Here is a 113,908-nt window from a genome sequence, read left to right on the forward strand (position 1 = left end):
CAACCCCCATTCGACGCCCGAGTGATAGGTGCCGAGGCCGGCATTGGCGAGCGCCGCCAGCGCGAGGAGCGCGAGCCCGGCCAGCAGCAGCGGCCGCGGCGCGCCGCTCCGCGCTGCGAGCGCCGTGAGCGCACCGAGCGCGATCGCGAGATAATAGGCGTAGCGCTGCTCGAGGCAGAGCGGACAGGGCAGAATCTCCAGCACGAGCTGAAAGAACCAGGCGCCCGCGATTGTCGCCGCCGCGATCAGCGTGACCGCCAGCGAGGCGGTCAGCGCCGGCGTACTGGCCGGTCGAAACGCGGGTATTACGGCACTCTGGGTCGTCACGGCGGCCTCTCCAGATGGGACGTGGCCCTAAGCCTCTAACCCTGGCCGGTGCGGCTGTCGAGAACGGCCGGGATCACTTTGGCGCGGGTTGACCTCGCTTTGTCCATGGCTGTAGTCCGCCGGCTTCGCAACGCCCTCATTCGGAAGGCGACGTCGCCGGCCAGCTGGGCGATAAAATCAGAAATAAAACTTTTAGTTGATTTGCACGCCCCGCGATGCAATGTTTGATTGTGTCGATAGACGATATATCTCAGAACGGGTAAGCGTAGGGAGCAGGCGATGCCGAGCTATCAAGACATCTACGTGCGGGACAATTTTGGCGACACCGGCGTCTTCCCGTCGACGGGCGTTCCATACATGTCGCCCGACATCATCCCGCTCCAGAGTGGCACGTTGTCGGTGGAGCAGGCCATTTCGACGTATGGCGGTCCCGATCAGGGCAAGCACATCCTCAATCCCGGCCTGAACAACATCTACATCCGCGCCAAGAATTTGCAGCCAGGCGGAACCGAGACCGGAACGGCCTCTCTCTACTTCGCCAAGACCTCGCTCGTGATGTTGCCGGACACATGGCGGAACAATCAGCTGCTTACGTCGGCGGGCCAGTCAAGCGTATCGTTCGTGAACGCATCGGGCAGCACCAATCTCAATCCAAATGACATCGCGCTCAGCAGCCCGGCCTTTTTCTGGAGCAGCGTGCCGGACCCCACCTGGAGCCATTGTCTGGTCGCGATCGTCAATACCCCCAATACCGTTGTTACGATCCCGGCCCGTTTCGCCAGCAATGCCGCTTACGTCCAATGGGTGCAGAACAATCCCGCCGTCGCATGGCGCAACATCATCATCGTTCCGAACGGCCAGGCCAACGTCATCAAGAATGTAGAATTCTCCAACCAGGATTCGGTCCCGCACTACTTCTACTTCTCGCTCACCGCGCGCAATTGCCCGCTCAATACCGCCGTCACCATGCAGTGCACCCACCAATCCTGTCCGATCAACTGGAACGGGACGATCCCGGCGCCTGATCCCAACGGCAATCAGATCATTGGTTTCCAGAACAGCGTCCCGGCCGGCTTTCTCTCCGGGTCCCTGGCGATGTCCGCTACCGCGCCATCCGGACAGACGTTCCCGCGCGGCATGACGCTTGACCTGATGGCCTATCAGGTGCCCGCCTCGCAGCTATTTGACGAGTTGGACGAGATCGAACGCGACGTGGTTCGCCACTATGAGGTTACCGAAGATCATCTGGTGAAGGGCCTCGCCAAAGACGGCGGCGGAAAGATGCTGATCAAGCTTGGCCAAGTGAACTTCGTCGTACCGGCTTAGCACCATGCCAGTTCAACCGCGCTCTCAGTCCGGCCTCACGGAGTTCTCGTCCGGTGCCGGCGCCGTAACCCTCGGCAACATGCCGAGCATCAGCTTTCAGGGCAGCAATACCTGGTCGATCGAGGTTTGGGTCTACCTCGACGCGCTGGTCGACCAGATGAACCTGGTCAGCCGGCAAGGAGAGTTCGCGCTCGTCACGCAAGGCGGATGCATTTCGGCCGCCCGCCAGAGCCAGATCTTTCCGCTCGTCAGCACTCCTTTGCTCGCGCCGCACACCTGGTATCACGTCTGCGTCACGTTCGATGGCGCCACCATGTCGCTGTTCCTCAATGGATTGCGGCGCAATTTCATCACGATGACGGATTCTGGCGTCGCTAACCAGGGCCAGCCGATGACGATCGGCGGCGGATTTTATGGCCAGACGACCGGCGCCCGTTTCTGGAATATTGCGCTGCCGCCAGACATTATTTTTGAACGGCAGTGGAGCAGGTACGCGGCGAACACCGCCAATTTGATGGCGCAAATCGACTTCACGCAAACGCCCCCCATCGACACCTCGGGGCAGGGCGCGCCGGTGACGGTTTCGGCGACCGGCGTCGCCTACCTGCTGTATACGCCGGCGGCGAACCTGGTCGAAGGCGCCTTTTGCGATCCCTACAACGACAATGCCGTCAATCCCGGCGGCTCCGCCGCGGACTTCACGGTCATGGCGTGGATTTCGCCGCAGGCGCAGCCGGGCAAGCAGGCGATCTTTTCCAACGGCTTGTATGGCGCCGCGGGAATGTCGCTGGCGATAAATGCGGCCGGCAAGATCGAGTTTCAGATCGGCGGCGCGACGGCCGTGGTTTCAACCACGGCGCTTCAGGTCAATCGCTGGCGCAATGTGACGGCAACCTGGAGCGCTGCCGGCGGCAACGCCGCGATCTTCCTGGATGGCGTGCAAGACGCGACCGGCACGATGGCGTTCGCAACCGCGCGGTCCGGCGGCGCGCCATTGGTCGGCGCAGCGGCAACCAGCAGCGCCGCGCTGCCGTCCTTTAATTTCGTCGGTTACATCCAGGCCGTGAGCCTGTGGAGTTACGTCTTAACAGCGGCCCAAATCCAGAACTACATGACCGACGACCCGATCAACGATGCCAATTGCATCGCCGACTATGATTTCGTGCCGCCGCGGGCGCAGAACAGTTGGTCGCTCAATCCGGTCGGCATCGTCGGCAATGCGTCGGTTGTGGCGATCAGAAGTGCCGGCACGGTCAGCGTGAATACGATGGCGCAACGGCCACGACCACCGCTGCTACCTGTCGCGACCCACATGACGCCACGCAATGTGCGGTCCGATGATCTGTCGCTCGACACCCGTCGCGCCATGGTTGCCGAGTTCCGCGCCTTCATGACCGAGCGCCTCGGGCTTGCTCCGGAGCAGCAGGAAGAATTTGCGGCGCGATTTCAGGCGAATCTTGCGCTGCGGGCGGAACAGCTCGCAAGCGGGACCTACCGCGTACCGTTTCAATTCAGCGTCGAGCCGCTGGCGGGGGACCGTAGCCGCTTGTGGCTGCATGCCGATGGTGAATCCACCATCATCTATGAAGGCGAGTTCGACGCCTGCACCACGTGGGCCATTCAGTTCATCATCAGCCTCGGGCTGACCCTGTACTCCGTGTTCAGCTTCAGCATGAATATTTCCAAGGTCGCCGCCGGCCTGACCAATTATCTGGCCCAACGGATCAACACGATTGGCCTGGTGCCGCAGCTGCGCGTCGTGTTCAATAAAGGCATAACGCCTACCACCGTCTATAACGCGCTCGAGCTGCTGTGGGACTACGGGCTCCTGACCGGAACGATGAAGTTCTTATGGCAGGCAACGAGTGCCTCGGTCTCGTGGTGGACCATCGGCAGTATTGCCGTTCGGATCGGTCTGCTGTTCAGCCCGTTCGCACCGCTGGAGGTCGCCGTCTTCATCACCGAACTCGCCAAATCGATCATCGATGTTCGCGCTGCCTGGAACGATCCCAACAATTGCTGGAAATCCGGCGCGGAGCGGCGGGTGTTGTCGGGACCCATAGGCTGAACGAAAACCCGGATGAGGACTTCGCGCCCGGGACGGACCTCAATCAACCGGTCGGTGGCTTGCTCTTCCAGCATCCCCACTCGGGTCGTGGCCTTAAGCCTCTAACTCCCGCCCGTGCGGCTGTCGAGAACGCCCGGGATCGCTTTGGCGCGGGTTGACCCCGGTTTGTCCATGGCTATAGTCCGCCGGCTTCGCGAGGCTCCCTCCCGGGACCGACCGAGGGCCCCTGTGGCGGAATTGGTAGACGCGCTCGACTCAAAATCGAGTTCCGCAAGGAGTGCTGGTTCGATTCCGGCCAGGGGCACCAATCAGGCTGTTCAAGCCCTTCCAAAGCGTCCGCAACCGTCCGCACAGCGCTCGGAAACTCTTGAAACATAGGCGCTTCCGCGTACATCGGTGCTCGTCATCGTTTGTTCTCATCTGATCCCAGCCGCCCGATTTGTTGGTATTCTTGTTGGTATCGGGAGAACAAGCGTTCGCGGTGACTTTCGCTATTCAAGGACGCCAAGGCACGGGATGGCGATGTCGTCGAGCTCCAGCTTGCGCATCTTAACAACTCGACCGTGGAATGGCTCTACAAGAAGCACGGCCCGCTTGCGCTGATCGGCTCGCGCACGAAACTGATGTGACGCTGGGCTGATCGGGTCGACCGCTGAGCGCTTGACCATTTCCTGAAACAGCGGGGAACTCCCTGCACTGCTTGCCGGCTGCCTGAGCAGAGCGTCGTTGTCGACGTATGCGGTCATGGGAGAAGTGGCCGTGCCGCGTCTGATTCACGTCCGGGTTCGAAGGTAGCGCCGGAGATGCGCGGGACCGCTCAGGCGAAAGTGCAGCCCTTGGACTCCAGCACCTTGCCGATGCCGGACAGCTCGAGAATGTCCCCGCCGGCCTTGAGCGCCTTCATCACGCCGGCTTCCTTGTCCTCGCGCGCCGCCGACTTGACGCAGACGTCGACAATGTTCTCCTTCGGCACGATCACGACACCGTCGTCGTCGGCACTCACGATATCGCCGGGACGAACTGCAATCCCGCCGATGACGATCGGCTGATTGATGGTGCCGAGCGTCTCCTTGACGGTGCCCTTCATGCAGAGTCCGTAGGAGAAGACCTTGAATCCGGTGTCGCGCACCGCCGGGCCATCGCGAACGCCGGCATCCGTGACCAGGCCGACGATGCCCTTGGCGACGCAGGCCGTCGACAGCACTTCGCCGAACCCGCCTTGCTCGGGATGATCGCCTGCACTCACTACGAGCACGTCACCCTGCTTGGCCAATGAGATGGCAGTGATGAGCATCATGTTGTCGCCTGGATGGCAACTGACCGTCAGCGCCGGCCCGCAGGCGCGCATTCCCGGATAGATCGGCTTGATCCGCGACGTCAATGCACCCGAGCGCCCCTGCGCCTCGTGCAGGGTGGACGGAGGAAATTGCTTGATGCGCTCGACGAGGTCTGCAGCAGGCCGATCGAAAGTTCTGACAACGTGAACCATGGTCCCTCCGAGGGTCGCAATCTAAGCTTCACCTGAGATAGTCGACCGTCTCAGATCGGAGAATTTCAGTTTTTAGGATTGCCACATCGTGTTTCGTTATGGCTCGCTCTTCTGGCCCTCCAGAGGCGTTGGAGCACCCTCTGCGATGGTAACCGCGCCGGGAGGGATATCGAACTGCCCCCAGGTCTTGACGATGATCTCGAGCAATATCTTGTAGACAGCGAATGCGGCGTCGGACAAGGCAGCGTTATCGGAAATGCACAGCGACATCTGCTGCGAGGCCGACGGCGCATTGATCCGCCGAATGCAGAGTTCATCCAGGTTCGGCAATGCCTTTGCAATGGAAATGGGCAGCACGGCGGCCCCCACCCCGGCTGCAATCGCCGAAGACAGGGTCGATTGGGAATGGATCTCGGCGACGATGCGCGGGCGGAGTCCCACCTCGGCGCAGACCCGCTCGACCGTCTGTCGCAAGAAGGATTCCCGATATGGAAGAAGCAGGTCGAATTGCGCGACCTCCGCCGCCGAAACCTCCTCCGGAGGCATCTGCTCCGGATACATGCTGCGGGGCGCGACAAGATAAAAATGCTCGCGCATCAGCGGCTTGTAATCGAGACCGGTCACCGGGCGATCGCCGTAGAGGACCGCCATATCCATGCTCCCCTTCAGCATCATCTCGCTGAGCATGACCCCGGAGCTGTCGTAAATGTGCGGCACCACGCCGGGATATCGTTGGCGTACCTGCATCAGCAGCGGGGTCGCCAGCAATGCCGCCGAGCTGAGCGGGGCCAGACCGATCGTGACGTTGCCGGTCAGCTCCGGCTTGTTGTCCAGAATGGTGCGCCTGGCTTCTTCGATCTGCCGCTGGATCGATTTGGCATAGCGATAGAGGATTCGTCCGGCCTCGGTGGGCTTGACCCCGCGGGCGCTGCGGTCGAGCAGCTTGCACTTGAAGTCCGCCTCCAGGCTCGCGATGTGCTGGCTCAGGGCCGGCTGCGCGACATTCAGCACCTTCGCCGCGCTCGTCATGCTGCCGAGATCCACGACCTTGATGAAGGCCTCCAAGCGTTTCGTATCCAATACGGCGTCTCCGGATATCCAATCAGGGAGCAATGCAGCAGCAATAGGCTGAAGCTATGGGATCAGAAGGAATTGTTCTTACCACTGGGAACTTGAGGGGCCTATAGCTAGTGCTGATCTCGTCCGCCGCTCGCGTTGCAGCCGACGCCACCAGCGGGTCGGACGGTAGCAGAGGAGCCCTCGCGGATGGGATTTTCGGACTATCGAACGGCCCTGGTGACGGGCGCATCCTCCGGAATAGGAGCTGCGACGGTTCGCCGCCTGCGTGCGGAAGGGCTCGAAGTTCACGCCGTGGCCCGCGATGCCACCCGCCTGAGCGCCCTGTCCGCGGAGACCGGATGCCGCCCCTGCGCCGTCGACGTCGGCGACCTCGACGCGCTCGCGGCACTGGCGAAGTCGGCCGAGTTCGACGTCCTGGTCAACAACGCCGGCCAATCCCGGCGCGGCAATATCCTGGACACGACACCTGAAGACGTCGACGCGCTCATCGACGTCAATCTGCGCGCGGTCCTGCATCTGACACGACTGATCGTGCCGGGCATGGCGCACCGTGATCGAGGCCACGTCGTCAATATCTCCTCCATCGCCGGCCACTACGCGTTTGGCGGCGGAAACACCGTGTATCACGCCACCAAAGCGGGCATTCACTCACTGTCGCAGCAGTTGCGTGTCGATCTCTACGGAACCAGGGTACGCGTCACCGAGATATCGCCGGCCCGGGTCGAGACGGAAGTGTTCGGACGACTATTGGGCGATCTGGCCGAAGCCAAGCGTCGCTTCTTCGACGACTATGATGCACTTCAGCCCGAGGACATCGCCAATTCGATCGCATTCGCGGTCGGGTCGCCGGCGCGCATGAATGTCGCCTTCATGGAAGTGCTGCCGACCCAGCAAGTCGTCGGCGGCCTCAATTTTGCACAGAAGGGCCGGCCGCCGGCCGAGTGACGCATGAACGCCCCGAACTCGACTTGCCGTCAACGCGGAGCGTGACCGTGGACCTTCCCAAAATCGAACAACTCGTGGATCTGGTTGCGCGCTCCTCCATCGCGGAGCTGGACCTTACGCAGGACGGCACCCGTATCCGCATCCTCAAGCGCGCGTCTGCCGGAGCGGCCCCGGTTCCGAGGCAGCCAGCAAGCGGAGGCAGCGTTGAGGCTCCCCTCCTCGATCGCCAGGGGAGTCCTGCTCCCGAAGTGCCTACCTCGGCCACCGCCGACATTGTCGTGCCTGCGCCGATGCACGGCGTGTTCTACCGGGCTGCGGCTCCGGACGAGCCGCCGCTGGTCGATGTCGGCGCGCGGATCGAGGCTGGGCAGAAGATCTGCATCATCGAAGCGATGAAGACCTTCATCGACATCGCCGCCGAGGCACCAGGTGTCGTGCTTGCGATCCTCGCGGAGGACGGTGACGAGATCGAAGCGGGGCAAGCCCTGTTCCGGATCGGTCCCGCGAGTTCGTCCTGATGTTCAACAAGGTCCTGATCGCCAATCGCGGCGAGATCGCGTTTCGTATCCAGCGCGCCTGTCGGGCGATGGGTCTCAAGACGGTCGTCATTCACTCGGAGGCGGATAGCGAGGCGCGCTATGTCGCGCTCGCCGACCAGGCGCTCTGCATCGGGCCGGCACCGGCGGGCAGCACCTATCTCAACGTGGCGGCGATCCTGCTCGCGGCCGAGGTCAGCGGCGCTCAGGCCATTCATCCGGGTTACGGGTTTCTCTCGGAGAGCGCGGAGTTCGCCGATCGGGTCGTGCGCGCCGGTCTCAACTTCATCGGCCCGCCCGCGGATTGTATCCGGACCATGGGCGATAAGGTCGCGGCCAAGCGCGCGATGCGACTGGCGGGCGTGCCTTGCGTGCCGGGGCCGGACACTGCCCTGCCGGATGATCCTGCCGAAGTGCGCGCGATCGCGCGGGACATCGGATATCCCGTCATCATCAAGGCTGCCGGTGGCGGCGGCGGGCGCGGCATGCGGATCGTGCGCAACGCGAGCGCGCTGGACGAGGCGCTGGCGCTGACCCGCGCGGAAGCCAGCAAGGCCTTTGCGAACGCTGCGGTCTACATCGAGAAATTCCTCGAAAAGCCCCGCCATATCGAGATTCAGGTGCTATGCGACCAGCATGACAACCATCTCTGGCTCGGCGATCGCGACTGCTCGCTTCAGCGCAGGAACCAGAAGGTCGTCGAGGAGGCTCCCGCACCCGGCATCGATCGCGCACTGATCGAGCAGGTGGGCGCAAGCTGCGTCGAAGCCTGCCGGCGGATCGGCTATCGCGGCGCCGGCACGTTCGAATTCCTCTACGAGGACGGGCAGTTCTTCTTCATCGAGATGAACACGCGCGTCCAGGTCGAGCATCCCGTCACCGAGATGACGACGGGAATCGACATCGTGAGGGAGCAGATCCTCATCGCGCAAGGCGAGCCGCTGGGCATCGCGCAAGGCGAGATCGCGCGCGTCGGCCATGCGGTCGAGTTCCGCATCAATGCCGAAGACCCCACCACCTTCGCGCCCTCGCCCGGCACGGTGACGCGCTGGGATATGCCGGGCGGCGTCGGCATCCGCGTCGATTCGCATATCACAGCCGGCGCCACCGTTCCCCGTCACTATGATTCACTGATCGGCAAGCTGATCGCCCATGGCGGCACCCGCGAAGAAGCTCTGGCGCGTGCGCGCGTCGCCCTGTCCGAACTACGCGCCGAAGGCATCCGAACCAATGTGCCGCTGCATCAGGCGATCCTCGCCGACCCGACGTTCTGCCGTGGCGGCTATGACATCCATCATCTCGAGTACTGGATGAATGCGCGGGTGGCCTCGCGATGACGACGCCGGGCCGGCCGCGGATCAGCCTGCTCGGGACATCAGCCCTCCTGTTCGAGGCGCCTGGCGTGTTCGACCTGCCGCATCAGCGGCGCATCTGGGCGCTGGCCGCCGCCGCTTCGACATGGCCAGGAATCCGCGAGGCCATCCCCGGCATCACCAATTTGATGCTGACCTTCGAAACGCCGCCCCGCGAGCTGGGCGGGCTGATCGCCGCGCTCAACGACGGCTGGGACGCAGCGGAAGGCCTCGCGATTGGCGGCCGCGAGATCCGGTTGCCGGTCACCTATGGCGGCGAGGTCGGATCATCGCTTCAGTCCGTCGCCGATCATTGCGGCCTGTCCGTGGACGACGTGGTGTCGATCCATGCCGCACCGCTCTACACGGTGTTCGCACTCGGGAGCCATCCCGGCTATTGTTACCTCGGCGGCATGGACCCGCGCATCACCATGCCGCGGCGGCAGATACCGCTACAGCGTTCCGCGGGCGGTTCGGTCTCCATTGGCGGATCGCAGACCGGCGTCTCCGCATCGCCCGGGCCGAGCGGCTGGCACGCCATCGGGCACACAAGCTGGACGTTCTTCGATCCGTCCTGGCCTTCGCCGGCCGCGCTCGCACCAGGTGACACCATCCGTTTCGAGATCAAGCAGGTGATCCGTTGATCGAGATCCTGTCGGTCACAGGTCCCGCCAGCGTCCAGGATCTCGGCCGCTTCGACCAGTATCGCTTCGGGGTCGGCACGGCGGGCGCGATGGACGACGTTGCGCTACGCGCCGGCAACATCCTGCTCGGCAACGACGAGAACGCTGCCGGCATCGAAATCCCGATGCTGCCGTTCCGCCTCCGTTTCGACCGGGACATGGCCTTTGCGCTCACGGGCGCCGGTGTCGAGGCCGAAATCGAAGGGCTCGCAATCCCATCCTGGTGGCGCTCGCATGCACGCGCCGGAGACGTTCTGACCATCAAGGCGATATCCCACGGCGCACGCAGCTATCTGGCCGTCAGCGGCGGCATCGACGTCCCTGTCGTGCTGGGCTCGCGAAGCACGCAGTTTCGCGGGGAGTTCGGCGGCCTTCACGGACGTCCGCTCCAGCCCGGGGATATCCTGCCCTGCACCGCGTCAGCCGCGACCATCGGCGAGCTCGGGGTCGAGCCGGCCGAGATCACGCTCGCGCGACCGAACACTGCCGCGGACGAAACCATCGTCAGGGTCGTGATCGCCGGCGAATATGACGGGTTCGACGCTGCCACGCAGGCGCTGTTCTGGTCCAGTAGCTGGAAGATCACGCCCCAGAGCAACCGCTATGGCTACCGCCTGCAAGGCCCCGCCGTGAAGCCGAGAGTGCCGATCGAGAAACGCTCGCACGGCATCGTCCCCGGCGTCATCCAGATTCCGCCGAACGGACAGCCGATCATCCAGATGCGCGACGCCCAGACATCCGGCGGCTATCCGAAGATCGCGACCGTGATCCGCGCCGATTTGTGGCGCGTCGCGCAGGCGCGGCTCGGAAGCAAGCTGCGGTTCGAGCAGACGGCCTATGCCGAAGCGCTGGCGGCCGAGGCCGAGATGTCAGCGTATATCGAGCGGCTCAGAACCAATGTGCGTCTTATCGAGGAGATCAGAACATGCCGATCAAGCTGACCGATATCGCGCGGCTGGCGCAAATCCTCGAAAGGTCCGGCGTCGACACGATCGAGATCGAGGAGCCCGGCCAGTCCCTGAAGCTCGTCGTCGATACGGGCCCACGAATGGCCGCGTCACCGACGCCTGCCGCACCGGCTGCTGACCATTCCGTCATCGCCAAGGCCGACGTCGCAGGGCATTTCCTCGCGGCCCATCCCTGGCGGGACAAGCCGTTCGTCGCACCGGGCCAGCACATCCAGGCCGGCGCGATCGTCGGCCTCGTCAAGATCGGCCTGCTGTATGCGCCCATCGTGGCACCGGCCGCCGGCACAGTCGATGCCGTGATCGCGGAGCCTGGTGCAACGGTCGGCTACGGCACACCGATTGTGCGGATCCGCCCGCCCTCCGGGAGCAGCCCGATCAATTGAGCAGGACAGTTGCGGGCGTGACCTCGCCGCCGCCCTGCTCGATCACGCGGCGCACCGTGCCGGCGAGGTTGACCGATCCGGGCGTGTCGCTGTGGATCAGGATCGAGCGCGCCTCGACCTTGATCGACTTGCCCTCAATCGTCTGCACGGTGCCACTATCAAGAAAACGCTTGACCCGCTCGGCCACCGCATCAGTCGAGGCGATGACGGAGTTGGGAAGCTTGCGGGACACCAGATGGCCGTTCTCGTCATAGGCGCGGTCAGCCAGGAACAGAGTGAGGATGCGCAGCCCCACCTTGCGCGCAGCGCGCACGATCTCGGCGTCCGGCTGCGAGAACACGATGAAATCGCGATTGATGGTCGCAATCGCACGGGCAACCACATCGGCCATATCAGGATCGGCATTGACCATGTTGCCCATCGCCGCATGGAAGCTGACATGGGTCACGCGGTGACCGGCATTGGCTGCGATCGCCTGCAAGGCGCCGATCTGATAGACCATGTGCTTCTCCAGCTCAGCCGCATCCATCTGGATGACGCGGCGGCCAAACCCGAGCAGATCGGGCAGGCCCGGATGGGCACCGACCTCGACCCCCTTCTGCTTCGCCAGGCGGACCATGCGATCCATGATGATCGGATCGCCGGCGTGGAAGCCGCACGCAACGTTGGCGGACGAGATGATGCCCATCAGCGCCTCGTCGTCGCAGATGCGATAATTGCCGAAACCTTCGCCCATGTCCGAATTGATGCCGATTTTCATGCTCGCACCCTGCTCTTGTTGTTGTTGACGTCTACTTTTGTTTGAGCATGATCTTTTCGGAAGACCGCTTCACACTTTTCCGGATCATGCTCTAAAGCTCTCGATAGAGATCCGCGGTTGCTCGCAGCTTCGCGAGATAGTCGTTGACGGGAGCCATGGCCGCGACCGCGTCCAGGTAGCTGACCTCGCAGAAGGCGATGAACGATCCAGGTGCCGCCTGGCCGAGGCGCCAGAGATCGGCCTCAATCACGGCCGCCATCTTTGGATAGCCACCGGCCGTATTGGCGTCGCTCATCTGGATGATCGGCTCGCCGGCCGGCGGCACTTGCACGACGCCAGCCACTACGCCATGCGAGCGCATCTCGACCGGTGCATCCAATGTCAGCTTGCTGCCGGTGAGACGGTAGCCGCCGCGGTCGCTGCGGGCGCTGATCTTCCATCTCGTGGACCAGAACGCCGCCTGCATCGCCTCCGAAAACAGGTCATATTCGCCGGCCCGCAAGACGCGTATCAATAGCACACGGTCATCCGCTGGAGCGGCGCCCGCGATCGCCACATCCGGCGGCGCGACGCCGAAGTCGAAGCGGCCGTCGCTCTTACGCGGCGAACTCCCGATCGGAACAACGTCGCCCGCCTCCAGGGTTCGCCCCTCGAGCCCGCCGAACCCTGCGCGCAGATGCGTGCTGCGCGAGCCCAGCACGCGCGGAACATCGATGCCGCCGCCGAACGTCGCGTAGACGCGTGCCCCACGCCTCGGCACGGCGATGGCGAGAATGTCGCCCGCCTTCGCCCGCGTGCACCACCACGGCCGCACGGCTGATCCGGCCAGCGTGGACTCGTGATCGGCGCCGGTGAGTGCAAACGCGGTGTCGGCCGAAAAGCGCAGGCGGAACGGAAAGGTCTGGATCTCGATGCCGGCCGCATTGTCGTCATTGCCGAGCAGCGCATTTCCCGCGGCAAGCGCGACGGGATCCATGGCGCCCGATGTGCTCACGCCGAAACGGCGCGCGCCGTTGCGGCCAAGATCCTGGATGGTGTTGAAGGCAGGGCTGGTCAGTATCTCGATCACAGCTCGATCCGATCGATCCTGAATCTGACACGGTCGCCCGGAAGCATGAGCGAAGGCTGTTCAGACCGCGGGTCGAACATCGTGACCGAGGCCCATCCGATGGCGTTCCATCCATTCGGACTTGTCAGCACCGCAACGCCGGTCTGCATCCCGCCGATGGTCACCGAGCCCGCGCGCATGCTGAGTGACGGCACGGATTTGCGCGGCATTTGGATGCGCGGATCAAGGCCATGGAGGTAGCCGAACCCCGGCGAGCTCGCGACCGCGCAGACGGTGTAGTCGCCTTCGCTGTGGATCCTGATGACCTCGCGTTCGGACAGTCCGGAACGGCTTGCGACCGCCGGCAAATCGAAACCGAGCTCCCCGCCATAGACCACAGGAATTTCGATCACCTTGCCGCCGGTCTTGCGGCTCGGCGTACGATGCCACAGTTCGGCGATCGAAGCGCTGAGCATGCCGATATCCGCGGGCGGCTGCTCGAATACGAGCATCACATTGGTCACGCCAATGACGGCTTCCTGGACGTTGGGCCAGGCGGAAACAGCATCCGCGAGGGCCCAGATGCGTCCCTGCTGAACCAGGTCAAAATCACCCGGCGCCTCGACCAGCATCGCAAGTGTGCCGATCAGGCTGATCTTCGGGCTTTTCTCGATCGTGCCGACAAAGGGGGCGCTGGGCTGATTAATCGACAAGAGGGCCTCGCTGGTCGAACGCTCGTGGGCGCCGCCAACCTCAAATCTAGCCACGCAGCGAAAGCCGATCCAAGACGGTGTTCGTCTGCGGGTATAAGAGATGTCGATTGCCCGCGAGACGCCGCACTCGTCCCGAGCTTCAGTGACGCACGATGACGTGATTGCTGGGCGACTCCCACCGCGCGACAACCTCCTCGCCCACGGCGTATCGAAGCCCCGCTTGCTGCGATTGATTCTGCTCGAACACGATGATCTGCCCGCCGCTCGGCGTCTTGAGGTAGTAGTGACTGACGAAGCCGCGATAGATGGCCTGGTCGACACGCGCCATCACGCTATTGGCACGTTGCTCCGTCGGACTCTGGCCAATGCGCTCGACGAGGATCGCTTCGGGCCTGATCGAGACCATCACGTCGCTGACGGATTGCGGTATCTGATCGATCTGAAGGCTCAATTCGGGCGATACACGAACGACCGCTCCGTTCCCGTTTCGCTGCTCGATGGAGCCCTCAAACAGATTTGACGCGCCGATGAACTGCGCGACGAATTTCGAGGTCGGGCGCTGATAGATTTCGGTCGCCGAGCCGACCTGCTCGAGCCTGCCATCGCGCATCACGACGATCTTGTCGGCCATCGTCAGGGCTTCGTCCTGGTCGTGGGTCACCATCACGGTGGTCAGACCGAGCCGGCGCTGAAGGGCGCGCAGCTCGACCTGCATGCTCTCGCGCAGCCCCTTGTCGAGCGCCCCGAGCGGCTCGTCGAGCAGCAGCATGGCCGGCTCGATCACCAGGGCGCGCCCCAGTGCGACGCGCTGCTGCTGGCCACCGGAGAGCTGCGCCGGATAGCGCTTGCCGAAGCTAGAGAGCTGGACGAGATTGAGCGCCTCGCCCACCTTCCTTGCAGCATCGGCCTTGGATATCCCGCGCATCTCGAGGCCGAATGCAATGTTCTCTTCGACGGTCAGGTGAGGAAACAACGCGTAGTTCTGGAACAACATCCCGACGTTGCGGCGATGCACGGGAACGCCGGTCATCCTGTTGTCGTTGACGAACACGTCGCCGGATGTCGGGCGGATCAGCCCCGCGATCATGCGAAGGCAGGTCGTCTTGCCGCATCCGCTCGGACCGAGCAGCGCCACCATGTGGCCCGGTTCGATCGTGAGCGAGACGTCGTCGACAGCGACGGTGCGGTTGTATTCCTTGCTGAGGCGCTCAAGCCTGACTTCGGAAGACCTCATGACAACCTGCCTTAGCTTGTGAACACCTGATTATAACGCTCCAGCCACGGACCGCGGCGCGGAACGATGAACTTCCAGTCCGGCGTGAACAGTCCGAGATCGGCCGCCTTGGTGTCGGGATAGGCCAGGAACTTGGTCGTCTCCGGCTTGAAGTCGATGCCGCCCACCGAGGGCGCGCTGAGCGTCTGCTCGGACAGCATCTTGGCCACCGAGGGCTCCAGGATGCGGTTGATCAGCGCACAAGCAAGCTCCGGTTCAGGCGCATTCCTGACCAGCGTCATGCTATTGATGCCGGTGAACGCGCCTTCCTTGGGGAACGTCATGTCGAGCGGCATGCCCTTGGCCGTGTGCGGATAGATCGCCTTCGAATATTCGATGCCGCCAATCGTCGCCTGACCCTGGGCCACCTGGAGCACCTGCGCCTCGCTGTCGTAGATCGTCAGGACGTTGGGCTTGAGGGTCGCGAGCTTGTCCCAGCCGCTGTCGACCAGGTATTGCGCTTCCTTCAGCGGCTTGCCCGTCGTGAGCGCCGTCGCCACGATGAGCATCAGCACGCTCTGGGTATTCTTGGGCGTGTTCAGCAGGATCTGCTTGCGGTACTTGGCGTCGAAGATCTGCTCGTAGCTCTCGAGCGGCTTCGTCACTTGGGGATTGATGAACATGGCCGCGCTCGAGATCGAGAAGCCGACGCCATAATCCTCTTCGAAGAGATAACGCGGATAGACCTTCGCAAGATTCGGGATCTTGCTCGCGTCGAGCTTGTCGATCAGCCCTTCCTGCTTGGCCTGGGGGATGCCGACATCGTCCATCATCATCATACTGAAGCGCGGCGTATCGCGGGTGGCGCGGAGGGCGGCGATGTTCGATAGCGTCGCGCCTTCGATCGTGAAGACGCGGCACTTGAACTCGGCCTCGAACTTGGGAATGACCTCCTTCTGGATCAGCTTGCCCAGCGCGGAGTTGTAGACGCCGACATGCAGCTGCTTGGCGTCCTGCGCCCAGGACCGACTGATGATCGTCGGGAAAGCAACCGCGGATGCACCGGCTTTAATGAGAGTCCTACGTGTCAGCTTCATGGGTCCAATCTCCATCTACCAATGCACATCAGGCAGCCAGCGCGCGGCGAAGGCCGACCAGTTTCTCCAGCAGCAGCACGCCGACCATCGCCATCAGAATGATGATCGTCGACATCGCAGGCACGGAAGGATCAAAGACGTTGACCAGTTGCCGCATCAGAACGAGCGGCACGGGCGAGTATTCCGAGTTCGCCAGCCACATCGTGACCGGATAATTGTCAAAGGACACCATGAAGGCGAACAGTCCGCCGGCGGCGACGCCGGAGGCGATCTGCGGCAACGTCACCCGCCAGAAGGTCGTCAGCCGGTTGGCCCCAAGCGTGCGCGCGGCGTCCTCCAGGTTCTCATCCACCAGCTGAAGGCTGGTGACGACCGTGCGGATGACATAGGGCGACGTCACGACCACGTGCCCGATCAGAAGGTTGAGCCGGGCATCCTGCGAGCCGAGCTTGGTCAGGACCTGAAGCAGCGCCAGGCCCGTGACCAGCGCCGGGAAAATCAACGGCGACAGCAAGAACCCCTTGATCGCGGCCAGGCCGAAGAAGTTGCCACGGACCAGCGCAAAGGCCGCGGGCACGCCGAACAGGAGCGAGCCCACCGTCGTGCCAAGCGCGAGCAGGATGCTCAGCCTCATCGCCTCGAGGAAATCGCGGTCCTGGAGAACCTTGGCATACCATTTCAGCGTGAAGCCCTGCGGCGGGAACGTCACGAAATAGGAATCGGAGACCGACACCGCCATGACAAGGAGCAGCGGCGCCAGGATGAACAGCATCATGCCGGCGGTGATGGTGTAGAGGATGAAGGCACCGAAGCCGGAAAATCGCTCGTCCATCATTCGGGCCTCCTGAGACGCCGTCCTTCCAGAAGCCACATCGAGACGCCGTTCACCGCCAGGACCAGGCCGACGAGAACGGCGGCAATCGCGGCACCGAACGGCCAGTCGTAGACGACGAAGATCTGCTGCTCGATCAGATTGCCGAGCATGATCGCCGAGGCGCCGCCCAGGATCGCAGGAATGACGAAGGAGCCGGCGGTGAGGGAGAATACCAGGGTAAATCCCGCCACGAAGCCGGGCATGCTCAACGGCAGCGTCACGCGGAGGAACACCTTCCACCATGGCGCGCCCAGCATCCGGGCTGCATCTTCGAGGTTGGGATCGATCTTGCCGAGCGCCGAGGCCAGCGGCAGAACCATCATTGGGAAGAACACGTGCAGCGACCCGATGACGACGGCTACTTCGGTGTAGAGGACCGATATCGGGGCATCGACGATATGCAGCGTCATCAGGATCCAGTTCAGCATTCCCTTCGGACCGTTCTGCAGCACGAGCTGCCAGCCGTACCCACGGACGACCACGCTGACGATCAGGGGCGCGATGACGATCAAGGTGATGATGCGCGTGACCATCGGACGGCTTTTGACCATCACCAGTGCAACCGGATAGGCGAGCAACGTCGCGAGCGCGGAGGTGATGATGCTGATCCGCAGCGTCGTCCAGAGCACGCGTGCGTAGAGCTCGACGTTGATCAGACGGGCGTAGTGCGCAAGAGTGAACGGACGGCCGATGATGCCGCGGCTGTCCTGTGTCTGGATGCTCGAGAACAGCAGCCCCAGTGCCGGATAGAAGAAGAAGTAAGTCAGGAATGCCAGCATCGGGACGGCGAGAAGCCCGACCGGCAGAGCCAGACGCCACCTCGACGCCCACCGGGTTGCCGGTGGAGCTTGAACACCCAAGACCGCCACAGCATCGTCGCTGGTGGTCATCGCTGGCCGTCCTCGACTGCGCGATACCAAGGCAATACCCCTCTTTGCACAAAGCTTATGCGTCGATATCCTACAGGACCAAGAACATCTTCGTTTAGGGGCATTAAGAAGGATTATGACAGTTGGTTCGGCATACTGCTCCGATCTTGGTCGACGAATGCCGCTGGATGCATCTTTCGTTCTCCACTGAGGGCCAAGCCCCCTGACATATCGACGCCCGGTCAGCGCAGGCCTTCGCAGAAGCTCGCGATACGCCGGCAGCCCTCCTTCAGCGATTCGGTATCGGTCGCATAAGAAATACGGAAATACGGACTCATGCCATACGCGCCCCCGGGCACCGCCGCGACATGCTGCTCCTCCAGGAGAGCCGAAATGAAGTCGGCATCGGTCTCCAGCCGGCGCCCGCCCTTCGTGGTCTTACCGATGCAACCGCCGATGTTGGGAAACACGTAGAAGGCTCCCTCAGGCTTGTGGCAGGTAATCCCGGGAATCTGATTGAGGAGCTTGACCACCAGATCGCGCCGGTCGCGATAGATGTCAGCGCGCTCCTTCAGGTAGTCCTGCGGTCCGTCCAGGACCGCGACGGCCGCTGCCTGGCTCGCCGTGCAGATTCCGCCGGTCGCCTGACCGTGGACATTGTTCATCGCCGCAATCAGGTCTTTGGGACCGCCGCAATAGCCGACCCGCCAGCCCGTCATGGCGTAGGCCTTGGACGCGCCGTTCACGGTCACGACGCGATTCCTCAGCTTCGGCTCGACCTCCGCGATGGTGCAGAACTCGAAACCGTCATAGGTAAGATGTTCATAGATGTCGTCGGTGAGAATCCAGACGTCGGGGTGCTTCAGCATGACGTCGGCGATCGCGCGCATCTCGTCGCGGGTACATGCCGCGCCGGTCGGATTGTTGGGAAAATTAAGGATCAGCCACTTGGTCCGGGGCGTGATTGCCGTGTCCAGATCCGCCGGGCGCAGCTTGAACTGATTGTTCTCCGGGCACGGCACGGCGACGGGCTTCGCTTCCGCCAGGAGCACGATGTCGGCATAGGTGATCCAGCCCGGTGCAGGAATGACGACCTCGTCGCCTGGGTTGCAGGTCGCAAACAGCGCGTTGAAGATGATCTGCTTGCCGCCATTGGCAATCAGGATCTCGTCGAGGGCGTAGTCTAGATTGTTCTCGCGCTTGAACTTGCGCTGAACAGCGGTCCGCAGCGCGACGGTCCCCGGCTGCGCGGGATATTTGGTATCGCCCGCCAGCGCCGCCCGATGCGCGGCCTCGATCGCATGCGGCGGCGTCGGAAAGTCGGGCTCGCCGGACGACAGGCCGACAATCTTGACGCCCGCGGCGCGGAGCTCGCGCGCCTTGTCCGTCATCGCCGCCGAGGCCGACACCTTCACGGTCTTCAGGCGGTTCGCAAGTTCAGGCATCGTCGGCTCCACTTCTCATGTCTTTCAAACGTGCGGCCTCGGATCGGCTCGCAAATCGCAGTTCGCCGACAACCTGGAACGTGGGGACGACCTCGATCGTCGCGACGTTCATCCGTGCCGGCGACCCCACCGCGAACGCAATGGCATCCGCAACGTCTTCGGACTGGAGCGTCTCGAACGCGCCGACGAAACGGGCATCCGGATTGTCGGCGGAATTCTGGTGTTGGAAGATGCTCGTTGCCACGCGTCCTGGCGAGACTTCGGTGACGCGAACGCAGATCCCGTAGAGATCGACGCGCAGCTGGTGCGACAGCGAATGAATGCCCGCCTTCGTCGCGTGATAGGCCACGGATGAATTGAATGTCGTCGCGTTCTCGCCGAAGGCATAATGGCCGGCGATCGACGAGACGTTGACCACGTGGCCGCGGTTGCGCCTCGCCATGCCTGGCACGATCAGCCGCGTCAGGTGCAGGACCGCGCGCAGATTGACGTCGACCAGCGTGTCGACATCATCAGGTGCAAGATCCAGGATGCTGCCGCGCCGCGACTGGCCGGCATTGTTGACGAGAACGTCGAACTCGGCCGAGCTCGCAAGCCGCGTCAACGCGTCGAGATCGTTCACATCGACGGCGCATGCGTGGCATCCGGTCTCGGCCGACAGGCTTGCAAGCCGGCGGACGTCGCGCCCCAGCGCGTGAACCTCGAGCCCCCCGGTGCGGAGGCGCCGAACCGTCGCAGCCCCGATACCCGAGGATGCGCCCGTCACCAACGCCGTTCGATAGTCCGAAAATCCCATCCGCAGGGCTCTTTCGCGGTCATGCAGAGCGGCGGAAAATTAAGTGCATGGGCCCACGCACGCATAGAGCGGATTTGCTCTGCCCTCATAAGGACATCCAATATCCCGGCCGAAGTCGTCGGCTCGCGAGCCATAAGCACGCCCAATGCCGGCAGAGTGAATTTCTCTTACTCGCCATCACGCCTGTCCCCTTACATTTCGCGATACTCTTGGCTCACCCGTAGGAGACGGACCCGGATGTTGGAAGTCGGCAATCGGATCGTCATGGTCACTGGGGCTTCCCGCGGCATTGGACGCGCGGTCGCCGACCGGCTCCTGTCATCGGGCTTCCGCGTATCGGCGGGGCTTCGCGATCCGAGCCGGCTCGCGGAGAGCGAGAGACTGATGACGCATCGCTACGACGCCGAGGAGAGCCCGCTCGCGTGGGTCAACGCGACGGTCGCACGGTGGGGCGGCGTCGATGCCATCGTCAACGCCGCCGGAATCAATCCGAAGGTCCGCGTCTCCGACGAGGGTGAGACCGAACTGGACGAAATGTGGCGCGTGAACGTCAAGGGTCCACTGCGCCTCGTCAGAGCCACCCTGCCCCGTCTGGCCGTCTGCGGTCATGGGCGGGTCATCAATCTCGGTTCGCTTTCCGGAAAGCGCGTCGGAAGCAATGTCGGCTACGCCATGACCAAGTTCGCAATGGTCGCCCTCACCCACGGCATTCGCCGCGAGGGGCGCGCGGCAGGTATTCGGGCGACGGTGATCTGCCCGGGCTATGTTGCCACCGACATGACGCTGAACGACGACGAGATTCCTCGCCATGAGATGAGCCAACCGGGCGACATCGCGCGGCTGGCGGAGACCGCGCTCATGCTGCCGAACAACGCATCGATTTCCGAGATGCTTGTGCACTGCCAATTCGAGCCGATGCTTTAATGCTCGGACGGAACCGCTGCCCCCCACGGAGACTGAGCGCACGTCCACCACCATGCTGCCGAAAGAGCTTGAGTAGCCGAACGCCCGTAGTGCGCCAGATACTCCTTCACCGCGTGGCTGGGTCCTCTACGAAGGGAAGAGCCTGCAGACGTTCGGCGCTCCCGAATATCTGCAGCGGCTCAATAATCCGACGCCGTGGACGCTAAAGAACCAGCCGGCTTGAATTCACGCCCGGAATTGTTGGATTGGCCAAGGCCATCTTGTCCGAAGGCGGAGAGCCGCTTGGTTCAATAAACGTAGCGCTTCCGGCCGTTCGGTTTGATACGAAAATCGAAAAGTTGGTGACAGAGTCATTGACGGAGGCCAAACTCGAACTGGAGCGCCGCATCCGATTTTGACATGGGCCGCTTGCAGGCGGAGTGCACCATCAACGGCGGCATTGTCTCCGTTCGATCTAATCCGAGCGTAACGAGATGCGCCTGTAGGTCGTGATCATCGTGTAATCCTTGCGCGGACCCGCCACGACGTGGCGAATCACAAAGCCACCATCGGCGAGGAAAGTGTAACTCGACTGATAATGGTCGAGATTGCACAGATGGCCGGCGCTTCCGTTCAAGGCGCCGTCGTCACATGCGCACAGTGAGATCGTGTGAAACAGCCGCGGCGGAGATTCCTCGAAGAAGACCTCGAATCCGCCCTCGTGTTTGCGGAAGACGTACTCGCGCTCCGCTTCAAGCTCGGTGCCGTTTTGGAGCGTCAAGCGTCCCTGCTCGCGATAGGCGAGGCGCTCCGCCAATGGCGTGAAGGTCGCGAGGCCCTTCATGCGCCCTTGACCTTCGATGACCCGGTCGAACGACCAGGCGCCGGCCAGCCGCGTCATCACCTGCGACGCATCATCCCAAGCATCGATCATAGTTTCGTTCATGTGCTCCGGACCCAAGCGTCCGGCCGCTCCGCGGTTTCGCAAAATCCGCGGGCCGCGCGTTCGACTTTGCCGTGCCGCTACCTATATCCCAACGACAACGCGTGTCGAGGCAGTGAGCAAGTGATGGCCAGGAGACCCACGACCGACGCTGACGACCTGCCCCGCTACTTCGTCTGGGTCCGCGGCCTCGACGGGCCCGAGCCACAGAAATGGGTCGACATGGAGTTTGGCGTCGGCGACTGGAAGCGGCCACTGGTGCTGGCCTGGCGGGAGTTGCCGGAGGACGAACGGCGCCTGCCGCTGTCGACGCTGGCGCGGCGATATCCGCCGCCGAAGATCGAGATTTTGTAGGGTGGGTTGGCCCCGCGGATTGCGCGAAGCGCAAACCGCTAGGCGTAACCCACCACTGTCTGTCTCGACGGGAACAGAAAGCTGCGAACGCAGCCCTCACTTGCCCCGCGCCGCGGTCGGCGTCAGGCCGAACCTGCGGCGAAAGCAGCGGTTGAAGTAAGAGAGATCGTTGAAGCCGCAGGCGAAGGCGATGTCGCTGATGCGGCCTTCGCGATGGGTCAGCAGGTCGGCCGCCTTGCGCAGGCGCAATTCGGTCAAGCGGGTGGTGAAGCTCGCGCCTGCCTCGAACAAGAGCTCGTTGACATAGCGCTCGGAAAGACCGGCCGCACCGGCGAGCTTTTGTGCGGAAAAATCCGGCTCGTGGAAGCGCGCCTCGAGGATCGACAGCACGGTTTTCAGCCGCACCGCGCGCAGGCCCCGGCGCCGTGCCGCGGCCGCAACGTCGCTGCGGGCGCCCAAGCCGATCGCGGCGAGATCGAGCAGATGCGACGCGATCGCCATGCCGGCCTCGTCGGCGGCCGCGGGATGACGAAGCAGCAGATCGCTGTAATCCATCACCAGCGACAGCGCGCCGCCGGGCTCGAGCTCAGAGCCGACGAGGTCGTCGACATCAGCGACCATCGCGCGGAGTGAATCCACCGGCAGATGCACGTTGGTGAAACGCTTCTGGCTCGCGCCATCGGCGGCGAAGAACGGCTCGTCGAGCTTGAGCAGCACCATCGATCCAGGGCGCATGGTGAATTCGCGGCCGCGATGAACCACCTGCGAGGAACGGTCGCCGGTGTTGCGTACGAGGCAAAAGCGGTCATCCCCGGTCTCGATCACCTGGCGCTTTTCCCGCCGCACCGTGACGAAACTGCCGTCGCAGCGGCCGAGCATGGTGGTGCCGATATGGATCGAGTTCATCGTGGCGCGAAACGGCACGTCGGAGGCCGGATCGAGCTCGCCGGTGTTGGAAAAATGCTCGAACAGCTCGGCGAAACGGATGAAGCGCTGCCGGTCGGACAGACCCTCCGGCAGCATCTCGGTCGAGAGCGACTTCCTGATGACGGACATCGGTAAGGACTTCCGGAAAAGGCTTCTTCGAAAAAAATCGCGCAGAAAACGATTGAACCTTGCCAGCCGGGGATGAACCCGCGCTGAAGGTCGATGGTCACAGGCTACCAGTACGGCCATCTGATTCAAGCTGCGCCGGTCAGTCCAAGCCGCGCCGCATCTGGCGCCGGACAGTCCAAGACGGCCCGCCGGGCCCCGTCCTATTCAGGCTGCGGATGCGACATCCCGCCACACGCGAATCGCGTCCGGGCAACCGGGCGGCCCCGGCCTGACGCCCGCTGGAGGAGACAACGACATGCGAACCTCTCTACCCCGCAGCCTCGTGCTCGGCGGCGCCATCGCGACCAGCCTCTGCATCGGCTACGCGCTCGGCGCGCAACCGCACATGGACGAGGCGGTGGCGATCCTGCAATCGGCCCGCGCCGAGCTTGTCAAGGCCGAGCCCAACAAGGGCGGCCATCGCGAACGGGCACTGGGGCTGATCGACCAGGCGATCACCGAAGTGCGCGCCGGCATCGCTTTCGCAGCCACCCACTGACACCCATACATCAGGGAGCAAGACGCATGATACGAACCGTGTTTGCCGCGGCGCTCGCGCTCGGCGCAATCGTCAGCTCGGCCCAGGCCATGCCGCTGGCGCCGTTTGGCGCCCAGGGCGTTGACGATGTCGTCGCGGTCGCGGGCGGCTGCGGCGCCGGCTGGCACCGCGGGCCCTATGGCGGCTGCTTGCGAAACTTCGCCAACCCCGCCGCGCATGCCTGCCCGCGCGGCTACCATATCGGCCCCGGCGGTGGCTGCCGCGGCAACGGCAAATAAGAGCCAGCCACGGCCGCTTCGCAATAGCGGCCGCTTCGCAGACAGGAGTCATGCCCGGGCATTTCTTTTGCCGATTGTGGCGGAGATCATAGACAGCCGGAGCAGGACGGCGCAATCCTGCTTGCTACCTCAGCGCGATTGTGGGCGAAATACATCCAATACTTCTTGATGCAACCACTATTTGAAGGATGCCGCCCGAGCGGGGCTTTAGGCATCCCCAACTGAATTTTCGGAGGAGTCCATGACGCACCAGGAGGCGGCGCTGCATGGCGGTCCTGCCAAGCCGGACCATACGCACGATCATCCAGATGCCGCAGGGAATGCACCAGACGCACGCCCGCCGCGCAAGCTGGTGCTGTTCGCTGACGGCACCGGCAACGCCTTCACCACCCAGGAATCCAGCGTCTGGCGTCTCTACGAGGCGCTTGACCATACCAAGCCCGACCAGATCGCTTACTACATCAAGGGCGTCGGCACCGCCGGCTGGGCGCCGCTCGCCGCGCTCGACGGCGCCACCGGCATCGGCGTGCCCGCCAACGTCCGCAAGCTCTATCGCTTCCTGTGCTGGAACTGGCGCGAGGGCGACGAGATCTACATCTTCGGCTTCAGCCGCGGCGCCTTCACGGCGCGAACGCTGGCAGCGCTGATCGCGAGCCAGGGGCTGGTGCCGGCGGTGATCGACAAGATCGCCGTGTCGCATGCGGAGATGCAGCGCAACACGATGGCCGCCTGGCGAGAGTATCGCAAGCAATCAGTCGGCTATCGCAGCCTACCGACGATCTGGGTCGTGCGCTGGCTCCGCGACGTGCTGATCTATCTCTATGATCTCGTTTTCCGGCATCGCTCTTATGCCGGCGTCCGCGAGGCCATGGACGGCCGCAAGGAAGTCAAGATCGAATTCCTCGGACTGTTCGACACGGTCGAGGCGTTCGGTGTACCGATCGAGGAGCTCCGTGTCGCGATCGACTGGGCGATCTGGCCGATCTCGTTTCGAAACTACCGGCTCTCCGACAAGGTGAAGCACGCCTGTCATGCGCTCGCGCTCGATGACGAACGCACCACCTTCCATCCGTTGCGCATCGACCAGGCCGGGCTTGCCGAGGAGCAGATCGTCAAGGAGGTCTGGTTCGCGGGCTCCCATTCCGACATCGGAGGCGGCTATCCGGAATCCACGCTGTCCTTCGTGCCGTTGGTGTGGATGGCCGAGCAGCTCGGCAACCAGCTCCGCTTCCAGGGCGGAACGATCGCGCGCTTCCGCGAGTACCAGTCGGCGATCGGACCGATGCACGATTCGCGCAGCGGCGCCGGCGTGCTGTACCGCTACGGCCCGCGGCCGATCCACGACCGCGTGGAAGATGGCGGACCGCCGGTGGTGCACTTCGGCGTAGTCGAGCGCATGCTGCACGGATGCGACAATTACGCGCCGCTGATGCTTCCGGCAAATGCCAAGGTGCTGCTGCCGAACGGAGACGTGCTGCCGCTGACGCGGGACGAAACGCGCAAGGCTATGAGGTCCGCCTACGCGAAGCGGGAAGGCGATGGTCACAAGGCGGCCGAAGCCGACGCCTTCATGGCGATGAGCCCGCCGAATCCCGAGATGGCGCGGCAGGTCCTCGACACCGTGTGGTGGCGCCGCTTCGCCTATTTCTCGCTGCTGATCGCGCTCATCATCTTCGCCGCATGGCCCTGGATCGCGCGCTCGGTCGTCGGCTCGTCCAAGCAGCACGGGCTTGAGGATACCACCCTGCTCAAATGGATCACGGCGATCGACAACGGCACTAGCACGGTCGTCAAGCCGTTCGCCGATCTGCTCGCGAGCGTGCTGCCGTCCTACGCGGCACCATGGCTTGCGATCGCGCTCTATTATCCCTTCGTCACCACGGTCCTCGTCATCATCATCTTGATCGCGTGGAACAGGAATGCGGCGCTGCGCGACAGCATTCAGGAACGCGCACGCCTCGCCTGGTACCGGCCCGACCGGATGGCATCGCGAAGCCGGGTCAGCAAATCCGGCTGGTTGCTCGCGATCGGCCGCTGGATGCGACTGCATGCCTGGCCGGTGCGCATGGCCTTCACCAACGTCCTGATGCCGGCGGCCTTCCTCATCGCCATTTTCGGCTCGGGACTGCTGTTGCTGTCGCGCGGCTATCTCGACTGGCGCGCGGGCGTCGGCGACTTCTGCAAGAGCAGCGCATCGACGCGTGCCGTCGGTGACACGCCGGTGACGGCGCGCGACGGCGAATTGTTCGACGTCAGCGATTTCTGCTGGCCGAGCCGCCTCGCGGTGGAGAAGGGCCGCAAATACCGCGTCTGGATCGAGATGGCCGATCCGTGGTTCGACCGCACCATCATGACCGGCCTGAACGGATTCAAGACGCCGCCGGATCCGACCCACCGACTCGCCGTCCCGATCCTGCGGCTGCAGGGCGCCGACTGGTTCCAGCCGGTCGTGCGGGTGGGCGCGCGCGGATCCTACGATCTGCCGCTGCAGCCCATCAACGGACTGCCGGCAAACGAGCTGCCGCGGCGGGTTAATTCGACCGTGCCGGCCTATGAGGACGAGAGCAAGGACAACTACCCGATCCATGTCGAGGACTCCCCGGAGTTCAAGACACAAGGCAGCGAATTGAATCGAGTCTGGAAGCCGTTCGGGGATTTCGAGCCGATCCCGGCCGCGGCGCTGCCGGCGGCGCGCGCGCTCTGGCGCAAGCAGGGCTTGTCCGAGCTGTTCGTCGCGGAATTCGAGGCCCCCGAAGCCGGCGAGCTGTTCTTCTACGTCAACGACGCCGTCCAGCTCTTCCCGCGGTTCATCTCCACGCGGCTCGCGCCGCGCTGGCTGGTGCCGATCCAGGGCCGGCGCGTCCAGTTCTACAAAAACAACAGCGGAACGGCGACGATCCGGCTCCAACGGTTGCCAGCGCCCCCGCCCCCATGATTATGGGTGTCGCGCCCGCAGCGCCGCGGCTAAGCTTGCCGCGCGCGCCGTGGGGGACACGCGGCCGGGACCACGATCATGACGGACCAGGGCGAGACCGGTGAAACCATCACCATCCTCCTCGTCGAGGACGACGCACCGACCTGCTGGCGTCTTCAGGACGCGCTGGTGAAGGCTGCTTACGAGGTGCGCACGGCCGGCTCGCTCGGTGAGGCCCGCAGTGCGCTTGCCGCTAGCGCGCCGCGCGTGCTGCTGACCGATTTGCGGCTGCCCGACGGCCATGGCGTCGAGCTGATCCGCGAGACAAGACGGCGCTTTCCGGACACCGAGATCATGGTGATCTCCGCGCTGGGCGACGAGGAAAGCGTGATCTCCGCCATAACCGTCGGCGCCACCGGCTATCTGCTCAAGGACGCCTTCCCGACCGACATCGCCACCACGGTGCGCGATCTCGTCGCCGGGCATTCGCCGATCTCGGCCTCGATCGCGCGCTTCATCGTGCGGCGAACGCAGAACTCGGCGGAGCCGCCGCCCGGGCCCGCGCTCAACACCGCAAAGCTCACGCCGCGCGAGATCGACATTCTCTGGGGCATCGCCAAAGGCTTCAGCTACGCCGAGATCGCGAGCCATCTCGGCCTGTCCAGGCAGACCGTGCCCGGCCACATCAAGAACATCTATCGCAAGCTCGAGGTGCACACGCGGAGCGAAGCCGTGTTCGAGGCGGTGCAGCAGGGCCTGATCAAGCTGTGAGCGAGATTGCCGCGAAGGCACCCACGCACACCAGGCGCCGGCAGCTCATGTCACGCCTCGTGCCTTATCTGCTGCTTCAGGCGTTGATCGTGATCGCGACCTTCCTCGGGCTACGGTTACTCCAGCCTAGCGACCCCGAAGATTTCGCGCTGAGCGGATTTTCACTGAGTGAGGACGGCATAACACGCCCCGTTACGCTGCCGCATTTCACGTCATCGCGCTATTCGCTTGCAGATCCTCCGCTCTACACCGGTACCTTCACCTTCAAAAGCGGCGATGCCGGATGGTCCGTGTTCTTGCCGCGCTTCAGCAACGCCGTGGAGGTCGCCGTCAACGGCGTTGTCGTGCTCGACTCCCGCCGCGATGCCAACGCCAACCGGCCGGACCGCAATACACCGCAGATCGCTGCCATCCCCTCCTCGCTGCTGTATGACGGCAGCAACGCGATCACGGTGCGGTTGTTCGTGTGGGGGCCGCTGAAGGGCTTTCTCGACACCGTCTATGTCGGGCCGGACGCGGCCCTGCGTCCAGCCTTCGAGACCCGCACGCTGCTGTTCGTCACATTGCCGGTGGCGTTCTCGGCCTGGCAATCGATCCTCGCCGTCATCCTTGCGATCATGTGGCTGATGCGGCGGCGCGAGCCAGTCTATGGCGTGTTGGCGGCCGCGATGGTGCTGGGCGTGATCCAGGCATTCATGCCGCCGCCGGTGCCGCCGACCACCGTGTCGCGGCTCGCCGGGGTGCTGCTCGCCTCGGCGCCGATCGAAAGCGCACTGATCGTCGTCTTCGGCGTGTTGTTCTTTGGCTGGCGTTGGCCTCGCTACGGCATGCTGCTGTTCGTGCCGGGGCTGGTCGTGTTCGTGATCGGCCTGATCGCTGGTCCGCCGCTACCGCGTATCCTATTCCTGTTGCTCGGTATCCCCACTGTCGGGATCAGCCTGTTCCTGATGGCCTACGTCACCGCGGCCGCATTGGTGCGGCGGCAGGATGCCGCGAGCTTCACGATCGGCTGCGCCGTGACAATCGTGCTCACCTGCTGGGTCCACGACATGCTGTCGGTATTCGAGATCGTGACCAATGAACGCACCTTCGTCTCCCGCCTGTCCTATTCGGCGATGCTGGTCGCGATCGGCGCCGGGCTGACCTGGCGCTTCGCCCGCGCGCTGAACCAGGTCGACAGCTTTGCCGGCCAGCTCGTCGCCCGCGTGCGCGAGGCCGAGGAGCGGTTGAAGGCGAGCTTTGTCCGCGAGGAGGCACGCGCGCGGGCCGCAGCCCTCGCCAACGAGCGCACGCGGCTGATGCGCGACCTGCATGACGGCCTCGGCGGCCAGCTGATCAGCATCGTCGCGCTCTCCGAGCGCGGGCAGGAGGGCGCGACCATCACCGATGCAGCGCGCGCCGCGCTGAAGGATCTGCGCCTTGTCATCGATTCCATGGAGGACATCGGCGGCGACCTCATGCTCGCGCTCGGCTCCTGGCGCGAGCGCGCCGCGATGCAGTTGCGGCCGCATGACATCGCGCTCGACTGGCGCGTGGCGACGCCACAGGGCCTGCCGCTGCACCCCGAGCTCAGGCCCTGGCATATTATCCAGATCGTGCGCATCCTGGACGAGGCGGTGACCAATGCGGTCAAGCACGCCGCCGCGCGCCACATCGCGGTTGCCATCGAGACGCGCGATGACGGCCAGGGACCGTACGGCGTGATCAGCGTCGCCGACGACGGTCACGGCTTTGCGCTTCGCGGCGATTGCCAAGCCGCAGGCGCGAGCCAGACCGCGCGCGGCCTGTGCAACATGCGAAACCGCGCCGTGCGCTGCGGCGCCGTGCTCGATCTGAGCTCGGATGCTTCCGGCACGCGAGTGCGGCTGCAATTGCCGCAGGTCTTTCCCGACAGCGACGCGGCCACGGGCTGAAAAGCCCCCTCCCCGGGCGCATGGGACGTGCGGGGAGAGGGATCGGGCCGGGATGTTGGCCTTGCGAAGGACGGGGGGTTCGTTCGCAGGCCCCCTTGGCCCGAAAGAATGCGATCAACTCAATGGAACGAGACCGTCAGCGCACGCCGACGCGATTGACCGGGCCGCCGCGATTCATCGGCGTGCCGGCGCGGATGCCGACGCCGGGCGCGCCCACGCCGGGCGTTGCCACGGCCGCAGCCGCAACGGGTGCTCCAACCACCACCGCCGCGGTCGGCCGCACCACGCAGCCCTTGGGCACGCCGACCGTCTTGCAATAGACCACCGCCTGCGCCGGCCTCGTGCCTAGCGACACCATTGCCGCGCCCGCCAGCATCATCATCGTCAGCCCGGCGCTCAGCGCTCCCATTGTTTTCGACATCTTGCTCTCCTGCTTCCCGTTCGGCGCCCGATGCAATCACCGGGTCTCGCAGCCGACGTGCAGCCTCAATGGCAAAAGACACCGCGCCAAGACATGCCATGAAGATGGGGGTGCGGCGTCCGAGCCACCGAGCCGATGCCATGAACATGGCATGGACCGGCCATGGATCTCCGCGAGATGGTCCGGCGCGCCCGATCCCGAGCGGGATCCATCACAATTCCAAAGAGGTGCTTTATGAAGACTTCAGTTCTTGCCGCGCTGCTGCTCGCCGCCGCCCTGCCCGCCACGGCGCAATCCGGCCCCACGCCGCAGGAGCAGATGGCCTGCCGCGGCGACGCCAGCAAATTCTGCGCCGAGCACATCGGCAAGCCGCCGCAGATGAACGCCTGCCTGCGCGAGAACAAGGCCAAGCTTTCGGACAGCTGCCGCAAGGTGGTGGAGTCGCGTGGGGGGTGAGCGAGCCCGCGGTTCACCCTCCCAGGAGCGGGAGGGTGAACAACGTAGCCGTCGCGGTGGGAATCACGCCCTAACCGTTGGAACGATCCTTTTCCGGCGAGATCTTGTTGGCTTCGTCGCGCGCCTTGCGCGCCGCTTCATCGGTGATCTCACGAGGCGTCGGCGCGCGGCCGGGCTTCGCGCCCGATTCCGCGTCGCGGATCGTCGAACGCAATTCTTCGGCCCTCCGCTTGCGGGCCTTCTCGTCGTCATCCGCGCTCATGCGTGTCACCTCCATCGACGCTCCAGTTCACACCAAGCTAATGGCATCTGGAGCGCCGACAAGGCCTCAGGAACCGCTGACCGCCTTGATCGCTTCCCGCAATGCGGCCGCGCGGCTCGTGAACGGATCGTCCTTTGCCGGCTTGCCCTTGAGCGCGCGCATGGACTGTTTGGCGCTGGGGCTGCCCTTGTCGAGCGCTTTGGCGCGACTTGCCTCTGTACATCGGTCGATGGCCGCGCGAACGTTGGTGCCTGTGAGCTTGAGGCCCTCGATCGGTCCATCAGCCGCCTTTGCACCTCCAAACCAGTTGCGCTGCCACCAGGTCTTTGTCGACGGCACGTACCAGCTCAGGTAGCCGTCCTTCAGGACCTGCCGCGGTTCCTTCAGCGATCCGGTGTAGCTGTAGCGGACGCCCGCCGCAGGCATCGGATCGAAATAGTTTGGCGTATAGAAGTCGGAGACCTGGATGCCGTTGATGGTGTAGGCGCAATCCGCCGCCTCGCAGGGATCGCAGACTTCGACCAGGAAGTTGACCCGTCCTTGGCTCTTGACTGGCGACTCGCCGGCAACCGTGCGGCGGCCGAATGGATCGGCGAGCATCTCCAGGCATTCGTGGCTGGCTGTCAGCGACCAGGAGCGATCGTACATGACCAGCGAGAACGGCTGGCCGTGCTTGTCCTCATGGTAGCCCGCAGCCGAAGGATCGCCGATGTCGTCCTTGATGATGATCGGCCAATAATCCAGCGGCACGTCTTCCAGATGTTCATAGGCGGCGACATCGGCGTTGATTTTCCAGATCGGCCCGAAATCGCGCGAAACCTGCTTGGACAGAGCGCCGGCGACCTTAGCCAGCTCGGCCGGCTTAATCTTCGATTCTTCGGAAACAAGTGCAACATGGGCTGTCAGCATGAATGGCTCCAATGAGTACGTTACGATCAAAATTTGGAGGCGCGGGGCGTTCCGAGAGGATTGAAATTCATTGCGCCGAAAATACTGCGAGTGCGCCGCACAACCATAGAGAAACATCTAGATAATATTCAATTTCACAAGCAGATGCAATCGGCCTTTGCTGCCCTCTCCGGACAGTTGCGATGGACAACGGACGTATCCGCGCCGAGAACCGGACGGCACACCGGTTTGGAGCGGCCCTCTAGTTCGTCAGCCCATAGACGTCGAGCTGGCCGTTATAGGTCGGGCGATAGATGCGGCCCTTCCAGACGATCGGGCGGTTGAACTTGGGATGCATGAAGGCGTGCTCTGGACCCCAGTTCTCGCTGTCCCAGATCGCCTGAAGCCGCTTCGAGCCATCCGGATTCGTCGCAAAATTCTGCGCGTCGTAGACCAGGAAACGTCCGGGGCTCAGCATCATGTTGCTGTCCTTGTAGGGGACCATTGCGACGATGATGGCATCAGCGCCGTTGTTGGCCGCCAGCGTGATGCTCCAGCCGGGCATGCCGCCCGATGGACGCGGCGATTGCGGCGAGGCGATCTCGTTGGATCCGGCGAGATAGGTCGAGGTCCCGTCGGCCGCGATCGACCACGCCCGCAGCGCGCTGTTCTCGCCGCCGACGACATGCATTACGCCATGCATGGAGGACGAAAACAGCAGCGGCGTGCCATGCAGATGCCGCGTCGCGCCGCCCGGCCACAGATTCAGTTCCATCGGCGAGGCCGGCGCCGGCGGCACGGTGGGATCGAAGAACGTATAGAGGATCGGCGGCTTCTTGAGCTTGGCATAGTTGGCGGCGAAGTGACCGGCCTGAAGATCGCCCGGTTGCGTGTCCCCAAGCACCGCGGCATTGCCGGTGTAGAGAATGCCGTCCTTGCCCGCCGCAAGCACGGCGTGAGCCGATGCGACATAGACCGGCCCGCCCGAGCCGAAGTCCTGGTCGCTCCATGCCGATTCCTTCATCGCCGCCAGGTGATGCGCCACGACCGGCGCGATCTGTGCATCCATTGCGTCGGGCCCGGACGTCACCGCGACATGCGCCGTCTCGCGCGCATGAAGCGGCGTGAGCGCCATTCCCATCCGCTTGGCATGGCCGATCACCGCGGTCAGCGAGACATTCGACGGCAGCGCGTGCGCATCGTCATCGTCGTCCAGCAGCGCCGCAGCCGCGGCGCCGACCCGGTTGGCATCTGTCCACGGCGTCCACCACGACAGCACCTCGAAATGCGCGAGAGGTCCAGTGTGCAAGGCCAGCCGCACCACACTCTCGCCGAAATCGCCTTGGTGCGGCGAGAACGCGCCGTTGCCGGTGATGACATAGATCGAGCCGTCGGGGGCAATGGCGGGACCGGCCCCGCTCTGCCACAGCCCGCCGCCGGAGCCGGTCACGGTGGAGCACCATGTAGCCGCAATATGCCAGTCATGGACGTCAACCGCGATCAACCAGCCCCGCGCCGCCGCCGAGGTCTCCCTGACCGTGCCGAAGGGAATCAGCACGTGGTTCTGCGTCAGCGTCAGTGCGCTGCGTTGCTTGCGCTGGATCGAGACGAATTTCTGCACGGGCAGGCCACCTGGCGGGGTGTAGACCGCGCCCTCCAGATTCAACAGCTTGTCATGCACCTTCGAGCCGTCGCTAATCCGCAAGCCCGCGAGAAAATGCTGGGCCCTGGCAACGCTGCCATCATCGCTGATCCAGGCGCAGGCATAGAGAATGCCGGTGGCTTCGTCGATCACGGGGGTCGAGAGGATCCCCCAATCGACATTGGTCATGTGACCGTCGATGGCCGGCGTTCCGACGATGGGACGGCCGAGATTCGTCGCCCAGATTTTTTCGCCGGTGACCGCATCGAAGGCGTAGACCCAGTTGCCCATGGTGGCTTGGAAGATCAGGTCGCGGGTCTTGCCATCAGGTGTGTGCACGCCGCCGACAGCGAGCGGCTGCGCCTCGAGCCGGGGATCGTCGGGAATAGGAATGCTGAAGAGCTTTGCGATGCCCTTGGTCCGGACAGCGGTCGCCGTCAGTACCGTCTCGGCATTGGTCGCGCCGGTCCTGGCCAGATTATAGCTGCGGGTGGTGACGGAAGCGGCCATGGTCAGGCTCCCCAGGCAAGGAGGCTTCCGGCCGCGATCAGGCTGGCCGCAGCAAGTGGTCGCGCATCGCGCGAGCCTGCGCGGCACCAGCTCAGCACGACGGCTCCGCAGGCAAAGCCGAGTCCGGCCATGATCGCGCTCGACAGCGCAAGGGCCGGCGCATCGCCCGTGCGCGACACGACATTGTCGATCGCCAGCAGCGGCGGCAACACATAGAGCCATCCCGGTGCATTCACGAGACGTTGCGCGATGGGCAGTCCGACGAGAAGCGCCGCACCGCTCGCCATCAGCAGCATCGCTGCAAGCCCACCTGCGGGCGGCAGGCTGACGCCGAGTGCCGAGCCGAGCCCGTCGCACAGGCCGAACATCAGTGCGAGCGGCAGCACATGCCGCCCCGGCACGACGAAAGACAGCGCAAAGGCGGCAATGAGGCTGTCGGCGGACGTCCACAACAGATGCAATGACATTGGGATCCTCTCAAACGATTTGTGGAGCAAGGTAGGTGACGTCGACGGAAAACGGCGCGCCGTGCTCCGGCAACTGCCGGCCCGCGACGCGAATATGATGCTCGCCGGTCGCGCCGGCCGTTCCTTCCGCGCTGACATGGTCGCCGCTGCAGACGGCCTCGACCACACTGTGCCCTTGCGCATCGGTGACGGTGACCTTGAGCGAGCCATCTGCCGGCACGCCGTGGCGATCAAGGCTGACCTCGATGACGATCCTGCTGCCCTGCTCCACCCAGATCCGCGCCGGCTCGGTCTCGGCATTGCTGGCCGGCAGCGTGTCGAGATCGGCGGCGCCGAAGATCGTTTGCGTGGTGTGACGGGGATGGCGGATGGACGCGAGATTCAGGCCCGCGCGCGAGAAGCACAGATAGCTCTGGCCCTTGCTGAAGACGTTGCTCGGGATCGTGAAGCTTGCAACGCCGTTTCCGTCGGTCCGGATATCGTCGTGATGACCGCTATAGTCGTGCAATTGCACGTTGGCCCCGAACGCGGTCTGGCAGCTGATTGTGCGCGCATTCATGGTGTCGAAGTTCAACGCGGTCAGCAGGCCGGGCGCGCCGATCCTGTTGAGCACGATCACCTTGTCATCGAGAAAGCGGCCGCTGGTCGGCCCATTGGCAAGGTGCTCGTGGATCCAGACCAGATTGTCGATCCACGGCTTCAGCCCGTAGGCGCCGGGCCAGACGCTGGACGGGAAATAATCCTTGCCATAGACGAACGGGTAGCCCTCGACCGACAGCAGGAAGGCGTAGGCCAGAAGCTTGTTGCTGATGACTTGTTGACCCGGCGAGGTATCGGTATCAGGATTGTCAACGAAGGTGCACGTGAGATCGGGACGCCAGCTCGTATAGCCGGCGCCGTCCAAGGCCCGCGCATTGCCGCCGTCGCAGGCGGATTGCAGCGCCCAATGCATCGGGAAATCGGCGACCAGCGACCGGCCATTGAGCGGCGGCTGCGTCGCCCAGCCGTTGAGGATCGCGCGATTGCCGTCGAAATACTCCGAATAGAAGAACTTCGAGGCCATCACGCCATGGGTCATGAACTCGCGCACGAACGGCGCCCAGGTGCCCTTGACGTCGTCGAAGCGTGCGCCGTCCGCGCCGGTGGTGCGGAACACCCATTCGCCGAAGTCGAGCGCATCCTCGATCGTGACGCGCGGCGGCCGGCAGCGCTGGTAGGACAGCTCGCGACCGAACGGAAAATCGTTGGGCGGGCTCGGCACGTCGTCATCGGGCAGATCGTCCGGCGGCACGCCGCGAAACCAGCCGGGCGAGGTGGCGTGCCGTCCGTTCAGCGACTGCCCGTCCGCGCCGAGATAGCGGAACACGCCGGGGCCGCCATTCTCGCCGCTGCGTTGATGCAGAACGAGATCGAGATAGACGTCGATATCGCAGGCATGCGCGACGGCGACCAGACGCGTCAGCGACGCCCTGGTGCCGTAGCGCGTGGCGACCGAGCCTTGCTGGCTCTTGCTGCCGATGTCGCGGGGATCGAACACGCCATAGCCGTCACAGCCCGGCCCGGCACCGCCTTGCGCCTTCGACGTCGGCGGCAGCTGGATTGCGGTGAAGCCGACATTGCGCAGTGCGCGAACATGCATTGCGAGGAAATCGAGCAGCCAGGGTGCGCCGCGCCCGTCGACCGGCGCAGGCACGGTCACGCGTTCGCCGTGCGGACCGAAGAAGCGTCCCCAAGCTAGCAGCGCTACTCCCATGACGCGGCCTCTGTCTGGCGGCGTCAATCATGCCTTGGACGGAGATCATCCGGAAGTTGAAACTTACGGCAAGCGCTGCCACAGAACGAACCGCCGCTCACGTTCGCGTGCGCGGCGACGCTGCGTCAGGTGCTAATCGTCGTCGGGGCCGAACAGCATGAAGCCACCGCGCGGACGGCGGGTAACATCGCGCGCATAGGAATCCTCGCGAATGTTGCGCGCGACATCATCCCAGTCGGTCAGATCGCGCCCGCCGCGTGCATCACGCGTGTCATAGTGGCGTCGCTCGGCCCAGCGCTCACGACGCTCCGCACGTCGCCGCTCGGACGCGGCGCGCCGCACGTCAGAATCCCTGGCCTTGGCATAGGCGCTGTCAGGTGAGGATGCCGGTTCGGTCGAGGCCTGTTGCTCGATGGGTTTTGTCGCTTGCGGAGGCGACGCAGGCACCGGCTTGGGCGGCTCGACCGCGGCCGTTGCCTGGGGAGGCGGCGGTGCGGCCGGCTGGGCATCGATCTGAGGACTCTGAGCGTCGGGCTTCACGTCGGGTTTGGCTTCAGCCTGCGCGGGCGCCGCGATCATCGCGCCAAAACTTTGCGATCCAGTGAGATATTGCACGCGCTCCGATGGCGCGTTTGTCGTGACCGGCGCGGCGGCTTCCGCGTGTTGCGCTATCTTGCCGGCATCCGGCCCCTGCTTGGGCGCGATCGGCTGCATGATATCGCCGGCGACGATGCCGCCGCCGAGACCAATGGCGATGGCGGCGACAATCGATCCGGCGCCGACGAAATAGGCTGTCGAGGCGCGCATCGGTCCACTCCCTGTTTGGAGCGGGCAACGCCTGTTGATTACCGGATGTTCCTGACGAGAGTGCGGTTCCTCTAAGGAACCCAAACCTCAGATTTGCTGCGCGACGTTCTCGAGTCCGATGATGCGGGCGAGCTTGCGCACTTCTTCCTTCTGGTCGTCACGCAGCTGGAACAGCAGCGGCATCGCGGCCGACTTCAACTGCTGAACCTCGTCGCAGTTCGGATCGATCTGCACGTTCGGCCCGTTGGGATTGGAGAGCTTGTTGGCCGAGATCTTGCGGGCGACGTTGCGCAGCGCAGACTCGACCGAGGGCCAGTAATATTCCTGCGACGACGACAGCTTCAGGCGATCCCTGATGCCGGATATCTGCACCTCGGAGAGCAGCGAATAGGTCTTTTGCGGCTGCGGCTTCGCGACGGCCTTCGGCTTCGGTGCAGCCTCGATGGCGGCGGTAGTTTCCGCCGCAGCGGGCGCCTCATTCACGTTCGGCGATGAATTTGTCGATGCGCTTGTCGATGAACTTGTCTTGGCCGTCGGGAAATCGGACGGGGTGGCGGCAGCAAAAGCCTGGCGCAGCGGTTCGATCAGCGCGGGGGCCTGAGACAGTCTGTCAGCGGGAACCTGCACCGGATCGATCGCGGCCGAGGCCAGCGCCAGCGTCGGAACCAGCCGGTCGGCCTTGGCGGCGCGGTTGGCGGCGACCGGCTTGGCCGGGGCCTGCGTCATCATCTCGGCGCTGACGCTGGGCACGCTGTCACGGCCGAGAATGGCAGTGGTGGCGGCACCGAGGACGAGGAAACAGGTCAGCACAATGATGGTGATGGCTCTGGACAAACGTCTCTCCGGAAGGACCGCTTCACGATGTTGTCAACGGTGCCCGGGAAAAGGGCACGAATTAAGGCTCGAGTGTGCCTTTGCGGCGACAATCACCCTGCCTGCAACGACAAGGCCGAAGAGCCAAATGAAATCAGGCAGCTGCGGCCAGATCGTAGGCGTCCTGGATGTCGGCGACGATCTCGGAAGCCTCCCAGACGGCCCGCGGCTCGACCGATTGCAGCGTCACCGTCCAATTGCCGCCCCGGCGGGTGCGGGGGACGCTGAGGATGTCGAAGCGGACATTGCGGCAGAACGGGTGGCGGGCCAGCGCATGAGCGACGCGGACGCGGATCTCGTCCAGCGTTACGGCTCTCTTGCTGTTGAGAAAATCGAAATCCATCGCCTGTCCCTCCCGTTCCGATTGGCGGCCGTGAGGGGATTCTTGGCGGGCGATGGTTAATCTGCCGTTAAGCGCCGGCTTGGGGAGCCATGCGGGATTAACCGTGCTGGGCGGCGCGGAACGCTATCGCCCCGTTGCGTCGCGGTACTCCGCGACCGTCCGGGTCACGAGATCGGCAACTGCCATCACGTCCGTGACGCCCGATGTCGAATGCCCGCCGCTCCAGATGTCGCGCCAGCGCTCGGGCCGGCTCTCGCGCGCGGCGACATCGATGTCCTTGCCGATGTCGATGGCGCCGCGTGCCGGGAGGTCGTCGGGATCGAGGCCCGCAGCGACGATCGACGGCTTCAGCATGCTGGTTTGCAAGCCGGTAAACGCGGTGGTGAGCAGAATGTCGTCGGCGCTGCTCTCGACCAGCATCTGCTTGTGGCGTTCGTCCGCCATGCTCTCGCGCGTAGCGATGAACTTTGTGCCCATATAGCCGAGATCGCAGCCGAGCACTTCGGCCGCATGCAGCGCGCGGCCATCGCTGATGCCGCCGGCGAGCACGATGATGCCGTCGTAAAATGCGCGCACCGCGCGGACGAACGCGAACGGGTTGAGCCAGCCGGTCTGTCCGCCCGCGCCCGCGGTGAGCAGCACCAGGCCGTCGGCGCCTGCTGCCGCCGCGCGTTCGGCGTGGCGGATGGAGGCCACATCCGCCAGCACCAATGCGCCGGCACCATGCAGCGGCTTCAACACCGGCGCCGGCGAGCCGACCGAGGTGATGACGATCTCAGGCTTGTGCTTGAGCAGCACGGCGAGATCCTGCTCCAGCCGCGCGTTCGAGCGATGCACGATCAAATTCGGACAGAGCGGCGCGGCCTTACGGCCGGTTTGATCCTCGTGCTGACGCAACCGCGTTGCGATTTCGGTGAACCATTCATCGAGTTGTTCCGTGCTGCGGCAGTTCGCGGTTGGAAAGCTGCCGATCACCCCGTTGCGGCAGGCCGCGACCATCAGCTCGACACCGGAGACCAGAAACATCGGCGCTGCGATCAAAGGCAGGCCGAGACGATCGCGAAAACGTTGCAGTCGATCGGATGTCAACCATGCCTCCTGATCCACTCTCGGCTCCGCGCGCGGGCTTTGCCGTTCCATCCCGCATTCTCTGTGCTAGCGTCATCGGCAACATTGGCACGTGAGAAGCCGATGACAAAGCAACGAGGAAACATATGTCCGATCCGCTCCACGCATCGTCCCCGACTTGTGCGCAGACGCTACGGGCCCTGGCGCGCTACCCCGGCCGCATTGCTTTCGCCTGGCCCGGCGGATCGCTGAGTTATCAAGGCACGCTCGACCTGATCGGACGATTCCAGAGCGTATTCATGCGGCTCGGCTTGCAGCCCGGCTCGCGCGTCGCCTTCCTCACCGCGAACCGCGCCGACACCTGGTGCGCCGGTATCGCCGCGCAATTGTCGCGATGCTGCATCACCTGGCTGCATCCGCTGGGATCGGAGACGGACCAACTGTTCCAGCTCGAAGATTCCGAGGCCGAAGTGCTGGTGGTTGACGTGGCCGCCTTCCGCGATCGCGGTGGAGAGCTCGCTGCAAAAGCAACGCGGCTCAAGGCGGTCTTCACCATGGGGCCGGCCGACTACGGTGTCGATCTCTTGCAGGCGATCGAGAGCGCGGGACATGCCAGCGCGCGGTGCCTCGCAAGTCTCGACGATCTCTCCACGCTGAACTACACCGGCGGCACCACCGGCAAGTCCAAGGGCGCGCTGCGCCATCATCGCGAGAACGCGGGCGCTGCCGGCGCGATCCTCGCCGATTTCGAGATCCCGGACGCCGCGCGCTATCTCACGGTGGCCCCGATCAGCCATGTCGCGGGCACCAAGGTGCTGCCGACACTGATGCGCGGCGGCACCGTGCACATGCTGAAGGGGTTCGATCCCGAGGCGGTGCTGGCGACGATCGCACGCGAACGCATCAATTTCACGCTGTTCGTGCCGACCATGATCTATGTGCTGCTCGACCATCCCGCGATCGGCAAGACCGATCTCTCATCGCTTGAGCTTGTGCTCTACGGGGCGTCGGCGATGTCGCCGAGCCGGCTGATCGAAGGCATCGAGCGCATCGGCCCGGTGTTCTCGCAGCTCTACGGCCAGACCGAATGCTATCCGGTCTCGGTGCTGCGCAAGAGGGATCACGATTCCAAGACGCCGGAGCTGTTTCTGTCCTGCGGCTTCCCGATTGCGGCCTGCGAGGTCAGGATTCTCGACGACAGCGACCAAGAGGTGAAGACCGGTGACGCCGGCGAAATCTGCGTGCGCGCGCCGCATGTGATGACGGAATACTGGAAGCGGCCTGATATCACCGCGCAGACACTGAAGAACGGTTGGGTCCACACCGGCGACATCGCGTGCCAGGACGAGCGCGGCTACCTATTCATCCTCGATCGCAAGAAGGACATGATCGTCACCGGCGGCTTCAACATCTTTCCGCGCGAGATCGAGGACGTGCTGTCGCAGCATGCCGATGTTGCGATGGTCGCCGTCGTCGGCATCCCCGACGAGAAATGGGGCGAGGCGGTCACGGCCATCGTCGTGCCGCGCGATGGCACAAAGCCCGATCCGGACGAGCTGATCGATCTGGTGCGGAGGCGTAAGGGTTCCGCGCATGCGCCGAAACAGATCCAGTTCGTCAAGCAGCTGCCGATGACCGGCGTCGGCAAGGTCGACAAGAAGGTGCTGCGCGCAGGCTTCTGGAGCGGACGGGACCGGATGGTCGGGTAAATACCCCGGAATTCTACGGGGTCATGTGGCCCCGGCACCACAATGCGCAACAGAGTGCGCGTCTGCGCGGGCCGCGCGATTGCCGGCGAATCAGGGAATCAACTAGACCGCTGATGGGGCTGGGAAGCGGAGTAAGACATGCGAGTCGCTTCCCTGGAAAGTGCAGTCGCCGCGGTCACGTTGATCACGGCCATCATCGTGGTGCTGTGGGAGATCAAGATCTTCTACGGCGTGTGAACAGGCAGGATGCCCTGGTCGAACACGACCAAGCATCCCTTCCGCGGCGGCGGAAGCCTGCCGTTCAAGTGGCACAAGCAGCGATCACGTCGCCTGCCATCACACTCACCGCTTCTCGATCACCAGGCTCTGCACCGCGCGGCCGAAATAGCCCTGGCGATCGGCCAGCCGCGACATCGCAAGCCCGGCGCCATCCGGGCCGATCCAGGATTCGCCGTCGAGCAAGATCCAGTCGCCGACCGGCTGGCGCGCCAGGCTCACCGAGAGGTCGGCGTTGATGTAGGTCCAGGTGCGGAAGTCGAGCGTCGAGGCGGTGCCGTTGGAGAAATCGGCGGCGACCACGGCCCGCATCGCCTGCGAGACCGCCTCGCCTTCGACCAGCGGATGGTCGAGGCGAAACCAGATCGCACCGGCACCGGCCTGGCCGAAGCGGCCGCGTGCGGCGCGCATCGAGACCATGCCCGCGAACGGGCTGGTCGCGCCATGACCGTCCTCGACCAGCGAGTCCTCGGGCGACGGCAGCGTGACCGGCAACTCCCTGACGTCATCGGGCAGCGGCTGCGCCTGTTGCTTGATCTTGAGCACGGTGGCGCCGACGACCTGTACGCCGTCGGCGAGCAGCTTGACCTCGCAGAGCTGGATCTTGCGACCCTCGCGCAGCACCGCGGTCTCGATCGTGAGCGGCGCCACCGGCACCGGGCGCATCAGGTCGATGGTAACGCGTGCGATGTTCATCGCGACCTGTGTCGGAATACGCTCCGCGGCCCACGTCACCAGCGCCGATGGCGCCGAGCCGTGCTGCATGCGCCGGTCCCACGGCCCTGCGGCATTGGGGCTGGTGACGACGCTGTTGCCGTCGACGCGGTAGATGGCGGTCATTGCGAGAGCTATCACAACGGCGGATCGATCGCCTCGTCGTATTCCTTCTTGAAACGCGCGATCATCTCGGCGGCGGGCACGATGCCATCGACGCTGCCGATGCCCTGGCCCGAGCCCCAGATCTCCTTCCAGGCCTTCGGCTTGGCGCGCTCGCCGGAGGCGTCGGTGCCAAAGTTCATCTTGGAGGGATCGGAGGTCGGCAGGTTTTCCGGATCCATGCCGGCGGCGAGGATCGAGGGCTTCAGATAATTGCCGTGCACGCCGGTGAAGAGGTTGGAATAGACGATGTCGTCGGCGCTCGCACCCGCGATCATCGCCTTGTAGGTCTCGACCGCGTTGGCCTCCTTGGTCGCGATGAAGGCCGAGCCGATATAGGCGAAGTCGGCGCCGAGAACGCGCGCGGCGCGGATCGCCTTGCCGTTGCCGATGGCGCCCGACAGCGCGATCGGGCCGTCGAACCATTTCCGCGTTTCGGCTACGAAAGCGAGCGGCGAGATGGTGCCGGCATGGCCACCGGCGCCGGCCGCGACCAGGATCAGGCCGTCGGCACCCTTCTCGATCGCCTTGTGGGCGAATTTCTGATTGATCACGTCGTGGAAGACGATGCCGCCCCAGCCGTGAACGGCTTGATTGAGCTCCTCGCGTGCGCCAAGCGAGGAGATGATCATCGGCACCTTGTACTTGGCGCAGAGCTGCATGTCGTGGTCGAGCCGGTTGTTCGACTTGTGCACGATCTGGTTGACCGCGAACGGCGCCGACGGCTTGTCGGGATGCGCGCGGTCGTAGGCCGCGAGCTCTTCGGTGATCCGCGCCAGCCACTCGTCGAGCAATTCCGGCGGCCGCGCGTTCAGCGACGGGAACGAGCCGACCACGCCCGCCTTGCACTGCGCGATCACGAGGTCGGGCACCGAGATGATGAAGAGCGGCGAACCGATCACGGGGATCGACAGGCGTCCCTTGAACAGAGCAGGCATGGACATTGCGGAACGATCCTTTGTTGGCAGACGCATTGAAGGTTGGGAGCCATACCAACAAGGCAATCTTTCCACTGTCAAGTATTGCGTTTTGACGCCGTGGCGGATGCCGTTACCGCAATTCCAACGCGCGGAATTCTTTTGTCCGTCATTCCGGGGCGACGCGCAGCGTCGAACCCGGAATCCATTGGGCGTCGGCGCGAATAGCGAAATGGATTCCGGGCCCGCGCTACGCGCGCCCCGGAACGACGAGGGGAAAGGGCACCATCACCCAAGCAAATCCGGATTGATCAGCCGCTCGAACGAGAACATCTCGTCCCATTTTTCCTGCGTCAGCAGCTTGCGTTCGGTCACCACGATCTGGTGCAGCGACTTGCCGCTCTTGTAGCCCTCGCGCGCGATCTCGGCGCATTGCTTGTAGCCGAGCAGCGGCTTCAGCACGGTGACGATGCCGAGCGAGTTCAGCACCATGTTGCGGGTGTGTTCCTCGTTGGCGGTGATACCGACCACGCAATTCTCGCGCAGGCTGTTGACCGCGCGCTCCATGGTGCGGATCGAGAAGAACAGCGCAAACGAGATCACCGGCTCCATCACGTTGAGCTGGAGCTGGCCGGCACTCGCAGCGAGCGTCACCGTGGTGTCGAGCCCGATGACGAGGAAGCTGGTCTGGTTCACGACCTCGGGGATGACAGGATTGACCTTGCCCGGCATGATCGAGGAGCCCGGCTGCAATTGCGGCAGGTTGATCTCGTTGAAGCCGGCGCGCGGGCCGGAGGCGAGCAGGCGGATGTCGTTGCAGATTTTCGTCAGCTTGCTCGCGGTGCGCTTGAGCACGCCGGAGAGCTGCACATAGGCGCCGGTGTCCGAGGTCGCCTCCACGAGATCGCCGGCGAGAATGAAGTCGACGCCGGTCAGCGCGCTGAGATGCCGGACCGCGAGTTTTGGGTAGCCCACCGCTGCCGTCACGGAGGTGCCGATCGCGGTGGCGCCGAGATTGATCTCGCGCAGCAGCGCGCGCGCCTCGGAGATGCGGTCGACCTCCTCGCCGATCGTGGTGCCCCAGCCGCGAAATTCGGCGCCGAGCGACATCGGCACCGCGTCCTGGAGATGCGTGCGCCCCATCTTCAGCACGCGTTCGAACTCGCGGCCCTTGGCGAAGAAGGCCTCCCGGAGCTGGCGCAGCGCCATCATGTAGCTCTCGAGCCGCAGGATCAGCGCCAGCCGGAATGCGGTCGGATAGGTGTCGTTGGTCGACTGGCCGTAATTGACGTGGTCGTTCGGGCTGACGTGCTGGTAATCACCCTTGTTGAAGCCGAGCGATTCCAGCGCGAGGTTGGCGATCACCTCGTTGGCGTTCATGTTGGTCGAAGTACCGGCGCCGCCCTGGATGAAGTCGGTGACGAACTGGTCCATCATATCGCCGGCGATGACGCGGTCGCAGCCGACGATGATCGCGTCCGCCACCTTCGTGTCGATCGCGCCGAGATCGCGATTGGCCATTGCGGCGGCCTTCTTCACGTAACCCAGCGCCTTCACGAAGTAAGGCTCCTGGTTCATCGGAATGCCGGTGATGTGGAAGTTTTCCTTACCCCGGATGGTCTGGACGCCGTAGTAGATGTCGTCGGCGATCTCACGCTGTCCGAGGAAGTCCTGCTCAGTGCGGCTCATGGGCGCTCCTTTGGTCGCGCGACGTCCTCAGTTCTGGCACAGCGCGCTGGTGACGACGGTATCGGTGCGGCAATCATCCGGTTTGCGTTGCCTGCCCGGAATGAGAACCTTGGCCGAGCACTTCTCGGCGGAATCGGTGTTCAAGCTCTTGCCTTCCTTGTAGCCCTTGCCCTGGCAGAGCTGATCGGCAGCGAGCTTGCAGTCGGGCCCGCCGCTTGGCGAGACCGGACAGGCCGCACGCCCCGACACCATGGTGGACGGCCGCGCCAGGCGCGACAGATCGTTCATGGTCTCGCTCGGGCTTTTGATCGGCGGCAGGATCGAGGGCAGCTTGTCGAACAGCTTGCCCATTTCGTTGATCAGTCCGGGGTTTTCCGAAGCTGCAGGCGTCGATGGCGGCGGCGCGGCCTGCGGCCCCTGCAGACCGAGCGTCGGCGGCGCCGATTGCGCCCACCCGGTCCCGCCAGCACCGGGCAGGAGCAGCAGCACCGCCGAGATCAGCGTCCCGAGCCGCACTGCCGGAGTTCCGGATCGAACCATCATGGGGCAACCGTAGCCGAAGCCGGCGCGGCGTGAAAGCGTTGGGGATCCAACTCCCGGAATCCAGATCCTGGAATCTAAGTCCTAGATCAGCTTGATCGCGACCACGAAGCCGAGCACCAGCACGGCAGCGCCGAGCGCCACCCACAGGGCGAGATGCCGCTCGATCCGCTCGCGGATCCAGTCGCCATAGCGATTGAGGAGGATCGCTACGATGAAGAAGCGCCCGCCGCGCGCGACAATCGAGCACAGGATGAAAAGAACGAGATTGTATCCGGCAAAGCCCGAGGTGATGGTGACGAGCTTGTAGGGAATCGGCGTCAGGCCCTTGAGCAGGATGATCACCGCGCCCCATTCCGCGTAGGAGGCGCGGAAAGCATCGACCTTGCCGCCGAGGCCGTAGACCTGGATCAGCCAATGGCCGACCGAGTCGAACAGCAGCGCACCAATGGCGTAGCCGAGCAGACCGCCGACCACCGAGGTGGCCGTGCAGATCGCGGCGTAGAGCCAGGCGCGCTGCGGACGCGCCAGCGACATCGGGATCAGCATCACGTCCGGGGGAACTGGAAAGAACGAGCTTTCGGCGAAAGCCACGGCCCCCATGATCCAGAGCGCGTAAGGCTTGTGGGCGGCGTCGATGCACCAATCGTAGATACGTTTCAGCATGCGCCGCGATGAAGCATCATGGGACGGATTTGTCCATCGTGGAGTTTTGTGACGCTTTAGTGCCGTTTGCGCGCCGCGCGGCCCTCGAGCGCGACAATTGGCCGCCGGGCCGAAATACGCGGTGACGCGACCTTGGGCAGCTTCATCGGCGATTTCGGCAGCTTTTCGGCAATGCCCAACATGTCCTCACGCCGCGACATTTCACGCCAGACGTCTTCGGGGCGCACGCCGGCGGAAGCCCATAGCACGGTGAGATTGTAGAGCAGATCGGCGCTTTCCCGGACCACGGCCTCGGCGTCGCCGTTGACCGCATCGATCACGACCTCGATCGCCTCTTCGGCCAGCTTCTTCGCCATTTTGGAGGGCCCACGCTGAAACAGCCGGGCAGTGCGCGATGTTGCCGGATCAAGGTCCCTGGCCGCGAGGACAGCCAGATATAGCCGCTCAAGCGAATCACTCATTACGCAAAACTACTCTAAACAATTGGTCGACGCGTTAACGCCTGACAATAAAAGGCAAAAGGCCGGAGCGGCAAGCGCGCCGGCCTTTCGTGGTCAACGACTTACCAACAACCCGCGCCGCCTCGGCTGCAGGTGGCAAAGGGGTCGCGACTGCCACTGCCATTGGTGCCCAGGTATTCGCGATCGCTCCTGTAATAACCCGGGCCGCCGTAATAGGCCGGGCCGTTATCGTAATAGACCGGGCCGCCGCCGTAATAGGCCGGGGCATCATAGGCATACGCATCGCGGGTTGCTGCGATCGCAAGCCCGGTGCCGATGGCGCCGGCAATGGCTGCACCGGCAAAGGCCGCGCCGCCGCCCCCATGCCAATGGCGGCCGCCTGCGAACGATGCGGTGGGGGCGACGGTGGTCAGCGCCAGCACCGCCGCGGTGGCGAGAACGGCCTTGCGGCCCGTAAACTTCGAAAATCGGTCAAACATGGCGTGGACCCTCCTTGGGACCTGCATTGGTGCCTCGAAACAGGCTCATGTCTTTCAAACATCCGCATTCCATGTTGGGTTCCCCAACCCCAACAGAAGATGAACGGGGTTGCGTGATCGTGACGCAACCACCGCTCATCCGCCGTTCATGTTGATGCGAACACACTCGTCGCCGGCCGGCGCTGCGAGCGTCACGAAACCACAACAATGCGGAACCGGCGCGACCGATGGTTGGATTCAAGACGATCGTCACTCACGGCCTGCTGGTCCTCGCGATCGTGCTTGCCGCGCGCCATGTGGACGCGGCCGAGACCGTGGCGCCGCCTGTGGCGATCCACGTCACCTTCGACCGTCCGGTCGATGCGAGCATGGCGCCGTTCTTCATGGCCGCAAAGGACGGCAAGTTCGGCGCCGAGTACCTCAACGTCTCCTTCAACAGCGCGGCCGGGTCGCCGGAAGCACTTGCGCGCGTTGCTACCGGCAATAGCGAGCTCGCGCTCGTCGACATCAACGAGCTCATTCGTTTTCGCGACAAGGCCGATGCGCCGCCGGTTAAGGCGGTGTTCGTGCTGTTCAACCGCGCGCCCTACGCAATCGTCGCCCGCAAGAGCCGCGGCATCCATTTGCTCTCCGATCTCGACGGCAAGGCCGTCGGCGTCGCCGACAGCGATCTGTCGATCCGGCTGTGGCCGGCGCTGGCACGGCAGAACGGCATCGACGTCTCGCATGTCAAATTCTTCAAGATGAGTGCGGCGGTGCGCGAGCCGGTGCTCTCGGCGGGACAGGTCGACGCCGTCGCCGGGTTCTCCTATCTCTCCGCGGTGAATTTGCGCGACCGCGGCGTGCCGGCCGATGATCTCGCCGTGCTGCGTTACGCCGATTATGGCTGCGAGGCCTACGGCTTTGCCGTCGTCTCCAGTCCCGCCTTCGCCACGGCGAAGCCGGACGCGCTGAAGGGTTTTGTCCGCGCGCTGATTGCGGGCATCACCACAACCGCGAAGGAGCCGGCGCGCGCGGCGGACGAGGCCGCCGGCCGCATCGACGACAGCGACCGCGACCTCGAGCTCGCGCGCCTGCGCACCGTGCTCGCCGACAACATCCTGACCGACGAGGTCCGACGCAACGGCCTCGGCGGCGTCGATCCGGCGCGCCTGGAGCGCTCGATCGACCAGATCGCCGAGGATTTCAGATTCCACAAGCGTCCGGCGGCGGGCGACATCTTCGATGGCCGGTTCCTGCCGCCGGTTGAAAGCCGGCTCATCAATTGAGCAAAACCGGCAGCTTCTGCTGTATCTCGCGGGCGATCCCTGCTTAGAATATCCGCTCGTCCCGTTTGATCCGCCAGAGTCCGACCTCGCATGTCCATTTTCAGCCTCTACACCCGTGTTCTCGAGCTGCTCGGAAAAGAAGCGCGGCTGGGCTGGTTGTTGGCAGTCGCTAATCTCCTGCTTGCCGCCTCGCAATTCGCCGAACCGGTGCTGTTTGGCCGCATCGTCGACGTGCTCTCCGGCAAGACGGTAGCCGGCTCAAGCTCGGCCTGGCCGTTCCTGATCGCCTGGGTCGCGTTTGGGCTGTTCACCATCGGCTGCAGCGCGCTCGTGGCGTTGCAGGCCGACCGGCTCTCCCACCGCCAGCGCCAGGCGGTGTTGACCAGCTATTTCGAGCACATTCTGCAACTGCCCCTGACCTTCCACTCCGGCACCCATTCGGGCCGGCTGATGAAGGTCATGCTGAACGGCACAGATGCGCTGTGGCGGCTGTGGCTCGGCTTCTTCCGCGAGCATTTTGCCGCGATCCTCTCAGTCGTGGTGCTGCTGCCGCTGTCGCTCTATCTGAATTGGCGACTCGCGATCCTGCTGTTCGTACTCTGCATCGTCTTCACCGCACTGACGACCTTCGTCGTGCGCAGGACCTTTGGCATGCAGATGGCGGTCGAGGAGCAATATAGCGAGCTCTCGGCGCGCGCCTCCGACGCGCTCGGCAACGTCGCGCTGGTGCAGAGCTTCGTCCGCGTCGAGTCCGAGGTGCAGGGCCTGCGCTCCGTCGCCGATCAGTTGCTCGCGGCCCAAATGCCGGTGCTGTCATGGTGGGCGCTCGTCACTGTGATCACACGCGCCTCCACCACCATCACCGTGCTCGCGATCTTCACGCTCGGCATCGCTCTGCACGACCAGGGCCTGACCTCGGTCGGCGAGATCGTGATGTTCGTGAGCTTCGCCACGCTCTTGATCCAGAAGCTCGAGCAGGTCGTGAGCTTCATCAACAGCGTATTCATGGAAGCGCCGCGCCTGCGCGAGTTCTTCAACGTTCTCGACGCCGTGCCCGCGGTGCACGACCGCTCCGACGCGATCGATGCGGGGCGGCTCTCCGGCCTGGTCGAGTTCAATGACGTCACGTTCTCTTATGACGGCAAGCGGCCGGCGGTCGAGGATCTCTCCTTCACCGCGCTGCCCGGCCAGACCATTGCGCTGGTCGGCCCGACCGGCGCCGGCAAGTCGACCGCGATCGCGCTCTTGCATCGCGCCTTCGATCCCCAGTCCGGCTTCATCAAGATCGACGGCATGGACGTGCGCGGTGTGACGCTGACCTCGCTGCGGCGGAATATCGGCGTCGTGTTCCAGGAAGCGCTGCTGTTCAACCGCTCGATCGCGGAGAATTTGCGCGTCGGCAAGCCGGACGCAACCGACGCCGAGATGCGCAAGGCGGCCGAGCGCGCACAGGCGCTCGAGTTCATCGAGCGTAGCGGCGGTTTCGAGACCAATGCCGGCGAGCGCGGCCGCATGCTGTCCGGCGGCGAGCGGCAACGGCTGTCGGTCGCACGCGCGCTGCTGAAGGACCCGCCGATCCTGATCCTGGACGAGGCGACCAGCGCGCTCGACGCCATCACCGAGGCCAAGCTGAATGCCGCTCTCGATGAAGTGATGAAGGGCCGCACCACCTTCGTGATCGCCCACCGCCTCTCCACCATCCGCAATGCCACGCGGATCCTGGTGTTCGAGGACGGACGGGTGATCGAAAGCGGAACTTTCGATGAACTCGTGGCCAAAGGCGGCCATTTTGCCGAACTCGCCAAGGCCCAGTTCATGGTGCAGGAAAGTGCTCAGGCAAATGCGCGGCCCAGCGCGGGTGCCGCCGAGGCCGCGGCCTCTGCCGCCAAATCCCCTTAACAAGTCCCCGTAGCACCGTCGAAATTCAGCCTATTTCATCGCGGAATACGCAGCCGAAACCCCTGTTCTCGACGCACGAGCCGGTATAGGTTTGCGCTGCCGCAAGCGGCGGCGCTGGATTTCAGAACCGAACATCAGATCACGAGAACCGTCCGAACTGGCGGATCTCCAAGGACCGGAATCGGATAGTGCACGCCTTTCGCCCGCTGCTTCGCAAGTCTCTGTTCAACCTGTTCGCCGCAGCGCTCGCAGTCGGTGCGCTGCTCGTACCGCGCGTCGCAAATGCTGAAGCGCTGCTTCTGATCGAAGCCGACACCGGCAAGGTGCTGCAAGCGGACAACGCGACCATTCCCTGGTATCCGGCCTCCGTCACCAAGATCATGACTGCCTATGTGACGCTGAAGGCGGTGAAGGACGGCAAGATCACGCTCGACACGCTGCTGACGGTGTCGCCGACGGCCGCCTCGCAATCGCCCTCGAAGATGGGCCTCCGTCCGGGGACACAGCTCACCGTCGACAACGCACTGAAGATGATGATGGTCAAGTCGGCGAACGACATGGCCGTGGTGCTCGCCGAAGGCCTCGGCGGTTCGATCGACGGCTTCTCCGTGATGATGAACGACACCGCGAAGAAGCTCGGCATGACGCAGACGAACTACGTCAATCCGAACGGCCTGCCTGCAGATGGACACGTCACCTCGGCACGCGACCTCGGGATTCTCGCGCGCTCGTTCCTGCGCGACCTGCCGGAATACGAATATTTCGTGCATATCCCGGCGATCCGCTTCGGCAAGCGCGTCACCGGCAATTTCAACAAGCTGATCGGCCGCTATCCCGGCGCCGACGGTTTCAAGACCGGCTTCATCTGCGCCTCCGGCTACAACCTCGTGGCCTCCGCCACGCGCAACGGCCGCCGCCTGATCGCGGTGGTGCTCGGCGCCAATTCCGGCACCGCGCGTGCGGTGAAGGCGGCGCAGCTGCTCGAGCGCGGCTTCAGCCAGGATAATCTGTCGTGGCTGCGGCCCTCGCTCGGCACCGTCGAGAACCTCGTGCCGGTCGACGCCTCGCCGCCGAATTTGCGCGAGGAGATGTGCGGCGGTCACCGCAAGCGGCCGGCCAGTGACGACGACGATGCGCTGATCGCGACCAACGGCGGCGGCACGACCGGGTCTGCCACCGGCGGCGAAGCCCAGGTGACGTTCTTCACCGCAGGGCTCCAGCCGCCGCTGATGAGGGCGTCCGAGCTGATGGCCTCGGCGCCTGCAGCCGCAGAGCCCATGGTGGTCTATACCGGCCCGACCCGCACCGGCGCGGCCCTGGTCGCGGCGGTCGCAGCCGACACCGATCAGCAGACCCCGCCGAAGGCGCGTGGCAAGAAGTCGCGCGTCGCCAAGAAGCCCGACGCCGGCAGCGACGCCAAGACCGACGGCAAGACTGACGGCAAGACTGACACCAAGACTGCCGCGGCGAAACCGGCCGCCACCAAGCCCGACGCGGCCGCGAAGAGTGACACCAAGAGCGCGGCAAAGCCGGCGGCGAGCAAGCGTGCCGCGGCCAAGTCTGATGCGGCGGCCAAGCCTTCTGATAAGCCTGCGGAGAAGCCGGCGGCGAGTGGCGATCAGACTGCCAAGCCGGCCAAGCCCAAAGCCGCCACCAAGCCGAAGCCCGCGCCCAACAACAGCTAGGTTAAGGCTCAAGGCCCGCCTGGCTACGCCCGCACTTCGCACTGCGGCAGCGATCTGCGACGATTCCAGTAGCCACTCTCCAGCCTTTGCCCTAAGCCTCGACCGCCTTGCCAGCCGTTCCGGCAGGCTCGATACTGCCGGCAATGAGGCAAGCCCGAGACACAACGGGCTCTGGTGCAAGAGAGGGGAGTTTCCATGGAGCGCATCTGGCTCAAGCAATATCCGCCCGGCGTGCCCGCTGATATCGAGCCGACTCAATACGCGTCGCTGGTCGACCTCCTTGAGGAGAGTTTTGCCAAGTTCGCCGACCGCAAGGCGTTCATCTGCATGGACAAGGCGATCAGCTATCGCGACCTCGACCAGATGTCGCTGGCGCTCGCTGCTTACCTGCAGGGACGCGGCCTGCAGCGCGGCGCGCGCGTCGCCATCATGATGCCGAACGTGCTGCAATATCCGGTCGCCACCGCCGCGGTGCTGCGCGCCGGCTTTGCCGTGGTCAACGTCAATCCGCTCTACACCCCGCGCGAGCTCGAGCATCAGCTCAAGGATTCCGGCGCCGAAGCGATCATCGTGCTGGAGAACTTTGCGCACACCGTCGAGCAGGTGATCGCGAAGACGCAGGTCAAGCACGTCATCGTCGCCAGCATGGGCGACCTGCTCGGCTTCAAGGGCGTGATCGTCAATCTCGTCGTCCGCCGCGTCAAGAAGATGGTGCCGACCTGGTCGCTGCCGGGCGCTGTCTCGTTCAACGATGCGCTCTCGGCCGGCCGGGGTGCAACCCTCAACAAGCCAAAGCTGTCGCCCGGCGACGTCGCCTTCCTGCAATATACCGGCGGCACCACCGGTGTCTCCAAGGGCGCCACGCTGCTCCATCGCAATATCGTCGCCAACGTGCTGCAGAACGATGCTTGGCTGCAGCCGGCGATGACCACGCCGCCGCATGTCGATCAGCTCATGGTCGTCTGTGCGCTGCCGCTCTATCACATCTTCGCACTGACGGCCTGCTACCTACTCGCGGTGCGCGCCGGCGGCTGCAATCTCCTGATCCCCAACCCGCGCGACATCGCCGGCTTCGTCAAGGAGCTCGCGAAATACCAGGTCAACAGCTTCCCGGCGGTGAACACGCTCTACAACGGCTTGATGCACCATCCCGACTTCAAGAAGCTCGACTTCTCCAAGCTGAAGATTTCCAACGGCGGCGGCATGGCGGTGCAGCGCCCGGTGGCGGAGCAGTGGAAAGCCGTGACCGGCTGCTTCATCGCCGAAGGCTACGGCCTGTCGGAGACTGCGCCGACGCTGACTTGCAATCCCGCGACCACAACCGAATTCTCGGGATCGATCGGGATTCCCGTGCCCTCGACCTGGATCTCGATCCGCGACGACGACGGCAATGAACTCCCGCTCGGCCAGCCCGGCGAGATCTGCGCCAAGGGCCCGCAGGTGATGTCGGGCTACTGGAACAGGCCGGAGGAGACCGCGAAGGTGATGACCGCGGACGGCTATTTCCGCACCGGCGACATCGGCATCATGGACGAGAAGGGCTACACCAAGATCGTGGACCGCAAGAAGGACATGATCCTGGTCTCCGGATTTAACGTCTATCCGAACGAGATCGAGGAAGTGATCGCGAGCCATCCGGGCGTACTGGAATGCGCCGTGATCGGCGTTCCCGACAGCGGGTCCGGCGAAGCGGTGAAGGCGTTCGTGGTGAAGAAGGACCCGAACCTCACGGCGGAGGGCGTCATCAAGTTCTGCCGCGAGCAGCTCACCGGCTACAAGGTACCCAAGCAGATCGAATTCCGCGCCGACCTGCCCAAGACCAATGTCGGCAAGATCCTGCGCCGCGAACTGCGCGACGAGAAGAAGGCTCAGGCGGCGTAGTGCCGCCTCTCTCCGCCGTCATTCGAGGAGCTCTTCGCGACGAAGCAATCCAGAGTGTCACCGCGGCGACATCTCTGGATTGCTTCGCTCCGCTCGCAATGACGAGAAAATTGGCAGCCACTGCTCATCACACCGCTGTGAAGCCGTTTCCCTCCGCCGGTAAAATGCTCTAGAACAGCCCCGCCCCTTTCCACGGAGAATTCACGATGACCATTCAGACTGGCGACAAGCTGCCCGAGGCGAAATTCCGCGTGATGACGGCGGAAGGCCCGCAGGTGAAGACCACCGACGATATCTTCAAGGGCAAGAAAGTGGCGCTGTTCGCGGTGCCCGGCGCCTACACCGGCACCTGCCACAAGATGCATCTGCCGAGCATCTTCCTCAACGCCTATGCCATCAAGGACAAGGGCGTCGACACCATCGCGATCGTCTCCGTCAACGATGCCTTCGTCATGAACGCCTGGAAGCGCGACACCGACCAGCGCGACGAAGCGATCTTCCTCGCCGACGGCAACGCCGACTTCGCCAAGGCGATCGGCATGGAGCTGGACGCCTCCGGCAACGGCCTCGGCATCCGCTCCAAGCGCTATTCGATGCTGGTCGAGGACGGCGTGGTCAAGAAGCTGAACCTGGAGGCGATGCCCGGCAAGGTCGAGGTATCCGGCGGCGATACGCTGCTGGGACAGCTCTGAGCTTGAGGCGCCGCTCTCAGCCACAAATGACACTGTCATGCCCCGCGAAAGCGGGGCATCCAGTATTCCAGAGACGTCGAGATTCATTACAGCCGCCGCGGCGTGCTGGATCGCCCGGTCGAGCCGGGCGATGACGGTTGAGAATGAGGTCGCGTCGGCGACGACGTCGATGCCCCTACTCTGCGACCCGCTGCTGCAACCGCGCCTTGACGATCCCGTCGCGCGCCAGTTGATCGGCCCGCTCGTTCTCGGGATGCCCGGCGTGGCCTTTCACCCAGTGCCAGCGTACCTCATGCGCCTTCAGCGCGGCATCCAAGCGCTGCCATAGCTCGACATTCTTGACCGGCTTCTTGTCGGCGGTGCGCCAGCCGTTGCGCTTCCAGCCGTGGATCCAGCCGGTGATGCCCTGCCGGACATACTGGCTGTCGGTGTAGAGATCGACGATGCACGGCTTCTTCAGCGCTTCGAGCGCCGAGATCGCCGCCATCAATTCCATCTGGTTGTTGGTGGTGTGGCGTTCGCCGCCGTTCAGCTCTTTTTCCTTGTCGCCGAACTTCAGGATCGCGCCCCAGCCGCCGGGCCCGGGATTTCCCGAGCAGGCGCCGTCGGTATAGATCGTGACATTGGGAAGCTCGCTCACGCGACCAGTCCTGACGGCAGCAGCCCATAGTCGCGCGCGCTGGAGACGCTCTGGTGGAAGCGCAGCTTGCGAAAATACTCGAGCGGATCCTTCGGCTTGACCAGCGCGCCCGGCGGCACGTTGAGCCAGTCGACCAGCCGCGTGAGGAGGAAGCGGATCGCCGCACCGCGCGCCAGCAGCGGCAACGCAGCCTCTTCCGCCTCGGAGAGCTTTCGCACACGGCCATAGGCGTTCAGGAAGGCGCGCGCCTTGGTGACGTTGAAGGAATGGTCCGGCTCGAAGCACCAGGCGTTCAGGCAGATCGCGACGTCATAGGCCAGCATGTCGTTGCAGGCGAAGGTGAAGTCGATGATCCCCGAGAGCTTGTCGCCGAGAAAGAAGACGTTGTCGTTGAAGAGATCGGCGTGGATCACGCCCTCGGGCAGATTGCTCGGCCAGAGGCCACCCGAGAGATGGTCGAGCTCGGCCGCGAGAAATGCGCGCAGGCCCGGCTGCACCTCGTCGGCACGGTGTGCTGCCGCATCGAACAGCGGCCGCCAGCCCGCGACCGACAGCGCATTGGCACGCTTGATCGCAAAATTGGCGCCGGCCAGATGCATCCGGGCGAGGCCCTCGCCGACGCCGGCGCAATGCGTCGCGTTCGGCTTGCGCGGCCAGACGCCTTCGAGAAAGGTGATGATCGCCGCGGGGCGTCCCGACAGCTCGCGCAACGCTTCGCCGTCCTTCGCCTTCACCGGCAGCGGGCAGCTGACGCCGTGCTCGGCGAGATGCGTCATCAGCGCGAGGAAGTACGGCAGATCTTTCTTCGCCACGCGCTTCTCGTAGAGCGTGAGGATGAACGAGCCTTGGGTGGTGTGCAGGAGGAAGTTGGAATTTTCGACGCCCTCGGCGATGCCCTTGTAGGAGAGCAACTCGCCGAGATCGTATTGCCTCAGGAAATCCGCAAGCTCGTCGGCGGCAACGTCGGTGTAGACCGCCATGCAGGTTTACTCGGCGGCGGCTTCGGGGCGCACCTGGCGCGGCAGCGGGAAGAACTCGTTCTCTTCGGCGGCCGAGACCGTCTCCACGTGCAGCGTGTAGCGCTCGGCGAACGCGTCCATGATCTCCTCGACGATCACTTCCGGCGCCGACGCGCCCGCGGTGATGCCGAGGCTGGTGATGTTTTCGAACCGCGTCCAGTCGAGGTCGGCAGCGCGCTGCGCCAGCACCGCAACCTTGCAGCCCTCGCGCTCGGCGACCTCGCGCAGGCGCTGCGAGTTCGACGAGTTCGGCGCGCCGACCACGATCAGGGCGTCGACCACCGGCGCCACCTTCTTCACCGCGAGCTGGCGGTTGGTGGTGGCGTAGCAGATGTCTTCCTTGTGCGGCCCGTTGATGTTCGGGAAGCGCTCCTTGAGCAGCGCCACGATCTCCGCGGTGTCGTCGATCGACAGCGTGGTCTGGGTCACGAAGGCGAGGTTGTTCGGGTCCTTCGGAGCGATGGTCTTGGCGTCCTCGGCGGTCTCGATCAGGGTGACGGCGCCGACCGGCAGCTGGCCGAGCGTGCCGACCACTTCGGGATGATGCGAATGGCCGATCAGGAAGATCTCGCGGCCGCGCTTGAAGTGGATCGCGGCCTCACGGTGCACCTTGGTCACCAGCGGACAGGTGGCATCCAGCGAGAACAAATTGCGCGACGTGGCGTCGGCCGGAACCGACTTCGGCACGCCATGGGCCGAGAACACCACCGGCGCGGTGGTGTTTTCCGGGATCTCGGCGAGCTCCTCGACGAAGATGGCGCCCTTCTTCTTCAACCCGTCGACGACGTATTTGTTATGTACAATCTCATGGCGAACATAGACGGGGGCGCCGTATTTATCGAGCGCCCGTTCCACGGTGTCGATCGCCCGAACCACCCCAGCGCAGAAGCCGCGGGGAGAACAAAGCACTAACTTGAGGTCTGGTTTGGCTGACATTGAGCGATCTCGGGACCGAATCACCCACTCGCCTTCTGGCGGGGGACGGTCGATGGACGGAAAAGGGCCTGAAACGGTCTGCTTGGACTTATAGCGACTTGAGAGGGAATTGGGCCCCCTTTCGGGCGCTGTCAAGGCACTATCTATAGCAGAACCATTGCGTGGCTACCCCCTCCGGGCTTATATAGCGCGAATTCCCTGTCATCGCTGATGACCACCGGTTTCGCCTCCAGAGGGGTGGGCGAAGCACAAAGGAGATTTGCCATGAGCAACGCACCTCTGATGCCCAAGGCGACCGCCGTCTGGCTGCTCGACAACACCGCGCTGACCTTCGACCAGGTCGCCGATTTCACCAAGATGCACCCTCTCGAGGTGCGCGCGATCGCCGACGGTGACGCCGCGCAGGGCATCAAGGGCATGGACCCGATCTCCAACGGCCAGCTGACCCGCGAGGAGATCGAGAAGGGCGAGAAGAACCAGGACTACCGGCTCCGTCTCCAGGAGAGCAAGGTCGTGCTGCCGCCCCAGCCCAAGCGCAAGGGCCCGCGCTACACCCCGGTGTCGCGCCGCCACGAGCGCCCCAGCGCCATCCTCTGGCTGTTGCGCAGCCATCCGGAGCTCAAGGACGCCCAGATCATGCGCTTGGTCGGCACCACCAAGAGCACGATCGCCAGCGTCCGCGACCGCACCCACTGGAACACCTCGCAGCTGACCCCGATCGACCCGGTCACCCTCGGCCTCTGCTCGCAGATCGAGCTCGATTTCGAAGTGGCGCGTGCGGCCAAGGAAAAGCCGATCGACGCAGCCTATGGCGGCGCCACCCTGCTGCCGGCCTCCGAGACCACCAAGAAGGACGAGTTCGAGCCGTCGGAGAAGTCGGGCGACGACCTCAACGTCGATGCCGTCTTCGCCAAGTTGAAGACCCTCGGCGGCAAGAAGCAGGAGCAAGAGGAGGAGTAGTCCTCTCTCTTCCTTCGCGATCGAATGCTATTCAAACGCGGCGGGGCCACCCGCCGCGTTTTTGTTTTGTGGCTTCGTTCGTAGATCGGATGGAGCGCACGCTCGGCCGAATTCCGCCTTACGGTCGATCGGGATGGTTCAGCATGTATTCGCCGAGATCACGCTGGCGACGATCTGCGCGTGAGGTGGCGGCACTGCGCTGCACGTCGCGGTCCTTGCGGCAGGCCACATATTCCGGCGAGCCCACGGCATAACCGCGGCTCTGGCACACCGCATCATCGTCATCACCGCCCATCGCCGTCGGCGTCTGGTAACGCGCCGAGCAGGCGGAGAGAGCGATGGCGAGCAGGACGGCTGCAAGCAGGCGCGGTGCGGTGGCGAGTGGCATACGAGGTCCCCTGTTGGCCGGCCCTGTTTAGCGCGGAATACGGAGAATATAAGTCACAGCACGCTCACACCCGCCCCTTCAGCGCCTCCCCGATCTCGTCAAGCACCTTGGGGTCCTCAATCGTGGCGGGCATGGCCCACACCTCGCCGTCGGCGATCTTCTTGATGGTGCCGCGCAAGATCTTGCCCGAGCGCGTCTTGGGCAGGCGGGCGACAGTGATGGCGAGCTTGAAGGCGGCCACGGGGCCGAGCCGGTCGCGCACAAGTGCTACGATCTCGTTCTCGATCTCGGCGGGCGGGCGCTTTACGCCGGCTTTCAGCACCAGGAAGCCGCAAGGCACCTCGCCCTTGATCGCGTCCTTGACGCCGAGCACGGCGCATTCGGCGACATCCGGATGCGAAGCCAGAATCTCCTCCATGCCGCCGGTGGAGAGCCTGTGGCCGGCGACATTGATGATGTCGTCGGTGCGGCCCATGACGAAGACATAGCCGTCCTCATCCTTGTAGCCGGCATCCGAGGTCTTGTAGTAGCCGGGGAATTCGCTGAGGTAGGCTTCCTTGAAGCGCGCATCCTGATTCCACAGTGTCGGCAGGCAACCCGGCGGCATCGGCAGCTTGATGACGATCGAGCCCATGGTGTTGGGACCGACGGGTTTTGCCGCGTCGTCGACGACATCGACCTGATAGCCCGGCATCGGCACCGTCGGCGAGCCGTGCTTCACCGGCAGCTGGCCCAGCCCCACCGGATTGCCGGCAATGCACCAGCCGGTCTCGGTCTGCCACCAATGGTCGATGACAGGCACCTTCAGCTGCTGCTCCGCCCATTCCACTGTCGGCGGATCGGCACGCTCGCCCGCGAGGAACAGCGTGCGGAATTTCGACAGATCGTATTTCCGGATGAACTTGCCTTCCGGATCCTCCTTCCGGATCGCACGGAACGCAGTCGGCGCGGTGAAGAAGGCAACCGCGTTGTGCTGGCTGATCACGCGCCAGAACGCACCGGCGTCGGGCGTGCCGACGGGCTTGCCCTCATACATGATCGAGGTCGCGCCGTGCAGCAGCGGGCCGTAGATGATGTAGCTGTGGCCGACCACCCAGCCGATGTCGGAGCCGCACCACCAGACCTCGCCCGGCTTGACGCCATAGAGGTTGAACATCGACCATTTCACTGCGACCAGATGCCCACCATTGTCGCGCACGACGCCCTTGGGGATACCGGTCGTGCCTGACGTATAGAGAATGTAGAGCGGATCGGTGGCGGCAACGGGCACGCAAGGCGCCTTCTTGCCGTCGTTCATCGCCTTGCGGCGCAGGCTCGCCCAGTCATAGTCGCGCTTTGGCGTGAGATCGCAGATCAGCTGCGGACGCTGCAGCACGATGCAGGCCTTGGGCTTCGCAGACGCGAGCTTGATCGCCTCGTCGAGCAGCGGCTTGTACTGCACGATGCGGCCCGGCTCGACGCCGCAGCTTGCGGAGAGAATGAGTTTTGGCTGCGCATCGTCGATGCGGGTCGCAAGCTCTTTTGCGGCAAAGCCGCCGAACACCACTGAATGCACCGCACCGATGCGCGCGCAGGCGAGCATCGCGACCACGGCCTCTGGCACCATCGGCATATAGAGGATGACGCGGTCACCCTTGGCGACGCCAAAATCCTGCATGATGGCGGCGAGCGCCTGCACCTCGGCCAGCAGCTCGGCATAGGTGAATTTGGTCACCGAATTGGTCAGGGGCGAATCATGAATCAGCGCGACCTGCTCGGCGCGGCCGCGTTCGACGTGGCGGTCCAGCGCGTTGTAGCAGGTGTTGACGACGCCGCCGGTAAACCAGCGGCCGTAGACGCCTTGCGCGGGGTCGAAGATTGTCTTCGGCGGCTCGATCCAGTCGATTTCCTTCGCCGCCTCGGCCCAAAAGCCCTCGGGATCGGCCAGCGAGCGCGCATGGACCTCGTGGTAAAGGCTCTTTCCGCCGGCGTTTCCTCGGACATTCATTCCCGCGCTCCCGTTCCCTTTATTGGCCTCGCCTCGACCTGACCGCGGGATGTCAGTCCCGCCATGACAGGGATCAAGTGCCGGCCTTGCTTGAGGGGTATTTTCCCGGGAACGGGCCGCGGTTCAAGCTGAAAAGGATGGACGTCGCCCCCTTCCTAGCCCTCCATCGCATTCAGCCGCTGCAACCGGTCCAGCATGACCTTCTTCAAATCGTAGCCGGGGCGGAAGCTGGCGTCGCGGGTGGCGAGGAAATCATGCTGGGATTTGCGCAGATCAGCGGCCGAGCGCCGGCTCATCGACTTCAGCACGCGCTCATATGCCTCGGCGAGCTGGCGGTCGAGCATGCCAAGCTGCGGATCGGCGCAGATCACCTTCTCCACCTCGCGTTTCGCATCCGCGCAATCGAATGACGGGCCGTTGCCGGAATTCGCAGCCAACGGCTGCGGCGACCCGGCGCCGAACTTCGCGATCTCCGCCATCATGGTGCGGCGGCCGTCCGCGGCGTTGGTGTTGCCGGGGTCGAGCCGCAGCGCCGTCTCGTAATCGGCCAGCGCCTTCTTGCGGTCGCCCATCTTGGTATAGAGCACGGCGCGGTTGTTGTAGGTCTTGGCGAAATTCGGATCGAGCTTCAGCGCGTCGTTGTAGTCGCTGAGCGCCGCGCCGAACTCGCCCTTGAACTGGTAGGAATCGCCACGGTTGGTGAAGAAATTCGGCCGCGGTGCCAGCCGCAGCGCCTGGTCGTAATCGGCGATCGCCTTGTCGTAGTCCTTCATCGCGGCATAGGAGAGCCCGCGATTGTCGTAATATTCCGGCACCTTCGGATCGAGCCTGATCGCCTCGCTGTCGTCGGCGATCGACCTGTCGAGCTGGCCGAGCTTCTTGTAGGCCGCACCGCGATTGGTGTAGCTGCGCGCCCGGTTCGGATCGAGCAGCAAGGCCTCGCTAAGATCGCTCACCGCCCTGTCGTTGTCGCCGTTGAGATAATAGGTTGCGCCGCGGTCGGACCAGGCCTGCGCATAATCCGGCTTCAGCTTGATCGCCTGGTCGTAATCGGCAAGCGCCCGGTCGAGCCGGCGCTGATTGGTATAGGCCACGCCGCGCAGCTCATAGGCTTCGGCATCCTGCGGATCGAGCTCGATCGCCTTGCTGAGATCGGACGTGGCGCGGTTGAGATCGCCACCCGCCTCGCGCAACAGGTCGCCGCGCAGGCGCCAGGCGCGGGCGTTCTTGCCGTCGAGCGCGATGGCGCGGTCGATATCCCGCAGCGCCTGCGTCAGACCGCCGGAGGTCCGCGCAGTGGCATCGGCCCGAACCAGCAGCGCCGCGACGCGCTCGGGATTTGGATTTGCGGCCTGGTCGATGATGGCGCTGCATGCCGGGATCAGCTCGGCTGGCGCGGCCTTGCTGCCGGCCACGCAATCGACGCCGGCTGAGGCTGGGCCAACGAGAACCAGGCTCATCGCAGCGCCTAGCAGAAGCGCGCGCAGCGGGATTTTGGACGTTTGCGCGGGAGAACGCGTGCCGCACATGAGGAAGGCTCCGTAACATCAGGTGTTCACCATTGTCGCGGCGGCCGGGGATAGGGTTCAAATGCCGGCTAGTATCCGTCCACCCCGTTCAGCCGCTGCAGCCGATCCTGCATGGCCTTCTTCAAATCATACCCAGGCCGGCCAAATCCGGCATTGCGACGCGCGATGAAATCATCCTGCTCGCGTTGGAATTTCCTTGCCTCGCCCGTGTCGTGCGCCTCGCGCAGCACGCGCGCATTGGCTGCATAGACCTCGCGGTCGAGGTCGGCGAGCTCGCGGTTTCCGCAGATCGCCTTCTCGACCGGGCGGCGCGCGCCTGCGCAATTGAAGCTGGGCTTACCAGCGACCGCCATCTGCGCGCCGATCCGCTCGAGCTCACGCGCGATCGCCTGGTGATTGGCCTTGGCTTTTTCGTGGTTGGGATCGATCCGGAGCGCCGCACCGAAATCCTGCACCGCCTTGGGCTTGTCGCCCTTCGTCAGCCAGAGCTCACCGCGCGCATTGAAGACGTCGGGGAGCGTGGGATCGAGCAACAACGCGCGGCTGTCGTCGGCGATGGCCCGGTCGATCTGGTCATGCCGCGCCAGCAGCGCACCGCGCGCGATCAGGGCCTTGATCAGATCGGGTTTTGCCGTCTTCTCGTTGTCGATGACGGCGGCGCAGGCCGGGCCCGCTTTGTCCATGTCATCGGCCGCGGTTGCGGACAGGCATGCCGCGACGTCGATCTGCGCGGTGGCGGCCGGCTCGCCCCCGGTCGCGGCCCAAGCGGCACCGAGCGAAAGCATTGAGAGCGCCACGGCTCCGGACAATTGAAGAAGCTTTTGAAAACGCATGCTCGCTGCAGCCGGAAGGTCTTGCCATGAGGCCGTACTATCCATCATACGGCCGGATTGGTGCTAGCTTGTGGCGCCGCTCACATCGGTTTCGGGGATCGTCGTGTCGACATTCGAATGGATCATCGCGCTTCTGCTCGGCGCCGTTGCATTATCGGCGCTGGCGCGGCGGATCAAGGTCCCCTACCCGACCTTTCTCGCCGTCGGCGGCGCGCTGATCGCTTTCGTGCCGAACAGCCCGACCTGGGCGCTGCAGCCGGACCTGGCGCTGGCGCTTTTTGTCGCACCGGTGCTGCTGGACGCCGCCTTCGATACTTCCTTGCGCGATCTCCGCAACAACTGGGTTCCGGTCTCGACCCTGGTTGTGGCCGCGGTCGGCCTGACCACGGTCGGCGTCGCCATTGTCGCGCACCGGCTCTTTCCTGACATGCCCTGGGCCGCCGCGGTGGCGCTTGGCGCGATCGTCGCGCCGCCGGATGCGGCAGCGGCGGTCGCGATCCTGAGCCAGGTCAAGCTGCCCTACCGCATGGTGAAGGTGCTGGAGGGCGAGAGCCTGCTCAACGATGCCAGCGCGCTGCTGATCTACCGCATCGCTGTCGGCGCGGTCGTCACCGAGCATCTGACGTGGAGCGAGGTCGCGCCGACCATGGCGCTGGCGCTGGTCGGCAGCGTGCTGGCCGGCCTTCTTGCGGGGCGCATCATCCCGCCCATCATGGAGCGCGTCAGGGAAGTGCCGAGCGCGATCATCGTGCAGTTCGCCACCACCTTCATGATCTGGATCGCCGCCGAGCATCTCGGCCTTTCCGGCATCCTCACCATCGTCGTCTACGCCATCACGATCGCGCAGACGGCGCCGGCGCGCATGCCGGCGCGGCTGCGCGTGCCGTCCTACGCGGTGTGGGAGACCACGGTGTTCGTGCTCAACGTGCTCGCCTTCATGCTGATCGGCATGCAGATGCGGCCGATCTGGACCAAGCTGAACGCGGACGTGCGCTGGGAATATTGCGTGGCTGCGGCGTGGATCCTGCTCACGGTCATTCTGGTCCGGCTGCTCTGGATTACATTCTATCGCACGACCCTGCGCGTGCTGATCGCTCATGGCATCTATCACCCCAAGGATCCGAAGCAGGTCGCTTCGCCCAAGGGCGGCCTCATCATCTCCTGGTGCGGCATGCGCGGCCTGGTCACGCTCGCGACCGCCTTCGCGCTGCCGGAGAATTTTCCTTATCGCGACTTCATCGTCTTCATCGCCTTCGCGGTCGTGCTGGGCTCGCTGGTGATCCAGGGCCTGACGCTGCGGCCGCTGATCCTCGCCTTCGGCCTCAAGGATGACGATCCCGTTGGCATCGAGGTCGCGCGCGCCCGCGCCATCGCCTATCGCGCCGCGCTCGATGCAATCGAGGACGATCCGTCGGAGGAAGCCGAAATCCTGCGGCTCGAATACCGCGCCATCCTGATGCAGGCCGACGACGATCCGCACGGCGGCATCGCCAACGGCGAATTGCCCGCCGATCCCTTACGCCGCCGCGCCATCGAGGCCGCGCGCAAATCGATCTTCAGCCTGCGCGCCACCGAGGTGATCGGCGACGACGCGTTTCACCGGCTCGAGGAGGAGCTGGATCGGGCGGAGTTGAGTGCGGGGGGATAGATCCGCAAACACCACTGTCGTCCCGGACAAGCGTAGCGCAGATCCGGGACCCATACGCCGCAGCAATCGCTTTGTGAAGACTCGGAGTTGCCTGCTGCGCGTCAAACCACTCCCTGTGGTTATGGATCCCGGGCTCGCGCTGTGCGCGCCCCGGGACGACAGGGAGTTTGAGGCGATGCTTACGCCCCCGCCTTGCAGGTGATCCCGCCGTCGACCACGAGCTCGATCCCCGTCACATATTTCGACTCGTCCGACGCCAGGAACAGCGCGGCGTTGGCGACATCGAAGGCGTCGCCCATGTGGCCCATCGGCACTTGCGCATCGCGGGCGCGCCACATCGCTTCGACATCGCCCTTGGCGTAGCTGTTGGCGAGGCCGGCGGAATGCTCCACCATCGGCGTCTTCATCAGGCCGGGCAGGATCGCATTCACCCGCACATGGTGCCGCGCGAACTCGATCGCGGTGGTGCGCGTCATCTGGTTCATCGCGGCCTTGGAGGCGCCGTAGGTGACGTAGGAGATGCCCATGTGGCGGATCGAGGCGATCGAGGAGATGTTGATGATCGAGCCGCCGCCCTGCGTCACCATGACGGGAATGACGTGCTTCATGGCGAAATAGGCGCTCTTGAGGTTGATGCTGAAGACGCGGTCCCAGCTCTCCTCGGTCACCTCGACCACGCTGCCCATCTCGGCGATGCCGACATTGTTGTCGAGCACGTCGATGCGGCCATAGGCCCCGAGGCACGCTGCGACCATCGCCTCGATCTCGGCAGGCCGCGACACGTCCGCGGTGAACGCGGTCGCCTTGCCGCCCTCGCCGGTGATGATCTTGGCGGTCTCCTCGGCGGCCGCGCCGTTGCGGTCGACGCAAAACACCTGCGCGCCCTCGCGCGCAAAGGTCACCGCCGTCGCCTTGCCGTTGCCCCAGCCGGGCCCGATCGAGCCGGCCCCCACCACCATCGCAACCTTGCCCTTGAGCCGGTCCATCGCGTGTCTCCTTATCTCTGCTGTTCGTCGCAGATGCTCATCCTGGTGACGTTAGCACCGACGGGATGGCCGACAATCTCGGAAAGCGTCCGGCACGTCGCGTCATGGCATAGCCGCCATTCGCCGGCAGCGCCCGAATTGCCGAGCACGACCTCCGGCATCGGCGCGCGCGCAGGCCTCCACTGAAACCAGCCGTCGACGAGCCGCGCTTCCGGCGGCGGCTCCATGCCGGGGCCGGTGCCCTTGACGCGGGCCTGCATCAGTTCGAGGCCTGCAGGCGTGACGCGCCAGTCTTCCTGCCACTCGACCTTCGCGATCGAATGCGTCCATGCAAGCGTGAACGCGGACAGCGCCAGCGCCTTCACAGCCCCGGCTGTTGCGAGGCAGAGGCTCACACCGCCTCGACCACGGCCGGCGGACGCTGCCGCCATTGCCACAGCACCAGCGCCGCCGAGAGAACGAAGCCCGCGGTGTCGCTGAACGGAAAATCGCCGAGCAGGCACAGCGCGGCGCCGAGCGCCACCAGGCGCTCGAGTAGCGTCAGTCGCGTGAATAGGAAGCCGATTGCGACCATACCAAACAGCGCGATCGCCACCAGCGCCTTGAAGCTTGCGAGCGCGACCGCGCCGTAGAAGCCGAGCTTCGCGGCCATGGGATCGCCGGCCTGCAGCATCAAGGCCGGCGAATAGACGAAGATGAAGGGGATGACGTAGCCGGCGAGCGCGATGCGCATCGCTTCCCAGCCGATCTTGTCCGGGTTCTCCTTCGCGATCGGCGCTGCCGCCAGTGCGGCCAGCGCCACCGGCGGCGAGAGATCGGCCATGATGCCGTAATAGAACGCGAACATGTGGCTCGCGATCAGCGGCACGCCGAGTTTCGCCAGCGCGGGCGCTGCGAGCGCAGCCGTGATGATGTAGGTCGGGATCGTCGGGATGCCGGTGCCGAGCAGGATCGACAGCAGCATGGTCATGATCAGCGCCAGGAACAGGCTCTTCTCGCCGAGCCCGATCACCCAGCCGCCGAAGATGGTACCGACGCCGGTCTGGGACATCATGCCGATGATGACGCCGACGATGGCGCAGGCCATGCCGACGGTGATGGCGGATTTTGCGCTCTCCGCAAGCGAGTCACGGCAGGAGCGCAGTGCCGCCATCCCGCCACGGATGAAAGCCGTGATCACGATCAGCGCGACGACGACGCAGCCGACCGGCACGATCTTCAACCCGTCGTGCGACAGCGCGGCGACGACGAGCGCAAGACCGATCCAGAAGATGGTGCGGATCAGCATGGAGGAGGCACCGGCCGCGATGCTGGTCCCGAGGATCAACCCGACCGTCAGCGCGAGGCCCATGCTGCCTGCATAGAGCGGCGTGAAGCCCTCGAACAGCATGTAGACCAGGGCCGCGAGCGGCAGCACGAGGTACCAGCCCTTGACCAGTGCGTTCCAGGCACTGGGAGTTTCCGAGCGCTTCATGCCGACGAGGCCGTGCTTGCCGGCTTCGAGATGCACCATCCAGAAGGCCGAGGCGAAGTAGAGCACCGCAGGGATGGCGGCGGCCTTGACGATCTCCGAATACTGGACGCCGAGCGTCTCCGCCATGATGAAGGCGACCGCGCCCATCACCGGCGGCATGATCTGCCCGCCCATCGAGGCCGTGGCCTCGACGCCCGCCGCAAATGCGCGGCGATAGCCGAACCTGATCATCAGCGGAATCGTGAACTGGCCGACGGTGACGACGTTGGCGACGCCCGAGCCCGAGATCGTGCCCATCATCCCCGAGGCAAACACCGCGACTTTCGCAGGGCCGCCGCGGGTGCGGCCGAACAGGCCGAGCGAGACGTCGGTGAACAGCTGGATCATGCCGGCGCGCTCCAGGAACGAGCCGAACAGGATGAACAGGAAGATGTAGGTCGCCGACACATAGATCGGCACGCCGTAAAAGCCTTCGGTGCCGTAGGCGAGATGCGTGATGATCTGGTCGAAATCATAGCCGCGATGGTTCAGCGGCGACGGCAGATATTGCCCGAAGAACCAGTAGACGAGACACGCGCCGCACATCAGCGGCAGCGCCGCGCCCATCAGGCGCCGGGTGCCCTCGAAGATCAGCACCGCGAGCAGCGTGCCGACGGCGAGGTCAAGCCTGGTCGGATCGCCGTCGCGCGCGATCAGGTCGGCATAGAAGATCCACTGATAGAGCCCGCAAAAGAAACCGGCACCGCCGATCACCCAGCCGAGCGCGCGGCCAAGACTGCTCTTCGCGGTGAAGTTGGCGATCAGGCCGAACGTGAGCAGGACAAGGAAGCCGACATGGACGCCGCGCACCACCTGGCTCGGCAGATAGTTGAAGGCGGCAACATAGAGCTGGAAGGTCGCGAACGCGATGCCGATCCAGTAGGCGAGCGTGCCCCACCAGCCCGGGCCAAAGCCTTCCGGAAAACCGTGCTCGAAATTGTCGAACTCGACCTTGATCGGCTCCGCGGAGCTCTCCGCCTTTTCCAGCATTACAAATCGCCCCAGTCCAAGCCCATTCAATCTATAGCAGCAACACGATCCACCCGGACCGTCATGGCCGGGCTCGTCCCGGCCATCCACGGCTTAAAGCTCATCCTAGAACGTGGATGCCCGGGACAAGCCCGGGCAAGACGTCGACGGAGAAGGCGCGCCTTACTTGATCAGCCCTTTTTCCTTGTAATAGCGGATCGCGCCGGGATGCAGCGGGATCGGGCTGCCGGTGGCGGCCGTCTCGAGCTTGATCTCCTTGCCGGCCGCGTGCGCGTTGGCAAGCTCGGGCAGCGACTCGTAGACCAGCTTTGTCATTTGATAGGCAAGGTCGTCGGACACGGCTGAACTGGTGACGAGATAGTTCACCACGGCCGCGGTCGGGACGTCCTTGTCCTGCCCGGTATAGGTGTTGGCGGGAATGATCGTCGAGATGAAGGGCGGGCCGATCTTGTCGACGGTCTCCTTCGGCACGGCCACCACACTGATCGCGCTCGAGCTCGAGAGATCCTTCAGCGAGGCGACGCCGAGGCCGGCCGATTGCAGCGTCGCACCGAGCTGGCGGTTCTTCATGAGGTCGACGGATTCGGCGAACGGCAGGTATTCGACCTTGCCGAGATCCTTGTAGGTCATGCCGGCGGCCGAAAGGATGGCGCGCGAGTTCAGCTCGGTGCCCGATTTGGGCGCGCCGACCGACAGGCTCTTGCCCTTGAGGTCGGCGAGCGTCTTGATGCCGCTCTCGGCGGTCGCGACGATCTGGATGTAGTTCGGATAAATCGCGCCGATGGTGCGCAGCTTGTCCAGCTTGGTCTTGAAGCCGGCTTCCTCGTCGCCTTCCCAGGCGGCCTTCAGCGAGTCGCCCAGCGTGAACGCCAGCTCGCCGCGACCCTGCTGCAGCAGGATCAGGTTCTCGACCGACGCCTTGGTGGCCTGCACCTGCGTCTTCACGTTCGGAATCTTGTCGCCGTAGATCTTCCCGATCGCGACGCCGAGCGGATAGTAGACGCCGGAAGTGCCGCCGGTCAGCACGTTGATGAAGGATTGCGCATGCGCGCAAGGTGCCGACGCCGCCAGAGCAAGAGCCGCGGCCACGCCGAAAATCGTCCGTTTCATGGTTGTTTCACTCCCCAAACCGGCGGCGAAATTGGCCGGATGAGGGGAGCGGGTCAACCCATCCAAAAGGCAAAACAGGACTGCGGTAAACGGCCGATTCGCCTTGATTTTTCAGGGAACTCGGCAGGTGCGGCGACATGGCGCAGCCGGGTCATTGGACCGCGGCTCGCCGTCATTCGAGAGCCGTTACTGAAAGGTCATGTCCAGGCACTTGGAGATGTCGGAGCCGAGGCCGGAGGAGATGGTGATGCAGCCGCGGATCTTCTGCGCGGCCATGTCGGCGGCCCAGATCGAGTAGCCGCCGGGGCCGAAGAACGAGTTGGTGTTCGGCGGCTCGGTCTCGGTCGCGTCGAAATCATAGTGCCCGTCGGTCTCGAAGATGCGCGGCTTCTTGGTGCAGCCGCCATCGGTCTGGACGTTGATGACTTCCTTGTTGTCGCGGGTCAGCGCCAGCGAGACCTGACAGCGGAAATATTCCGAGGTCTTGGTATTGAAGAGATAGGTGTAGGACTTGCAGGTCGCGGTGTTGAGCTTGCCCGGCGCAAGGCCGCGGCTGCACGAAATCCGCTGGTTGTGGCTGAGCTGGTAATCATCGGCCCAGGCGGCCGGCGCGAGCGCCGTCAGCGACACCCCGGCAATCCAGCAAAATTTAATGACATGGCGCATTCGAATCATCCCCACCAATATCTTTGTCGTGTTGCGTTCTAGACTGAAAGCGGAACATAGTCGCGAGGGGACGAAGGGAAAATCACAAACTGCTGGGCAAGACGTGATGCGCTGCGGCGTCATCGCGGATTGACGCGGAAACGTCGTTCGTGATTTGTTCAAGCAGGGCACCTCAACGACGGGGAGGATGGATGATGGCATTTTCAATCAAGACATTTGCAATTGCAGCCGCGCTGGGCGCGCTCGCCGCCCCCGCATGCGCACAGAACGCGGCGACGCCGTGGGAGCTCAAGCCGGACACCGGATATGCCTATGACAAGGAAGGCAAGACGTTTTCCTACAAGATGGGCACCAGCAATGCCGGCGAGCTGCTGAAGGGCGCCAGGAAGGTGCCCAAAGGCACGCTGTTCTTCATCGGCCAGAACGGCCAGCTCTACATGCGCAGCGGGCAGTATCTCGAGGGCGACGGCAGGTTCAAGTTCGGGTCGGATCGGTAGGGCGGGCCACATATCCGATGTCATCGCCCGGCTTGACCGGGCGATCCAGTATTCCAGAGACAGCGATGGGATACGGAGAAGCGGCGGCGTACTGGATGCCCCGGTCAAGCCGGGGCATGACAGCAATTGAATCAAAACGCCGCCGTCAGCTCCCGCGCGCCGGAATTGTTGCTGTTGCTGTCCATCCGCGCATCCGTCACCGCGAGCAGCTTCGCCACCGTGTTGTGGCGGATCGCGACCGGATTGCGCTCGTAGCCGCCGCGCTGGAAGAAGTTTGATGTCGGCACCTGCTCGCGCATCGCCTGCGGCATGGTCACCATGTCGAGGCCGGTACCGTCGCCGGTGAGGTTCATCATCTCGAGCTCGGCGGCAGTGAGCGGACGGGTGTAGCCCTTGGCGCGTGCGAACAGCACCGAGGTCAAGAGCTTGTGGGTCTGCAGCATCGGCCCGATGTCGATGTCCAGCACCATCGCATGCATGGCCCAACCCTGCGCGGTGTCGCCGATCTTCTCATGCTCCGACCAGGTGTCAGGCACCGATTTCGCATGCGCCACCATCTTCTTCAGAACGCCGAGCTTGTGCTCGAGCGACTGGCGCGCCGGCCCTGAGCTGCGCGCCACCTTGTCGGAGAGCGCACGGATGAACTCATGGCCCTGCTCGGCCAGCAGCTCGACGCTGTTGGTGGTGAGCAGCTGGTTGTAGCCCATCGCGGTCGAGATCGCGCGCTTGCCGCCGTGCTCGATGCCCGCCTGCACGTCAAAATTGCCGGTGCCGCCGGTCTCGAACGAATAGACCCGCACTGCCTGCTCGCGCGTGAGCCCGGAGGAGAGCGCGTAGCGCGCATAGGCGCGCTTGAACTCGACCTCGTTGGTCGGACGCTGCGGCGTGAATTGATAGAGATCCTGTGCGGCGCGCAAGAGATCGGAGGCCACTGGAAGCGGCTTGCGCGTGGGGCGCTCCGGCGTTTCCTCGGGCTCGGGGTTCACCGGCCGCTTCGGCCCGGTATAGACCGGCGGCTGGTCCAGCACGTAATCGTCGAGCGTGATCTGCTGCCCGCCGCGCCGCTTGGCATTGCGGCCGCGGCGCTTTTCCGTGACCTGGCCCCAATAGGCGCCGGCCTCGGCATCGAAGGCGCCGCGGATCTGCTGATACTCGGCCAGCTTGCGGCGATATTCGAGCACCGCCGGCGACGCGCCGCCCCCGCTTTGCGCAAAAAACTGCGACAGAAGCTGGGCGTTGGCATTGCTGACGGCGGGCGGCAGCGCATCGGACTCGCCGCCACGCGCGGCGGAGACGAGCAGGACAAACGCCAGTGGAACCAGCGCCAGTTGTTTTCGAATCGAATGATGCATGCTGCCCTTTTAGCAGGCATCCGGTAACCGTCACGTTAACGCGCCGTTTACCTCTTTTTGTTGCTTGCGTCACTTCCAGGCGAACACCGGCTGTTCCAGGTCGCCGACGCGGGTCTGCCGCCCCGCGAGTACCTCGCGGAACTGGTAGATCAGCGCCGCTGTCGGCGCATGGATCAGGCTCATCTGGTGATGGAAGCGGATCACGCGACGGCTGCTTTCGGCGATATCCGTGAAATCGAAGGCATCATCGCGCTCGATCGTGTCGAGCGAGATGCGATGGACGGAGGCGACCTCGTCCGGGTTCGGCGTGATCGCATTGCTCTCGGCAGCCCAGACCACGACCGGCGTGATCAGATAGCCGGAGCGCGTCGGATAGTCGTCGAGCAGACCGAGCACGGCGTCGACCGGAAGCTTGAGCGCGAGCTCCTCGTCGAGCTCGCGCAGCGCCGCCTCGACCGGCGTCTCGCCGGCATCGCAGCGTCCGCCCGGCAACGCCCACTGGCCGCGATGCGCACGCAAGCTCGATGCGCGCCTGGTCAGCAGAAACGCGGTGTCGTCGCCGTCATTGGATGCGGTCAGCGCCAGCACCACAGCGGCGCGCTTCAGCGCCGAGGGCTCGGCCGCATCGGGCAGCCGCGCGAATGCCGCGCAGGCGTCTGCGATATTCCGTCTGGTGGCATCGCCGAAAGCTCTCATGATGCTTGACTACACCAGGACCGCGCTCGATGAAACGAGGAGAGATCAAGCGTTGCAAGGATGGACGGAGCGATGACCAGCAGGACCGCCGCAAAACTCAAATCGGACGGCTGGACCATCCTGGAGACCACGGGCTTCATGCACCTGGTCGGCCCGTTGTGGGAACGCAAGGTCGACGGCCAATACGAATTCGCAATCGCCACCGAAGACAAGCACCACAACCGCCGCGGCATGGTCCAGGGCGGGGTGATGATGACCTTCGCGGACCGCACATGCGGCATGACCGCCCGCTACGTCTCCGGCAAGGAGTACATGGCGACGGTGCAGCTCGACACGCATTTCGTGGAAGCGGGCAAGATCGGCGACATCCTGATCTCCCGCCCCCGCGTGGTGCGCGCGACGCGCAGCCTGATCTTCATGAGCACCGAGGTGAGCGTCGACGACCGCTGCATCGTGATGGCGAACGGTGTGTTCAAGATTTTGAAGGGGCCGGTGTAGTCCTGCGCCGTCAGGCCGCCACCGCCCTCTCCGCGTCATTGCGAGCGCAGCGACGCAATCCAGAAATCTCTCCGCCGACGCATCTCTGGATTGCTTCGCTGCGCTCGCAATGACGGAGTGAGGCGGATATGCTGACGCCACAAAAAGCAGCAAGGACAGCCCCATGCAATACCGCCAGCTCGGCCGCTCCGGCCTGAAAGTGTCGCCGATCTGCCTGGGCACCATGATGTTCGGCGGGCCAACGGATGAAGCGGCATCAACGCGGATCATTGCCAAGGCCCATGAAGCCGGCATCAACTTCATCGACACCGCGGACGCCTATTCGAAGGGCGGCTCCGAGGAGGTCGTGGGCCGCGCGATCGGCAACAACCGTCACGCCTGGGTGCTTGCGACGAAGCTCGCGAATCCCATGAACACTGGGACGGGCAACGATCCCAATCGCGTCGGGCTGTCGCGGCGCTGGGTGTTGCAGGCCGCCGACGAGAGCCTGAAGCGGCTCGGCACCGACCACATCGACATCTACTATCTGCACAAGGAAGACCACGCGACGCCGCTGGAGGAGACGGTGCGCGCGATGGGCGATTTGATCCGCGCCGGCAAAATCCGCTACTTCGGCGTCTCCAACTACCGCGCCTGGCGCGTCGCCGAGATTTGCAACATCTGCGACCGGCTCGGCATCGACCGTCCGGTGGCGAGCCAACCCTATTACAACGCGATGAACCGCATGCCCGAGGTCGAGCACTTTCCGGCCTGCGCCTATTACGGCCTCGGCATCGTGCCCTATAGCCCGCTGGCGCGCGGCGTGCTCACCGGCAAGTATAAGCCGGACGCAGCCCCCGACAAGGAAACGCGCGCGGGCCGCAACGACACCCGCATGATGCAGACCGAATGGCGGCCGGAATCGCTCCAGCTCGCGCAGGAGATAAAGGGCCACGCCGAGAAGAACGGCATCACCGCCGGCCAGTTCGCGGTGGCCTGGGTGCTCAACTCCGCCTTCGTCTCGTCGATCGTCGCAGGCCCGCGCACCGAGGAGCAGTGGGACGGATACATAAGCGCGCTCGACTACAGCTTCACTGCGGAGGATGAAGCGCTGATCGACCGCCTGGTCGTGCCGGGCCATCCATCGACGCCGGGCTACAACGACCCCGCCTATCCGATCGAGGGACGCCGCGCGCGGACGGCTTGAACTCCGGAGACAACGATGGCGCTTGAAGACCGCTACGGACTGCCGCTCTCCACCACCTCGCACGAGGCAGCAAGCGCCTATCGTGAAGGCATCGATCTTATGCTCGCCGGCTGGACTGGCACGACGGAGACGCTGGAGCGCGCGATCGCCGCCGATCCGGATTTTGCGCTGGCCCACATCGCCCGCGCCCGCGTGCATGCGTTCTACCAGCAGGGCGATCTTGCACGGCAGAAGGCATCGCTGGCGCGCGAGCTTGTGGCCAGACGCGGCACGGAGCGCGAGCGCTCGCATGTCGAGACGCTGGCGCTCGCTATCGAGGGACGCGGGCCCGACGCGATCGCCGCGATGTTCAAGCATGTCGAGAGCTGGCCGCGCGATGCCGTGGTGCTGTCGCTGCCGCTTGGCGCGTTCGGCCTGTTCGCCTTCTCCGGCATGGCCGATCACGATCGCGCGCGGCATGAGCTCTGCGAACGCGTCGCGCATCACTATGGCGAGGACTGGTGGTTTCTCACCATGTCCGGCTGGGCGATGACCGAGAATGGCGACGTCGCCCGCGGCCGCGCCGTCACCGAGCGCGGCTTCAATTTGCGCCGCGCGAACGCCCACGCCGCACATGCCGTGTTGCATGCGATGTTCGAGGACGGCTCGATCGAGGCCGCCGACCGTCTCGTCGACGAATGGCTTCCGACTTACGACCGCGCCGGCATCCTGCACGGCCATATCCTCTGGCATCAGGCGCTCGGCGCGCTGGAGCACGGCGATGCGGCCCGCGCGCTCAAAATTTATGACGACGTGCTGCAGCCCTCCGCCACGCAGGCGCCGCCGCTCAACGTCATCACCGACGGCGCCTCGCTGCTCTGGCGCCTGTCGGCCTACGGCCACGCCGTGCCAAGGGCGCTCTGGGTTGAGGCCGACGCCACGGCTCAAAAACTCTTCCCGAAGTCGAGCCTGCCCTTCGCCGACGTCCACATGGCGCTGTTTGCGGCCGCGACGCAAAATCGCGCGGCGCTCGCAGCACGCCTGACCGTGATCGAGCAGCGCCTTGCCGATGGCAAGCTGCCCGCTGGCCCCGTGGTGCCGGCGATCTGCCGCGCGCTCGCGGCGTTCGCGGACGAGAATTACGCGGTTTGCGTGCGCGAGCTCGCGCCTGTCCTCCCTGAGGTCGTGCGCATTGGCGGCAGCCATGCCCAGCGCGAGCTGATCGAGGACACTTTCCTTGTCGCCCTGATGCGCAGCGGCGAGCTGCCGCGTGCCCGCAGCCTGCTTGGCACCCGCCTGCATCGCCGGCCGTCCTTGCGCGATAGGCGCTGGCAGGCGGCGACGGCCTAGTTCTGCCACGAAAAAAACACCGGCCTGGCGGCAAGTGCCTGCCGGGACGGATTGGAGCGATTGGGGCGAATCGCCGATGGGTGGCGCGGTGGTATTCCAGACGGGCTTTGTCGAACGCTTGGCGGTGCAAACGGGATCGCAACCAGTTTGCGATTCGATGGTGATTGGGCGGAACTTTCGCCTGTCCGTGGCCCCCTGGCACATGATCCTGACGATGCGCCTCAGCCGGCCGGTTCTGGCTGCACTCCTCCTCTCCCTCGCAAGCCCTTGTTTTGCCGGATCTTCCAGCACGATCCCGGTGAACAATCCGCCGATCCGGCTGAATAATTTCATCGACATGCTGGCGCTGATGTCGGGCCATTGCAAAACGCTCAGGGTTGCCGGGCGCGCCTTTGCCTGCAAGACCGTGGCATTCGCCCATGACGACAAGGGCCGAGTCAATTTCGCGGTCGCCGTCGACGATCCCTCCGACGAGAACCACGTCGTGTCGTTCTCCGGCGAGAACGGGAAGCGGGCGGACGACAATTCCTATGAGCTGCCGATCGACCGCATGCTGCTCAACTCCAAGACCCGGCCGAAGGTCGACGGCCTGCCGGTGCCGGCGGAGCAGACCTCCACCGGCACCTGCCGCCAGACCGGCAATTTCGCTGCGAAGAAGGTCAACGACGTCACCTGCTCTGCCACCGACAACGAGGGCCGCAAATATGAGCTGCTGTTCGTCTCCGACGGCAAGCCAGTGAGCGTGCGCCGCATCAGGCAGTCCTCACCGTCGATCCAGGATCCGTTCAAGTAGCGGCATCGCCGAGAAAGACGCCATTCTCGCTGCCCTGTCCGAGCGGCATGGCTTTCCCGATCCGCATCCATGAGGGGGCGCTGCCCGCGCAATCCACTCTCGTGTCCCGGACGCGGTGCAGCGCGTCGCGCTGCTCCGCAGAGCCGGAACCCAGGCTGCAAAGAGTACTCGTGGAAACATGGGCCCCGGCTCTGCAACGCACCGTCGAAGAGACGCTGCGCTGCGTCCCGGGCACGAGAAGCGTCGCGAAACGAGGGAAGATTGGCATTGTGCTCTTTCCCGATCGCCCGACATATTTGACCCAGCAAACAAGCTCCGGAATCCGCACGCCATGCCTCATCCCCTCCCCGCCCTCATCGTCGTCGACGTCCAGCGCGCATTCGACGAATGGGAGGCAGCGGGCAAGCGGCGCAACAATCCGGATGCGGTGGCGCGCATTGTTGATCTGCTCGCTGCGTTCAGGGCCAGCGGCGCGCCGATCTTCCACATCCGCCACCGAGGCACCAAGCCGAACTCGACGTTTTTGCCCTCACGCACCGGCTACGCCGTCAAGGACGAGGCGCGCGAGCAAGCCGGCGAGCCTGTGATCGTCAAGCGCGTCAACAGCGCCTTCATCGGCACCGACCTCGAGAAGCGCCTGCGCGCGAGCGACATCGCCACGCTCGTGATCTGCGGCGCCACCACCAATCATTGCGTCGAAACGACGACGCGCATGGCCGGCAATCTCGGCTTCGATGCGGCCCTCGTGCGCGACGCGACCTGGACATTCGATCGCGTCGGCCCCGACGGCGAAACGCACTCGGCCGAATCCATCCACGCGATGACGCTGTCGAACCTGAACGGTGAATTTGCCCGCATCGTGACCACGAACGACGTGATCTGCTCGCTCGCAGCGGTGCGACAATAAATCTCAGCGCGATTGCGCGTTGATCGTCTGCGTCGTTTCGACGCCCGCACTCGCCGGAACGCAACAAACGCCCATCTGTTGTCACTCGACATCTCAACTGGAGTGATGACATGAAGTATCTTTTTGTCGCGATGGCCATCGGTGCGGCTGCGCTCACGGCGTCCGCAGCCAACGCGGCAAGCGGCGGCAAGGCCAAGCCGTACGCGCAAGTCAGCCAATCGACCGACATCAGCGCGCAGCACAGGCACGGCCATTACGGCCATCGCCATCATCGCTGGCACCCTCATCATCACGGCTACTATCGGCCGCACTATCGCAGCTACGGCTACTATCCGCGACACCAAGGTTATTACGGCGGCGGACCCTACGGCTATTATGGCGGCGGCGGCCCCAGCGTGACGTTTGGCTTCGGCGCCAATCGCTGGTGAGACCAGGAGGCCCGCAGAGATGCGGGCCTTCTTTCTCAACCCTGCAAGATGAGGCCAGCCGTCTTCAGGCCGCTCGCGAGCGCAGCCTCGACCGTTCCCATGTCGCGACCACGATAGAGCGCCTCGCCGGAGAACAGCACCGGGCCATCGGCGCGCGCGAGAATTTCCTGCGCCGTCCGCGTCTGCGGCGTCGCCCAGGAATAGGCGCCGCGCGCAAAGGGATCGCGCGCCCAGTTGGCGGCTTCCGCCGCCACGAGTTCGCGTACGAGATCATCGCGTGAAAGTCCAAAGATCGCGGCGAGCGAATCGATGCCGGCGTCGATCAAGCCCCGTCGATTGAGTCCGGCCAGCGCCGCGGTGCGCGGCCCGCCGAACCAGCCAGTCAGCACGGGAAGTTCGGATGGATTCTGCGTCCACCACACCGGGATCGTCTCGTCCGACAGCAGAAAGGTGAGATCGGCGAGATCCGCCGCCCTGTCGCGCCACCATGGCCGTGTGAAGCGCAGCAGGATCTTGATGACATTGCCGAAGCCGATGTCGGCCGCCGCGGCCGCCTTTTCGCGCGCGGCTTGCGGCAGCGCGATCTCGCGCAACAGCGGTAGCGGTACGGTGAGGATCACCTTGTCACAGGTGAACGCCTCGCCGCCCGCGCAACGGACCGCAACGGTGGTGCCCTCTTCGATCGCCACCGCCGCGCAATTGAGGTGGATCACAACGCCATGCCTGCAGCATTCGGCCGCCAGAAACGCAATCAACGCGCCGTAGCCGCCGACGACGCGCCCCTGCGAATGGTGCCCGCCGTCCATCCACTCCGCACGCAAGGCCAGCGTCGAGGCGCGCTCGGGTTCGGCGGCGTCGTAGCCTTCGACCATCCGTTCGATCGTGTGCCGCATCCGCGCATATTGATCGCCTGCAAAATGTCGGTGCAGGAACTCGGCGACGGTGAGGTCGTCCTTCAGGTCCCTCAGCGCGGCATGAAGCTCGGCCTCATGCGGATTGTCCCGGCCTTCACGCGAGAGTTTTGTGCCGTCAAAGCTCCATTGCGTGCCTTCGATGGCCTGCAGCGACAGCCCCGCCTCGCTCAGCAGACCGCGCGTGACCGGCGCTTCGCCATGGACGAACTCGGCGCCGCCATCGGCGGGATAGCCGAACGCCGACGCCGGCAGCGGATGGATGCGTCCGCCGCAACGGTCGCGCGCCTCCAGAATTGTGACGCGTTTCCCCACCCGCGCAAGCTCGCGCGCGGCCATCAAGCCGGCCGCGCCCGCGCCGACGATGACGATATGCTCTGACTTGTTCGACATTGCCGTTGCTTATTGGCGCGCGGCGTCGTTCTGGATCAGGTAGCGCAGCAGCAGCACGCCGCCGCCGAGCTGCCGCGTGCTCTCCAGCGTCATCGCGGCGAGCGGCGCACGCTTGTCGCCGTCCGCCTCTGTCGAATCGAACACGAAGGGTGAACCCCTGGCGCCGTCGAACGCGGGGCTGAGGATCAGGTTGAATTCGTCGATCAGGCCGGCGCGCAGGAATGCGCCATTGGCGACGCCGCCGCCCTCCACCAGCAGGCGCTTGACGCCAAGCTCGCGATTGAGGATCTCGACAGCGAATGCGAGGTCGATCTCGGATTTTCCGGCGAAGATATAAGACACGCCCTCGCCACGCAGGCCGGCGAGATGCGAATCCGGCACGCTCTCGGTGAGCACGACAACGATCGGATCGCCGCCGATGTCGGAGCGGCCCCAGCCGATCTTGCCGCGCGCGTCGAGCACCACGCCATAGGTCTTCGCATCGCGCCGCGCCAACCAGTTTTCGCGCGGGAATTTTTCGTTCGACGTCTCGGGATAGGGCTTGCCCTTCGCAAACTCCGAGCCGGTGACGCGGCCGATCACCCAGGCATCGCCGCCGAGCTCGTCATGGATCTTCTCGAACCAGTCGGTGCCGGCGCCCTTCGGGCGCCAGCGGCTGGGATGGGTGCGGCCGTCGAGGCTCGCGTGCATCAGACAGATGACGTAAGGCTTCATACAAATTCTCCGTGCCCGCTCGTCAGGCCGGCTTACCATCCTTGGCGCGATTGTTCACGATCACCGCGAGCGGATTGAGTTTTGGCGGTGCGACCAGCAGAAGCGTATTACTATCACGATGGTCGAACGGCGCCCCGCGGACGAACAACTCGGTCTGGATCTCGTAGCTCCAGCTACCATCGTCGTTGAAGCTGATGTCGCAGCGGTAACTATCGGTGCGGAAGGCTTGTTCCAGGAAGTCGGTCGAGCAGATCCCGTAAGCGGTGTCGCCGCGCTTCGCTGTGACGGAGATCTTTTTATCATCCGGCTTGGCCTGGCCGGAGGCCAGCAGCACCTGCCCGCGCGGGATCGCAAGCGTCTGCATGATCAACCCGGTCGCGGGCTCCCAGAGCCAGTAGCCGACCTGGTCGTGGAAGGTGATGTCTTCCTCGGGCGTGTTGATGTGAATGTGATAGCGCAGCCCGTAGAACAGCTGTGGCCCGTTGGCCTGCGGATCGATCGGGTCCATCCGGATATGCTCGATGAAGGTCCGCCGCTCCGGCCCCTCCGCCTTCGGATTGATATCGATGCCCTTGTCCGCCTGCCAGGTGCCGGCGAGCCGGCGGAGCGGCCCGAGATTGGCAAGACTGTCGGGCGAGACGTCCTCGGGCTCGGTGAAAATGTCGGCGGGAATGGGGAGCATGAAAACCTCGCATCATTGCGGAGGACAGCAATAGCACAAGGGCGGCGTGAATCGAGCGGAATGGAACCAGAAGGGGACCTGTGCGTTGCGAGCACCTGAGTCATTTGCCCGCCATCATTCAATGGCATTTTCAGGAAGGACTTTTGCATCATCAACTGCTGCAACTCGATTTAGTCTGCATACGCAGCGCGACATCTGCCGAAGTTTTGGTCAAACATCCCACAGACCGAGGATAGGATCTCCGCCGTCGAGCGCAGATCTCCCGGCATTCATGAAAGCCACGGCATCCGGCCAAAAGGCGTCACAAGAGTTTGTGCTCGGAGTTCCCCGTTTGCGCCGTGAAATCGCGGTGGTAAGACCATGAGCGAACGGGCTGTGACATTCGCCATTGGCGGATCGCTCCGTTCGGAAGCGATTTTCAAGCGACGTCGGTGATTTTGACGCCAGTGATATTCAAATGAGTGGTTTGGAATGCAGAGGGTTTCGGTCGATAAATTCTCGGATCTCATCGGTGGTATCTATGACTGCGTGATCGCACCTGAACGCTGGGCCGGAGTTCTGGAGGAGGTATGCACCGAGTTCGGCTTCGCCACCGGCGCGCTCTCGGTGGCCAGCCTGACCAACATGAAGGCCGTCGTCAATGCCGTCGCCGGGTCCGACCTGACCCAGATGTCTCAGAATGCGATCGGCTACGGGCCCGACATCATCGAACTCTGGGGCGGCGCCGAGCGCATTCAACAATACCCGCTCGGAGAACCCATCGTTCAATCCCAGGCCGTCCGGCAGGACATCATTTCCGGCAATCGCTATTATCGTGAATGGGCCATGCCCAAGGGCCTGTTCGACGCCGTCGCGGTCGGCCTCGTGCGCGACGGGACGATGGTCGGCAACGCGATCTTCAGCCAGCACGAGTCCGCCGGCGCCATCGACGATGCGCAGCTCAACGGATTACGCTTGCTCGCACCTCACATCCGCCGCGCCGTGACCATCAGCAATCTGTTCGACATGAAGACGGTCGAAGCCGCGACATTCTCCGAGACCGTGGAGACTCTGACGGTCGGTGTCGTCCTGGTGGACGAGGAGTCGCAGATCGTTCACACCAACGCCGCCGCTACCGCGATGCTCGCGGCCGGCGATCCGATCTTGACGCGACATGGCCGCATCGCGGTTCAGTCGGCGACGACGACCACTTCATTGCAATCGGCCATCGTGCAGGCCGCGAAGGACGAGGCGGCACTTGGCCAGAAGGGCATTGGCATCCCGATCCTTCGCGGAAGCGGCGACCCGCTCGTCATCCACGTTCTGCCGCTGCGACGCGGTCACATGCGCGCCGGCCTGATCCAGCGCGCTGCCGCCGCCCTGTTCGTGGCGTCAGCCTCCGGACCGCCGCAGATGTCTCACGTCGCTCTCAACCAGCTCTACGATTTGACGCCAGCCGAGATTCGCATCTTCGAGCTCATCTGCGAGGGCCATACCCGCGACGCGATCTCAGGACTGCTCGGCGTGTCCGTCGCCACCGTGAAGAGCCATTTGCTTCATGTGTTCGAAAAGACAGGCTGCCGCCGTCAGGTCGACCTGGTCAGGCTCGCGAGATCACTGATATTTCCGGTATGAGGCGGCTCTCAAGCCGCTTCGGACGTCGATTTGGCGCGCTGCTCGAGCATGCCGATCGTCGAGACCAGATTGTCGCGGCGCGCGCGTAGGTTCGCCGCGCGCTGCGGATAGGTCGGCTGCTGCGCGTCGAACACCCCGACCCGGGCCTCTTCCTCGAGAATGTCGGTGTTGAGCAGCCGGACACGCCACCACAAATCGGCGATCAACGCATCAAGCTGGAGCTCTCCAGCTGCACCAGAACGGGACACTTCCTGCATCGCTTGCCTCAACCTGAAACGGCCCCCCAGTTGAGGCCTGGCTTTGGCCCTGGCTGAGCAAGCGGAGTGCCAGGAAGCGGGCGCGATCCGAAAAGCAGAGCTCCGGTCCCGCCAAGTGCGCCTGAAACAACCAGGTCGATGACCCGCGAAGCGTCTCGTCCTAGCGCTTCGTCTTGTGAAGCACCATCCGGCCCTGTGAAGCAATGTCACCCCATTTGGCGGACCAAGTGACCTCCGGGGCGGAGGATCGCGCGATGCCCTTTTGATCCCACGCCCCCTGCAGTGCAAACAGGGCGCCCTGGGGATCGACACATCGCACGATCCAGCAACCATCGGGCAACTCGATCGGCTCCTGAAGAACCCGGCCCCCGCCGGCATCGACCCGCCGGGCCGCCACCCCGACGTCGTCGACATTGAAGTAATGAAGCCAACACGCCTGCGGTACGCTCGGAAGCTTGGTGAGCATGCCGCCGATCGTCTGCCCGGCCGCCGAAAACAATTCGTACACGCTTGCCGGGTCGGCCTCAGTGGAGGCCTGTTGCCAGCCGAGAAGCTTGCCGTAAAACGGAAAGACCTTGCTTCGGTCTTCAGCCAGCAACTCGTGCCAGCCCACGCGCCCGGGCTGGTCCAACCCACTCTGCTGCGATTGGCCATATGTCAGCCCGGTGACCAGCGCAAACGTCGCTCCTTGCGGATCGGCGACCACCGCAATGCGGCCGATGTTGCTGTCGGTCGGCGCGACGAGGATCGCGCCTCCAAGCCGGCGGATCTGCGCGACCCGCGCATCCATGTCATCGACGGCGACGTAGCCGAGCCATCTCGGTGTTGCTCCCATTCGCACCCCTTCTTCGGGGAGATCCATCAGCCCGACGACCGGAGCGTCGCCTGCAGCCAGCAGCGTGTAAGCCAGTTCCGGGCTCGACGCATCTTTCACAGCCCAGCCGACCACCCCGGCGTAAAAAGCAGCCGCCGACGGCATATCCGTCGTCAGAAGCTCATGCCAAACAAAGTGTCCGAGTTGATCGACCAAGCTAGTGTCCCCGTTCGCGCGGACAGACGGTTGCGCACTGCATCATGCGCCGCAGCCCAGTGTCATCGACAGGAATTTGGACAGGAATTTGTGGCAATGCCATTCATGAAGATGAATGCAATCTGAACCAGCGCCATTACATTTCGTGTTCACGCGAATCTTGCCCGCTTTGATTGCTCGGCGTAGGATGATTGTAGAAGATCGTTCTTCCGACCATGGAGGATGCAGCCGTGCAGCGAGCGAAGCAAGCTTCGAAAAAGAAGCGAATGACCAAAGCTGCAGTACCGGCGCTCGGATTTGCCGGACTGACCTTTTCGATGGCGGGAAGCGCGATGGCGTCCGCAGTGCCGGCGGACGAGCCTCAACAACGAGTGAATTTTTCGCCTGGCCAGTTCTCTGCGCTCAGCGAGGAAGAGCTCGCCGACGTCAATCTCGCCACCTTCCATCTCGCTAGTGACGAGAAGACTCTCAGCGGCGTGCTGCTTGCGCGCGGATGCGGCGGCTGCAGAGGATGCGGTGGTTGCAGAGGTTGCGGTGGCTGCCGAGGCTGCGCAGGCTGCAGAGCCTGTCGCTGCGGCGTCGGTTGTGGCGTTGGCATTGGCTGCGCCGTTGTTGCGCCGGTGGCATGCACAGGATGCTGCGCATCATGGGGCCGCTGCCGCTGGTGCTAGGCGCTGGCGCTTCTTGACCGGACATCGACAGGTCGCGATTTCATTGGCCGGGTTCGCTAACGACCCCGGCCAATTTGCTGTTGTCGCCACAGGGTTCGTTTCGCTCGGCTTGCCGATGGCGAGCGAGTGTGTTCCAACTTGTTCGAAGAAGGCCGGTCGAGTTCGGCGCACAAGTCGGGCCGCCAAGCGTTCGTCATGCGCCGGAAATCGGACATGACGGGAACAGGATCCGCGTGCTGACCCGATGACAGTCAAGCGAAAGAGCCGCACTGCGACGCAGACCCGCAAGGACATTTTGCGATTCGCGCCAAACTTCACCGTCTATCTGCTTCCTCCTAATGCGGTCTGTCTCTATTCCGAGAACCGCAAGTTCTTCCTGCACGGCGATCTCTATTGCGCCGTGGCAAGCGCAATCGGAAAGAACGGCAAGACGGCGCCGGAGATCATCCGCCGGCTCTCGACGCGTTTTCCCGTCACCGGGATCGAGGAAGCCATCAGGCGGTTGCTGGAGCGCCGCTACGTCGTCAACGGAGCATCGCACGCGGGCGCCGTCGCCGGATATTGGGCAAGCCTCGGCCTGCCTCCGGAGGTCGCCGAAGAGAACCTGCGCAATTGGCCTGTGCGGGTCGAATCAATCGACGTCAAAGGCGCGAGCGAACTGAGCGCAGCGTTGGGCAAGCTCGGGGTTCACATCACCAGGCGATCGCCCAGGCTCATCATCACGCTTGTGAACGACTACCTCGAACGGCAGCTCGCCGAACTGAACAGCGAGCGCGTCGCCGACGGGACGCCCTGGCTGCTGGTCCAGCCGTCCGGCGTGTTTCCGCTGGTGGGGCCCGTGTTCAAGCCGGACGAGAGCGCCTGCTGGACCTGCCTGCACGATCGCATGATCCGCAATCGCGAGATCAAGGGATTTCTCGAACGCGGAGCGGCGCAGGCGGTCGCCATATCGCCGCTGGTCAGCGACACCGTGGGCGAGACGGCGATCCACTTCGCTGCCGTTGAAATCGCGAAGGCGATCGCCTCTGGATTTCGCACCGATCTCACCAATCACGTCGCAAGCTTCGACCTGACCGGGGCTGCCATCGCCAAGCACTACGTCGCGAAGCGCCCGCAATGCGCGACCTGCGGCAGCAGGAAGCTCAGGAATCCGCGGCGGGCAGCGGTGCCGATCGAGCTTGCCGAGGGCAGGAAGCTCGTCATGACCAGCGGCGGATACCGCACCGTGACGTCGCGAGCGACCGTGGCGCGATTCCGCAAACACGTCAGCCCGCTGACCGGCGTGGTGTCACGGCTCGAGCGGATCGAGGTCGACCTGCCGATGAACACCAATTTTTTTGCGCACCATAATTTCTCTGCGCCGGCGTGGAACGTCGACCAGCTCAGGTCAGGCCTGAGCGGCGGCAGCTTCGGCAAGGGCTCCACGGCCGAGCAGGGCGAGGCCAGTGCGCTGATGGAGGCGATCGAGCGGTATTCGGGCATTTTCCAGGGCGACGAGATCAGGACGACGCGCCGCTTTGCGGATTTCGCTCCCGGTGACGCGCTTCTTCCCAACGACGTCCAGTTCTTCAGTGACACGCAGTTTCAGAACAGGCATGTCCCGCTGCCGGACGATTCACATCCGGTTCCCGAGCCGTTCGATCCCGCGACCAAAACCGAGTGGTCGCCGGTCTGGTCACTGCGTGACAAGCGTTTCAAATATCTTCCGACCGGCTTGCTGTATTTCTTCTATGGCGGCTTCCACACCGATTCGAACGGATGCGCTGCCGGCAACACCCGCGAGGAGGCCATCGTTCAAGGTTTCCTCGAGCTGGTCGAACGCGATGCGTACGCGATCTGGTGGTACAACCGCGTTCGGCGCGCCGAACTCGATCTCTCGCAATTCGAGGATTCCTACGTGCGAGATCTCCAGAGCCAGTTTGCCGATGCGGGGCGCCGGCTCTGGGTGCTCGACATCACCAGCGATCTCGGCATTCCCTCCTATGTTGCGATCATGCACTGGATGCAGAACGGACACGAGAACATCGAGTTCGGGTCCGGCTCGCATTTCGATCGCCGCATCGCCCTGCTGCGTTCGCTCACCGAGCTGACCCAGTTCATGTCGATCGGGATGATGAGCGGCGGCAGCGGCGAGAAGCCGTCGCTTGACGGTGTCACGCCGCTGCGGCTGGACGATTATCCGTTCCTGACCCCCAGCGACAATCCGCTGCTCCCGCCAGCGCCTGGGATCACAGTTCACGACAACACGCGCGACCAGGTCAATGCCTGCGTGGAGATCGCGGGCCGCGCAGGATATGATTTTCTCGTGCTCGACCAGACGCGGCCCGATGTCGAGGTCCCCGTCGTCAGGGTGCTCGTTCCGGGCTTGCGGCATTTCTATCGTCGCTTCGGGCCCGGCCGGCTCTACGATGTCCCGGTGAAGCTTGGGCTGCTGGATCGCCCGCGACTGGAAAGCGAGCTCACTCCGTTCCTGCCACACACCTGAAGGCTGGTCTCGTTGCGCGCTCCCCGGAAAAAGCCGAGCAGGACAATCGCGCCCATCATCGCCGTCCGGCTGAACGGCCGCTTCTCGCTTCACATGCAGGCCGACGGAAGCATTGCCGCGGTCTCGGGCGATTATTCGGTCAGCCTCGGACAATTCAGCGCCGCGGCAGTCGCTCGCGCGGGGCATCTCGCCACCGGCCTGCCGCTCGCCTCCCTTGCCGGCAAGAGCGTCCTCGCGCAGCAGCTTCATGCTCTGGTGCGGCGGTTGGCGCAGCATGGGCTGCTCGACTATCGCCTGTTCTCTCCCCGTGACGCGCAAGATTTGGTGGTCATCGAGCCCCAGACCGCCGGATACTGGCCGCAACGCGCCAAGCTATCGAGCGCCGACACGATCGTGTTGTCGCGCTTCGCCTACCTGCGCCGGCGCGGCAACGAGATGGTGCTGGAATCGCCGCGCGCCGGCGCGCTGTTCCGGATTTGCGATCCCGCCATCGCCGCCACGCTGGCTGCCCTGTCGCAACCGCAAATGATCAGCAAGCTTCGCAAGCAGACGGCCTTGCTGAACCTCGATCTGCTCGGATTGCTGCTCGACAGCGAGATGCTGATCAAGCGCGATGCGAAAGACAGAGACGGCCTTCGAGCGAACGAAGACGACAGCAACCTCGCTCTCTGGGATTTCCACGACCTCGTGTTTCACGCGCGGAGCACGGAGGGCCGGCACGCCAATCCGGTTGGCGGCACGTACGCGCATGCGGCGGCTATTCCGCCGCTGCCTGCCGTGCGCCCGCCCTGGCGCGGCAAGAAAATCTCCCTCGGCAAATTCGCCGCGCCGGAGCCCGCGTCGCCCTTCACGAAGCTGCTACGCGCGCGCCATTCGACACGGGATTTCGACGATCAGCATCCCGTCACGCTCGCCGAGCTCGCGCGGTTTCTCGACGCCACCGCCCGCGTGCTGTCGGAATGGAAGAGCGGCGCCGATGTCGACGGCGGCCCGGAGGTCACCTACAGCTCAAGACCGTATCCGGGCGCAGGCAGCGCCTATGAGCTGGAATTGTACCTGACGGTCTCGAAGTGCGAGGGGCTTGCGCCCGGGCTTTATCACTATGACGCCGGCGGCCACGCACTGGTCGCAATCGACGCCTCCGCCAATCAACTCCAGGCGCTTTCGATGGCCGCCGAATTTGCCATGGGAGCATCCGGTCCGCCGCAGATCCTGATCACGATCGCCGCGCGCTTCGGCCGGATCTCCCGGAAATACTCTTCGATCGCCTATTCGCTGATCCTGAAAGACGTCGGCTGCCTGATCCAGACGTTCTATCTGGCCGCCACCGACATGGGCCTCGGCGGCTGCGCCATCGGCACCGGCAATATCGATCTGTTCGCAAAAATGACGGGGCTGGAATTTTATGTCGAGGGGCCGGTCGGGCAGTTTGCGCTCGGGCGTGGGAGGAAGGCGGCAATCTCAAGCTAGCAGCCCCGGCGGAGGCTCGGCTTGGTCTGGAGCGAATGACGTCTGGACCCCTGCGTACCCGCAGTCATTCCCCAGCGGCGTGGTGCTATCCTGCAACACTGGGTGGTGACGCCTCAATACCCGACGGCCCTTTCGGAAGGCTCGCTCCCCGCTCGATCTTATGTAACAAACAGGGCCATGACCGACGCGCCAGTCCCGTTCGCGCCCTTGCACATTTCGACCGACGCCTTTCCGGTTCATCGGCGTCTGGCGATGTGGCGCGAGATCTATGGCCGCACGATCGCAAAATTCGACATCGAGCCGATTAACGACACTCCGTTTCGCGCGGGCGTGACGTTGCGCTCGCTTCCGGGATTGGGAGTGGCTGCCGGCCACAGGTCGGACTCGCACTACCGCATGACGCGCGAGCTCGCGACCAAATCCGCCGACAATCTCATCTTTGCCGTGGTCACGAACGGCGTGGGCATCATCTCGCAACGAGGCCGCGAAGCCACCATAGGAGTAGGGGAAGCGTTGCTGATGTCGGCGACCGAACCAAGCATTTGCACCTTGCATTCGGGAGGTCGCTTTCTGACCCTCTCGGTGCCGCGCGACGCCATATCGCCGATGGTCGTCGAGGCGGGTTCAATGCTCGTCCGTCCGATTTCGAAGCACAGCGAAGCGCTGCGGCTGCTCACGAGCTATCTCGGTATTGTCAACGAAGCTGACAAGCTTTGCGACCCCGAGTTACAGCGCCTCGCTGTCACGCATATCCACGACCTGCTCGCATCCGCACTCGGCGCCACACAGGACGCGGCAATTCTCGTTGAAGGACGTGGGATACGCTCGGCAAGGCTGCGAGCAATCATGTCGAACATTGTCGAAAATCTCGGCCGGCGCGAGCTGTCGATCACCTATGTCGCTTTGCACCATAGTGTCACGCCGCGCTACATTCAGAAGCTGTTCGAGAGCGAAGGCACGACGTTCACGCAATATGTCCTTGAACAACGGTTAGTCAAAGCCAACCGGATGCTGAGCGATCCCCGTTTTTCCAATCGCGCCATCAGCGACGTCGCTTTCAAGGTTGGCTTCGGCGACCTCTCCTATTTCACGCGCACCTTCCGCCGCCGCTTCTGCATGACCCCATCAGACGCAAGAGAGCGGGCTCGTCGCGAAAGCGACGCATGAAGTACTGCGGCAATCGCCGGGACATCGCGCGAACCGCGATCGCTCGCAGCCGCGCGGATCAATCAGTGACGATCGGTCCGAACGCCTCCCATCGATCGCCCGTGAAACGCATCATTCGGAACTCCTTGACCACACGATAGTCGGTCGGGGCGGTGTTGACGGAGAGCCCCGGGAGCAGCAGATCAAGCTTCACGTTTTTCAGGCTCGTCGCTTGCGCCATGACATTCTCGCGCGAGAGATTGTCGCCGCATTGCTTCAAGACCTGCACCAGCAGCTCGGCGGCACTATAGCCGTAGACCGTGAAGATGCTTTTCCGGTCGCCTCCCGGATAATAGCCGTCCATGAAGGCGCTCCATCGCTTCATGCCTTCGTCATCACGCCAGCTCGGATCATCGGCCTCCTTGAACGAGCTCGCCGAGATGATGCCCTTTGCGTTCTCGATGCCCGCGGGGCTCAGGACCGCGTCGATCGAGGACGAGCCGACGCCAAGGAGGTGAACGGGCTTCCAATCGAGCTCTGCCATCTTTCTGATGACCTGGGCGGCGAATTTCGATGCAGCCATGTTGACGAGGACGTCGACACCGGCCGCCTTGAGGCGCACGACCTGCGAGTCGACGGTCGGGTCCGACACATCGTATGAAACGTCACTGACGATGAGTTCGGCTGCTCTTGTGCCGAGCGCTTCCTTCAACCCGGTCAGATAATCCCTGCCGCTCTCATCGTTCTGATAGAGCAGGCCGATTCGGGCATTCGGATAGTTATCCAGGATGAAGCGCGCGTAGATGCGAATCTCCGTGCGCAGATTGGGAGCAAATCCCGTCGTCCAGGGGAAGTTGACCGGATCCTCGAAACGCGTCGACCGCCCGGCCACGAAAAGCTGGGGGATCTTGCGGTCGTTGAGATATTTCTGGACCGCGATGTTCGAGGCATTGCCAAGCGTCTGGAATGTGAACAACACTTCGTCGTTCTCTATGAGCCTGCGGACCTGCTCGACGGTCTTGGACGGCGTCGCCGCATCGTCGTAGGAAATCAAATTGATCTTGCGTCCATTGACGCCGCCATGATGGTTGATCATGCGGAAATAGGCTGCCTGTACCTTGCCGATCACGGAGGATGCCGAAAGCGGGCCGCTATAGGGCATCGTCTGGCCGATCCTGATCTCGGTATCGCTTGCGCCTTGACCGTGCTGACGATCACTCGCGAGCAAAGGAGCCGTGACGAAAAGTCCGGCAGCGAGGATTGCCGCTCTGGCAGCATTCGTGCGCAAGCTCCTGCTCATCGCTGCAACCTCGTCACTGGAGCGGAACTTGCTCCTTCGCTGGCTGAGGACCGAGCTCATCACGCAGCCCGCGCGAAAGTGTCGACCGGATTGGATCAGAGCGGACAAGCGCAGTCCAAGGAGCCATGCCCACAGCGCGTTGGGAAATCTTCCCGATCTTCGGCAAGCCTGCGCTCAGCAACCAGCAGCGTTGGGACGGCGAATATTCCTTCTTCAAGCCATTGAGAAAGAACATTTCGTGCGCGCGTTCGTGCTTGGCTTCGATCGGACCGCGCGACTCGAGTTCGAATAGCCCATGGCCGTGTCCGGCCACAGTTTCCGAGACGTTGATCCGCCCCGCGACTCCGAACGCTCCCATGAACCACGCGGTGTTAACCGCATCGCCCCAGATATCGAAGGTGATCCTTCGGTTGCCGACGACACCGGAAATGACCGGCCCAGTATGGATACCGACGCGCAGGTGCGACCACCTCCGTTCATTTGGTAGGTGCTGCAGCTGCGACAAGTGGTGCTCCAGCAAGGGGCAAGGCCGGTTCCACCATCGCGCAACCTCAGCAGGCGCATCACATCCTTTGTGCGAGGAACGTTGCCGCGTCAGGCGGGTTCACTGCCACTTGACGACAACGCATCGCAACCCGATCGCGGAGGGAACTGCCATGAACAGCGATGCAAGCTACGATTTTTCGCAATTGAGCCCGCTCTTTCGGGCGCCGGGCACCGGACCTACGCTCGACGTGCTCGGTGTGACTCACAGCTACAAGGCAATGGCGAGCGATACCGGTCAGCAATTCTCGGTATGGGAATCGATCGTGCCGCCGGGCCGCGGCGCGCCGGCGCACACGCATACCCGTGAGGACGAAGCATTCTATGTGCTGAGTGGCGAAGTGCTGGTTGAAGTCGAAGGCGCGACCGATCCGTTGCGTCTCGGCACCGGCGCATTTCTCTTTGCCCCGCGCCATCGGCGTCACGGCTATCGCAATGTGGGCACCGATACGGCGCGCCTCCTGGTGTTCGCGATGCCAGGCGCCGGTCTCGATCGGATGTTCGCCGCCTTCGACGAGCTGGGAAAACGGAGCGGACATAAGCCGGCAATCGAGACCATTGCTGCAATTGCCGAGCAGTACGGTGTCGTTATCCATCCGCCGGCTGATTGAGCGGACGAAAGGCGGCACGACCGCCCCGCTCGCAGATGCAGCCAGATCTCCCCCGCGAACGGTTGTGTGTCAGCCGAACTTGCAGGGCAGCAGGCGTTCGCCAAAGGGTTCGCCTCGCCAGATCAATTGCAAGCCCGAGACGATCTCCGCCCCGTAGACGGCGTAGGGAATTTCGATCGACTTCAGCCAGGGCGCGACCCACTTGTTGAGTGGCGTGCCGTCGATGCTGACCAGTTCGCAATCGCCAGGGATTTTCAGGCCGCATTCGAGCGCGCGACGATTCACGCCATAGGCAATCTGGTCGCTCACGCAGAGAATGGCGTCCGGCCTGTCGCGGCCGTCGAAAATTCGCGCGCCGGCATCGTAGCCGACCTGGAGGTGCGATCGTCCCTCCCCGTCGGCCCGGACGATCGCCTCGTCGGACCATCCGCGCTCCCGCAGCCTGGCGAGGAAGCCCGATACGCGGTCTCGCGATGCGGACGAACTCAGCCGCGGAAAAACAACGGCTGGAGCGCGCCGACCGAGATCGGCGAAATAGTCGGCGACGGCAGCACCCGCTGCCGCATCGTCGATACCGACGAACGGGCCGCTGCCGCTCGGATTTCGACGATTCACGAACACCGTCGGCGCCCCCGAGATGGAAAGTTCGCTTAATCCGGGGCTCGGCACCGCCGCGACGAGGACATAGCCGCGCACCATCTGCGCCCGCATCGCAAAGAGATACTCGTCCTGAAGTTCGGCGCGGTCGTGCGTGTCGCAGAGGATCATCACGTAGCCGGCTTCGCGCAGCGCGGTTTCGGTCGAACTTGCGATGGTAGCCATCGCCGGATTGTCGAGATTGGCCGCGATCATCGCCACGAGCTGACTTTGGCCGCGCTGGAGCGCGCGTCCGACCGGATTTGGCCGGTAGCCGACCGCCTCGATCGCGTCGCGGACCCGCGCCACCGTGGCCGGGGAGGCGCGTCGGGTCTGGCCGTTGACGATCCGCGATACGGTCGAAACCGAAACGCCGGCGCGGGCCGCAACGGTGGCAAGTGAGACGTCTTCCCGCATCGGCCTCCCCAGGGTCTGATCCGACTGTCTTTTCATAGTCATCCGCAGTGTCCGCTGTCGAGGTTCCCCCCGGGCGTCCCCCGAAAGCAAGGAGACTGTCAAAACGAAGATTGACAGATTGGCAAACGTTTGCCAAAGATGTTTTTGCCCTTGTGGAAGGGGATGTCGGTTTATCCACCTGCTGCCCAGTCTGTGGATAACGCGCCCCAATTCGTGAGTAAGGCATCCGCCTGAGCAGGTGCCGATATTGAAGGAAACGCCAGCGCTGAGGATCCGTCCGAGAACGGACCCATGCGCCAGATCTCGCGCGGACCCGCATCGGGTCGGCGAGCGGAGAGGAGATTCGACCATGCGTGCCGCCACGCCCGTCATCGCGTCCTTTGCACTGTCCCTGCTGGCCGCCACTGCGTTCGCCGGGCCGGCCGCGGCCGAGACCACCACGCTGCGCATGACCTGGTATTCGGATGGCAACGAGGGGGAGGTGATGGCCGACCTGCTCAAGCGATTCCACGAGCAGAACAACGACATCGAAATCGTCCTCGATCAGGTGCCCTTCAAGGCCATCAACGAGACCTTGCCGGTGCAGCTGGCCTCCGGCCAGGGTCCCGACATGGCGCGCGTCGTCGACATGGGCGGCCTGTCGCGCTTCGCCCTCGACATGCGCCCCTTTCTCAAGGACCCCGGCTACTGGGAAACGAACTTCGGCCCTTTCCTCGAATGGATGCGCCCGGCCGGCGATACGAAGGCAATCCCGGGCTTCATGACCCAGCTCACCGTCACCGGTCCGTTCGTCAACAAGACCCTGTTCGAGCAGGCCAGCGTGGCGATGCCGGGCGAGAAGTCTACCTGGGAGGACTGGGCCAAGGCGGCGAAGCAGGTCGCAGACAAGGTCCAGGCACCGTTCCCGCTGGCGCTCGACCGCTCGGGCCACCGTTTCTATGCACTGGCGGTCTCGCAAGGCACGCAGGTGTTCGGGGCGAATGGCGAGCCTGATGTCGTCGACGAAGGCTTCAAGCGCGCGGCGCAGCTGGTCTACGACTGGCATAAGTCCGGCGTGATGTCGAAAGAGCTGTGGGGCTCGGTCTCCGGCACGGCCTATCGCGGCGCCAACGACGAATTCAAGAACGCGCAGGTCGTGATGTATCTGTCCGGATCGTGGCAGATCAGTCAGTTCGCCAAGACCGTCGGCGACGCCTTCGACTGGGTGGCGGTCCCCAATCCCTGCGGGCCTGGCGGGTGCAGCAGCATGCCGGGCGGCGCCGGTCTTGTGGCCTTCAAGACGACCCAGCATCCCAAAGAAGTCGCGCGGGTGATGGACTATCTCGCGAGCGAACCGGTGCTGGCGGAGTTCTACTCGCGCTCGCTGTTCGTGCCCGGCCACCTCGGGCTCGCGAAGAAGGGCCTCGACTATCCGACGGCCAGCCCGGAAGCCGCCGCCGCGCTGAAGGTCTTCACCGCAAGCGCGGCCCAGATTTCTCCGATCGCCTACCGGATCCAGGGCTATAGCAATAGCCGAATCATCCTGAACGCCGTCATCAGCCGGCTCGGGCAGGCGGTCTCGGGCGAGACGACGCTCGAGGACGCCTACAAGCGCATCACCGCCGACGTCGCGCAGCAGATAGCCGAACGCAACAAGAAGTGACGGCAACGCCTTCATCGGGCCGGAGGATCAGTGTGATGTCGGGCATCTCGTCCACGATCCGACCTGAGCGCGGCATAGCAACCGGCGCGCTCGCCCGGCTCGGACAGGTCGCGGTCCTGCCGGTTGGCGTCGCGCTGCGGCTGCTCGATCCGCCGATGCGATGGATGCAGCGCATGATCGGTGCGCGGCGCATGGCGTACGTGTTCCTGCTTCCCAACTTCGTCTTCTTCGGCTTGTTCGTATTCCTGCCGATCGGCATCAACGTCGTGTTCTCGGTGACCGGCGGTACGGCGCTGTTTCCCTCGCAGCGCCCCTATGTCGGCGGCGACCAGTTCGCCTATCTGCTCGACTGCGGCTCCTATCTCGATCCATCGAGCTGCCGCGAGGACCACTTCTGGCGCGGCGTCGCCAATACCGCAAAGTTCGTCGTTTTTCAGGTGACGGCGATGGTGCTGTTTTCGCTCGTCACCGCGCTCGTCCTCAACATGAAGATCCGTGGAAGGGGCTTTTTCCGGGCGGTCTATTTCTTTCCCGTGCTGCTGTCGCCCGTGGTGGTCGCACTGATCTGGAAATGGATCTTGCAGCGCGACGGGCTCCTCAACGCCGCCATCACCACGCTCGGCGGTCAGAAGATCCTGTTCTTCGTCGATCCGGGCTGGGCGATGTTCTGGGCAGTATTCGTCTCGGTGTGGGCCCATATGGGCTTCTACACCCTGATCCTGCTCGCCGGCCTGCAAGCTATACCCGCCGATCTCTACGAGGCGGCGGAGATGGACGCGACGCCGCGCTGGCGCGTGTTGTTGCGCATCACGCTGCCGTTGCTGTGGCCGAACATGATCGTCGTCATCGTGCTCGCGCTCATCAAGGGCGCGCAGACCTTCGACGAGGTCTTCGTGCTGACCGGCGGCGGTCCCGGCACCGCGACGTTGATGGTCGTCCAGTACATCTACGAGACCGCGTTCTCCAGCCAGGTGCAGAATTTCGGCCTCGCTGCCGCGGCGTCCGTCGTGCTCGGTGTCGTGCTTTTCGTCCTGACGCTCCTGCAATTCGCCGCCGCGCGGCGCAAAGAGGTTTGAGATGGCAACCATGCGCCTTTCAAGCATGCTCGGTCAGCGTCGCAACGGGCCCGGACGTCCCCTGCACTGGACCGACATCGCGGCCTACGTCTATCTCGCGCTCGGTGTCGTCCTGATGTTCGGACCGGTGCTATGGCTGGTGCTGTCATCGTTCAAGACCCAGAGCGCGCTGCTGGAATTTCCCCCGTCGCTGCTCCCGTTCGCACAGGTCGAAGTGACGGTATCAGGTCAGCCGCAGAAGCTGCCGCTGTTCCGCGCCAAGCTTCCCGACGGCACGGTCCGCGAATTGGCGCAGGTCCGGCGCATCGGGCTCATTGCCCAGATGGTCGATCCCGCCGATCCCTCGCAACAGTTCCGCGTCGCGATCGACAAGCGCGAACCGGTGCGCCGCGTCGCGCTTGCGACCGAGAACTACAGCGAGCCGCTGCAGCGCTTCGCCTTCCTGCGCTTCCTGTACAATTCGGTATTCGTGACGGTGATCGCCACGCTGATCACGCTGCTGATCAATTCCATGGCCGCCTATGGGCTCGCCGTCTATCAGTTCCCCGGCAAGCAGGCGGCCATCCTGGCGGTGATCGGGACGCTGATGATCCCGGTGACCATCATCCTCGTGCCGGTCTATCTGGTGGTGACCGAGCTCGGCCTCACCAACTCGCTTTGGGCGGTGATCCTGCCGGGTGCCGCGACGCCGACGGGCGTGTTCCTGCTGCGGCAGTACATGCTGACCTTGCCGAAGGATCTGATCGAGGCCGCGCGCATGGACAAGGCGTCCGAGTGGCAGATCTATTGGCGCATCGTCATGCCGCTGACCCTGCCGGCGCTGGCGGTTCTGGCAATTTTCTCGATCATGTGGCGCTGGAACGAATTCCTGTGGCCGCTCGCGGTGCTGACCAAGACCGAGGTCTACACGCTGCAGATCGCGCTCAATGCCTTCCAGGGCGAGCTCCAGACCCAGTGGCATTACCTGCTTGCGATGACGGTCGTGACGCTCATTCCCGTCGCGCTCGTCTTCGTGTTCCTCCAGCGCTTCATCACGACGGGCATCGGCTCGACCGGAATGAAATGACCGATCGGGGCTATCACCATGGCTGAACTGAAACTCACGGGCGCACGCAAATCCTTCGGCAGCATCGACGTGCTGCACGGCATCGATCTCGCCGTGAAGGATGGCGAATTCGTCGTCTTCGTCGGGCCGTCCGGTTGCGGAAAGTCGACGCTGCTGCGCGTCATCGCCGGCCTCGAAAACGTAACCAGCGGCGAGGTCCATATCGACGGCGAGCGCGTCACCCATCTGCCGGCCTCCGAGCGCGGGCTTGCCATGGTGTTCCAGTCCTATGCGCTTTATCCGCACATGAGCGTGCGCAAGAACATGGCCTTTGCGCTCGAGAACATGGGGCTGAAGCCTGCGCAGATCGAGGAGCGGGTCGAGCGCGCCGCCGCCATGCTGCGGCTCACGGACTATCTCGACCGCAAACCCAAGGCGCTGTCCGGCGGACAGCGCCAGCGCGTCGCCATCGGCCGGGCCATCGTGCGCGATCCGAAGATCTTTCTGTTCGATGAGCCGTTGTCGAACCTCGACGCGGAGTTGCGCGTCGCGACGCGCAAGGAGCTTGCCGCGCTGCATGCCAAGCTGGGCGGCACGATGATCTATGTCACCCACGATCAGGTCGAAGCCATGACACTTGCCGACCGGATCGTGGTGCTGAAAGCTGGCCGGATCGAGCAGATCGGCACGCCCCTCGAGCTCTACAATCACCCCTCGAACGCCTTCGTTGCCGGCTTCATCGGTTCGCCCCGGATGAACTTCCTGCCGGCTGTGGTGGTTTCCGACGACGGCATGCTCCGCCTCACGGTCGGCGAACGTGACGTCGCGTTACCTCGCGCCCCTTCCGGCCTCGCCGCCGGCGCGACCGTGACGCTCGGCATCCGGCCCGAGCATATCGACGCCACGCCCGACACGGGCATGCTCACAGCAACAGTCGACCTCGTCGAACGGCTTGGCGGCGAGACCTTCATCTATGCCTCGGCCCCCGGCCTGCCGCAGATCACGCTGCGCGAGGATGGCCAGTCACAGTTCCACCGCGGCGATGCGGTCGCGATCCGCTTCGCCGCCGACCATCTGCATATCTTCGACGCAGCCGGCGCAACCCTCGCCCGGCCCTGATCGACCCGGAGCCTGATTTCATGAAAGCCCTGACCCACGGCCGCTTCCGCGGTCTCGACGGCCAAGCCGCGCTGTTCGACCTCGCGACCGGACCGGCGGCGGCTCCGCTCGCGACGCTGCGCGTCGCAATTCTGGAGAGCGACATCGGCCGCGTCACCCTGCGCCGGCAGGATGGCTATCGCCTCGACCGCGGCTGGGCGATCGCGCCTGGTCGCACCGAGCCGCCGTTCGAAGGACGGCTGCGCGACGATTTCTCCGGCTTTGCCAATCCGGCTTCGACGGTGTCGGAGGCCGGCGGCATCGTCACGCTCGCCGCCGCGGGTCTCGGCGCGCAAGTGCGACTTGATCCGTTCGGCATCGCCTGGTACCGCGACGGCGAGGAGCAGCCATTGCTGCGCGACCGTCCGACCCAGGCCTACTTGCTGTCGCGCAAGACCGGTGCGTCGCTGCACGCGATGGAACGGCACGAGGACGAACGCCATTACGGCCTCGGAGACAAGGCCGGTCCGCTCGATCGCACAGGCCGGCGCTTCGCGATCGACGCTGTCGACCCCTGCGGCTACGATGCCGAGCTTTCCGATCCGCTGTACAAGATGCTGCCGTTCTTCATCGTCGATGGCCCACGCGGCGCGCACGGCGTGTTCTACGACAATCTCGCCCTCGGCTCGGTCGACCTCGGCTGCACCATCGACAATTACCATGGGCTGTTCCGCAGCTATCGCGCCGAGGACGGCGACCTCGACTATTACGTGCTCGCCGGCCCGACCGTGCCGGAAGTCACGCGCCGGTTTTCCTGGCTGACCGGCGGACAGGCTTTTGCGCCCCGCTGGACGCTCGGATTCGCGATGACGACAATGACGATTGCCGACGCGCCGGATGCGGACGCGCGCATCACCGGCTTCATCGAGGATTGCAGACGCTACGGCATTCGTTGCGACAGCTTTCACTTCGGCTCGGGTTACACCTCGATCGGCGACCGTCGCTACGTCTTCAACTGGAACCGCGAGAAATTCCCGGATCCGTCGGCGACGATGGCGCGGCTCAAGGCGGCCGGCATGCAGCCGGTCACCAACATCAAGCCCTGCCTGCTCGACGATCATCCACGGCTCGCTGAAGCCAGGGCGAGCGGCATTCTGGTCGCTGACGGCGAGACCGGCGATCCGGCGGTCGCGCAATTCTGGGACGGCCTCGGCTTTCATGTCGACTTCACCAACCCGAAGGGCCGGCAGTGGTGGGCGGACGGCATCCGCGACGCGCTGCTCGCCTATGGGGTGACGGCGGTGTGGAGCGACAACAACGAATACGAGATCTGGGACGAGGATGCGGTCTGCGACGGCGACGGGCGGCCGTTTCCGCAAGGGCTCGCCCGTCCCGCGCAGGCGCTCCTGATGCACAAGCTCGCCTACGAGACCCAGGCCGCACAGGCACCGGACAAACGCCCCTATACCATCACGCGCGCCGGCAGCGCCGGCATCGCCCGCTACGGCCAGACCTGGAGCGGCGACAACGAGACCTCGTGGAAGACGCTGCGCTACAACCTGACCCAGGGGCTCAACATGAGCCTGTCTGGGCTTTACAACATCGGCCACGACGTCGGTGGCTTCCATGGCCCATCGCCGGGCCCGGAGCTGCTCTGCCGGTTTGTCGAGTTCTGCGCGCTGTGGCCGCGCATGGTGATGAATTCCTGGAAGACGAGCGGCATCGTCAACACGCCCTGGATGCATCCGGGCGTACTTCCGCAGGTCCGATCCGCCATGAACCTGCGTCACAGCCTTATCCCTTATCTCTACACCCAGATGTGGCGTGCGGCGGCCGAAGACGTGCCGGCGGTGCGCCCGCTGCTGTGGGATTTCGCGTCCGACGCGACCGCCGGGGCCGTCGAGGATGCTTTCATGCTTGGCCCCGATCTCCTCGTCGCTCCGGTGCTGGAAGAGGGAGCGACGACGCGCGAAGTCTACCTGCCCGCCCATCCCGGTGGCTGGTACGACTGGCATGACGGGACGCCATTCGAGGGCGGGCGAACCATTACTGTCGCAGCGCCTCTGGGCCGGCTACCGCTCTTCGCACGCGCGGGCGCGATCGTTCCGGTCGAAGACAAGGAGGGGCTGACGGCGATCGCGTTCGGAGCGCCCGATCATGGTGGCTTCGGCCTCCTCTACGTCGATGATGGCGAGACGGCAGATTGGCGCAAGACCGGCATGGCCATTGAATTGCGCCTGCGCCCCGACGATACCGGCTTCGTTCTCGATGTCAGCGGAGGAAAGTTGGCCGCACCAATCCGTGCCCGTGGCGTCGGCGTGCCGAATCTGCGTCTTGCCGGCACGGCAGAGTGAGCCGCGCGCGCGACCGAAGCCGGTCTCGATCGCACCCGGCGCTAACGGATTAAGCCCGATCCGGCGACTGTCTTCTCGACGCATTTGAGAGCGTACGGTTTCCGGCGCGAAAGGAGATCTCACTCCAGCATCCGCGCGGCATCGCGCAACGCGGTCTCCAGCGGTTCCGACTCCATCCCGAAAGTCTCTCGGGCGATACGAGAGTCCATGATGAAGGGGTCGGTGAACTGATAGCGTGTCGCGCGGAGTTCGCGAACCATCGGGACGAAAATGCCGACGGTCCAGACCAAGCCCCAGGGTATGACCGTTATCTTCGGTTCCGGCAGACCGTTGGCTTTCGCGAACCGGGTGAGGAGCTCGCGTGCCGTCATCGGCTCATGGCTCGGCACGTGCCATGCTCTGCCCCAAGCGCGTTTGTCGGCTGCCACCGTCGACAGCAGGCGGGCCGCATCCCCGGTCGACGTCCAGGTTCGAGGCACGTCGACTGGTATCGGCGATTTCACGCGCTTGCCGGCGAGCATGGGTCTGAACATCGCCAGACTGACCAACGATTGGGGCTGGATATGATCGCTGGCGCGTATTTCAGTCGCGCGGATGCGGCCGGCGCGGTGCAGCGCGAGCGCCTCCTGCCACATCTCGCCGCGCATGCGTAGCTTGGGATGTGTGGCAGCGAGCGGCGTGGCTTCTGACATGACGCCGGAGCCGGGACCATAGGGGTATAGCGTGGCGTGTGTCGCGACGACCGCGCCGCTGCGCTCCGCAGCTTTCAATATTGCCGCACTGATCGGCGGCCAGTCGATCAGCCAACGATCATAGGCCGGGCTGGCGCAATTGAAGAGAGCGGCTGCACCTTCGGCGATTGTGCTCAGCCGATCGGCATCGGCCGCGTTCGCCGCGATGCGCTCGATCAAAGGATGAGTTGGGCCGTCACCTCTGCGTGTCACGAGCCGGACATTCTCGCCGCGTTCAGCGAGCAGGGACGCGACAGCGCTTCCGACAGCACTGGCCCCTACGATGACATTCGTTTTCATTGGCTCGTTATTCCAACGATAAGCCGTGCTTGGCCGCAATGTCGCCCGTCAGGGCCCATAGCTTCCTGGCGGCATCGGAGTTCATTGCAAGTGGCTCCGGCTCGAAACGCTTGGGGTTGCGCAGGACGACTCCATCGAAGTCGGCCGGCGAGGCCTGGGTCAAAATGCGGACTGCGTTGACTGCGGAAACCTCGGGCGTTGTACCGAACAGCCCCAGCAATTTCATGCTCAAGGGCATAAGCGGATCGGCCATGACCTTGGTCTTGGTGGAGCCGACACAGGCCGCCGCGATGGTCACAGGACGGTCGCGCCACAACCGTGCAGCTTCCTGGACATGCAGATGACCAAGGAGGTGGGTACCCAGGATCGACTTGTAGAAGCTCCACTTGCGGCGCTCGAATTGCAGGTCATCCAGATCAGGCATGAAAGACAACGGGACATTCCCCGAGATGCTGACAATGCGTCCATCGCCCGAAGCGGCGAGCGGTTCGACCAGCGTCCGATTGAGCGCCGCGCGCGCCATGTATTGCAGGGCGAAGGCGAACTCCAGACCGTCAGCCGTCAAGGTCTTGCCCTTGAACGCGGCCATGGCGGTGTGCATCACCCCGTGCAGGACCGGTCGCCACGCCATGACCTCCTCGGCCGCCGCCCTGACGCCCCTGAGGGTCGATAGGTCGGCGCTCAGGAAGGCGGCCGCGCCGCCCGCTGCGCGAACGGCCTCGACCGCGACCTCGCCGGCCTTTCGTCCCCGACCGACAATCAGCACGTTCGCGCCGCGGCGCCCCAGCTCCACGGCCGCAGCACGACCAATGCCGGTCGAGCCGCCGAAAAACACGTAATTGCCACCAGATACCCGTCGCTCATTCATGAGTGATCCTCTTTCGGTAGGAACAAGTTGTTTGTGACGATACGACGCGCGTCAGCTCGAACGAGCTCTGCGCCCATTGCGGCTCTGGAGAAGGTGCGGGTACTCTCGCGTCCCCGATTTTTTGGGCGAGTTCGCTGACGTTGCAAACTTTCCAGAATGCTCCGTCGTGCGCTCTTGTCTCCATTCGATGGTGTGCTCGATATTTTCCTGGTGCGTCAGAGCATCGCCGCTTGCACGTAGGGTGACGGGACTTCACGAGCGACGTTCTGCGTTGCAAAGGAAGCGGCCAGCAAGATCAGGCCAATGGCCGCCGGCAGAGCGCCCTTGAGGCTGCGCACGCCGATGTGCGCCATTCCAGACAGCAGGAGGTGATAGAAGACACCGGCATAGGCGAGATCGCTGAGCGCCACGTTGAAACGCGACACGATGGCGACTGGGCCTGCGATCTTCACCACGATCATAAACGGCACGAGGTAGGCTGGGTAACCGAGGTCGGCGAGTGCCTTCCGGACCCAGTCCCCTTTTGTTGCGTACATGTAGCCCGAGGTCAGATACAGCAGGCACAAAAGCGTGGTGCTGACCCAATATATGTAGACCGATGCCATGATCTCTTCCTGAGCGCGGTTGCGGCAGCAACAGCTCCTTCGACTTCGCGGCTGCTCGAAATGCGTGATTGTCTCTGCATCCGCAGCGCACATCGAAAATGTCGGCTAAGATCTGTATTCGCAAGTAGGATGAATAACCTGTTGCTAGTATGGAAAAGCAGACTATGGCCGATAAACAGATCAACATGCATGAAGAGATGCGGCGCGCGTTCGCGCTGCTCTCAGGCAAATGGAAGCTGGAGATCATGTGGCTGCTCAATCAGCGGGTCTACCGCTTCGGGGAGCTGCGAAAGGCGATCCCGGGCATCACCCAGCACATGCTGACGGCACAGCTCCGTGAGCTCGAAGCGGACGGTCTGGTGTCACGCACCGTATTCGCGGAAGTGCCGCCCCGCGTCGAATATGAGATCACGTCCAAGGCGCGGGGGCTCGGTCCCATGATGCAGGCACTGACCGCCTGGTGGAAGGAGCACGGAAAGAGCGTGCCCGTAAAGCCGAGCGGCCGCGGGCGGAAAGCCAAGGGCAGCTGAATGCGAACACATTGCCTTGCGTCGGTCTGGCGTGAGGGCGGCGATCCTGGGAGCTTCTGGACATCGAGAGGAGGAGCGAGTGGCGATTGTTTTTATTACGGGCAGCACGGACGGACTCGGGCGGGCGGCGGCGGAGTCGCTTCTCGACCACGGACACCGCGTGGTGCTGCATGCCCGATCGGCGGATCGCGTCGCGACCATCGGCAAGCTCTCCTCGCGGACCGCAGGAATCGTCATCGGCGATCTCCGCAGCGCCGCTGAGACCAGAGGTATCGCGGATCAGGTCAACGCGATCGGGCGAATGGATGCGATCATCCACAACGCCGGCGTCTACACGGAGCGCAGTCGCGGCGCGACGCCCGAGGGCCATGCCTCCACGTTGGCGGTGAACACCTTGGCGCCGTACATCCTGACTGCGCTGATCGAGCGTCCCGGTCGGTTGGTCTACCTCAGCAGCGGCCTGCACCGCGGCGGAGAGGGTTCGCTGGGCGACGTTGACTGGACGAAGCGGAGCTGGGATCCGGCTAAGGCCTACGCCGAAAGCAAGCTGCAGGTCGTCGCGCTCGCTTTCGCCCTGGCGCGACGCTGGCCGCAGGTCTTGAGCAATGCCGTCGATCCCGGCTGGGCACGCACGAGAATGGGCGGCCCGGGTGCGCCGGTCGACCTCGATACCGGCCAAAGGACCCAGACCTGGCTTGCCATCAGCGACGAACCGGCTGCAATGGTCAGCGGACGCTACTGGCACCATCTCCGGCAGGAGCAGCCGGCCGGTGAGGCCCTCGATCTCCAATTCCAGGAGCAGCTCATCGCCAAATTGGAGGAGCTAACGGGCATCGCGCTTCCTCAGGCTTAGGACCGCGCCCGGTGTTTCCGCGTAGTCGCGAGCTTGTGACGTTGGAGCTGCGGCCAGGAAGCGCAGGTTTTGCACCTAGAGCGCTCTCGCGCCATCTGACAACGCATCGTATCAGATCCTCCGCGTTCGTACTCCCATCGTTGTCAGCGCAGCCATGAGAGTTTCCATATCAAACGGCTTTGCTACGATCTGCAGCAACGCATCTTGCGCAAACCGCTGGCGGACATTCTCCCTGGCATAGCCGGTTGCCAAGATGATCGGCAAATGTGGCTGCAAAGCCCTGATGTCGGCGACAAGTCCATCGCCGGGCTTGTCTGGAAGACCGAGGTCGATGATTGCCCCGACCAGGTTGTCGCCGATGTTTCGAATCTTCGCGAGAGCCTCATGGAAGCTGCCGGCTTCTTCAGCCTGCAGCCCTTCGCGCCCGAGAGTATCCACAACCAACATGCGAATCAGGACTTCGTCATCGACGACAAGAATGCGGCCGCCCTGACCTTCTTCGTCCCGATCGAGCAATTCCCGGATACGCATGGCCAGAGCGGTCAAAGTGAAAGGTTTACTAAGTAGTTCGACGCCAGGAGCAAGCCTTCCCTCGCTGAGAAGGACACTGCCGGCGTATGCTGTCGTGATGAGTGTCCTCAAAGACGGCCTGATGACGCGAACGCGGTCCGCAAGCGCCCTTCCGTCCATGGCGCCCGGAAGGCCGAGATCGGTAAAGAGCAGATGGATTCGTGCTTCGCGTTCTACGATCTCGAGCGCAGAGGTCCCATCGATGGCTTCAAACACGACATAGCCGAGTTCGCGCAGGCTGCTGACGGTGTAGTTGCGAACATCCTCGTCATCTTCGACCACAAGGATGACTTCGCCCTCGCAGGCGAGCGGAACATGGTCAAGCTTTTTCGGTCCATCGGCTTTAGGGCTGCGCGGCGTTTTCGATGCTCTTGGGAAGTAAATCTTCGCAGTCGTTCCGAGCCCGGGCTCGCTATAAAGCTTCAGGTGGCCGCCGGTCTGCTTCACGAAGCCGTAGACCTGGCTGAGTCCGAGACCGGTCCCGCGGCCGTCGGGTTTGGTCGTAAAAAACGGCTCGAACACTTTCTTGAGGACATCGGCCGTCATCCCCGTGCCTGTATCGGAGACCGCGATCATCACATTCGGTCCGGTCGTCACATCGGCGTTGGCTGCGGCATAGGCGGCTTCAAGCTCGACATTCGAGGTTTCAATCACGAGTTCACCGCCATCCGGCATCGCATCACGCGCGTTGACGGCGAGATTCAGGATCGCTGCTTCCAGTTCGGTCGGATCGGTCTCGATGTTCCAGGCTTCGGGATCGAGCACGGTACGGACATTGATGCTCTCGCCCAGAGTGCGCTGAAGCAAATCGGACATACTCAACACGATTTCGTTGACATCGAGGAGGACCGGCTCCAGCGGCTTTTGACGCGCGAAGGCAAGCAGCCGTTCGGTCAGAACTGCGGCCCGGCGTGCGCCGCGCGTCGCGTTGTCAAGGGCCTGAGCCCGTTCGGTCGTCGCCACGGCGGACTGCCGCCGCGCGCTTTCCAGGTTTCCAAGCACGACCGTCAACAGGTTGTTGAAGTCATGCGCGATGCCGGCGGTCAGCCGGCCGACCGCCTCCATCTTGGCCGACTGCCTCATCCGCTCTTCCATCGCCTTTCGCGCCGATATATCGCGCAAGCTCGCCAGAAGCGCCGGGCGGCGATCCCACGTCGTATCCACAACTCGGATCTCGGCGTCGATCGAACCGCCGCCCGGACGATGAATCGCTATCTCGGTCGTGTCGCCGCCGATCAGAGGTATGCCGATCGGCGAACCGGTCAGCGTCTCGCGCGCGCGGCCGAAAATCTGTTCCGCGGCCGGATTGGCGAACAACACGATGCCGTCTTCGTCGACAACGATGATTCCGTCGGCATTCTTCTCGACCAGGAAGCGGATGTCCGCCTGATCGATACCACCGCTTCCTCGGGGACTTGCCGCATTCATCGTGATGTCTCGCATGGGGTATTATTCGGCGGTCCGGACCTCAGCGTCTGTACTCGGGATCGCCGCCGGTGAACACGTTGGGTGCGTCCTCGAAACGATCACCGAGATGCATGCCGGTGTTGTCGATGGTGAAACGGCGAATCTCCTTGGCGTGCTCGCTGCCTCGCATCTTCAGGATCATCAGACCGCGATGCATCCTGTCTTGCTCCTGGATATAGCGCAGCAGAATGATCGAGTCGGTCAGCGTCGAAATGTGCTGTTCGCTGACGCTTTCGCCACCGACCAGCGACTTGCTGGTCGCCGTGCAAAGGCCGGCGATTTCACGCTTCTTGATAAAGGACGTGAGGCTGATCAGGAATTCGCGAAAGCCCGCGTCGGGGGCGATTCGCTCCAGCGCAGAGAGGCTGTCGATCGCAATCCGGCTCGGCTTGAATTCATCGACCAGGCCCTGGATGGTGAGGAGATGATCCGGCAAGCCTTGCGCTTCCGGATAGAGGCAGATGATCTTGAGCTTGCCCTCCGCCTCCATTTGCGCGAAGTCCACGCCCCAGCCGCTTGCGTTGCGAAACAACTGGCCTCTGCTCTCCTCGTATCCAAACAGGATGGACTTTTCGCCCGCGGCGACGCCGCCGGCGAGGAAGTTCGTCACCAAGAGCGTCTTGCCGGTCCCGGTGGCGCCGCTGACGAGCGTGACGCTGTCGCGGAAGAAGCCGCCGCCGCACATCTCGTCGATCGCGGGATTGCCGCTGGTCACCCGTACCATGCTCGACTGCTGTTCGAGGCGCAGCGACGACAGAGGCACGGCCACGACACCGCGATTCTCCAGTAAGGTGAACGGCGCCTCGCCTTCGGCGTGATGGCTGCCGCGCATCTTCAGCACTTCGATGGTACGGCGGCGCTTTTCGCGGTGAAGCACGTTGCGCAAAATCACGACATTGTCCGCAACGAACTCTTCGAGGCGATGGCGCGTGATCTCACCATATTCGTTGTTGCGCTCTGCGGTCATCAGCACCGCGAGCTTCGATTTCTTCAGGGCACTGCTGATGCGGAACAGCTCGCGGCGCAATATCTTCGGGTCGCCGATGAAGTGATCGAAGAGCTGCGTCAGCGAATCCAGCACCACGCGACGGGCGCGGACGGTTTTGACCGCATGATCGATGCGCGCCAGCAGGCCGGCCAGATCGTAATCGCCGACCACCATTTCGTCGCTCGCCGAAGGGCTCGCATCGACAAAGGCCAGGCGCCCCTCCTTGCGCCAGGCGGGAAGATCCCAGCCGAAGCTGCGCATGTTGGCCTCGATATCGACGGGCGGCTCTTCGAACGTCACCAGAACCCCGTTTTCGCCGTAGTGAGTAATGCCATGAGCGAGAAATTGGGTCGCGAACACCGTCTTGCCGCTACCTGGCGTCCCGCCGACAACCGTCGTGCGGCCACGCGGCAGGCCGCCCATCACCAGCTCATCGAAGGCATTCACACCGGTCTTCACCCGGTCCAGGACATCCGAGACCTCCATGTCCTCGTCTTGCGCGATCATGCGGACTTCCCTTTCAGTTCTATGCCGAGAAAATCCAGGACACGCCTGGTGTCGCCGAGATCGCCGACGATGCGCCGTGAGCGCTCAGGGCTTTCATACGCGAGCGTTGGCGTCGCCAGGATGCCTGACTTTTCAGCGAGTTCCGGCCTCTCCTGAACGTCGATGATTTCGACCTTGCACGCCGGATGGATGCGCGCCTGAAGCTCGGCAAGCTGTTTCTCAGCCCGCCGGGCAGTTGCCGAGGTTCCGGCAACGTAGAGGCGTAGAATTGGGTCGATCACGGGGCGTGGCCCTGGTTGCACATCGCGGGGCGCCAGCGGGCGACGGCAGACCCGCTGCCACCCCTTTCAGTACGGATGATCGATTTCATCCGCACGCGCGATGGATCGCAAAGTAAGAGCGTTTCCGCGCCTCGTGCGCAAGAGAGAGAGAAATACCAACCTTCTAGTAAGCCTTATTCAACCGAGGGACTCGGGCGCGGCGATGTCCGCCGCCGTCCGGACAAGGCATCCTGAGGCGTGATGCCGCGCTCACGTGCCCAAATCATCGCGGCGCTGCGGCGGTTCACACCGATCTTCCGATACAGCGAGGCGATGTGGTTGCGGATCGTATTCTGTGAAAGATTGAGCATGGTCCCCATTTCGGTATCGCTGCGGCCCTCGCAGATCAGGCCCAAGACTTCGCGCTCGCGATCGGAGAGAATGTCAAGATCGGAGGTTCTTGGCGCCGGCTTGGCCTTGCGGAACGCCTTGAGCGCTTCGATGATCGAGCGCGTAAACCGGGATGGATCGGCCAACGCGGCCTCCAGTGCCGTGACCGCATCACGTCCATGCTCGTCCGGGAAAGGCTCGCGTTCCTGAATAAGGCATATCGTGACCGCATCTCCATTGATCACGATCTGTTGGGCAGAGAGACAACAATGAACGGCGGCGCCGGCATCGAGCGTGCGCAACGACGCGGCGAGCTCGTCAATGCCTCCGTTCAGGCGCTCGCGGGTGCGCTCATCGATCCACGCGATCTCGCGATTGGAATCGAGTAGCACCGCTCCTGTTCCGAGTGCAGTCACGACGCGCTCGAGCTGTTCTTGCGGGCGCGAACGATCATTCACCACGTCATCCATGGCGTTTCCCCTTTGCGATTGGTGATGGGGCTGACGAACTTTGAAATGTTCGCCCTGACAACGCCGTGCGAGAAGTGTGGTTCCTCCCGACTAAGCCGCTAGTAGAAAAGCACTATTTCGGATCAAAACGGCCAGCGCGCTCGGCCGCCCTCCCTGATCGATGACATCACCAGGCCGGCAGCCGTGGACAGCGCGCGGTTTTGGAGCGAGGTATCCGGCCGCGCAAAATCACTCAACCAAACCGGTCAGGCCGGAATGCGCCAAGGTCCGGAACGTCATTGCGCCTTTCGATGAGGCTTACGACGACGCGGCTGGTTACGCCGGCCAAGGTCATGCCGAGGTGTCCGTGTCCAAAGGCGTGGATCAGGTTCGGATAGCGTCGGCTCGGTCCAATGACGGGCAGCGAATCCGGAAGCGAGGGGCGAAAGCCGAGCCACTGCGATTGAACGGGTCCGAGATTCGGGAAAAGCTTGCGGACGCCTCGCTCCAGGAGAGCAATTTGCTTCTGATTGAGCGGTGCCGAGAGGCCACTAAGCTCGACCGTTCCCGCGACCCGCAAACGACCGGCCATGGGTGTGATATAGAAGCCCAGATCGACCGGGCTGACGGGCCTGTTGATCGGACAGACATCCATCGCGAATTCAATGTGGTAGCCGCGCTCCGTATCGAGGGGAATATTCTCTCCAATTGGCGCAGCCAGAGACTGCGACCAGGCGCCGGCGGCGAGCACGACCGTATGCGCTTCGATCGTGCGGTCGCGGCAGATCAAGCGGATGCGTCCGCTGTCCTGCGGCTCCAGCCGATCCACGCGGGCGCGTTCGAACGTAGAACCCTTGGCCTCGGCTGCGGCCGCCAGTCGGCGGGTCATCACGGCTGGATCGACGGTATGGGCCGCATCGGAGAAAAAAACGCCGCCGGCCGCGGGAGGAAGCGCGGGCTCCAGCCTTGCGACCTCTGCCGACGTCAGCCATTCCTGTCGGACGCCGAGCTCGTTCCGCAGCCGGGCGCCCCACTCGCTATCTTTTTGCGGAAGCTTTCCCCGATAGTAATAGAGGCAGCCTTCATAGCGAAGCAGGTCCGCAAGTCGAGCCTCTTCGGCGAGCGCTCGCCAATCCGGCATCGCATCCTTGAGCAAGCCCGCAAGCGCGTGTCCGTTGCGGCGCGCTCGAGCCGGCGCGGATTGCCAAACGAACCGCGACAGCCAGGGAACGAGTGCGGGTAAGGCGGCTAGCCTGACGGTGAGAGGGCTGTCCGCCTTGAGAAGCAGGTTCGGCAGATTCCAGAGAACGTCGGGGTTGCCGACCGGCGCACAGGCGTAAGGAGCCAATGTCCCGGCATTGCCGTACGAGGCGCCCGAACCTGCCTCGTTCGGATCGACGACAACGACTTCACGGCCAGCTCCCGCCAGCCGAAATGCAATCGCAAGGCCGATGATTCCGGCTCCGACAATCGCGACGTCTGTTTTGATCAACTCCGCCACGGCGCCTCACACCGCGCCCGAGATTTCGAGATGACCGGCATTCAGCAGTTCAGCCATGATCGAAAGCGCCTGCCGCAATTCGCCGGCTGAAGGCGCCGCGCCCACATTGATGCGCACGGCGTGGGCGAGCGTTTCGCGTCCTACCGCAAATGCGTCCGCAGGAAGCACGCCTACGCCGCGCTGACGGCAGGCGCGCGCGAAAGCAGCGCCTCGCCACGGTTCGGGCAAATGCAGCCAGGCGTGAGGCGACGTCTCGTCCGTCTGAACATCGAATGCCGCGAGGGCGTCGCGCAAAATGGCCTGCCGCCGGCGCAGTTCCTCGCGCTGGAATTCGATGATCCGCTTCGCGGTCCCCTCTTCCAGCAAAACGGTGGCAACCAATGCCGTGAGCGGGCTGATGCTCCAGCAATCAATCCGCAGCGCCGCCGCGACATTGCCCAAGACTGCGCGTGGCGCGACCACAAATCCGTAGCGCAGGCCGGGTGCGATGCATTTCGATAGGCCGCTGATGTGGACTGTGAGTTCAGGTTCGAGGGCCGCGAAAGATGGAATGGCGCGATCGAGCAACGGACGGTAGACATCGTCCTCGATGATCAGCACGTTATGGCGCCGCGCAATCGCCCCGAGCGCGCGGCGGCGCTCTTCGCTCAATGTAACCGTTGTCGGATTGTGCAAGCTGGGTACGAGGAAAACCGCGCGAGGGCGCAAGGTCGCGCAAGCCGCCTCGAGAGCATCCGGCCGCATGCCCTCTCGGTCGATCGACACCCCACGCAGGTCGACACCTTGTGACCGGCAAAGCGCGCTGATGCCTTGATAGGTGATGGAATCAGCGAGGACGACATCGTCGGGCTGCGTCAGGGCCCGTAGCACGCAGGCAAGGCCATGCTGAGCGCCGTCGGTCAGGACAACGCGACCGGCATCGCCATCGCCCGCTACGCCATTGAGCCAATCCGCAGCCGCGGCGCGCGCCCATAGCGGACCTTCCGGGGGATGATAGTCTTGCAACGCGCCAAATCGGCGATCTTTGGCGATGTGCGGCAGAAGAAGCGCCAGCGCGTCGCGATAAGCCGACGTCGCCGGCCTGTTGACGGACAGATCGATCAGACCGGCCTCATCGCTGGGCGCGGATTTGAATCCACCTTCCTCCGTCTCCTTCGCGGCGACAAGTGTCCCGCGGCCGGGGCGCGCCTCAACGAGTCCGCGCTGTTGCAAGGCCGAGAAGGCGCGGGTGACGGTCGTGACATTGATGCCGAGCAGGCGCGCAATTTCTCGATGTGGCGGCAACCTGTCGCCCTCAGCCAGTTCGCCGCAAGCAATTCGTTCACCGATGGCATCCGCCAAACGCTGATAAATCGGTCGATCGTTGTCCGGCAGTTCCAGATTTTCGAGCATTTCGGCTGGGTGCCCCGAGCGTTCTTGTCTTGGCCAAGGCATTCTTAACATGGAGAAAAGAATCGGACAATCCGACTTGTATGCATTCCTTACGGCTTCAACTGCCTATTATATGACATGGTCGACGCCGTAAATTGCATCATTTGATAGCCTTGACGCTCAGATTTCCGCATTGTACGGTCACTCAATCGTCTATTGTGTGGTCACATAATTGTGGGCAACCTTGGGAGGTGGAGCGATGGTTTCGACCGGACAAAGTTCGTCGCTTCGTAGTCCCCTTGCGGCAAGCGCGCGACTCGCAACGGGCCAAGGCGACGCCAAATTTGTCGAATTCATTGACGTCGAGAAATCGTACGGCAATTTTCATGCGGTCCGCCGGTTGAATTTGAGCATCGGCCGGGGCGAGTTTTTGACGTTCCTCGGTCCCTCAGGTTCCGGCAAGACCACGACCTTGAACATGCTGGCGGGCTTCGAACGTCCGAGCGAGGGCGTCATTACGCTCGATGGCAAGTCGGTCGACCGCCTGCCGCCCTATGAACGCAACATCGGCATGGTGTTCCAGAACTACGCGCTGTTTCCGCATATGAGCGTAGCGGACAACGTCGCCTTCCCTTTGTCGGTGAGAAAGCTGCCGAGGACGGAGATCGGGCCGCGAGTCGTGCGCGCCCTCGAAATGGTGCAGTTGGAGCGCTTCAAGGACCGCAAGCCGGCGCAGCTCTCGGGCGGTCAGCAGCAGCGTGTCGCGCTCGCCCGCGCGCTCGTCTTCCAGCCGACCCTCGTTCTGATGGACGAGCCCCTCGGCGCTCTCGACAAGAAGCTGCGCGAGCACATGCAGATCGAATTGATGCAGATCCATCAGATGCTCGGCGTCACCATCGTATACGTGACGCACGACCAGAGCGAAGCACTGACGATGTCGGATCGCGTCGCCATCTTCGAAAGCGGCGCCATCGATCAGATCGGAACGCCGGACGAGCTTTACAATAAGCCGGCGACTGCGTTCGTCGCAGGCTTCATTGGCGAAAACAATGCGCTGGATGGTGTCGTCGAACGCGTCGTCGGCAATCAATGTCTGGTCGCGCTGCCAACAGGATTGAAGACGACCGCGATGGCGATCGGCGATATTCGTCCGGGCGCGCCGGTCCATCTGACGATCCGGCCCGAGCGGATCGGGCTGTCGGGCGCCGGCGCGGATTCGGACAACCGGTTTCAGGCGACGGTCGATGGCCGAATCTATCACGGCGACCATCAGCGCCTACTCGCGCGTTTGGCGAGCGGGCAGATCCTGACTGTAAAAGTCGGACCTGAAGCAACGATGGCGGCGGGCGAAGCGATCGACCTTTGCTGGCCTATATCCGATTGCCGGGCTTTTCCGGCAGGCGCCGTCCCGGACGGCAGCTCAGCGAACATAGGGAGCGTTTCATGAAGCGAGTATCCAGGACGACCTTGCTTGCCTTGGCGAGCGCCGCGATCGTCGGCCAGCTTCAACCCGCCAGCGCCGAAGAACTCACCGTCATGGCCACCGGCGGCGCGTGGCAGGCGGCGCTGCGGCAGGCCTGGTTCGAGCCGTTCGCCAAGAAGATGGGCATCAAGTTCAACGAGCAGGAATATACCGGCGAGCTCGGCAAGATCAAAGCGATGGTCGAGACCGGCAATGTGCCGATCGACCTCGTGACGGTCGAAACCTCGACGGTCCTGCAAGGCTGCGACGCCGGCGTTCTGATCCGCCTCGATTATTCGAAGGTCGCCGATCGTTCGCGATTCCTGCCAGGCACGGCGCTCGATTGCGGCGTCGGCATCGATGTCTATGGCGACGTGTTGGCCTATGACACGACCGTGCTGAAAGAGGCGCCGACTTCCGTGCTCGATATTTTCGACACCAAGAAATTCCCCGGCAAGCGCGCCATGCGCAAGGCGCCCGCGCAGAATCTGGAATGGGCTCTGATGGCCGATGGCGTGCCGATCGCCGACATCTACAAAGTGCTGGGAACCTCGGCCGGGGTCGACCGCGCCTTCAAGAAGCTCGACACCATCAAGAAGGATATCGTCTGGTGGGATGCCGGCGCACAGCCGCCGCAACTGCTTGCCTCCAAGGAGGTGGTCATGACGACCGCGTGGAACGGGCGCATTCAAAACGCGATCGACCAGGACAAGCGCCCCTTCGCGATCGTCTGGGACAACCAGATCGTCGAATATGACATGATCGCGATTCCGAAGGGCGCCAAGAACCTCGACCTCGCCTACAAATATCTCGCCTATGCGGCCGATCCTGAAGTCGGCGCGCGGCTCGGCCGCTTCATTCCCTATGGTCCGGTGCTGACGGATGCGACGCCGTTCGTTCCCAAGGAGGTCCTGCCGAAACTCCCCACCGCGCCCGATCACATGAAGAGCTACCTGGTCGGCGACGTCGAATTCTGGGGTGACCATGGCGAGGACTTGGTCAAGCGCTTCAACGCCTGGCTCGCCCAATAGAATAGGCCGCGACGAGAACGCCGATCGGGCACCACCCGGTCCTAACGCCACGCGAGGGGTGCCTCATGTCATCGATCGCCTTACCGAAAATCGGCACAACGGACCGATGGGACGGCCTGCGTCCGCTTGCGTTGGCGGCCCCGCTCCTGCTGCTTCTGTTGTTCAGTTTCGGCGCGCCGATCGTCGCGCTGCTGTCGCGGGCCGTCTACGAGCCGACAATTGCCAATGCGCTGCCTCACACCATCGCGGCGCTCCGGCAGGACAGCGGCGCCGGCGTGCCCGGCGAGCCCGTCTTCCTCGCCTTGGCGGCCGATTTGAAGCAGGCGCAGGCGGCAGGCGCCGTTTATGAATTCGCCAAGGCCCTCAACACCCGCCTGCCCGGCGCCCGCAGCCAGGTGCTCCGCGTAGCGCGCATCGCCACGCAGGATCAGGCGACGGGCAAGGAGGCGATGATCAAGGCGGCTCCGCTGCTCGGCGAAGAGCAAAGCTGGGCGGCTATTCGCACCGGCACAAACCGCTTCACCTCGTTCTATCTCCTCAGCGCCTTTGACCTGCGATGGACCGAGCGGGGGACCATCGGCGCGGTTCCGGCCGACCAGGCGGTCTTCCTCCGGGTCTTTGGCCGGACGTTTCTGATCGCAACGATCGTCACGCTCGCAACGCTGGCGCTCGCCTTTCCGCTCGCCTTCGTAATCACCAACCTGCGCCCCGCGGTTGCCGGCATGGTCCTCGTTCTGGTGCTGCTGCCGTTTTGGACGTCGATCCTTGTGCGTACCGCCGCCTGGACCGTGATCCTGCAGAAATTCGGCCTGCTCAACGACCTGTTGCTCTGGCTCGGCCTGACGTCGGATCGCCTCGAATTGATGTAC

General features: G+C 64.0%; 109 protein-coding genes and 1 tRNA gene (2 of these 110 cut by a window edge). 47 read left to right on the forward strand and 63 right to left on the reverse strand.

Annotated elements, in window-relative coordinates; genetic code table 11:
- Positions 1-327 carry the 5' portion of a disulfide bond formation protein B gene (locus tag ABID58_RS09645; protein ID WP_354032446.1) on the reverse strand. The gene continues 213 nt to the left of window position 1, outside the view, so only the first 327 of its 540 coding nucleotides appear in the window; its start codon is at positions 325-327; its stop codon lies off the left edge, out of view.
- A gap of 357 nt (positions 328-684) precedes the next feature.
- Between ABID58_RS09645 and ABID58_RS09650 the strand changes: the two genes are divergently transcribed.
- From ABID58_RS09650 to ABID58_RS09660, 3 genes are all read left to right on the forward strand, one after another.
- The gene (locus ABID58_RS09650; protein ID WP_354032447.1) at positions 685-1,653 is read left to right on the forward strand and encodes a hypothetical protein; all 969 of its coding nucleotides are present in this window, start codon (positions 685-687) and stop codon (positions 1,651-1,653) included.
- 4 nt (positions 1,654-1,657) lie between these two features.
- Entirely contained in the window at positions 1,658-3,721 is a 2,064-nt protein-coding gene (locus ABID58_RS09655; protein WP_354032448.1) for a LamG domain-containing protein, read from the forward strand.
- 222 nt (positions 3,722-3,943) lie between these two features.
- Positions 3,944-4,028: transfer RNA gene (locus tag ABID58_RS09660), tRNA-Leu, on the forward strand.
- A 184-nt stretch (positions 4,029-4,212) separates the two neighbouring features.
- Here ABID58_RS09660 and ABID58_RS09665 read toward each other — a convergent pair.
- The 3 genes from ABID58_RS09665 to ABID58_RS09675 all read right to left on the reverse strand — a co-directional run bounded on the left by ABID58_RS09665 (position 4,213) and on the right by ABID58_RS09675 (position 6,275).
- A complete protein-coding gene (locus ABID58_RS09665; RefSeq protein WP_354032449.1) occupies positions 4,213-4,467 on the reverse strand; it encodes a hypothetical protein in 255 nt (84 codons plus the stop codon).
- A gap of 71 nt (positions 4,468-4,538) precedes the next feature.
- A complete protein-coding gene (locus tag ABID58_RS09670) occupies positions 4,539-5,210 on the reverse strand; it encodes a 4-carboxy-4-hydroxy-2-oxoadipate aldolase/oxaloacetate decarboxylase (RefSeq protein WP_354032450.1) in 672 nt (223 codons plus the stop codon).
- A gap of 96 nt (positions 5,211-5,306) precedes the next feature.
- Positions 5,307-6,275: a LysR substrate-binding domain-containing protein gene (locus ABID58_RS09675; RefSeq protein ID WP_354032451.1), complete on the reverse strand. Its 969-nt coding sequence runs from the start codon at positions 6,273-6,275 to the stop codon at positions 5,307-5,309.
- A 201-nt stretch (positions 6,276-6,476) separates the two neighbouring features.
- On the opposite strand from ABID58_RS09675, the gene ABID58_RS09680 reads away from it, so the two are divergent.
- From ABID58_RS09680 to ABID58_RS09705, 6 genes are read left to right on the forward strand one after another with little or no spacing between them, the layout of a single operon-like run.
- Positions 6,477-7,235 carry an SDR family oxidoreductase gene (locus ABID58_RS09680; protein ID WP_354032452.1) on the forward strand — a complete coding sequence of 253 codons (759 nt, stop codon included), beginning with the start codon at positions 6,477-6,479 and terminating at the stop codon, positions 7,233-7,235.
- Between the two features lie 47 nt (positions 7,236-7,282).
- Positions 7,283-7,753 (forward strand): acetyl-CoA carboxylase biotin carboxyl carrier protein, encoded by a 471-nt coding sequence (gene accB / locus ABID58_RS09685; RefSeq protein ID WP_354032453.1) that lies wholly within the window; start codon positions 7,283-7,285, stop codon positions 7,751-7,753.
- Positions 7,753-9,108, forward strand: coding sequence for an acetyl-CoA carboxylase biotin carboxylase subunit (gene accC / locus ABID58_RS09690; protein WP_354032454.1), 1,356 nt, complete (start codon positions 7,753-7,755; stop codon positions 9,106-9,108). The genes accB and accC overlap by 1 nt, the downstream gene beginning before the upstream one ends.
- Entirely contained in the window at positions 9,105-9,767 is a 663-nt protein-coding gene (gene pxpB / locus ABID58_RS09695) for a 5-oxoprolinase subunit PxpB (protein ID WP_354032455.1), read from the forward strand. The genes accC and pxpB (ABID58_RS09695) overlap by 4 nt, the downstream gene beginning before the upstream one ends.
- On the forward strand, positions 9,764-10,747 hold the full coding sequence (locus ABID58_RS09700; RefSeq protein ID WP_354032456.1) for a 5-oxoprolinase subunit C family protein: 984 nt from the start codon (positions 9,764-9,766) through the stop codon (positions 10,745-10,747). Before pxpB (ABID58_RS09695) ends, ABID58_RS09700 begins: the two co-directional genes overlap by 4 nt.
- Positions 10,732-11,157 carry an acetyl-CoA carboxylase biotin carboxyl carrier protein gene (locus tag ABID58_RS09705; protein WP_148755326.1) on the forward strand — a complete coding sequence of 142 codons (426 nt, stop codon included), beginning with the start codon at positions 10,732-10,734 and terminating at the stop codon, positions 11,155-11,157. Before ABID58_RS09700 ends, ABID58_RS09705 begins: the two co-directional genes overlap by 16 nt.
- Here the strand turns inward: ABID58_RS09705 and ABID58_RS09710 are convergent.
- From ABID58_RS09710 to ABID58_RS09750, 9 genes are all read right to left on the reverse strand, one after another.
- A complete protein-coding gene (locus ABID58_RS09710) occupies positions 11,150-11,917 on the reverse strand; it encodes a LamB/YcsF family protein (protein ID WP_354032457.1) in 768 nt (255 codons plus the stop codon). The genes ABID58_RS09705 and ABID58_RS09710 overlap by 8 nt on opposite strands.
- A 91-nt stretch (positions 11,918-12,008) precedes the next feature.
- Complete coding sequence (locus ABID58_RS09715) at positions 12,009-12,986, reverse strand: 5-oxoprolinase subunit C family protein (protein ID WP_354032458.1); 978 nt, start codon at positions 12,984-12,986, stop codon at positions 12,009-12,011.
- Complete coding sequence (pxpB, locus tag ABID58_RS09720; protein WP_502916398.1) at positions 12,983-13,678, reverse strand: 5-oxoprolinase subunit PxpB; 696 nt, start codon at positions 13,676-13,678, stop codon at positions 12,983-12,985. The genes ABID58_RS09715 and pxpB (ABID58_RS09720) overlap by 4 nt, the downstream gene beginning before the upstream one ends.
- A gap of 139 nt (positions 13,679-13,817) precedes the next feature.
- Positions 13,818-14,912 (reverse strand): ABC transporter ATP-binding protein, encoded by a 1,095-nt coding sequence (locus ABID58_RS09725; RefSeq protein WP_354032461.1) that lies wholly within the window; start codon positions 14,910-14,912, stop codon positions 13,818-13,820.
- An 11-nt stretch (positions 14,913-14,923) separates the two neighbouring features.
- Positions 14,924-15,988, reverse strand: a complete 1,065-nt coding sequence (locus ABID58_RS09730; RefSeq protein ID WP_354032462.1) for an extracellular solute-binding protein — start codon at positions 15,986-15,988, stop codon at positions 14,924-14,926.
- A gap of 28 nt (positions 15,989-16,016) precedes the next feature.
- Positions 16,017-16,823 carry an ABC transporter permease gene (locus tag ABID58_RS09735; protein WP_354032463.1) on the reverse strand — a complete coding sequence of 269 codons (807 nt, stop codon included), beginning with the start codon at positions 16,821-16,823 and terminating at the stop codon, positions 16,017-16,019.
- A complete protein-coding gene (locus ABID58_RS09740; protein WP_246230338.1) occupies positions 16,820-17,752 on the reverse strand; it encodes an ABC transporter permease in 933 nt (310 codons plus the stop codon). The genes ABID58_RS09735 and ABID58_RS09740 overlap by 4 nt, the downstream gene beginning before the upstream one ends.
- 221 nt (positions 17,753-17,973) lie before the next feature.
- Complete coding sequence (locus ABID58_RS09745; protein WP_354032464.1) at positions 17,974-19,176, reverse strand: pyridoxal phosphate-dependent aminotransferase; 1,203 nt, start codon at positions 19,174-19,176, stop codon at positions 17,974-17,976.
- On the reverse strand, positions 19,169-19,972 hold the full coding sequence (locus ABID58_RS09750; protein WP_354032465.1) for an SDR family oxidoreductase: 804 nt from the start codon (positions 19,970-19,972) through the stop codon (positions 19,169-19,171). Before ABID58_RS09750 ends, ABID58_RS09745 begins: the two co-directional genes overlap by 8 nt.
- Before the next feature lie 264 nt (positions 19,973-20,236).
- Here ABID58_RS09750 and ABID58_RS09755 point away from each other — a divergent pair, with 264 nt between their 5' ends.
- Entirely contained in the window at positions 20,237-20,896 is a 660-nt protein-coding gene (locus tag ABID58_RS09755; RefSeq protein WP_354032559.1) for an SDR family NAD(P)-dependent oxidoreductase, read from the forward strand.
- A 454-nt stretch (positions 20,897-21,350) separates the two neighbouring features.
- On the opposite strand, the gene ABID58_RS09760 is transcribed toward ABID58_RS09755, so the two are convergent.
- Positions 21,351-21,776, reverse strand: a complete 426-nt coding sequence (locus ABID58_RS09760; RefSeq protein ID WP_354032466.1) for a DUF6314 family protein — start codon at positions 21,774-21,776, stop codon at positions 21,351-21,353.
- Between the two features lie 168 nt (positions 21,777-21,944).
- Here ABID58_RS09760 and ABID58_RS09765 point away from each other — a divergent pair, with 168 nt between their 5' ends.
- Positions 21,945-22,172, forward strand: coding sequence for a hypothetical protein (locus ABID58_RS09765; protein ID WP_354032467.1), 228 nt, complete (start codon positions 21,945-21,947; stop codon positions 22,170-22,172).
- A gap of 96 nt (positions 22,173-22,268) precedes the next feature.
- On the opposite strand, the gene ABID58_RS09770 is transcribed toward ABID58_RS09765, so the two are convergent.
- Positions 22,269-23,228, reverse strand: a complete 960-nt coding sequence (locus tag ABID58_RS09770; protein WP_354032468.1) for a helix-turn-helix transcriptional regulator — start codon at positions 23,226-23,228, stop codon at positions 22,269-22,271.
- A 295-nt stretch (positions 23,229-23,523) separates the two neighbouring features.
- On the opposite strand from ABID58_RS09770, the gene ABID58_RS09775 reads away from it, so the two are divergent.
- From ABID58_RS09775 to ABID58_RS09795, 5 genes are all read left to right on the forward strand, one after another.
- A complete protein-coding gene (locus ABID58_RS09775; RefSeq protein WP_148755338.1) occupies positions 23,524-23,766 on the forward strand; it encodes a hypothetical protein in 243 nt (80 codons plus the stop codon).
- Between the two features lie 26 nt (positions 23,767-23,792).
- Positions 23,793-24,044: a GCG_CRPN prefix-to-repeats domain-containing protein gene (locus ABID58_RS09780; protein WP_354032469.1), complete on the forward strand. Its 252-nt coding sequence runs from the start codon at positions 23,793-23,795 to the stop codon at positions 24,042-24,044.
- Positions 24,045-24,285: 241 nt separating this feature from the next.
- Entirely contained in the window at positions 24,286-26,979 is a 2,694-nt protein-coding gene (locus ABID58_RS09785; protein WP_354032470.1) for a T6SS phospholipase effector Tle1-like catalytic domain-containing protein, read from the forward strand.
- 78 nt (positions 26,980-27,057) lie between these two features.
- The gene (locus ABID58_RS09790) at positions 27,058-27,729 is read left to right on the forward strand and encodes a response regulator (RefSeq protein WP_354032471.1); all 672 of its coding nucleotides are present in this window, start codon (positions 27,058-27,060) and stop codon (positions 27,727-27,729) included.
- Entirely contained in the window at positions 27,726-29,642 is a 1,917-nt protein-coding gene (locus tag ABID58_RS09795) for a sensor histidine kinase (RefSeq protein ID WP_354032472.1), read from the forward strand. The genes ABID58_RS09790 and ABID58_RS09795 overlap by 4 nt, the downstream gene beginning before the upstream one ends.
- Before the next feature lie 136 nt (positions 29,643-29,778).
- On the opposite strand, the gene ABID58_RS09800 is transcribed toward ABID58_RS09795, so the two are convergent.
- On the reverse strand, positions 29,779-30,063 hold the full coding sequence (locus tag ABID58_RS09800; protein WP_354032473.1) for a hypothetical protein: 285 nt from the start codon (positions 30,061-30,063) through the stop codon (positions 29,779-29,781).
- 234 nt (positions 30,064-30,297) lie between these two features.
- On the opposite strand from ABID58_RS09800, the gene ABID58_RS09805 reads away from it, so the two are divergent.
- Positions 30,298-30,519, forward strand: a complete 222-nt coding sequence (locus ABID58_RS09805; RefSeq protein ID WP_148755344.1) for a cysteine rich repeat-containing protein — start codon at positions 30,298-30,300, stop codon at positions 30,517-30,519.
- Between the two features lie 70 nt (positions 30,520-30,589).
- Here the strand turns inward: ABID58_RS09805 and ABID58_RS09810 are convergent, their stop codons facing one another.
- From ABID58_RS09810 to ABID58_RS09850, 9 genes are all read right to left on the reverse strand, one after another.
- On the reverse strand, positions 30,590-30,781 hold the full coding sequence (locus ABID58_RS09810; RefSeq protein WP_148749969.1) for a hypothetical protein: 192 nt from the start codon (positions 30,779-30,781) through the stop codon (positions 30,590-30,592).
- Positions 30,782-30,847: 66 nt separating this feature from the next.
- Complete coding sequence (locus ABID58_RS09815; RefSeq protein WP_148749968.1) at positions 30,848-31,690, reverse strand: hypothetical protein; 843 nt, start codon at positions 31,688-31,690, stop codon at positions 30,848-30,850.
- A gap of 241 nt (positions 31,691-31,931) precedes the next feature.
- The gene (locus ABID58_RS37380) at positions 31,932-33,821 is read right to left on the reverse strand and encodes a PQQ-binding-like beta-propeller repeat protein (protein ID WP_502916393.1); all 1,890 of its coding nucleotides are present in this window, start codon (positions 33,819-33,821) and stop codon (positions 31,932-31,934) included.
- A 2-nt stretch (positions 33,822-33,823) separates the two neighbouring features.
- Positions 33,824-34,288 (reverse strand): hypothetical protein, encoded by a 465-nt coding sequence (locus tag ABID58_RS09825; protein WP_148749966.1) that lies wholly within the window; start codon positions 34,286-34,288, stop codon positions 33,824-33,826.
- Between the two features lie 10 nt (positions 34,289-34,298).
- Positions 34,299-36,041 (reverse strand): alpha-amylase family protein, encoded by a 1,743-nt coding sequence (locus tag ABID58_RS09830; RefSeq protein WP_354032474.1) that lies wholly within the window; start codon positions 36,039-36,041, stop codon positions 34,299-34,301.
- A 132-nt stretch (positions 36,042-36,173) separates the two neighbouring features.
- Positions 36,174-36,848, reverse strand: coding sequence for a hypothetical protein (locus ABID58_RS09835; RefSeq protein ID WP_354032475.1), 675 nt, complete (start codon positions 36,846-36,848; stop codon positions 36,174-36,176).
- A gap of 87 nt (positions 36,849-36,935) precedes the next feature.
- Complete coding sequence (locus ABID58_RS09840) at positions 36,936-37,682, reverse strand: hypothetical protein (RefSeq protein ID WP_187434703.1); 747 nt, start codon at positions 37,680-37,682, stop codon at positions 36,936-36,938.
- A 133-nt stretch (positions 37,683-37,815) separates the two neighbouring features.
- Complete coding sequence (locus tag ABID58_RS09845; RefSeq protein ID WP_354032476.1) at positions 37,816-38,064, reverse strand: hypothetical protein; 249 nt, start codon at positions 38,062-38,064, stop codon at positions 37,816-37,818.
- Between the two features lie 123 nt (positions 38,065-38,187).
- Positions 38,188-39,153, reverse strand: coding sequence for an NAD(P)H-dependent flavin oxidoreductase (locus ABID58_RS09850; protein ID WP_354032477.1), 966 nt, complete (start codon positions 39,151-39,153; stop codon positions 38,188-38,190).
- Positions 39,154-39,278: 125 nt separating this feature from the next.
- Here ABID58_RS09850 and ABID58_RS09855 point away from each other — a divergent pair, with 125 nt between their 5' ends.
- Positions 39,279-40,841, forward strand: coding sequence for an AMP-binding protein (locus tag ABID58_RS09855; protein WP_354032478.1), 1,563 nt, complete (start codon positions 39,279-39,281; stop codon positions 40,839-40,841).
- Between the two features lie 342 nt (positions 40,842-41,183).
- Here the strand turns inward: ABID58_RS09855 and ABID58_RS09860 are convergent, their stop codons facing one another.
- From ABID58_RS09860 to ABID58_RS09890, 7 genes are all read right to left on the reverse strand, one after another.
- Positions 41,184-41,957 (reverse strand): thioesterase family protein, encoded by a 774-nt coding sequence (locus tag ABID58_RS09860; RefSeq protein ID WP_354032479.1) that lies wholly within the window; start codon positions 41,955-41,957, stop codon positions 41,184-41,186.
- A gap of 11 nt (positions 41,958-41,968) precedes the next feature.
- Complete coding sequence (locus ABID58_RS09865; protein ID WP_354032480.1) at positions 41,969-42,937, reverse strand: NAD(P)H-dependent flavin oxidoreductase; 969 nt, start codon at positions 42,935-42,937, stop codon at positions 41,969-41,971.
- Between the two features lie 261 nt (positions 42,938-43,198).
- A complete protein-coding gene (locus ABID58_RS09870; protein WP_148749958.1) occupies positions 43,199-44,599 on the reverse strand; it encodes an aspartate ammonia-lyase in 1,401 nt (466 codons plus the stop codon).
- Between the two features lie 27 nt (positions 44,600-44,626).
- Entirely contained in the window at positions 44,627-45,142 is a 516-nt protein-coding gene (locus tag ABID58_RS09875) for a hypothetical protein (RefSeq protein WP_354032481.1), read from the reverse strand.
- 81 nt (positions 45,143-45,223) lie between these two features.
- Positions 45,224-45,805, reverse strand: coding sequence for a YqaA family protein (locus ABID58_RS09880; protein ID WP_148749956.1), 582 nt, complete (start codon positions 45,803-45,805; stop codon positions 45,224-45,226).
- A 56-nt stretch (positions 45,806-45,861) separates the two neighbouring features.
- Entirely contained in the window at positions 45,862-46,266 is a 405-nt protein-coding gene (hisE, locus tag ABID58_RS09885; protein WP_148749955.1) for a phosphoribosyl-ATP diphosphatase, read from the reverse strand.
- A gap of 101 nt (positions 46,267-46,367) precedes the next feature.
- A complete protein-coding gene (locus tag ABID58_RS09890) occupies positions 46,368-46,745 on the reverse strand; it encodes a hypothetical protein (protein ID WP_354032482.1) in 378 nt (125 codons plus the stop codon).
- A gap of 227 nt (positions 46,746-46,972) precedes the next feature.
- On the opposite strand from ABID58_RS09890, the gene ABID58_RS09895 reads away from it, so the two are divergent.
- From ABID58_RS09895 to ABID58_RS09915, 5 genes are all read left to right on the forward strand, one after another.
- Complete coding sequence (locus ABID58_RS09895; RefSeq protein WP_354032483.1) at positions 46,973-48,013, forward strand: ABC transporter substrate-binding protein; 1,041 nt, start codon at positions 46,973-46,975, stop codon at positions 48,011-48,013.
- 90 nt (positions 48,014-48,103) lie between these two features.
- Positions 48,104-49,912, forward strand: coding sequence for a glucan ABC transporter ATP-binding protein/ permease (locus tag ABID58_RS09900; protein WP_148749953.1), 1,809 nt, complete (start codon positions 48,104-48,106; stop codon positions 49,910-49,912).
- Positions 49,913-50,100: 188 nt separating this feature from the next.
- Positions 50,101-51,597, forward strand: a complete 1,497-nt coding sequence (locus tag ABID58_RS09905; RefSeq protein WP_354032484.1) for a D-alanyl-D-alanine carboxypeptidase family protein — start codon at positions 50,101-50,103, stop codon at positions 51,595-51,597.
- Between the two features lie 195 nt (positions 51,598-51,792).
- Positions 51,793-53,478, forward strand: a complete 1,686-nt coding sequence (locus ABID58_RS09910; RefSeq protein WP_354032485.1) for a long-chain fatty acid--CoA ligase — start codon at positions 51,793-51,795, stop codon at positions 53,476-53,478.
- Positions 53,479-53,684: 206 nt separating this feature from the next.
- Positions 53,685-54,170: a peroxiredoxin gene (locus tag ABID58_RS09915; protein ID WP_354032486.1), complete on the forward strand. Its 486-nt coding sequence runs from the start codon at positions 53,685-53,687 to the stop codon at positions 54,168-54,170.
- A 175-nt stretch (positions 54,171-54,345) separates the two neighbouring features.
- Here ABID58_RS09915 and rnhA read toward each other — a convergent pair whose 3' ends face one another.
- From rnhA to ispH, 3 genes are read right to left on the reverse strand one after another with little or no spacing between them, the layout of a single operon-like run.
- Positions 54,346-54,810 (reverse strand): ribonuclease HI, encoded by a 465-nt coding sequence (gene rnhA, locus ABID58_RS09920; RefSeq protein WP_354032487.1) that lies wholly within the window; start codon positions 54,808-54,810, stop codon positions 54,346-54,348.
- The gene (locus ABID58_RS09925) at positions 54,807-55,790 is read right to left on the reverse strand and encodes a homoserine kinase (protein WP_148749948.1); all 984 of its coding nucleotides are present in this window, start codon (positions 55,788-55,790) and stop codon (positions 54,807-54,809) included. The genes rnhA and ABID58_RS09925 overlap by 4 nt, the downstream gene beginning before the upstream one ends.
- A 6-nt stretch (positions 55,791-55,796) precedes the next feature.
- Entirely contained in the window at positions 55,797-56,765 is a 969-nt protein-coding gene (gene ispH / locus ABID58_RS09930) for a 4-hydroxy-3-methylbut-2-enyl diphosphate reductase (protein ID WP_148749947.1), read from the reverse strand.
- Between the two features lie 264 nt (positions 56,766-57,029).
- Between ispH and ABID58_RS09935 the strand changes: the two genes are divergently transcribed.
- Positions 57,030-57,725: a DUF1013 domain-containing protein gene (locus ABID58_RS09935; RefSeq protein WP_187434702.1), complete on the forward strand. Its 696-nt coding sequence runs from the start codon at positions 57,030-57,032 to the stop codon at positions 57,723-57,725.
- A 118-nt stretch (positions 57,726-57,843) separates the two neighbouring features.
- Here ABID58_RS09935 and ABID58_RS09940 read toward each other — a convergent pair whose 3' ends face one another.
- The 4 genes from ABID58_RS09940 to ABID58_RS09955 all read right to left on the reverse strand — a co-directional run bounded on the left by ABID58_RS09940 (position 57,844) and on the right by ABID58_RS09955 (position 62,462).
- The gene (locus ABID58_RS09940; RefSeq protein ID WP_148749945.1) at positions 57,844-58,113 is read right to left on the reverse strand and encodes a hypothetical protein; all 270 of its coding nucleotides are present in this window, start codon (positions 58,111-58,113) and stop codon (positions 57,844-57,846) included.
- Between the two features lie 64 nt (positions 58,114-58,177).
- On the reverse strand, positions 58,178-60,100 hold the full coding sequence (locus ABID58_RS09945) for a propionyl-CoA synthetase (RefSeq protein WP_354032488.1): 1,923 nt from the start codon (positions 60,098-60,100) through the stop codon (positions 58,178-58,180).
- A 155-nt stretch (positions 60,101-60,255) separates the two neighbouring features.
- On the reverse strand, positions 60,256-61,629 hold the full coding sequence (locus ABID58_RS09950) for a tetratricopeptide repeat protein (protein WP_354032489.1): 1,374 nt from the start codon (positions 61,627-61,629) through the stop codon (positions 60,256-60,258).
- Between the two features lie 68 nt (positions 61,630-61,697).
- Entirely contained in the window at positions 61,698-62,462 is a 765-nt protein-coding gene (locus tag ABID58_RS09955; RefSeq protein ID WP_354032490.1) for a hypothetical protein, read from the reverse strand.
- 70 nt (positions 62,463-62,532) lie between these two features.
- Between ABID58_RS09955 and ABID58_RS09960 the strand changes: the two genes are divergently transcribed.
- Positions 62,533-64,110 (forward strand): cation:proton antiporter, encoded by a 1,578-nt coding sequence (locus tag ABID58_RS09960; protein ID WP_354032491.1) that lies wholly within the window; start codon positions 62,533-62,535, stop codon positions 64,108-64,110.
- A gap of 179 nt (positions 64,111-64,289) precedes the next feature.
- On the opposite strand, the gene ABID58_RS09965 is transcribed toward ABID58_RS09960, so the two are convergent.
- From ABID58_RS09965 to ABID58_RS09985, 5 genes are all read right to left on the reverse strand, one after another.
- Positions 64,290-65,096, reverse strand: coding sequence for an SDR family NAD(P)-dependent oxidoreductase (locus ABID58_RS09965; protein WP_354032492.1), 807 nt, complete (start codon positions 65,094-65,096; stop codon positions 64,290-64,292).
- 11 nt (positions 65,097-65,107) lie between these two features.
- Complete coding sequence (locus tag ABID58_RS09970; RefSeq protein WP_354032493.1) at positions 65,108-65,527, reverse strand: DUF1850 domain-containing protein; 420 nt, start codon at positions 65,525-65,527, stop codon at positions 65,108-65,110.
- Positions 65,488-67,599, reverse strand: coding sequence for a TRAP transporter permease (locus ABID58_RS09975; RefSeq protein WP_354032494.1), 2,112 nt, complete (start codon positions 67,597-67,599; stop codon positions 65,488-65,490). Before ABID58_RS09975 ends, ABID58_RS09970 begins: the two co-directional genes overlap by 40 nt.
- A gap of 162 nt (positions 67,600-67,761) precedes the next feature.
- The gene (locus ABID58_RS09980) at positions 67,762-68,709 is read right to left on the reverse strand and encodes a TAXI family TRAP transporter solute-binding subunit (RefSeq protein WP_354032495.1); all 948 of its coding nucleotides are present in this window, start codon (positions 68,707-68,709) and stop codon (positions 67,762-67,764) included.
- Between the two features lie 186 nt (positions 68,710-68,895).
- A complete protein-coding gene (locus ABID58_RS09985; RefSeq protein WP_354032496.1) occupies positions 68,896-69,375 on the reverse strand; it encodes a hypothetical protein in 480 nt (159 codons plus the stop codon).
- A gap of 194 nt (positions 69,376-69,569) precedes the next feature.
- On the opposite strand from ABID58_RS09985, the gene ABID58_RS09990 reads away from it, so the two are divergent.
- Complete coding sequence (locus ABID58_RS09990; protein ID WP_148749991.1) at positions 69,570-69,872, forward strand: hypothetical protein; 303 nt, start codon at positions 69,570-69,572, stop codon at positions 69,870-69,872.
- 131 nt (positions 69,873-70,003) lie between these two features.
- Here ABID58_RS09990 and ABID58_RS09995 read toward each other — a convergent pair whose 3' ends face one another.
- Together ABID58_RS09995 and ABID58_RS10000 are read right to left on the reverse strand one after the other, a co-directional pair.
- Positions 70,004-71,224 carry a hypothetical protein gene (locus ABID58_RS09995; RefSeq protein WP_354032497.1) on the reverse strand — a complete coding sequence of 407 codons (1,221 nt, stop codon included), beginning with the start codon at positions 71,222-71,224 and terminating at the stop codon, positions 70,004-70,006.
- Between the two features lie 69 nt (positions 71,225-71,293).
- Positions 71,294-71,920: an NUDIX hydrolase gene (locus ABID58_RS10000; protein ID WP_187434698.1), complete on the reverse strand. Its 627-nt coding sequence runs from the start codon at positions 71,918-71,920 to the stop codon at positions 71,294-71,296.
- Between the two features lie 72 nt (positions 71,921-71,992).
- Here ABID58_RS10000 and ABID58_RS10005 point away from each other — a divergent pair, with 72 nt between their 5' ends.
- The 6 genes from ABID58_RS10005 to ABID58_RS10030 all read left to right on the forward strand — a co-directional run bounded on the left by ABID58_RS10005 (position 71,993) and on the right by ABID58_RS10030 (position 77,061).
- Complete coding sequence (locus tag ABID58_RS10005; RefSeq protein WP_354032498.1) at positions 71,993-72,418, forward strand: PaaI family thioesterase; 426 nt, start codon at positions 71,993-71,995, stop codon at positions 72,416-72,418.
- A 163-nt stretch (positions 72,419-72,581) separates the two neighbouring features.
- The gene (locus tag ABID58_RS10010) at positions 72,582-73,604 is read left to right on the forward strand and encodes an aldo/keto reductase (protein ID WP_148749934.1); all 1,023 of its coding nucleotides are present in this window, start codon (positions 72,582-72,584) and stop codon (positions 73,602-73,604) included.
- Positions 73,605-73,619: 15 nt separating this feature from the next.
- The gene (locus ABID58_RS10015) at positions 73,620-74,933 is read left to right on the forward strand and encodes a tetratricopeptide repeat protein (protein WP_354032499.1); all 1,314 of its coding nucleotides are present in this window, start codon (positions 73,620-73,622) and stop codon (positions 74,931-74,933) included.
- 214 nt (positions 74,934-75,147) lie between these two features.
- Positions 75,148-75,726: a hypothetical protein gene (locus tag ABID58_RS10020; RefSeq protein ID WP_148749990.1), complete on the forward strand. Its 579-nt coding sequence runs from the start codon at positions 75,148-75,150 to the stop codon at positions 75,724-75,726.
- Between the two features lie 331 nt (positions 75,727-76,057).
- A complete protein-coding gene (locus tag ABID58_RS10025; RefSeq protein WP_354032500.1) occupies positions 76,058-76,633 on the forward strand; it encodes a cysteine hydrolase family protein in 576 nt (191 codons plus the stop codon).
- Between the two features lie 110 nt (positions 76,634-76,743).
- The gene (locus ABID58_RS10030; RefSeq protein ID WP_148749931.1) at positions 76,744-77,061 is read left to right on the forward strand and encodes a hypothetical protein; all 318 of its coding nucleotides are present in this window, start codon (positions 76,744-76,746) and stop codon (positions 77,059-77,061) included.
- A gap of 35 nt (positions 77,062-77,096) precedes the next feature.
- Here ABID58_RS10030 and ABID58_RS10035 read toward each other — a convergent pair whose 3' ends face one another.
- Genes ABID58_RS10035 through ABID58_RS10045 form a run of 3 tightly spaced genes read right to left on the reverse strand, consistent with a single transcriptional unit; the run spans position 77,097 to position 79,761 of the window.
- Positions 77,097-78,365, reverse strand: coding sequence for a flavin monoamine oxidase family protein (locus ABID58_RS10035; protein ID WP_354032501.1), 1,269 nt, complete (start codon positions 78,363-78,365; stop codon positions 77,097-77,099).
- A gap of 9 nt (positions 78,366-78,374) precedes the next feature.
- Complete coding sequence (locus ABID58_RS10040; protein ID WP_354032502.1) at positions 78,375-79,079, reverse strand: RibD family protein; 705 nt, start codon at positions 79,077-79,079, stop codon at positions 78,375-78,377.
- Positions 79,080-79,101: 22 nt separating this feature from the next.
- Positions 79,102-79,761: an FABP family protein gene (locus ABID58_RS10045; protein ID WP_354032503.1), complete on the reverse strand. Its 660-nt coding sequence runs from the start codon at positions 79,759-79,761 to the stop codon at positions 79,102-79,104.
- A 471-nt stretch (positions 79,762-80,232) separates the two neighbouring features.
- Between ABID58_RS10045 and ABID58_RS10050 the strand changes: the two genes are divergently transcribed.
- On the forward strand, positions 80,233-81,375 hold the full coding sequence (locus tag ABID58_RS10050; RefSeq protein ID WP_354032504.1) for a helix-turn-helix transcriptional regulator: 1,143 nt from the start codon (positions 80,233-80,235) through the stop codon (positions 81,373-81,375).
- A gap of 8 nt (positions 81,376-81,383) precedes the next feature.
- On the opposite strand, the gene ABID58_RS10055 is transcribed toward ABID58_RS10050, so the two are convergent.
- Together ABID58_RS10055 and ABID58_RS10060 are read right to left on the reverse strand one after the other, a co-directional pair.
- Complete coding sequence (locus ABID58_RS10055) at positions 81,384-81,632, reverse strand: hypothetical protein (RefSeq protein WP_354032505.1); 249 nt, start codon at positions 81,630-81,632, stop codon at positions 81,384-81,386.
- Positions 81,633-81,792: 160 nt separating this feature from the next.
- Entirely contained in the window at positions 81,793-82,662 is an 870-nt protein-coding gene (locus ABID58_RS10060; protein ID WP_354032506.1) for a VOC family protein, read from the reverse strand.
- Positions 82,663-83,577: 915 nt separating this feature from the next.
- Between ABID58_RS10060 and ABID58_RS10065 the strand changes: the two genes are divergently transcribed.
- The 3 genes from ABID58_RS10065 to ABID58_RS10075 all read left to right on the forward strand — a co-directional run bounded on the left by ABID58_RS10065 (position 83,578) and on the right by ABID58_RS10075 (position 88,455).
- Complete coding sequence (locus ABID58_RS10065) at positions 83,578-85,818, forward strand: TOMM precursor leader peptide-binding protein (RefSeq protein WP_354032507.1); 2,241 nt, start codon at positions 83,578-83,580, stop codon at positions 85,816-85,818.
- A 93-nt stretch (positions 85,819-85,911) separates the two neighbouring features.
- Positions 85,912-87,288 (forward strand): SagB/ThcOx family dehydrogenase, encoded by a 1,377-nt coding sequence (locus tag ABID58_RS10070; RefSeq protein ID WP_354032560.1) that lies wholly within the window; start codon positions 85,912-85,914, stop codon positions 87,286-87,288.
- A 177-nt stretch (positions 87,289-87,465) separates the two neighbouring features.
- Positions 87,466-88,455, forward strand: a complete 990-nt coding sequence (locus tag ABID58_RS10075; protein WP_354032508.1) for an AraC family transcriptional regulator — start codon at positions 87,466-87,468, stop codon at positions 88,453-88,455.
- 58 nt (positions 88,456-88,513) lie between these two features.
- Here the strand turns inward: ABID58_RS10075 and ABID58_RS10080 are convergent, their stop codons facing one another.
- Together ABID58_RS10080 and ABID58_RS10085 are read right to left on the reverse strand one after the other, a co-directional pair.
- On the reverse strand, positions 88,514-89,734 hold the full coding sequence (locus ABID58_RS10080) for an ABC transporter substrate-binding protein (RefSeq protein ID WP_354032509.1): 1,221 nt from the start codon (positions 89,732-89,734) through the stop codon (positions 88,514-88,516).
- Positions 89,735-89,747: 13 nt separating this feature from the next.
- Positions 89,748-90,239: an adenylate/guanylate cyclase domain-containing protein gene (locus tag ABID58_RS10085; RefSeq protein WP_354032510.1), complete on the reverse strand. Its 492-nt coding sequence runs from the start codon at positions 90,237-90,239 to the stop codon at positions 89,748-89,750.
- A gap of 151 nt (positions 90,240-90,390) precedes the next feature.
- Here ABID58_RS10085 and ABID58_RS10090 point away from each other — a divergent pair, with 151 nt between their 5' ends.
- Entirely contained in the window at positions 90,391-90,888 is a 498-nt protein-coding gene (locus tag ABID58_RS10090; RefSeq protein ID WP_354032511.1) for a cupin domain-containing protein, read from the forward strand.
- 69 nt (positions 90,889-90,957) lie between these two features.
- On the opposite strand, the gene ABID58_RS10095 is transcribed toward ABID58_RS10090, so the two are convergent.
- The gene (locus ABID58_RS10095; protein WP_354032512.1) at positions 90,958-92,031 is read right to left on the reverse strand and encodes a LacI family DNA-binding transcriptional regulator; all 1,074 of its coding nucleotides are present in this window, start codon (positions 92,029-92,031) and stop codon (positions 90,958-90,960) included.
- Between the two features lie 259 nt (positions 92,032-92,290).
- On the opposite strand from ABID58_RS10095, the gene ABID58_RS10100 reads away from it, so the two are divergent.
- From ABID58_RS10100 to ABID58_RS10120, 5 genes are read left to right on the forward strand one after another with little or no spacing between them, the layout of a single operon-like run.
- On the forward strand, positions 92,291-93,583 hold the full coding sequence (locus tag ABID58_RS10100; RefSeq protein WP_354032513.1) for an ABC transporter substrate-binding protein: 1,293 nt from the start codon (positions 92,291-92,293) through the stop codon (positions 93,581-93,583).
- Between the two features lie 35 nt (positions 93,584-93,618).
- On the forward strand, positions 93,619-94,659 hold the full coding sequence (locus ABID58_RS10105) for a carbohydrate ABC transporter permease (protein ID WP_502916394.1): 1,041 nt from the start codon (positions 93,619-93,621) through the stop codon (positions 94,657-94,659).
- A 10-nt stretch (positions 94,660-94,669) separates the two neighbouring features.
- Positions 94,670-95,725 (forward strand): carbohydrate ABC transporter permease, encoded by a 1,056-nt coding sequence (locus tag ABID58_RS10110; RefSeq protein ID WP_354032562.1) that lies wholly within the window; start codon positions 94,670-94,672, stop codon positions 95,723-95,725.
- 18 nt (positions 95,726-95,743) lie between these two features.
- Positions 95,744-96,823, forward strand: a complete 1,080-nt coding sequence (locus ABID58_RS10115; RefSeq protein WP_354032514.1) for an ABC transporter ATP-binding protein — start codon at positions 95,744-95,746, stop codon at positions 96,821-96,823.
- A 20-nt stretch (positions 96,824-96,843) separates the two neighbouring features.
- On the forward strand, positions 96,844-99,156 hold the full coding sequence (locus ABID58_RS10120; protein ID WP_354032515.1) for a TIM-barrel domain-containing protein: 2,313 nt from the start codon (positions 96,844-96,846) through the stop codon (positions 99,154-99,156).
- Between the two features lie 119 nt (positions 99,157-99,275).
- Here the strand turns inward: ABID58_RS10120 and ABID58_RS10125 are convergent, their stop codons facing one another.
- From ABID58_RS10125 to ABID58_RS10135, 3 genes are all read right to left on the reverse strand, one after another.
- The gene (locus tag ABID58_RS10125) at positions 99,276-100,187 is read right to left on the reverse strand and encodes an NAD-dependent epimerase/dehydratase family protein (RefSeq protein ID WP_354032516.1); all 912 of its coding nucleotides are present in this window, start codon (positions 100,185-100,187) and stop codon (positions 99,276-99,278) included.
- 7 nt (positions 100,188-100,194) lie between these two features.
- Positions 100,195-101,055, reverse strand: a complete 861-nt coding sequence (locus tag ABID58_RS10130) for an SDR family NAD(P)-dependent oxidoreductase (protein ID WP_354032517.1) — start codon at positions 101,053-101,055, stop codon at positions 100,195-100,197.
- 215 nt (positions 101,056-101,270) lie between these two features.
- A complete protein-coding gene (locus ABID58_RS10135; RefSeq protein WP_354032518.1) occupies positions 101,271-101,660 on the reverse strand; it encodes a DoxX family protein in 390 nt (129 codons plus the stop codon).
- 149 nt (positions 101,661-101,809) lie between these two features.
- Here ABID58_RS10135 and ABID58_RS10140 point away from each other — a divergent pair, with 149 nt between their 5' ends.
- Positions 101,810-102,190 (forward strand): winged helix-turn-helix transcriptional regulator, encoded by a 381-nt coding sequence (locus tag ABID58_RS10140; protein WP_148749915.1) that lies wholly within the window; start codon positions 101,810-101,812, stop codon positions 102,188-102,190.
- A 79-nt stretch (positions 102,191-102,269) separates the two neighbouring features.
- Positions 102,270-103,043 (forward strand): SDR family NAD(P)-dependent oxidoreductase, encoded by a 774-nt coding sequence (locus ABID58_RS10145; protein WP_148749914.1) that lies wholly within the window; start codon positions 102,270-102,272, stop codon positions 103,041-103,043.
- Between the two features lie 111 nt (positions 103,044-103,154).
- Here the strand turns inward: ABID58_RS10145 and ABID58_RS10150 are convergent, their stop codons facing one another.
- From ABID58_RS10150 to ABID58_RS10175, 6 genes are all read right to left on the reverse strand, one after another.
- Positions 103,155-105,056, reverse strand: coding sequence for a response regulator (locus tag ABID58_RS10150; RefSeq protein ID WP_354032519.1), 1,902 nt, complete (start codon positions 105,054-105,056; stop codon positions 103,155-103,157).
- 25 nt (positions 105,057-105,081) lie between these two features.
- A complete protein-coding gene (gene kaiC, locus ABID58_RS10155; protein WP_354032520.1) occupies positions 105,082-106,575 on the reverse strand; it encodes a circadian clock protein KaiC in 1,494 nt (497 codons plus the stop codon).
- Positions 106,572-106,856: a circadian clock KaiB family protein gene (locus ABID58_RS10160; protein ID WP_187434695.1), complete on the reverse strand. Its 285-nt coding sequence runs from the start codon at positions 106,854-106,856 to the stop codon at positions 106,572-106,574. The genes kaiC and ABID58_RS10160 overlap by 4 nt, the downstream gene beginning before the upstream one ends.
- Positions 106,857-107,029: 173 nt before the next feature.
- Positions 107,030-107,695: a response regulator transcription factor gene (locus ABID58_RS10165; protein WP_354032521.1), complete on the reverse strand. Its 666-nt coding sequence runs from the start codon at positions 107,693-107,695 to the stop codon at positions 107,030-107,032.
- A gap of 232 nt (positions 107,696-107,927) precedes the next feature.
- Positions 107,928-109,175 (reverse strand): NAD(P)/FAD-dependent oxidoreductase, encoded by a 1,248-nt coding sequence (locus ABID58_RS10170; RefSeq protein ID WP_354032522.1) that lies wholly within the window; start codon positions 109,173-109,175, stop codon positions 107,928-107,930.
- Between the two features lie 6 nt (positions 109,176-109,181).
- On the reverse strand, positions 109,182-110,567 hold the full coding sequence (locus ABID58_RS10175) for an aminotransferase-like domain-containing protein (RefSeq protein ID WP_148749909.1): 1,386 nt from the start codon (positions 110,565-110,567) through the stop codon (positions 109,182-109,184).
- 379 nt (positions 110,568-110,946) lie between these two features.
- On the opposite strand from ABID58_RS10175, the gene ABID58_RS10180 reads away from it, so the two are divergent.
- From ABID58_RS10180 to ABID58_RS10190, 3 genes are all read left to right on the forward strand, one after another.
- Positions 110,947-111,993, forward strand: a complete 1,047-nt coding sequence (locus tag ABID58_RS10180) for an ABC transporter ATP-binding protein (RefSeq protein ID WP_354032523.1) — start codon at positions 110,947-110,949, stop codon at positions 111,991-111,993.
- Positions 111,990-113,039, forward strand: coding sequence for an ABC transporter substrate-binding protein (locus ABID58_RS10185; RefSeq protein WP_354032524.1), 1,050 nt, complete (start codon positions 111,990-111,992; stop codon positions 113,037-113,039). The genes ABID58_RS10180 and ABID58_RS10185 overlap by 4 nt, the downstream gene beginning before the upstream one ends.
- Before the next feature lie 65 nt (positions 113,040-113,104).
- Positions 113,105-113,908, forward strand: partial view of an ABC transporter permease gene (locus ABID58_RS10190; protein WP_148749906.1) — the 5' portion only. It continues 408 nt past the right edge of the window; 804 of the gene's 1,212 nt are visible here — the first part of the coding sequence; its start codon is at positions 113,105-113,107; its stop codon lies off the right edge, out of view.

It is taken from the genome of Bradyrhizobium sp. S3.2.6, assembly GCF_040546885.1.
Lineage (GTDB): Bacteria > Pseudomonadota > Alphaproteobacteria > Rhizobiales > Xanthobacteraceae > Bradyrhizobium > Bradyrhizobium cytisi.

Coding starts and splice junctions, on each gene's coding strand:
- ABID58_RS10075 (WP_354032508.1), top strand. CDS start 87,466: ATGACCGACGCGCCAGTCCCGTTCGCGCCCTTGCACATTTCGACCGAC.
- ABID58_RS09725 (WP_354032461.1), bottom strand. CDS start 14,912: ATGAGGTCTTCCGAAGTCAGGCTTGAGCGCCTCAGCAAGGAATACAAC.
- ABID58_RS09845 (WP_354032476.1), bottom strand. CDS start 38,064: ATGGATTTCGATTTTCTCAACAGCAAGAGAGCCGTAACGCTGGACGAG.
- ABID58_RS09655 (WP_354032448.1), top strand. CDS start 1,658: ATGCCAGTTCAACCGCGCTCTCAGTCCGGCCTCACGGAGTTCTCGTCC.
- ABID58_RS09670 (WP_354032450.1), bottom strand. CDS start 5,210: ATGGTTCACGTTGTCAGAACTTTCGATCGGCCTGCTGCAGACCTCGTC.
- ABID58_RS09865 (WP_354032480.1), bottom strand. CDS start 42,937: ATGTCCATGCCTGCTCTGTTCAAGGGACGCCTGTCGATCCCCGTGATC.
- ABID58_RS09815 (WP_148749968.1), bottom strand. CDS start 31,690: ATGCTGACAGCCCATGTTGCACTTGTTTCCGAAGAATCGAAGATTAAG.
- ABID58_RS09925 (WP_148749948.1), bottom strand. CDS start 55,790: ATGGCGGTCTACACCGACGTTGCCGCCGACGAGCTTGCGGATTTCCTG.
- hisE (WP_148749955.1), bottom strand. CDS start 46,266: ATGAGTGATTCGCTTGAGCGGCTATATCTGGCTGTCCTCGCGGCCAGG.
- ABID58_RS09975 (WP_354032494.1), bottom strand. CDS start 67,599: ATGCTGGAAAAGGCGGAGAGCTCCGCGGAGCCGATCAAGGTCGAGTTC.
- ABID58_RS09835 (WP_354032475.1), bottom strand. CDS start 36,848: ATGCGCGCCTCGACAGCCTATTTCGTCGGCGCCGGATCGATTGTCGCC.
- ABID58_RS09830 (WP_354032474.1), bottom strand. CDS start 36,041: ATGGGAGTAGCGCTGCTAGCTTGGGGACGCTTCTTCGGTCCGCACGGC.
- ABID58_RS10015 (WP_354032499.1), top strand. CDS start 73,620: ATGGCGCTTGAAGACCGCTACGGACTGCCGCTCTCCACCACCTCGCAC.
- ispH (WP_148749947.1), bottom strand. CDS start 56,765: ATGTCAGCCAAACCAGACCTCAAGTTAGTGCTTTGTTCTCCCCGCGGC.
- ABID58_RS10120 (WP_354032515.1), top strand. CDS start 96,844: ATGAAAGCCCTGACCCACGGCCGCTTCCGCGGTCTCGACGGCCAAGCC.
- ABID58_RS09745 (WP_354032464.1), bottom strand. CDS start 19,176: ATGCCTGAACTTGCGAACCGCCTGAAGACCGTGAAGGTGTCGGCCTCG.
- ABID58_RS09790 (WP_354032471.1), top strand. CDS start 27,058: ATGACGGACCAGGGCGAGACCGGTGAAACCATCACCATCCTCCTCGTC.
- ABID58_RS09750 (WP_354032465.1), bottom strand. CDS start 19,972: ATGGGATTTTCGGACTATCGAACGGCGTTGGTGACGGGCGCATCCTCG.
- ABID58_RS09740 (WP_246230338.1), bottom strand. CDS start 17,752: ATGACCACCAGCGACGATGCTGTGGCGGTCTTGGGTGTTCAAGCTCCA.
- ABID58_RS09950 (WP_354032489.1), bottom strand. CDS start 61,629: ATGTGCGGCACGCGTTCTCCCGCGCAAACGTCCAAAATCCCGCTGCGC.
- ABID58_RS09765 (WP_354032467.1), top strand. CDS start 21,945: ATGGCCAGGAGACCCACGACCGACGCTGACGACCTGCCCCGCTACTTC.
- ABID58_RS09870 (WP_148749958.1), bottom strand. CDS start 44,599: ATGAGCCGCACTGAGCAGGACTTCCTCGGACAGCGTGAGATCGCCGAC.
- ABID58_RS09890 (WP_354032482.1), bottom strand. CDS start 46,745: ATGTTTGACCGATTTTCGAAGTTTACGGGCCGCAAGGCCGTTCTCGCC.
- ABID58_RS10105 (WP_502916394.1), top strand. CDS start 93,619: ATGTCGGGCATCTCGTCCACGATCCGACCTGAGCGCGGCATAGCAACC.
- ABID58_RS09860 (WP_354032479.1), bottom strand. CDS start 41,957: ATGACCGCCATCTACCGCGTCGACGGCAACAGCGTCGTCACCAGCCCC.
- ABID58_RS10090 (WP_354032511.1), top strand. CDS start 90,391: ATGAACAGCGATGCAAGCTACGATTTTTCGCAATTGAGCCCGCTCTTT.
- ABID58_RS10035 (WP_354032501.1), bottom strand. CDS start 78,365: ATGTCGAACAAGTCAGAGCATATCGTCATCGTCGGCGCGGGCGCGGCC.
- ABID58_RS10165 (WP_354032521.1), bottom strand. CDS start 107,695: ATGGATGACGTGGTGAATGATCGTTCGCGCCCGCAAGAACAGCTCGAG.
- ABID58_RS10080 (WP_354032509.1), bottom strand. CDS start 89,734: ATGAGCAGGAGCTTGCGCACGAATGCTGCCAGAGCGGCAATCCTCGCT.
- ABID58_RS09980 (WP_354032495.1), bottom strand. CDS start 68,709: ATGAAACGGACGATTTTCGGCGTGGCCGCGGCTCTTGCTCTGGCGGCG.
- ABID58_RS10110 (WP_354032562.1), top strand. CDS start 94,670: ATGCGCCTTTCAAGCATGCTCGGTCAGCGTCGCAACGGGCCCGGACGT.
- kaiC (WP_354032520.1), bottom strand. CDS start 106,575: ATGATCGCGCAAGACGAGGACATGGAGGTCTCGGATGTCCTGGACCGG.
- ABID58_RS10185 (WP_354032524.1), top strand. CDS start 111,990: ATGAAGCGAGTATCCAGGACGACCTTGCTTGCCTTGGCGAGCGCCGCG.
- ABID58_RS10065 (WP_354032507.1), top strand. CDS start 83,578: ATGACAGTCAAGCGAAAGAGCCGCACTGCGACGCAGACCCGCAAGGAC.
- ABID58_RS09760 (WP_354032466.1), bottom strand. CDS start 21,776: ATGACGCGGCTGGCCGGCGCCTGGTCGTTCGACCGGGTCATCGAAGGT.
- ABID58_RS09735 (WP_354032463.1), bottom strand. CDS start 16,823: ATGATGGACGAGCGATTTTCCGGCTTCGGTGCCTTCATCCTCTACACC.
- ABID58_RS09900 (WP_148749953.1), top strand. CDS start 48,104: ATGTCCATTTTCAGCCTCTACACCCGTGTTCTCGAGCTGCTCGGAAAA.
- ABID58_RS09970 (WP_354032493.1), bottom strand. CDS start 65,527: ATGGCGGCAGCGTCCGCCGGCCGTGGTCGAGGCGGTGTGAGCCTCTGC.
- ABID58_RS09935 (WP_187434702.1), top strand. CDS start 57,030: ATGAGCAACGCACCTCTGATGCCCAAGGCGACCGCCGTCTGGCTGCTC.
- ABID58_RS09650 (WP_354032447.1), top strand. CDS start 685: ATGTCGCCCGACATCATCCCGCTCCAGAGTGGCACGTTGTCGGTGGAG.
- ABID58_RS10045 (WP_354032503.1), bottom strand. CDS start 79,761: ATGCTCCCCATTCCCGCCGACATTTTCACCGAGCCCGAGGACGTCTCG.
- ABID58_RS09805 (WP_148755344.1), top strand. CDS start 30,298: ATGAAGACTTCAGTTCTTGCCGCGCTGCTGCTCGCCGCCGCCCTGCCC.
- ABID58_RS09755 (WP_354032559.1), top strand. CDS start 20,237: ATGGTCACTGGGGCTTCCCGCGGCATTGGACGCGCGGTCGCCGACCGG.
- ABID58_RS09945 (WP_354032488.1), bottom strand. CDS start 60,100: ATGAATGTCCGAGGAAACGCCGGCGGAAAGAGCCTTTACCACGAGGTC.
- ABID58_RS10100 (WP_354032513.1), top strand. CDS start 92,291: ATGCGTGCCGCCACGCCCGTCATCGCGTCCTTTGCACTGTCCCTGCTG.
- ABID58_RS09855 (WP_354032478.1), top strand. CDS start 39,279: ATGTCCGATCCGCTCCACGCATCGTCCCCGACTTGTGCGCAGACGCTA.
- ABID58_RS10150 (WP_354032519.1), bottom strand. CDS start 105,056: ATGCGAGACATCACGATGAATGCGGCAAGTCCCCGAGGAAGCGGTGGT.
- ABID58_RS09910 (WP_354032485.1), top strand. CDS start 51,793: ATGGAGCGCATCTGGCTCAAGCAATATCCGCCCGGCGTGCCCGCTGAT.
- ABID58_RS09710 (WP_354032457.1), bottom strand. CDS start 11,917: ATGAAAATCGGCATCAATTCGGACATGGGCGAAGGTTTCGGCAATTAT.
- ABID58_RS09800 (WP_354032473.1), bottom strand. CDS start 30,063: ATGTCGAAAACAATGGGAGCGCTGAGCGCCGGGCTGACGATGATGATG.
- ABID58_RS10125 (WP_354032516.1), bottom strand. CDS start 100,187: ATGAAAACGAATGTCATCGTAGGGGCCAGTGCTGTCGGAAGCGCTGTC.
- pxpB (WP_354032455.1), top strand. CDS start 9,105: ATGACGACGCCGGGCCGGCCGCGGATCAGCCTGCTCGGGACATCAGCC.
- ABID58_RS10050 (WP_354032504.1), top strand. CDS start 80,233: ATGCAGAGGGTTTCGGTCGATAAATTCTCGGATCTCATCGGTGGTATC.
- ABID58_RS10140 (WP_148749915.1), top strand. CDS start 101,810: ATGGAAAAGCAGACTATGGCCGATAAACAGATCAACATGCATGAAGAG.
- ABID58_RS09730 (WP_354032462.1), bottom strand. CDS start 15,988: ATGAAGCTGACACGTAGGACTCTCATTAAAGCCGGTGCATCCGCGGTT.
- ABID58_RS10025 (WP_354032500.1), top strand. CDS start 76,058: ATGCCTCATCCCCTCCCCGCCCTCATCGTCGTCGACGTCCAGCGCGCA.
- ABID58_RS09875 (WP_354032481.1), bottom strand. CDS start 45,142: ATGATGGTTCGATCCGGAACTCCGGCAGTGCGGCTCGGGACGCTGATC.
- ABID58_RS10130 (WP_354032517.1), bottom strand. CDS start 101,055: ATGAATGAGCGACGGGTATCTGGTGGCAATTACGTGTTTTTCGGCGGC.
- ABID58_RS09985 (WP_354032496.1), bottom strand. CDS start 69,375: ATGCGCCATGTCATTAAATTTTGCTGGATTGCCGGGGTGTCGCTGACG.
- ABID58_RS09780 (WP_354032469.1), top strand. CDS start 23,793: ATGATACGAACCGTGTTTGCCGCGGCGCTCGCGCTCGGCGCAATCGTC.
- ABID58_RS10055 (WP_354032505.1), bottom strand. CDS start 81,632: ATGCAGGAAGTGTCCCGTTCTGGTGCAGCTGGAGAGCTCCAGCTTGAT.
- ABID58_RS09995 (WP_354032497.1), bottom strand. CDS start 71,224: ATGCATCATTCGATTCGAAAACAACTGGCGCTGGTTCCACTGGCGTTT.
- ABID58_RS09895 (WP_354032483.1), top strand. CDS start 46,973: ATGGTTGGATTCAAGACGATCGTCACTCACGGCCTGCTGGTCCTCGCG.
- ABID58_RS09785 (WP_354032470.1), top strand. CDS start 24,286: ATGACGCACCAGGAGGCGGCGCTGCATGGCGGTCCTGCCAAGCCGGAC.
- ABID58_RS09990 (WP_148749991.1), top strand. CDS start 69,570: ATGGCATTTTCAATCAAGACATTTGCAATTGCAGCCGCGCTGGGCGCG.
- ABID58_RS10135 (WP_354032518.1), bottom strand. CDS start 101,660: ATGGCATCGGTCTACATATATTGGGTCAGCACCACGCTTTTGTGCCTG.
- ABID58_RS09940 (WP_148749945.1), bottom strand. CDS start 58,113: ATGCCACTCGCCACCGCACCGCGCCTGCTTGCAGCCGTCCTGCTCGCC.
- ABID58_RS09915 (WP_354032486.1), top strand. CDS start 53,685: ATGACCATTCAGACTGGCGACAAGCTGCCCGAGGCGAAATTCCGCGTG.
- ABID58_RS09965 (WP_354032492.1), bottom strand. CDS start 65,096: ATGGACCGGCTCAAGGGCAAGGTTGCGATGGTGGTGGGGGCCGGCTCG.
- ABID58_RS10030 (WP_148749931.1), top strand. CDS start 76,744: ATGAAGTATCTTTTTGTCGCGATGGCCATCGGTGCGGCTGCGCTCACG.
- ABID58_RS09680 (WP_354032452.1), top strand. CDS start 6,477: ATGGGATTTTCGGACTATCGAACGGCCCTGGTGACGGGCGCATCCTCC.
- ABID58_RS09880 (WP_148749956.1), bottom strand. CDS start 45,805: ATGCTGAAACGTATCTACGATTGGTGCATCGACGCCGCCCACAAGCCT.
- ABID58_RS10040 (WP_354032502.1), bottom strand. CDS start 79,079: ATGAAGCCTTACGTCATCTGTCTGATGCACGCGAGCCTCGACGGCCGC.
- ABID58_RS10005 (WP_354032498.1), top strand. CDS start 71,993: ATGACCAGCAGGACCGCCGCAAAACTCAAATCGGACGGCTGGACCATC.
- ABID58_RS09810 (WP_148749969.1), bottom strand. CDS start 30,781: ATGAGCGCGGATGACGACGAGAAGGCCCGCAAGCGGAGGGCCGAAGAA.
- ABID58_RS09770 (WP_354032468.1), bottom strand. CDS start 23,228: ATGTCCGTCATCAGGAAGTCGCTCTCGACCGAGATGCTGCCGGAGGGT.
- ABID58_RS10000 (WP_187434698.1), bottom strand. CDS start 71,920: ATGAGAGCTTTCGGCGATGCCACCAGACGGAATATCGCAGACGCCTGC.
- ABID58_RS10175 (WP_148749909.1), bottom strand. CDS start 110,567: ATGCTCGAAAATCTGGAACTGCCGGACAACGATCGACCGATTTATCAG.
- ABID58_RS09955 (WP_354032490.1), bottom strand. CDS start 62,462: ATGCGTTTTCAAAAGCTTCTTCAATTGTCCGGAGCCGTGGCGCTCTCA.
- ABID58_RS09825 (WP_148749966.1), bottom strand. CDS start 34,288: ATGTCATTGCATCTGTTGTGGACGTCCGCCGACAGCCTCATTGCCGCC.
- ABID58_RS09775 (WP_148755338.1), top strand. CDS start 23,524: ATGCGAACCTCTCTACCCCGCAGCCTCGTGCTCGGCGGCGCCATCGCG.
- ABID58_RS10115 (WP_354032514.1), top strand. CDS start 95,744: ATGGCTGAACTGAAACTCACGGGCGCACGCAAATCCTTCGGCAGCATC.
- ABID58_RS09705 (WP_148755326.1), top strand. CDS start 10,732: ATGCCGATCAAGCTGACCGATATCGCGCGGCTGGCGCAAATCCTCGAA.
- ABID58_RS10020 (WP_148749990.1), top strand. CDS start 75,148: ATGCGCCTCAGCCGGCCGGTTCTGGCTGCACTCCTCCTCTCCCTCGCA.
- accC (WP_354032454.1), top strand. CDS start 7,753: ATGTTCAACAAGGTCCTGATCGCCAATCGCGGCGAGATCGCGTTTCGT.
- ABID58_RS10010 (WP_148749934.1), top strand. CDS start 72,582: ATGCAATACCGCCAGCTCGGCCGCTCCGGCCTGAAAGTGTCGCCGATC.
- ABID58_RS10070 (WP_354032560.1), top strand. CDS start 85,912: ATGCAGGCCGACGGAAGCATTGCCGCGGTCTCGGGCGATTATTCGGTC.
- ABID58_RS37380 (WP_502916393.1), bottom strand. CDS start 33,821: ATGGCCGCTTCCGTCACCACCCGCAGCTATAATCTGGCCAGGACCGGC.
- ABID58_RS09665 (WP_354032449.1), bottom strand. CDS start 4,467: ATGACCGCATACGTCGACAACGACGCTCTGCTCAGGCAGCCGGCAAGC.